Here is a 115,343-nt window from a genome sequence, read left to right as displayed (position 1 = left end):
ATTTCATTTAATAGTAACTGGGTACTGCAAATTGATATAATATTTGTAGTTTTACAGATATAGTGAATGGAAAGTTTTTGGGATTACCTTCAAAATTTAACGGACGCTCAATCCATCATAAGTAGGGGAGGTTTTTATTTCCTGCTTGTTGTTGTTTTTGCCGAAACCGGGTTGTTTTTTGGTTTTTTTTTACCAGGAGACTATTTGCTATTTATGGCAGGCTTGTTGTGTTCTGCAGGCAAGGTTGACGTAAATATATCTACATTGGTGTTATCGCTCATTGCAGCAGGCATATTAGGAAATTTTACGGGATATTGGTTTGGTCATCGAACGGGGCCTGTATTGTTTAATAGAAACGACTCGCTGTTTTTTAAGAAGCGATATGTGATACTGGCCAGCGACTTTTATAACAAATACGGTGGTATGGCTTTGATTTTGGGCAGATTTTTCCCTATCGTTAGGACATTTGCCCCTATATTTGCAGGTGTTGTTAAAGTTGATCTTAAAAAGTTTGCTTTATATAACCTTGTTGGTTGCGTAGCATGGGTATGTACGTTTACATTGGGCGGCTTTTTTTTAGGAAAAAGGTTTCCGCAGCTGAAGGATTACATGCAGTATGTGGTATTAGGGCTTATAGTGATTACTACCATACCCCTTGTTGTTGCTTACGTACGAAAGAAAATTGCAGAGAATAAAGAACAGAATATTAGATAATAAATATACTACAAATACCAAATGAGTACACAACATCCATGGCACCAGGTTTCTCCTGGCGACAACATTCCCGAAATTGTTAATGCTATAATCGAAATACCTAAAGGCTCAAAAGCAAAATATGAAATTGATAAAGAATCTGGTTTATTGAAATTAGATCGTGTTTTGTTTTCATCGGTGATGTATCCGGCTAACTATGGCTTTATACCACAAACTTATTGCGATGATAAAGACCCGTTGGATATATTAGTGCTTTGCTCTATTGATGTATTCCCGATGTCGATAATTGAGGCAAAGGTAGTAGGGGTAATGCACATGGTTGATAATGGCGAGCAGGACGATAAAATCATCGCAGTTGCAAAAAATGACATGTCGGTTAACTATATTAACGACCTGAATGAATTGCCGCCACACGCCATGACCGAGATAGTGCGTTTTTTTAAAGATTATAAAAAGCTGGAAGGCAAAAACGTAACCATCGAACATTTATTAGGTGTGCGTTACGCGCATAAGGTAATAAATGAGAGTTTGGAATTGTATAAGTCTACTTTTCCGGTAACCCAATAAATATTAGATGGACCCCGCGCATTACGAAATAAGCACCTTTTATTTAATTGCAACCGTATTCCTGGTTTTGCTCAACGGTTTTTTTGTAGCCGCAGAGTTTGCCATGGTAAGGGTGCGGGGTTCACAAATAGAAATTAAAGCAAAATCGGGCAGTGGCGTTGCCAAAGTTGCACGTGGCATACTGCATAATCTGGATGGGTACCTGGCTGCTACGCAGCTGGGCATTACCATTGCTTCACTGGCCCTTGGTGTAGTGGGCGAAGAGGTTGCCACCAATATTGTTATCAGGGCATTTTTGGCAGTGGGGATAACCCTTTCGCCCGGCTTTATCACAGCCAGCCACATCCTTGCCTTTACATTTATTACGGTATTGCATATTGTATTTGGCGAGCTTGCCCCCAAATCAATAGCCATTCAAAAGTCGGTACGTACGGTGTTGGCCATATCGTTGCCACTCCGGTTTTTCTTTGTGTTTTTTAAACCGTTGATCTGGGTACTAAATGGCTTTGCTAACTTTATTTTAAAGCTTTTAGGGATCAGTACTTTAGAGGGCGGCGAAGCCCACCATAGTTCTGAAGAATTGCAGTACCTGCTTGAACAGGGTAAAGAGTCGGGTGCTTTAGATTCAAACGAGCATGAGCTGATTCAGAATGTTTTTGATTTTAACGAACGTGTTGTTAAAAACATTATGGTACCCCGCACCAAAATTTCGGGCATCGATATTACCTCGACCAAGCAGGAATTGCTGGATATGATCATCGACGAGGGCTACTCCCGGATGCCTGTTTTTGATGATGTAATAGATAAGATCATCGGGATTGTACATGCCAAAGATATTTTACCGCTGCTTGCCCGTAACGAAGAGATTGTACTGAAAAACATCATCCGCAAACCGTACTTTATTCCCGAAACCAAAAAGATAAATGACTTGATGGCCGAGCTTCAGCAAAAACGTATCCAGATAGCTATAGTGCTGGATGAGTTTGGCGGAACGGCCGGGATGGTAACCCTGGAAGATATTGTGGAGGAACTGGTAGGCGAGATACAGGACGAGTACGATGAGGAAAAACCAATTGTGGAAAAAGTTAACGAACGTGAGTTTATTGTAAACGCCCTTGCGCCCATATATGATGTAAACGAGCACCTGCCCCATGACTTGCCCGAAGATGGCGACTTTGATACGGTAAGCGGCTGGCTGGGGCACATTTTTGGCAAAATTCCGGATGTTGGCGAGCAAAAGGAATCAAATGGTTATAATATCACTGTGTTGCGCAAATCAGATCAGAATATTGAATCTGTTAAGCTTGAATTGCTGATAAATGAAGAAGATGCAGTAGATTTACATTAATCTGCTTAGCCAATGCATCTTTTTTATACGCCCGATATTGCCCCCTCGCATCCCCAATATTTTCTTAGTGAAGAAGAGAGCAAGCATGCTATACGCGTTTTGCGGCTGGAGGCAGGCGACGAAGTTCAACTGATTGATGGGCGCGGAGGGTTTTATAATGCGGTTATTCATGATGCGCATCCTAAACGTACCATCCTTAATATTACATCAGTTACCCCAGAGTTTAATAAACGGAACCATTACCTGCACATAGCGGTAGCACCCACCAAAAATATCGAACGCCTGGAGTGGTTTTTAGAAAAAGCCACCGAAATTGGCATCGATGAAATATCGCTCATCATTACCCAACGGTCGGAGCGTAAGGAGGCCAAGGTTGACAGGCTTAACAAAATCATCACCGCAGCTATCAAGCAATCGTTAAAAGCATATCATCCTGTACTAAATGATGCGGCTAAATTTAACCAGCTGTTAGCTATCCCTTTTGATGGGCAAAGGTTTATTGCTCATTGTGAACCTGGCGATAAGCTCGATTTGCGTAAAGTAATAAACCCGCAGGGCCGTTATTTAATATTGATAGGGCCCGAGGGTGATTTTAGCCCTGCCGAAATTGAGTTGGCTTTGGAAAGCGGCTTTAAACCGATAACTTTGGGTGAGGCCAGGCTGCGTACCGAGACCGCCGCTCTTGAAGCCTGCTTTGAAGTCAATTTTTTAAACCGGCTATGAAAAAACTCAGTTATATCATCATTGCGTTTGCTGCATTTGTAGCTGTGTGTGGTTTCTGTGCTCCCTCGTATAAAATTGCCCGGCTTAAGTACGCCGGTGGGGGCGATTGGTATGGCGACCGTACTGCTTTAACCAACCTGGCAAAATTTTGCAACGAAAACCTGAAAACTAACTTTGATACCGATGATGAGGTTGTTGAAGTGGGTAGTGCATCGATATTTAATTATCCCTTTGTTTTTATGACGGGGCATGGTAACGTAATCTTTAGCGATCAGGAAGCCCGTAACCTGCGCAAATACCTCACCGGCGGAGGTTTTTTGCATATCGACGATAACTACGGATTGGATAAATTCATCCGCCCGCAGATGAAAAAAGTATTTCCTGAACTTGAATTTGTGGAGTTGCCGCTTAATCATCCAATTTATCACCAAAAATACAGCTTCCCAAATGGCTTGCCAAAAATACACGAGCATGATGGTACCCGCGCACAAGGTTTTGGACTGATATACAAAGGGCGATTAGTGTGCTTTTATGACTATGAGTGCGATCTGGGCAATGGCTGGGAGGATTATGGTACTTATGCAGGCGATACGCAGGAAACGCGTATAAAGGCGCTTAAAATGGGCGCCAATATGGTGCAATATGTTTTTACGCAGTAGTTTTAGACCACGGTTTCACGTTTGCTCAACTATTTGCATTTTGTTATAAGGCTAACCCTGATATTTGCTTAACTTTAAACGTCATTAGGTTAAGAACTACACTATCCTGAAACTCAAACCCTGCAAAACATGTATCAAATAAAAATAAATGAGAAATATAGCTTTGATGCAGCGAGAAACGGTGAAGGTCTGCTTATTAATAATGCGGCTACCACGGCCGATATTAAACATATTGGCGGAGGCATCTATCATATTATAGAAGGCAACCAATCATACAATGCCGACGTAGTATCTTTTAACAGTGCCGATAAAACTGCCCAAATTAAGATAAACAATAATACCTATACAATTACGGTAAAAGATCAGTTTGATATTTTGCTGGATAAATTAGGCTTGAGTAGTTTAACCAGTGCTCAGCTAAGCGAAATTAAGGCCCCTATGCCAGGCCTTGTACTCAAAGTATTTGCTGTTGCAGGCGATGAGGTAAAAAAAGGAGATAACCTTTTGGTACTTGAAGCCATGAAGATGGAAAACATTATCAAATGCCCGGCAGATGTAACTATAAAGAAAATCAGGATAAAAAGCGGTGATAAGGTGGAAAAGGGACAAATTTTGATAGAATTTTAAAAAATCATCTATTCTTCACTGTAATTTTGGTACTACATTTGTAAAAAAACGCGATAAATCCCTATCGTTTTAATTGTTTTTTTGCCTTTTTGTTAATAACTTACCTTTTTTAAATTAATATTTAACTCTATGAAGAAAAATCTACTAACAATTTTGTTGTTATTTTCCTGCATTTCATTCGTTTTCGCACAAAACCGTGTTATTACAGGTAAGGTAACAGATCAAAAGGATGGTTCGCCCTTACCCGGGGTAAGCGTGACCGTGAAAGGTGCCCCCAGTATCGGCGCTCAAACAGATGTAAGTGGAGCCTACAAACTTTCGGTACCTGCTACAGCCAAAGTTTTAGTCTTCAGATTTATCGGTTATACACCGGTTGAGGGTGCAATAAGTAACCTGGTTGTTAATGCAAGTTTGGCCGTTGATGCCAAGCAGCTTAACGAAGTTGTAGTGGTTGGGTATGGTACTCAAAGCAGGGCTTCGTTAACGGGCTCGGTTTCAAAAATTAAAGGTACCGACATTGAAAATATTCCTGTACCAAGTCTTGAGTCGGCTATTCAGGGTCGTACGCCTGGTGTATATATCCAGGCACAAAACGGTAAGCTGGGGCAAGGTATACAAGTGCGTATCCGTGGTGCTTCCTCTGTATCAGCAGGTAACCAGCCTTTATATGTGGTTGATGGCTTGCCTATCACTGTTGATGATTTTTCAAGCAATGGCGCATCAACCAATCCTTTAGTCGACTTGAATCAAAATGATATCGAATCTATTGATATATTAAAAGATGCATCTGCTGCTGCTATTTACGGTTCAAGGGCATCAAACGGTGTAGTTTTGGTAACAACCAAAAAAGGTAAAGCGGGCGATACCAAAGTTACTTATAACCAGTATTATGGTTTTAGTAAACCAACAGGCGAACGCGAGTTTTTAAATGCCGAGCAATATGTTACTTTGCTGAGATTGGCAGGTGCAGCTGGAGGGTATTCAACCACATCTGTTGAAGCCAGGCTAAAAAGGTATGCAGCAGGCAGCGATGATTATAAAACCTATAAAGTAAATACCGATTGGCAGAAAGAAATTACTCAACACGCTCCTGTACAAAATTATAACCTGGTATTATCTGGCGGTACCGATAAAACCAAGTTTTACATTTCCGGCACGTATAATAATCAAAAAGGTTTCCTGATAGGTAACGCCATTAACCAGTATAGCTTGCGTACAAACATTAGCAATCAGGCCAACAAGTGGCTGGAAGTAGGTGCTAACCTGAGCGTTTCGCGTACTAAAAACTATCGTTTATCAAATGATGACCAGTTTTCGACACCAGAGCAAATCGTAGCCTTATCGCCAATAACCCCGGTTATTGACCCGCGTACAGGTTTAACCAGTGGTGCGCTTGATAATGCGACAGGTTTACCTAACACTAATTTCCCTGTTTATTATAATCCATTAATCAACGCCCAAAACGCGTATTTTAATACATTGGACTATAGAAACCTGGGTAATGTTTATGCGCAAATAAAGCTGTTGCCATCGTTAAATTTTCGTTCGGAAGTTGGTGTTGATATCTTGAATTCAAGCGAGGATAGTTATGCAGGTAGCTTAACCTTGCGTAATTCCGGTACCGGCAACGGATCGGGGTTTAATTCGTCTGTAACATCTATGAACTTTAACACTAATAACTTTTTGCAGTTTATAAAAGATATTGGCAAAAGTAATATTAATGCTGTTGGTGGTATGACTTATCAGCGCCAGCAAAATGATCTGAACTCTATAAGTGGTGATCAATTCCCGAGCGATGCTTATAAAAAGCTGATCAGTTCAGCAGATATTACCGGCGCATCATCATCATCTACAGCGTACTCATTGCTATCATACTTTGCAAGGGCAAACTATAAATATGATGAAAAGTACCTTTTATCGTTAAGTGGCCGTGTTGATGGTTCATCAAGGTTTGGCGCAAATCACCGGTATGGCTTTTTCCCTGCCGCATCGGTGGGTTGGGTTGTTTCTGAAGAAGGATTCATGAAAAAACAACAATTGGTATCTGAATTGAAAATCAGGGCCAGTTATGGTTTAACAGGTAACTCCGAGATTGGTAACTTTCCATCGCGTGGTTTGTTTACCGAGTTTGGGTATGCCGGTGTGGCCGGTGCGAGGCCAACCCAATTGCCAAACCCAGATTTGAAATGGGAAACGACCGCGCAATCAGATATTGGTGTGGATATCGGGCTTTTCAACGGCCGTTTATCTGGTCAGTTTGATGTTTACCTTAAGAAAACCAAAGATTTGTTGTTAAACGTACAGGTACCTGCAACTTCGGGCTATACAACAATTACTCAAAATTTGGGTAAGCTGCAAAACAAAGGGTTTGAAATGCAGATCGACTCGAAAAACATAGTAGGTAAGGAAGTTAGCTGGTCAACCGGGTTTAACTTTTCTGTAAACCGTAATAAAATTACCGATTTGAAAGGCCAGGTTATTACAGGAGGCGGAGATGCCGTAAATCGCGCTGTTGAAGGGCAGCCACTGGGTATATTTTACACAGTAGAGTTTGCCGGCGCCGATCCTGCTAATGGCGATGCGCTTTATTACAAGAATACCGATCTTGGTAATGGAAAACGCGATAGAACAACTACCAGCGATTATAATGCGGCAACGCCTGTTGTAGTAGGCGATCCTAATCCTAAATTTATCGCCGGTTTAAGTAATACCGTTACTTATAAAGGAATTGAGTTTAGTTTCTTATTACAGGAGGTAAACGGTGATAAAATTTATAATGGCGGTGGCCAGTACATGTCCGTTGGTTTTAACAATGGCGCGGATAACCAAACTATTGACCAATTACAATCGTGGAAAAAACCAGGCGATAAAACTATGGTACCAGAAGCCCGCTTATTTGGTGGTAATGGCGTATCACCGAGTTCAAGGTATTTGAGTGACGGATCATATTTGCGTTTGAAAAATATTGTATTAGGTTATAATTTCCCCAAAAGTATACTTGAAAAAATTAAACTACGTAGTTTAAGGATTTACGTGCAAGCTACAAACTTAGCCACCTGGACTAAATATAAAGGCTGGGACCCTGAGTTGAACTCGGATGCCTTTTCTGGCAACATTACCCAGAATTATGACTTTTATGCAGCTCCGCAAGCTAAAACAATAACTTTTGGAATAAACGTGGGATTTTAATTTAAGCTGAAGAAGATGAAAAAAATAAAATATTCGATTATAGCATTAGGTACTATAGCAATGCTGTATAACTCCGGCTGTGAAAAGCAGTTGGATATTAAGCCGCAAAATTCTGTTGAATCGGCGCTGGCTTTAAAAACATCAAAAGATGTACAGGGTGTACTTATTGGCGCATACACTGCGGCGGGCCTAAGAGGCTTATATGGTGGCAGGTTACAATCAAGTACGGATTTTTTAGCCGATGATGGAGATTTCTCCTATTTTGGTACATTCTCTGACTATACCGAATTAGATAACAAAGCGATAACCATAAACAATTTTTTTGTTGAAGGAGTATGGGACAGCGGATATAACACAATAGGAGTGTGTAATACGGTATTGGCTAATTTAAACCTCGTTGTAAGCACAAGTAAAAATACTGTGGAAGGCGAAGCCAAGTTTTTGCGCGGAATGACTTATTTTGATTTGGCGCGCGCGTTTGGAAGAGCGTGGAATGATGGATCGCCAACTACCAATCTTGCCGTACCACTGGTGTTAACGCCAACTACCACTATTCCAGGTATTCAAAAGGTTAAACGTAATACTGTAGCTGAAGTTTATGCCCAGGCAATAGCAGATCTTAAAGTGGCCGAAGCAAATCTTCCTTCGATATCCACAACATATGCAAGTTCAACGGCGGCCTCTGCAGTATTGGCAAGAATTTATCTAACGCAGGAAAACTACGCACAGGCTGAAATTGAAGCGAGTAAAGTAATTGATGCTGGTTATGGGCTGGTTGAGCATTTTACTGATGAGTTTCAGGTTAAAGAGCAGGCAACGCGTGTATTCAATACCAAAGAGGATATTTTTGCAATTCAAATATCAAATCAATCAGGTTTTAATGCACTAAACGAGGTATACGCATCGTCTGCCTTTGCAGGCCGCGAGGAAACCTATATTAACCAGCAACATTTTGATCGTTATGAAACGGGTGATGATAGGGCTAACGAGTTCACTGACGATAGCTTTACGTCGAAGTTTAACAATGCTTTTGGCAATGTTGTCACAATTCGTTTGGCCGAGATTTACCTGATCAGGGCTGAAGCGCGAATTTTGAAAGCCACTCCGGATTTAACCGGCGCGGCAGCGGATATCAATATTATAAGACACAGGGCATTATTACCTAATACACCTGCCATTACAGCAGCAGCTTTATTTGCAGCAGTTAAGCAGGAACGCCGTGTTGAACTTCCGTTTGAAGGCCAGCGCCTGGGCGATTTAAAACGCTATAAGGAAACTACATATTCCATTGATGGTGATGGTAACCACGTAGACGCATTTGCATGGAACTCACCGAAACTGGTATTCCCTATACCGAAACGTGAAATGGATGCTAACTCTAATTTAGTACAAAACCCAGGTTATTAATAAGATTACCCAATATAGAATAAAACCCGGTAGCTGATGCTGTCGGGTTTTATTATTTCAGAGAGGCGCCGTGCTCGGGCTATACTCAATACTGATGTTCGGATATGCCCTTGCCTCGTTGGGTTGTTAACCGTTCATTATCGATGCTTACGCCAAATACCATGAGGTATTATGTTCATATATTTTTAGCAATGGGCTTACGACTTTCGTTAAAATACTGCTGGTAGTATTAGCGTAATTTGCCTATAGGCCAGTCTTGAGGATGCCAAATGCTACGATTTGTTGCCAATAATAGCTTGGTAGGTTGCCATTGATATGAGGGGGCAGGGTTAATTGTGCTCCTGGCTGCTCAGTTATGCTTGAAATGAACTAAACAAAAAAGGCCATTCAATACTGAACGGCCTTAATACTTAAGTTTAAAATTGGGTATCTTATTTAGCCTTAAATGGCTTTGGTTTTTTTACCGGGTAGTGTGGCTTGCCGTTAGGGTAAACTTCCGGAGCACCTACTAAGGTCATCGCGCAACGGAAACCAACTTCGGCACTTGACTCGTCTTCGTCCATAAAACGGCGGGTAGCGGGGTTCATCCAAAAAGCAAGGTCATTCCATGAACCACCTTTATAAACTTTCGAATGGTCATTTACCAATGAGGTTGTACCATACAGCGCAGTACTAACAGTATCTTTTTCGCCCCTGAAATCGGGATCGTATTTTTTGCCAGAATCTTTAACCAATGAAGCAACTGCAGCTTTAGTTGCCGCAGCGTTGGCAGGTGTTCCGGGAGCTGCAACGGCGCCGTTAGCAGGTGTGCCTTGCGCAGGTGCACTGTTAACAGTGTTTGGATCCTGGCCTTGCTGTAATGCCAGGTAGTCGGCATACTTCATTTTTTTGTTTGACTTGGCCGGATCTTTAATCGGCTTGCCATATTTGTCTTTAGCGTATAAGCCTTTTGACGGATCGGCTAAGCGTTTGTTGGTATACTGGTTACCACGGAAAGGATTAAAATCTTCAAATTCTTCAAAAGATGTTTGGCGGTAAGTATCCTGCACCCACTCGTTAACATTACCCGACATTTGGTATAAACCAAAATCATTTGGTGGGTAGGTACGTACCGGCGCTGTAATGTCGGCTTTATCATTCAAATAACCACCCACGCCCATGTTATCGCCGGCTCCTCTTTTAAAGTTGGCTAAAATCAAACCACGGGTTTTACTTTTTGCCGAACGAACGCCCATTCCGTTCCATGAATACATTTTCCCGTCATCAATATTTTCAAACTGGGTGTTGCCGGCCAATGCCAAAGCAGCATATTCCCATTCGGCTTCTGATGGTAAACGGTAAGCTTGTTTTAAAATACCGTCTTCCATACGTACCGGCCTTACGGGTTTTGCATTTTTGCCTGTTCCTGTAGTGGCGTTGGGGCTTAAGTTAGGCAGCATTTTTTTACCATCAACACCGGCACCTCTCATCTGGCCGTTCAAATAAATATCTGTATTAAATGGCTGTTGCGATGATCCGCTTGCGGCATTTGTACCGCCCGCAGCTCTTTTGCCACCTTTGGCATTTTGGTCTTTCCAGGTAACCAAACGGCCGGTTTCGCGCAAAATATTCTCGTTGGTACGGTCGGTACGCCATGAGCAATAATCTTGTGCCTGATCCCAGCTAACCCCTACAACCGGGTAGTCCTGAAATGCAGGGTGACGGAGGTAGTTGTCTACGTAAGGATCATTATATGATAATGGTTTACGCCACACCAGGGTATCTGGTAACGCATCGTAATATAATTCGCGATCTTGCGGGAAAGTGATGCTTAACCAGTGCAAATAATCAAGCCAGTCCTGGTTAGCTACTTCTGTTTCGTCCATATAAAACGAGGGTACGGTTACCCTGCGCCTTACATTGTTATAGTCATAAGTTACGTCCTGATCGGCACTGCCGCCCATTACAAAGGTACCACCTTCAATAGGTACCAGACCCGGACCAGGTGCGGGGTGTGTTTGCCTGTAACGCTCGTAACCACCATTGCTTTTGTTATTATAAACTAAACCGGTTTTTTGCGATGCCGGTGGTTTACTACAGCTGCTTACCAATGCACATGCGGCCGCAAGGGCTAAAGCAGTTTTAGTAAAAAGTATTTTCATAATTTTACAATTATATTAATGACGTAAATTTAGAAAAAAATGGACATAATGCTAACGCTAATGTATCTTCTTCTAAATAAATCAAACAATTATTGATGCTTTTAACGTAAAAGTAGCGCAGTTGGTTGCAATGTTTTGTTTTTTTTGATGATTTGCAGCGGATAATTCCTGCAAAAAAACCAATGTAAATTATGAGCCTATATTTATCAATTAAAATAATAAAGCTAAATTGCACCCAATGAAGTTTTTTACATTTCGGAATATAACCTTCTTATCATTGTATTTAGTGCCATTTACTGTTGTGGCGCAAACAAGTACTGATGGTAGCACATACAGAGGATCGCGCGTTGAGGTGCCTTTTTTGAACATTACCCCCGATTCGCGTTCGGGTGCAATGGGCGAGGCGGGTGTTGCTATTTCGCCGGATGTTAATGCCAATTTCTGGAATCCCTCAAAGCTTGCTTTTGTTGAAAGCAACGATGCTCTTTCGCTGTCATATTCTCCATGGCTAAGGCACCTGGTACCTGATATCAGTTTATCATACCTGAGTTACGCCCATAAAATAGACGATCGTAATACACTTGGTGCTTCATTGCGTTATTTTAATTACGGCTCGCTGCAATTAAATGACGATCAATCCAATAACCAAGGTACTTACACGCCAAATGAATTTTCGCTTGATGTTAGCTTTGCACGTAAGTTTGGCGAGAATTTTTCGTTGGGCTTAACAGCGCGTTATATTCATTCAAGTATTTCGAGTGTTTCATTTGCCACGGCAGGGTCAAGCCAAACAGGTAGGGCCGGCAATGCTTTTGCCGCCGATGTATCTATGTTTTATAAAACCACGTATGGAGATGATAACCTGTTTGCGTTTGGTGCCAATATATCTAACATCGGTACTAAAATTAGCTATACTACAAATGGGCCTAAATATTTTTTACCTGCCAATTTAAAGTTAGGCGCCGCCAATACCTGGAATCTTGACGAAAATAACCAAATAACGGTTGCTTTTGATGTAAACAAACTATTAACGCCTACTCCGCCTATAAAAGATGCAAACGGTACGATTATAAGCGGTAAAAATGATGACGTTTCGGTACCATCCGGCATTTTTCAGTCATTTGGTGATGCCCCTGGCGGTTTTAGCGAAGAACTGAAAGAAATTAGCCTATCGCCAGGAGCCGAATACTGGTATAATAACCAGTTTGCCATACGTGCCGGTTATTTATATGAAAACCCAAGCAAAAGCGACAGGCGCTATATCACCCTTGGGTTTGGCCTTAAATATGATATTTTTAAATTCGATTTCTCATACCTGGCAGCCAGCCAGCAAAATAGTCCTTTGGCCAATACCTTGCGTTTTAGTTTGTCGGCAAGTTTTGGCGGTACCTCCAATGTATCAAAATAATAATGGGTAAAATTAAAGTAGGGTTTGGTTTTGATGTTCACCAGTTACGTGAGCAGCACCCATTTGTTTTAGGCGGGGTTAATTTAGAGCACCACGCAGGCGCTTACGGCCACTCAGATGCCGATGTGCTTTTACATGCCATTTGCGATGCTTTGCTTGGCGCTGCCAACATGCGCGATATAGGTTTTCATTTCTCCAATACCGACAATCGTTGGAAAGGTATCAGTAGTCTTATCCTGCTTCAGCATGTTGTTGAACTTATAAAAGAAAAAGGCTTTAGTATCGGCAACATTGATGCCATGGTATGCTTGGAAGCGCCTAAGATTAATCCGCACATCCCGGCTATGAAGGTTCATATAGCCAAGGCAGCATCTATAAGCGAAGATGATATATCAATAAAAGCTACCACTAATGAGCAATTGGGCTTTATTGGCAGGGAAGAAGGTGTTGTGGCTTACGCGGTTTGCCTGATCGAAAGAGAATAACCTAAGAGGCAAGTGAGTCAAGACAAAAAGCATTCCAGATGCGGGTGTTTTTTGTCTCGATCTCCATACAGTTCTTCAGCCTACATGTACCACTTTTTTACCACCCAAAATACAATTGCGGCAATTATCAGCAAGATAACAATAATGTATATTGCTGAGTTATTCTTCTTTTGACCGCCTTTAATATTTACGTTCCCCGTCCGCTTCAGCACGCCCCATCCGCTTAACTCGCCTTTAAGGGCTTTACGCATCGATTTAAAGAGTACGTAATACATTAGCTGCCTCCACAGGAAACGTTGTGGTATAATGTAAATAAGCTTCCTGTAATCTTCTTTTTCCATACGGAAGGCTATGATGCCCACAATGAAATCGACGACCACGAAGGCCACATAATAGATGAGCATTTTCTCCGGCTTCTCGCCGAACAAGGCGAAGATCATCATCAAATCTGCCAGCGGGGAGAACAGGGGTAATACAATTTGGAAGATGAGGATATTAGGCATGCCCACCATCCCAAAGAACTTGTATTTTTTGTTAAATAGCGCATCGCGGTTTTTCCAGAAACTTTGGATAACTCCAAAACTCCAGCGGAAACGTTGTTTAAGCAACATATCAATAGTTTCCGGAGCTTCAGTATAAGCAATAGCCTCGGCACAATTTCTTACAATATAGCCCTGTTTAAGGATACGCATGGTTAAATCGCAATCTTCGGCCAATGTATCATAGGTAAAGCCGCCAGCCCGGAAAATGGCCGATTTGCGGAACGCGCCGATAGCACCCGGCACTACCGTAATGCTATTGATAAGGTCAAAAGCGCGGCGGTCCATATTTTGGGCGGTAATGTATTCTATCGACTGCCAGCGGGTAATGATGTTGGTTTCGTTACCAACTTTTACTGTACCCGCCACAGCGCCAATTTCCTCATCGGTAAAGTAGCTCATTAAGTGATAAATGGCATCGTTTTTAAGTTGCGTATCGGCATCAATACACACCACAAAATCGCTGGTGGCATGGGTTATCCCAAAGTTTAATGCCGATGCTTTACCCCCGTTTGGTTTAGTTAATATTTTAACCAGCGGATGCCCCTCATAAGCGGCAGATACTACCGCGAAAGTGTCGTCTTTGGATCCGTCGTCAACAAAAATAATTTCAAAAACGGGGTATTCTGTTTTTAATAAACTTTGTATGGTGGCAACAGCATTTACCTCCTCGTTATAAGCAGGTACAATAATGCTAACCGGAGGCAGGGGCAAGTTATCGCCGCGCAGTTTTGCTGTCTTTTTGTTCTCGCTGTTTTGCCTGACCGCCAGTATGGCAATTAAAACAATACGGCCGATGGCCAGGAATATAGCCGACAAGAACACGTATATTAAAAACCAGCTAAAATAATAATAGGCATGTACTGAAACATCATACATCGGGCCAAAAATGCCGGTATGATCGTCCTTTATAGGCGGCATCAGGTCATCCTTGGTTTTGTCAAGCACATCGGCAATGGTGGTAAACTCATAGCCATGTGTTTTAAAGTAATGGATAATAGCGGGCAACGCCTTCACCGTTTCTTCGCGGGTATCGCCGCCGGCGTCATGCAACAGGATCATCGACCCATTGTTGGCCTGCCTGATGGTGCGGGCAACAATGCTATCGGCTGTTACGCCGGGCTGCCAATCCCATGGGTCAATAGATTCGCCAATGGTGATGTAGCTTTGCCTGCGGCTTTCGGCAACAGGAATAACTTCGGCCAAGGTTTCGGGCTCGGCATCCGCATTAAATGGCGGGCGGAACAAGATGGTACTGCGCCCGGTAACCGATTCGATGATCTTACGGGTGGCATTTAGCTCCAGCACCACACGTTGCAGGCTGATGGTTGATATATCCGGGTGGAAAAACGTGTGGTTGCCAATTTCATAACCGTCCTCATAAATGCGCCTGAGGATAGCTATATTTTTTTCGGCCATGGAACCAACTACGAAAAACGAGGCCGGAACTTTTTCTTTTTGAAGGATATCCAGAATGCGCGGGGTATAATCCGGGTCGGGGCCATCATCAAAGGTTAAAACAACCTTTTTAGGCTTATACCCATACTTACGGATCATGTACTTGGTAGGTAGTGTTTTATAGGTTTGCGCCGTGATGGTATAGTTGCCTGTATCCAGTTTTACATCAATCTCGCCGGTTTGGGGTGTGGTTATAAGGTCGAGCACCTCTCCATCGCCATCATACTCTACGTTTTTGCGGCTGTTTAAACCAACAGAGGTCAGGCGCTTCATATCTACGCCTGTTTTACGCAGTGAATCGATAGACAGGTTTTTTTGGAAAAACGACCAAAGCCTTGGATCTTCGGTACCCATGCGCCATAGTGCTACGCCACCAGTTGCCCAGTCATCGGCCATGCGGATAACGTTAAAGTTGGTAGCTGCATCGGCAAAGTAAATGTCATGATCAAGGCTGTCCTTATCCATGTAAGCAAAATGCGAGTTGGCCGAAACAGGATCAAAAGTGATCTTGCTTTGGTTTTCCTTTGCGGTACTGATGGCCTGCTGATAACCTATTGATTTGCCAATGCTGGTTTCGCGCCAGTCATAAGCGCCGCCTGCAAATGTTAAAATGATTTTTTCGCTGGGTACTTTGCTGCATACATCATCCAGTATCTGCTCAACCCAGTGCTGGTTTGATAAATCGCCGGGGTTGCTTAATTCATTATGCTCATCAATGGCCATAATGAACAGGAAGTCGTTAACATGCTGTAATCGCACAATATCGTACGATTCATCTTCGGGCACTACGTTTTGTGTCACCAGGAAACCTTTGGCCTTAAGGGTTTTGTAAAGCTCGGTTTGAAAAGTGATGTAGTTTTTGCTGTTGCGGTCTTTTATTTCGTCAAGGTCAATATTGATGCCTTTAAACTTATATTTTGTAAGTGCGTTTGTAATGCTATTGATAAAACCAGCCCGCAAAGCAGGATTTTTAATAATGCGTTCAACATCCTTGCTATCATAACCACCCTGCTGGTTGTTTTTATTTACATAGTTTGATAGCGTGAGTATAATTGGCTTATTGTATTTTTTATTAACGTTGATAAGGCCGGTATCAACTTTGGTGATTACGGTATCCACACCCGGAAGAATAGAAAAGCCTTCGCTTACCACCATATCCAGCTTGGGCATATTGTCAAGCAGCGAATAATAGGCCTGTGGTTCCCATGGGCGGTAAAAGGCAACATTCAGGCGGTCTTTATTGTTAGGGTGCTTGCGCTGGTGTTGTCGTTTGGCTCGTTCAAGCGCTTCAATTTCGCTTTTTTGTATCTTGAACGACCTGTATTTGGTTGACCGCTTGATTTGCGCAAGCTCTTCTTTCGACATTTTTTTTGGCGCCAGGTCAAGGCTTGGGAGGCTGGGGTAATAGGTAGATTTAATGGTGACTATTACGGCTATAATGCCTACTACCAAAAATGCAAGCAGCACACGGCTGAGCCATTTAAAGCGGTTCCATCTGCCGGGGGTATCTGCCTGAAAAATTTGCTTATTTGAAGCCATTAAGTGAGATTACTTCTGGTTTAAAAGTATAGGTAACAAATGAAGATATGATGAATGGATGTTGTAACTTATTTGCCTGTTTTGCCCGGCTCGATGCCCGAAAAATCAACACCGCATTTACAATTGCCACCGCAGCTTTTTTTGGCCGTGAGGCTTTTATACATCATACGGCCAATGTAAAAAACAGCAGCGGCAAAAAGAAGAATAACTAAAATTACCTGGATGTTCATGGTGCAAAAATACTTAATTTTTAATATATACGTACAGACGCCTTTAATAGTATATAGTTTAACGTGGCATAAAGGCAATTGTTCCGCCAACCCAGTCAAAATCTTTATTATATCGTACGCCAATCATCTTTCCGCGGCTTAACCGGGCCAAATTTATAGCCAGTGTGGGTTTTTCATCACCATCCGGCCATAGGTACAACAACCTGATTTCGGCCTTTACACCGCCATCAGGCGATTGCACAACCGGCTCGTAGTTTACTTTTTGCTGTAATATCCAGTTTTCCGGATCTTTAATACTGCGGACATCGTCCACAGTAACATCAATAATTACACCCTGCCCGGCAAAAGAAAACAGGGGTTTTAATACGTAGTTTTCCAGATCGGCCGGCAGGTAATCTACCTGGTGCAAAAACTGTGTTTTGGGGATATAATCGCCGCTTAAAAAAGGCATGGTAAATTTACTGACGCGATAAAACCAATTGGGATGGGTTATCCACTCCACATCAAAAGGCTTCCTGATATCAACAACCTTTTCAAAAATCTCCGGATCGTTATCAATTTCATCAAAAATCAAGCGGTTATAAATACGCTTAATTGATTGATGTTCACCATCCGCCTTATAAGATAGCTGATTACCTTGTTGTACCAGTTCGCTTAAAGATACCACCGGGATGCCAAGGTATTTTTCTGTAATATAGAAGTCGACTGCGGTTTTTTGCTCCGGGGCATTTACATCCATTAAAACAACTTCGGCTGGTTTGCAATCGCCAATAATTGTTTTTTTGAGCAGAGCGACGTAAGCGGCTTTATCCAGCCCGCTAAAATAAACGGTTTCATCACCGGCAATATCAAAAACATCCGCATAAACATCGCCCAGCAAAACCTGGAAACCATATAATGACGGAAACCCCTGCATTTCTATCAGCTGGGGTACAATATTGCCATGGGCATCTTTACAGATACCAAAATCGAGGGCTATAAAGTGAGGATGGTTGTTTTCATTGGCAACACGCCACTTATCGGGGATTGCCCGCTCGGTAAGTTCCTTGAAGCCGGGTTGCAGAATGGTGCCCAGAATGTCATCACCGGCGGCTATCAGTCTGTCGCGAAAATCGGCCGTCAGGAAAACAGGTGTCTCGGCTACACGGAATTGCACAGGATTGTGCAACCCATCATTAAGCTTTGCTAAAAACTCCTGGTATTTTGCGTTGGTAAAGCCTGCGTTAAATTTATTCCTGGCTGATGGGTTCATATGGTAAATAAAGTTACCCATCAGCCCCACCCAAACCCTCCCCGGAAGGGGGGGGGCTTAAAAAAAAGTCTCCCCTGCCGGGGGAGATTTAGAGGGGGCTGGTGGCGGATACGTTTATAAACAAACTTAACCAATTTAGTTTATCATTTTAAAAGTCCTTTATCTTTAGTCCTCATTAAAAACATTTTCAAAAACATTTTCGCCTTTTACCTTTAACCTTTCGCCTTTCCCCTTATGTAAATAAAAATTCCTTAATTTGCTTTGTCAATTAAAACTTAAACCTGGCATTACTACTTTATTTATTCAATGTACAAGAAAAAGATAACCGTTGTTGGCGGAGGAAGCTGGGCTACTGCCAATGTAAAAATGTTGGTTGATAACACTACCGAAAAAGAAGTTTTTTGGTGGATGAGGAATGCGCAGGCTGTAGAACATTTGCATAAGTTTGGCCATAACCCTTATTATTTAAGTTCGGTTGAAATAAAGCTGCCTAAAGAAAATATATCAACAGATTTAAAATCGTTGATAAAGGGGGCCGATTTTGTATTACTAAATGTACCTGCGGCGTTTTTAAAGGAAGCGTTAACCGGTATTACTCCGGCGGATTTGGCAGGTAAAAAAATTATATCGGCTATAAAGGGTATTGTGCCCGATGAAAATTTAATTATAGGCGAGTTTTTGCACCAAAAATATGGTATTCCGTTTGAGGATTTTATAGTGATAAGCGGCCCTTGCCATGCAGAAGAAGTGGCATTAGAAAAACTTTCTTACCTCACCATTGCATCGGGTGATGCTGCTTTGGCCGCGGAATTTGCGGGGATGATTAATACCCGCTACATTAAAACCAACGTATCTGATGATATTTATGGCACCGAGTGGGGTGCCGTGTTGAAAAACGTATATGCCATAGCCGGTGGTATTTGCCACGGAGTGGGATATGGCGATAATTTTCAGTCGGTACTTATTTCAAACGCTATACGCGAGCTGGAAAGGTTTGTTGATGTGGTGCACCCTATTAACCGTGATATTAAAGAATCGGCTTACCTGGGCGACTTGCTGGTTACTGCCTACTCGCAGTTTAGCCGCAACCGTACTTTTGGTAATATGATAGGGAAGGGCTACACCGTTACATCGGCCCAGCTTGAAATGAATATGGTTGCCGAAGGCTATTATGCAGTAAATTGCCTACAGCAGGTTAACAAACAGTACAAGGTAAATATGCCCATTTGCGATGCTGTTTATGCTATTTTGTATCAAAAACAGTCGCCTGTGGTAGAAATGAGGCTTTTGGCCGAGAAATTGAGTTAATAATAATAACATTAACTCAATTTGTTCATTACCATGAAAAATCTATTCAAAATCGCAATGTTTGCGGCCGGTACATTTATAATATCGCCCGCTTTTGCGCAAACCCATAAGGACAGTACAATTGGACATAAAATTTCAAAAGCCGCTAAAAAGGTTGGTCATAAAACATCACAGATTGCGGCTAATGGCGCATCGGCGGTAGTTGATAAGAAGTACGAAGGAAAGGTTGGACCTGGCAACCATACTGTTTATATTGATGAGCACGATAAATACTATTACGTAAACAAAAAAGGTCACCGGGTTTATGTAAAAAAATCTCAGCTTATTGATAAACCCGAAAAATAAAAGTTGTATCTTAACAGTGCAGGCTTAGGCCTGCACTTACCATGTTTGCCATGAAAAAATATGCTTTAGTGATGCCAGCTGTTTATGCCCTTACGTTGTTTGCATTTTCATGTAACAGCAACCAGGCTGCAAAAAGCGAGGTTAACAAAAAATTAATGGGCAAATGGGTATCAAAAGATGGTGCTACTAAACTGGAGATAACTGACAAAGGTTTTACTACTGATGATGGACAACCGGTTACCGAAGATTACTTTGTGCAAAAAGATACCATTTTTACATCGTACCAGGGTAGCCGCCCCTATACCAAATTCCTGATTAAGAACCTGGACGACCATAAGCTTACCTTGTTTTATCCAGATTCGGATTTGGTTGAGTTTGCGAGGTAGGTGAAAGATCGTCATTGCGAGGTACGAAGCAATCCCGAGCTATGTGGGACTAAGCCTGTAGGGGATTGCTTCGTACCTCGCAATGACGGTTCTAATATATTTTAAGCTGCGGTTTGTATCCTCACAAACCGCAGCTTCGAAAGCTTTGAAAACTCCCATAAAAAACAAAAGCCCTCATGCTGGCGGCATTGAAGGCTTTGTTAACAAAACTAAACTAAAACTTGCTTCCTTACCAGGGGAAGCCCATGAAAACTATCTTTTATTGAGTAGTAAGTATTTAGTATCAAGTAGTAAGATAATAGAAGCTTTACTGAAGCTATCTTGTTACTTACTACTTGATACTTACTACTAATTTAGAATCTTCTTTTGCGTTCCGGGCGATCTTCGCGGGGTTTGCCCGAGAAGTCACGGAAGCCACCACTACGACGATCGCCGCCGCCTGAGTTGCTTCTTTCGCCACCACGGTAACCACCGCCGCCTTCGCGACGTTCGCCACCACGATAACCACCACCGCCTTCGCGACGCTCGCCTCCACGGTGACCACCGCCGCCTTCACGACGGTCGCTGGTGCCTTCGCCGGATACTTCTATCCGAACCGGGCGGCCTTTATATTCGGCGCCCTGGAAGCCAGCATTTACTTTTTCAACATCCTCATTTGGTACTTCAAAGAAAGAGTAAACACCCTTAACATCTATTTTACCAACGCTGCGGCCGCTAATTTTTGATTGATTGCAAATGTAACCTAACAAATCGCCACGGTTAAATTCATCAACCGAACCTAAGTTTATAAATAAACGGGTGTAAGCAGACGGGCCACTCGAAGCACCACGTTCGCCACGCTCACCTCGGTCATCCCTATCCCTGCGATTGCCTTCTTCAACGCTTGCGTTAAGGTCAGGTGCATTTTTGTAATAATCAAGGAAACGGTTAAACTCGATAGAAGCAAAGCGTTTGATGAACTCTTCTTTGCTCATATCCTTAAACTCGTCCATAATACGCGGGATGTATTGCTCAATTTGCTGCTCATTAACCTGTACGTTATGTACTTTATGAACAATAGAGAATAATTGTTTTTCGCAAACATCAAACCCTGTTGGTATTTCGGCTTTAACAAAGCGTTTACCCAGGGTGCGCTCAATCTGGCGTATTTTACCTAATTCTTTGGCGTTGATAATGCTGATAGATACACCTGTTTTACCTGCACGGGCTGTACGGCCGCTACGGTGGGTGTAGTTTTCAACCTCATCTGGTAACGAGTAGTTAATAACGTGTGTTACATCATTAACATCAATGCCACGTGCGGCAACATCAGTAGCAATTAACAATTGCAGGCTGCGCTCGCGGTAACGTTTCATTACTTTATCGCGTTGCTGTTGTGACAGGTCGCCATGTAAAGAATCGGCATTGTAACCGTCTTTTATCAGGGCTTCTGCAATATCCTGGGTTTCAATTTTGGTACGGCAAAATACGATACCAAAAATGTCAGGATTAAAATCAACAATACGTTTAAAAGCGGCATACTTATCACGTGCACGTACTATATAGTACTCGTGCTCAATGTTGGCATTGCCGGTGTTTTTTGTGCCCATGGTAAGCTCAAACGGCTCATTCATGTACTTTTTCGCTATACGGCGAACTTCAGTTGGCATGGTGGCCGAAAACAGCCAGGTTTTTTTCTCGTCCGGAGTGGTAGATAAGATATTATCAATGTCTTCCTGAAAGCCCATATTGAGCATTTCATCAGCTTCATCCAATACTACAAATTTTACCTTCGAAAAATCTATCGCCTTACGGTTAATGATATCAAGCATACGGCCTGGTGTGGCTACAACGATCTGTACGCCGCGTTTAATCTGGCGTAGCTGATCCATAATGCTTGCTCCGCCATAAACGGCCACAACGTGAACGTTGTCCATTTTTTTGGAGTAATTTTTAATGTCGTTCGTGATCTGTAAACAAAGTTCACGTGTTGGGCATAAAACAAGTGCCTGTGGATGATTTTCTTCAAAATCCAACAGTTCTAATAATGGTAGGCCAAAGGCAGCAGTCTTACCGGTCCCGGTTTGGGCTAATCCGACAAAATCGTTGCTGCCTGTTAACAATACCGGAATTGACTGTTCCTGGATTGGCGTTGGGTTTTCAAACCCTAACTCAGAGATGGCATTAACAATATCATGACGGATTCCCAGTTCAATAAATGGGTTCATGAATTAAAATAACGAATTTGGCAACATCGCCAAATCGGGCGCAAAGATAGCGTTAATATTTTTCAAAAGCAATACGTATATACAAACAGATTTGCTTTTCGTGGATATATTTTCAAATTGATGCTAATTGCCTTTAAAATAGCTATTTAATTATGGGGTTTGTAATTTATGGGGTTGCTTTTATAATGCCGGATGCTGTTTTTCTACTCTACTATCCGGTTACTTAGTGCAAAAACAATCAACTCAGTGATATTCTTCACTTCCAGCTTTCTGAAAATGTTTTTGCGATGGGTTTCAATGGTAAGGCTGCTCAGAAATAATTTTCCGGCTATCTCCTTGGTGGTTAATCCATTTTTTAGCAGCTGAATCAGCTCAATCTCGCGTTTGGTGAGCTTGTATTTTTTGATTAGATCATCACTATAAGTTTGCTGAAAAGGCTGCTGGCGGTTATTATGGTAGTAGGTTTGGCCGGCCATAACGGTATTGATAATGGTAATCAGTTGCTCGGTAGTGGATGCTTTGGGGATATAGCCATGCCCGTACTGCATGCATTGTTTAATAATATTCCTTTCCTCGTACATGGATATAAATATGATACGGATAGCCGGGAAATCTTTTTGGATTTGCCTGGCGGCCTCGATGCCATTCATGTAAGGCATTAAAACATCCATCAGGATAAGGTGGGGTACTTTGGTGTTTAGCAATTGCATTAATTGTTTGCCATTGGTTACCTTATCTATTACTTTAAGGTTGCCAGTCCGCGCCAATGACTGCTCAACCCCAATTGAAAAGGCGGGATGATCTTCGGCAATGATGATTTGGATAGCTGGTTTAGCTGGCGTCATTATCGTTAATTAAATCGTGTTTAAGGTCAAAAGGTATTGATATGATAAATGTCGATCCATTTTTGCTGGTATCAATGTGCATTTCCCCGTTCAGGAATTCAACCCTCGAGGCGATGTTTTTTAAGCCAATTCCTGCTTTATTTACTACGGTGCTCATCCCTATCCCGTTATCTTCAATTATTATCTGGATGCCGGTGCTCAGTACAGCCAGCTGCACGCTGGCTTCAGATGCATCGGAGTGTTTAGTAATGTTGGTAATTAATTCATTAATAATACGATAAATTAAAATAGCAGTGGTTACTTTATCTATTTTTTCTTCGTCGCCCTCGGTAACCAACTGAAACTTTATCCTGCCATTATAGTTAATATCGTCAACCCGGCTTTGGAGGGCTATAAACAGCCCATCCTCCGAAAAATCAGGCGGGAGCAAGTCATGTGAAATGGCCCTTACATCTTCTGTAACCTTCGTGATCAGGTCAATTGACCGTTGATAATCTAAAGTTTCCTGTTTTGTTTTGGCCTTTTCCGGGTGGTTGCTTAAATGCAGTTTCAGGGTGCTTAAAGTGGCGCCAACATCGTCATGCAAATCGCGGGCTATGCGCTCGCGTTCCAATTCCTGTATCTTAATAATTTCCCGGGCCCAGCTGGTGCGCATATTAAAAGTTTCGTTAAGGGCCCGGATGCTATCGTTTTTTTCTTTTTTGTATTTAAAAACGAATATAACCGTAAGGGCCAGTATCTCGAAGGTAAATGCCACTACGATGTTGCCGGGCGGAATAAAAAAAAGCTGGCCAAGTTCAAGTGTGTTTAGTAAAAAGTCAAGAAAAGCAAATAACAGGAAAATGGTAGATATTGAGTAAATAATGGTATAATAGTGTTTTTTTACAACGCCGGCAACTACATTAATACCTATCAACATTAAGCCGGCCAGGGTGAGATAATTGGCGGTAAGGCGCACAAAAGCAACAAAAGTATTATTGGCAGGTAAAACAAATGAATTAGCAAAAACGAGTGCCAGGACAATTAACGCTATAACTTTATATACCCTGAAAATTTTATAAAGTAATTTAAAATCTTGTTTTTGGTTGATGAATATTTGCAAAATATTAATGCCAAGGTAAACGGGTAAAAGCAGGAACAGGCTTTTGGGTATAAGCGCCCATGGTTTGTATAGCCAATCTGGAAATGTGAACGTGTCTAACAAAAACTCATTGATATTAAACCCGATGAGTGATAACACGTATGCCGCATGCCACAGGTGTAACTTGTTTTTAAGCGCAAACCAAAGCAAAACGTTAAATACCAGTGCAAACAGAAAATAGCCTATGAATTTGCCCAGCAGGAACGAGTTATGCGTTTCGTATTGTAAATAATCCTCAGTTGTAGTGATATCAGTAGGGAAGTAAATGTTATCGGTATTAATAGCGTGCACCTTTACCAGCAACAGCTTTGTTTGCTGCGGCGCCATGAGTATTTTGAACGATGGACTCCTTACCGGGTACTCGCGTTTATCAAGCGGGTTTAAACTCGATTGGGTGCCGTGAAATTTTAAGGGCAGCCTGCCATCATCAGCTTCGTATAAATCAAATGACAGGTAGTTGTTATAAAAGCTCCACAATATGGGGATTTGGATGGTGGTGTCGTTTTTTACATAAACGGCCAGCCAGTAGCTATCGCCCGTAAAACCACGGTTAAACACTTTCCGGTTACGGTCGTGCTTAAATTTATAGGCTTTAAGGCTATCGTAAGCGGCATTTGGGGTTAATGTGCCTGTGCCATCCTTAAACCAGGTGTAATAGTTGCTCAGGTAATCATTAACGGGGCCTTTAACAAGTAAAGTATCGATATTATTTGCCGAAACGCGTAAGCAGGCGCACAATATTACCGGTAAAATAAAGGCCTTAAGGTTGGCAAATTTTGTTAATAAACCCATTACATAAATTCACATAAATGTAATGGATTTATTACGCTAAATGAAATACCTGTTAACAGGTATTGTAATGGCAGTTGCCTGTAAGCTATTAAAAATGAGGCGGGAGTGTGGTGCGTTACCTAAGCCTATCGGCAGATTTAATTAGCTTTTCGTCGTTTTTAATACCTTTGGTTGCCAATAAAAGCATAACTATGCTTATAGATGTCAGGAACAACCCAATACCCATGGAGTGTGTATCCAACTGCACACCTTCGCCTACTGCTTTTTTTACAGTTTGTGCCATCCAAAAACTGTAGCCAAATAATGCCAATATAGCGCCATAGCAAAAAGCCAATTGTTGTTTGCGGTTTTTGAACAGGAAAATTATGACCAGCGGAATAAGGGCTACTACAGCGGTTATGGCGGTAAGCGCTGTAAAAGATTCGATATGTTTTTGTACGCCGTTAACATCCTGAAAAATGCCGGTGACCGAAATAGTTACCTGGGCGTTATTTACATAAACGTTATGTGCCAGCGGGAAAAAGTAAAGAGCAAACAGCACCAGGCTGGCGGCAAGCAGGTAAATGCTTTGTATTCGTTGTAGCATAATATTAAAATTATAGAGGCAAATATAGTTGTTTTAATTATTGCCTTAAGGCATTTTATTGATCCCGAAAATTTGCTTTTAATGATAATTATTATAGTATATTTAAACGGATTTTCCAGTAACTATTAAGCGATGACCACAAGCCCTGATAAAAACCTATCGCCACAGGAGGTGAAGTTTGAAGATGCGCATCTTAAAAAAATATTCCTCGAACATTTAAACAGCATTTATTGCGGCAAACAACATCTTATCGATTTTTTTGATGAGATAAAAACGCTGGCCACTCTTCAGTATTTAAAAAATGCCATACAGGATTGCCGCGATGATGCCGAGAACCAGATAACGCATATGGACGGCATATTTAACGCGATAGGCGAAGATCAATCAAAAATAAGCGTGCTGGGCATGAAAGCCATGACGCTGGAGGCCTACATAACCGCCATTAGGTCGGGCAAAACACCTATGGAGCGTGATGTTTTTATTGTATTTTACCTGCAACTGGTTGAGGGCATCGAGGTTACTTATTTTAAAGTGCTGAAGAACCTGGCTAAGGCAATAGGTTACAGCAACACCTTTTTAGATAAACCTTTTAATCAGGCGGTTGAAGATAAGCTGATGTTTGAAGAGATTTACAAAGAATACATCAGTGAGCCGGCTAAATAATTGTGCACAGATTGAAAATAATTGGTAATCAATGTGTTCGTTTTGTTTCGGTTTGTGTCACCTGTTGCGCAACACAACAGCTTGGGCATATTCCAGATACTTTGACCAAATTATGAATACCCAAGCCCGCCATAATAATTAACTTTGCGGCGTGACAGCTAAGCAACGCTATTTTATTGAACTGGCTTATGATGGTACAGCCTATCATGGCTGGCAAATACAACAAAACGCCCACAGCGTTCAGGAAGCTTTGAACAAAGCGCTAAGTACCATCCTGCGCCAACCCATAGAAACAACCGGCTGCGGCCGAACCGATACAGGCGTGCACGCCAAAGAGTTTTTTGCCCATTTTGATGTGGAGGAAGAGGTTCATGGTTCATGGTTCATGGTTCATGGTTCATGGTTCATGGTTCATGGTAAGGAGGAAGAGGTTCATGGTTCATCGTTCATAGATCATGGTAAGGAGAAAGAGGTTCATGGTTCATCGTTCACGGATCATGGTAAAGAGAGGGAAGTTTATGGTAATGAAGCTGCTTCGGCCATGAACCATGAACCATCAGCCATGAACCCTTTTGCCATGAACCAAAAGATTCGCGGCCTCAACTCTGTCCTGCCTGCTGATATCGCTATAAAAAACATCATCCCGGTTAGCCCAGACGCGCATGCCCGGTTTGATGCCACGCTGCGTTCATACCAATACCATGTTCATTTCAATAAAGATCCGTTTTTAAGGGGATACTCCTGGCAGTTACGCGATGTGCCGGATATGGAACTGATGAACCAGGCGGCTATCATGATCATGGATTATATTGATTTTAGTTGTTTCAGTAAATCAAATACCCAGGTAAAAACAAATAACTGCAAAATAAGCCGCGCCGAATGGGTTCAAACCGAGCAAGGCATGGTATTCCATATTTCGGCCGATAGGTTTTTACGCAACATGGTACGCGCTATTGTAGGCACCCTGATGATGGTAGGCAAAGGTGAAATTCCACCCGAAGCGGTGCGCCAGATCATCGAAAGCAAAAACCGATCAAACGCGGGCATGAGCGTACCGGCCTGCGGGCTGTATTTAACAGAAGTAAAATATTAGCCAGCCCCCTAACCCCCTGAAGGGGGAACTATAGTTGACTAAAAACAATTTAGAACTTATAACTACATTTGGAATAAGTGAATAATAACAAACAGGATAACGAAAAAAAAGCAGGCGACTCTGCCAGTCAAAAAGCACCCCCTTCAGGGGGCGGGGGGGGCTCCGTTACCGGGAAAGCGCTTGATTGGAAATTGTTAAAACGAGTGATGCGGTATGTAAAGCCGTATAATACCACGTTTGTGATTGCCGCTTTTTTAACGGTGTTTTTGGCAGTTGGCGCATTGCTGCAACCCATTCTTATACAACGTACGCTGGATGTAAATATCCTGAATGACGATTACGACGGGCTGGTTTTTATGGTTGGCCTGATGGTGGCGCAATTGGTTATTCAAACGGTGGCGCAGTATTACCAAACTTATTTAACCAACACATTGGGCCAATCCGTTATTCGCGATTTGAGGATTGACATTTTTAACCACATTACCAGTTTAAGGCTAAAGTATTTTGACAGGACACCAATCGGGATGCTCATCACCCGTACAGTATCCGACCTGGAAACCATTGCCGATATATTTTCTGAAGGGCTTATCAGTATCATGGGCGATATGCTGCTGGTATTTGCCGTTATCGGCCTGATGCTGTTCCAGGACTGGAAACTGGCATTGATTACCCTTATCCCAATGCCCTTCCTGTTTGCATCCACTTACGTATTTAAGGAGGCCATCAAATCATCGTTCCAGGAAGTGCGTACCCAGGTAGCCCAGTTAAACACTTTTTTGGCCGAGCATATCTCGGGCATCAGCGTCATCCAGCTTTTTGCACGGGAAGACCAGGAGATGCGCAAGTTTAAAGCAGTTAACGTAAAATACCGTGATGCCAACATCCGCAGTAACTGGTATTATTCTATATTTTTCCCGGTGGTCGAGATTTTGTTTGCCATTTGCATTGGCCTGCTTGTTTGGTATGGTTGTAAACGGATGCTAACCGACGGGCAACTGGCTAACTTATCTGCATCAAAAAAAGGAATTACCCCCGGATTAATAACCGGCTTTATTGTGCTGCTTAATATGCTTTTTAGGCCCATCCGTCAGCTGGCCGATAAATTTAACACCCTGCAAATGGGTATGGTAGGCGCCGACAGGATTTTTAAAGTATTGGATACCGACGAAGTTGCTATTGACAATGGCACCCTGAAAACCGGCAGGCTGCAGGGCGAAATTGAATTTGACAAGGTGTGGTTTGCCTATAACGACGAAAATTGGGTGCTCAAAAACATCAGCTTCCACGTAAAACCCGGCGAAACACTGGCCCTGGTAGGTGCTACCGGAGCGGGCAAATCATCTACCATCAATATCCTTAACCGTTTTTACGAGATAGGAAAGGGCAGCGCCAAAGTTGATGGTCATGACATTCGCGATTATGAGGTCGAATTCCTCCGGTCGCAAATAGCCACGGTGATACAGGATGTATTCCTGTTTACTGATACTATTGCTAATAATATCAGCCTTAACAACCAATCCATCACCCGCGAGCAAATTATCGCGGCAGCAAAAGATGTTGGCGCCCACGAATTTATTGAACGCCTCCCCGGCGGCTATGATTATAACGTAATGGAACGCGGATCTACCCTTTCGGCGGGGCAATCGCAATTGATATCTTTTATCCGGGCGCTGGTATACAATCCGGCTATTTTAGTGTTGGATGAGGCTACTTCGTCGGTAGATACCGAAACCGAGATCCTGATCCAGAATGCCATCAATAAACTAATGCAGGGCCGCACGGCTATAGTTATTGCCCACCGACTATCGACCATCCAAAACGCCGACAGGATCATTGTACTTGACCACGGCGAGATCATGGAAATGGGCACCCACCAGGAACTCCTTAAAATTGAGCACGGCCACTACCGCAAACTTTACGATCTGCAGTTTAACTCGGCCGGGATAGCGCGGTAGGTTGTACGTTTTACGTGCTACGTTTTTAACGGTTATAACTAAACGTATAACTTAAAACGTACCACGTAAAACCCCGTTAATTTTTAGGCACCGCCTTTACCGAATGCACCGGTTGCTCTTCCCGTTCGTGTTTTTTGGCAATGTTGCCGCCATGAGGTTCGTTGGCAAGGTACTGCTTGTCATGGGGTTTCACTTTGCTTTTGCCGCCATTATCGTTTGGCCTGTCGGTTGGTGTATCCGAAGGCGATTGTTTGTGTTTATCGTTTGCTGGCTTTGTCATAAAGGTATAACAGGGTGGGGACGGGAATTGTTTATGTTGTCAGAATTTACAGAAATTTAGAATATACAGAATCAATGCGCTATTGACAAGCATTCTGTCCATTCTAAATTTCTGTAAATTCTGATTCAGACGTTAATAAATGTTAAAACCCACACACTATTACAATATTAAACCATTTTTATAAACAATAAACTTTTACCTTTAACCCGTGTTTCTTAATTTCGCACAAGTATAGATGTGAGATATTAGATATGAGATGTGAGACGAGCCTCAATTTTGCGGCAGTTTTTTTTCTCAAATCTCAAATCTCAAATCTCATGTCTCATATCTAAACAAACATGGAAGAATTTGAAGCAAGTGCATCGTCAAAAAAAGTAAAAACCATATACATTTCAACTGTATTTGGTATTGCCATGGTGTTGTTAATGGTGGGTTTGTTAGGATTACTGCTCATAGATGCCAACAACATTTCGCGCTACGTAAAGGAAAATATTGTATTGAATATTTTTGTTGACGACGCTGCGCATGAAACTGACGTGTTACAGTTGCAAAAACAATTGGATGCCAACCCTATGGTGAAGCAAACCCAATATGTAAGTAAAGAACTGGCCGCCCGTAACCTGCAAAAAGATTTGGGCGAAGATTTTGTGAAATTCCTTGGGTATAACCCCTTATCACAATCGCTGGATATTTATATGAAGGCCGATTTTGCCAACAACAAGGATATCGAAAAATTTAAGGCCGACTTGCTGAAAAATCCCCTGGTTAAAGAAGTGAAATACCAGCAATCGTTGGTTGATAAGATGAACGAGAATGTGAAATCTATCAGCTTAATCATCCTGGCTTTTGCAGGTATATTCGTTGTTTTATCGGTTGCCTTAATTAATAATACCATCAGGCTGGCCATCTACTCGCAAAGGTTTTTAATTAAATCCATGCAGCTGGTTGGGGCCACTAAAGGCTTTATCCGTAAGCCGTTTATATTATATGGTATCTGGCATGGTATGTTAGGAGGCTTAATAGCCATTATTTTGCTTGTGGGTACTTTATACCTGGCCTACCAGCAAGTACCCGACCTGATTTTCCTGCAAAGCTATGCCGAGTTTGGAATGGTATTTTTAGGTGTGGTTGGGTTAGGCATATTTATATCGGCCTTTAGCACATTCCTGGCTGTTAACAAGTTTTTACGTTTAAAAATATACGACCTGTATAGATAGGTTAAAGGCAAAAGGTTAAAGCCAAAAGGTTTTATCGCGTAGCCAATAAAAAAATCAATATTTAAAAAATATCGAAGCAGTAATTAAATCAATAATTCACTAAATCGATAATTCAATAATTAAAAAAATATGGCACAAAAATTTAAACCAACAACGCCTTTAAAAACATCAGCAACTGTATCGGCGCCAAAAGCGGCAAAAACTATCAGTAATGAGCCTGTAGAGTTTATTTTTGATAAAGGCAATTACAAGTTTTTAATCATCAGCGTATTAATAGTAGCTTTTGGTTTTGTACTGATGTCTGGCACTACCGATATTTACAGCAATACCAAAATTGTTATAGCCCCTATAGTAGTATTGGCTGGCTTTGCTTTAGGTTTTTACGCTATTTTAAAAAAGCCGGAAGTTAGCAAGTAGTTGATTGGTTGAATAGGTGAAAATGAACAGACTTTTATCAGAATGTTTGCTGATCTTGCCTCTTTTAAATCACTTAGCATAATCAATTCAACAAATTTAATCTAACCCATCACCAACCCCTACATGGATACCGTTAAACTCATACAAGTAATTGTACTTGCCGTAATAGAAGGAATAACCGAATTTTTGCCTATATCGTCAACCGGGCATATGATCATTGCCTCGTCTGTTATGGGCATCGCTGCCGATCCGTTTATTAAATTATTTACCATAGCAGTGCAATTAGGTGCTATTCTCTCAGTAGTTGTATTGTATTGGAAACGTTTTTTACAATCGTTCAACTTTTACCTTAAGTTGCTGGTAGCATTTATACCTGCGGCGGTTTTTGGTTTACTGTTTAGCAAAAAGATAGATGCTTTGTTGGAGAGTGCACTTACAGTAGGCATCACGCTTTTTGTAGGTGGTATCATTTTACTTTTTGTAGATAAATGGTTTAATAAGCCAACTATTAAAGAAGAAAAAGATATCAATTACCTTACTGCGTTAAAAATCGGTTTTTTCCAGTGTTTGGCCATGATTCCTGGCACTTCACGTTCTGCATCAACTATTGTTGGAGGTATGAGCCAGAAACTTACCCGCACCGCGGCGGCCGAATTTTCGTTCTTTTTGGCTGTGCCTACCATGTTTGCGGCTACCGCTAAAAAGCTACTTGATTTTTATAAAGAAGGGCACCGTTTTACCGGCGAGGAGATAAAATTGCTTGCAATTGGCAACGTAATCGCTTTTATAGTGGCTATGCTGGCCATCAAAACATTCATCACTTTTTTAGAGCGTAAAGGCTTCGTGCTGTTTGGCTGGTATCGTATTGTTATAGGCGCGGTGATTATAGGGCTGATAATGACCGGTCATAAATTAGATGTGATCTAATTTATATATTATTTCAGGAATAGCCTATTTGTTAAAGCGACAATGGAGGGAAGAAATTAAGCCAAGCTTGTTTCTTGTTTTTCCATACCTTTGCCGCTTTAACAACATTACTTGAAAAGTACTTACCAAAATATCCAGGAATTTGCCGATGGCCAGCTGTTGCTGGTGAATAAACCATATCAGTGGACAAGTTTTGATGTGGTGGGCAAAATCCGCAATTCTTTTAAGCCTTTAAAACTGAAGGTTGGCCATGCAGGCACGCTTGATCCGCTGGCTACCGGGTTGCTCATCATCTGCACCGGTAAAATGACCAAGCAGATTGATACCTTCCAGGCCGAAGAAAAAGAATATACCGGTACCATGGTGCTTGGCGCAACCACGCCATCGTATGACATGGAAACCGAACCCGACAATAAGTTCGATATCAGCCAAATTACAGAACAGCAGCTGCGCAGTAACTGCGCGCAGTTTACTGGCGATATACAACAATATCCGCCCGCCCACTCCGCAATTAAAATAGACGGCGAGCGTTTGTACGAAAAAGCCCGCCGCGGGGAAGATGTTGAACGCCGCCTGCGAAGCGTTACCATAAGCGAATTTGAACTTACACGCGTTGAATTGCCCGAAGTTGATTTTAGGGTGGTATGCAGTAAGGGCACTTACATCCGTAGCTTGGTACACGATTTTGGCGCTGCTTTAAATAACGGGGCATACCTGTCTGGATTAAGGCGTACCCGCAGTGGTAATTATAAGGTAGAGGATGCCTGGGAGGTGATGGAATTGTTTAATACCATTAAAGCCCTGAAAGCGCCGGTTGAGCCCGTTGCCGACCAGCAACTAATTACATTTGCAGGTAAAAAATAACAGGCGGGCACAGCCCGCCGAACTAAAAAACTAAATTTGTGTTTTTACTCATCAAATGAGGATATACAACAATATTGACGAATTTACAGCGATAACCAACGCGGTTGTAACCATTGGCACATTTGACGGTGTGCATATAGGCCACCGCAAAATTATAGCAGGTATTAAGGAGCTGGCGCAGCAAACAGGCGGCGAAACCGTTATACTTACGTTTTTTCCGCATCCGCGGATGATACTGCATCCCGAGGATGAAAGCATTAAGCTGATAACCACCATTACTGAAAAGGCTCAATTGATGGAGCAGCTTGGTGTAGATCATTTGATCATCACCCCATTTTCTCGCGATTTTAGTAACCAAACCGCCGAAGATTATATACGCGACGTACTGGTGAACAAAATTGGCACCAAAAAAATTGTGATAGGGTATGATCATCGTTTTGGTAAAGACCGGCAGGGCGGCCTGGAAGACTTGTTAAAACTTGGCCCCGTTTATGGCTTTGATGTAGTAGAAATTCCAGAGCAGGATATTGATGAAGTTGCCATAAGTTCAACCCGCATCCGCGCGGCGTTGTTAAACGATAAGATCGATTTAGCAAATGCCTTTCTTGGCTACCCTTTTTTTATAACCGGTAAGGTAGTGCGTGGCGACCAGATTGGCAGGCAGATAGGATACCCTACGGCCAACATAGTGGTAGAAGAAAAATACAAGCTCATCCCCGCTGATGGTATTTTCGCAGTAACCGTGGTAGTTGCCGGCGAAACCTATAAAGGCATGGCCTACATCGGCAGCCGCCCAACGGTAAATGGCCTTACCCGCAACATCGAAGTGAACATCTTTGACTTTGACCAGGAGATTTATAACCAAACCATCCAAATGGAATTTCACCATTATGTACGCGGCGATGCAAAGTTTGCCGGCCTTGATGAACTGAAGGCTCAGCTGGCGCAGGATAAGGTGGATGTGCTGAATTGTCTGAACCGGGATTAAGCTGATTTATCAGATTTTTTTGATTTTGATTTGCAAAATTTTCAATGTTTGGTCGAATATCAGATTTGTTTGATCGTGCATCCGAGACAGAAGCTAAAATCCTGAAATCCGAGAAATCTGCTTAATCCCGGTTCAGAAAAATAAAGCCGACAAAAATATCCTCAAACCCCGCCCCACGCATCAAATCCCTCATAAATCCCTTAAAACTAAAAACTAAAACTGTACCTTTGCCTGTCAATATGACTTTAATTGTCGCTGTGGCGTAATTATTGAGTTTGTTGCATCATATAAAAATAATATGTTAGATTTTATAAGTAAGCTTTTTGGAAGCAAATCAGAGCGGGATGTAAAAAGTATTAAGCCTATAGTTGAAAAAATTAAGGCTGAATATGCAAAACTCGGTAACATCAGTAATGATGAGCTTAGAGCTAAAACAATAGGTTTTAAACAAACAATAGCCGAAGGCCTATCGGGCATCGACAGCGAGATACAAGCCATAAAAGATCGTACCGAAAACGAGTTGGATATGGATGTAGCCGAAAAAGTTGAGTTATACACTCAGCTGGATAAGCTGGAGAAAGACCGTAATAAAGAGCTTGAGGATATATTGATCAATATATTGCCCGAGGCGTTTGCCGTGGTTAAAGAAACCGCCAGCCGCCTTGCTGCAAATAAATTTATAGAAGTAACCGCAACCGATTTTGACCGCGACCTGGCTGCGCGTAAAAGCAACGTAACCATTAAAGGCGACAAAGCTTTTCACGCAAATACCTGGCTTGCTGCCGGTAACGAGGTTACCTGGAACATGGTTCATTACGATGTACAGCTGATAGGCGGTATAGTATTGCACCAGGGTAAAATATCTGAAATGGCTACTGGTGAAGGTAAAACGCTTGTGGCTACGCTGCCTGCATACCTTAACGCGCTTGCCGGGCAGGGTGTACACATTGTAACGGTGAATGACTACCTGGCACGTCGCGACAGCGAATGGATGGGGCCGTTGTATGAGTTTCATGGTTTATCGGTTGATTGTATTGATAAACATGAGCCAAACAGCGAAGAACGCCGCGCCGCTTACCTGGCCGATATTACTTTTGGCACAAATAACGAGTTTGGTTTTGATTACCTGCGTGACAATATGACACGTAGTCCTGAAGAATTGGTTCAGCGCAAATTGCATTACGCCATGGTGGATGAGGTGGATTCGGTTTTGATTGATGACGCCCGTACTCCTTTAATTATATCAGGCCCTATCCCACGTGGCGACGAGCACGAGTTTTACGAGCTGAAACCGCGTATTGAGCGTTTGGTTAACGCCCAAAAAGCGTATGTAAATACGGTATTGAACGAGGCCAAAAAAGCAATTAACGATGGTGACACCGATCCTGAAAAAGGTGGTTTGGCTTTATTGCGTGCTTTCAGGGGTTTGCCAAAAAGCAAAGCCTTAATTAAATTCCTGAGCGAAGGCGGTAACAGGAGCACACTGCAAAAGATAGAAAATTATTACATGCAGGATCAAAGCAAGAATATGCCTAAGGTAGATTCGGAGCTTTATTTTGTTATCGACGAAAAAAACAACCAGGTTGAACTGGCCGAAAAAGGTATCGAACTGATTACCTCATCGGGCGAAGACCCTCACTTTTTTGTAATGCCTGATGTAGGTACCGAAATTGCCGAGATTGAAAAATCAACTTTATCAACCGAAGAAAAGATTGCCCGCAAGGACGAGCTGATGCGCGATTTCTCGATCAAATCCGAGCGTATCCACTCGGTTAACCAATTGCTGAAAGCATACACCTTATTTGAAAAGGATACCGAATACATTTTGGACGAAGGCAAAGTGAAAATTGTAGATGAGCAAACAGGCCGTGTATTGGATGGCCGCCGTTACTCTGATGGTTTACACCAGGCAATTGAAGCTAAAGAAAATGTTAAGGTTGAGGATGCTACCCAAACTTTTGCTACCGTAACCCTGCAAAACTATTTCAGGATGTACCACAAGCTTTGCGGTATGACCGGTACTGCCGTTACCGAAGCAGGTGAGTTTTGGGAAATTTACAAGCTGGATGTGGTAGAAATACCAACCAACACCCCTGCAAGCCGCGAAGACAGGCAGGATTTGGTATACCGTACCATCCGCGAAAAATATAATGCCGTAGCCGATGAAATTGTAAAACTAACGCAGGCCGGCAGGCCGGTACTGGTTGGTACAACATCGGTAGAGATCTCGGAATTATTAAGCCGCATGCTTAAACTGCGCGGTATTAAACATAACGTACTGAATGCCAAAATGCACCAGAAAGAGGCCGATATTGTGGCCGAAGCAGGGCAGGCCGGCACAGTTACCATTGCTACCAACATGGCTGGCCGTGGTACAGATATTAAATTGGGTGCAGGTGTACAGGCAGCAGGCGGTTTAGCCATTGTAGGTACCGAGCGCCACGAGTCGCGCCGGGTTGACAGGCAGTTGCGCGGTCGTTCTGGTCGCCAGGGCGATCCGGGCTCTTCGCAGTTCTTTGTATCACTGGAGGATAACCTGATGCGTTTATTCGGATCTGAAAGGATCTCGAACCTGATGGTGCGTATGGGTATCGAGGAGGGCGAAGTTATCCAGCACTCCATGATCTCCAAATCAATTGAGCGTGCACAGAAAAAGGTAGAAGAAAACAACTTTGGTATCCGTAAGCGTTTGCTGGAGTATGATGATGTGATGAACTCGCAACGTACCGTTGTTTACACCAAACGCCGCAACGCGCTGTTTGGTGAACGCCTGGATGTTGATTTGAGCAATACCATTTTTGATGTGGTTGAGGATATCACTACCGAATATAAAGAGGCTAACAACTACGAAGGATTTAATTTAGAAATGATTCGCTTGTTCTCGGTTGATGTGGAGGTTGATGCCGATAAATTCGCGGTAAATTCTATCAACGCCCTGGTTGATCATGTCTTCCAAACGGTGATGGATTTTTACAAACGTAAAGGCGATGCCGTAGCAGCGCAGGCTTACCCGGTATTGAAAGATGTTTACGATACCCGCGGCCAGTATGTAGAAAATATTGTGGTTCCGTTTAGCGATGGCATCCACGGCATACAGGTTTCTGTTCCGTTGAAAAAAGCGATTGATAACCACGGTCACGAAGTGTTTAAATCGTTCGAGAAAAACGTTACCCTGTACCTGATAGATGATGCCTGGAAAGAGCATTTGCGCGAAATGGACGAGTTAAAACAATCTGTTCAAAACGCCGTTTATGAGCAAAAGGACCCACTATTGGTTTACAAATTTGAGGCTTTCAATTTGTTCCGTGGCATGTTGGCCAATGTGAATAAAGAGATTGTGAGTTTCCTGTTCCGCGGAGGTATCCCGGTTCAGCAACAGGCCGAAGAGGTGAGGGAAGCCAAACCAGAACCAAAATTGGATCTGCGTAAGCTAAAAACCACCAAAGCCGAAATGGTAAGTGAAAGCAATGGCGTACCGATGGACGATTTTCCGCAGGAAATACAAAAAGCAACACCTGTAAGGGTTGAGCAAAAAATTGGCAGGAACGATCCTTGCCCTTGCGGAAGCGGTAAAAAATATAAAAACTGCCACGGCGTAGGGCAGAATTAGAAGCCCCACCCGGCCTCCCCTGAAGGGGAGGAGGAAAAAAAGCCCGTCATCGGGGTGGTAAAATCCACTAATTTTGAAGGGTAGGTGGCATTCAAATATAAAGGCTGTCATGCTGAGGTACGAAGCATCTACTTGCGAACTTTTCTATCGGTCATGCACAGCTGATAGATCCTTCGTTCCTCAGGATGACAGGAAAATCAGATATGTCGTTGGGAGGCACGCAGGATCTATATCGCCAACTTTGCAAGTGGATTATGCATGAAGTAGAATAGATTCTTCACTACGTTCAGAATGACAGTTTTAGATAACTACGATAACCATGAAAAAAGCAATTCTTGATCATAAAGCCAAACACCGCTTGATCAGGTATTGCTTTTTTTTTATACTAATTCTTGCATCTGCCCGAACCTTTGCCCAAACCCGCGGCAAGGTTGAGGTAGTTAAAGATCCCTTGGTTGATACCCTGATTGCTAAGCGTTTTTCGCTGAACAAAGAAACCGGTGTAGCGCCGGCGGTTACATCGTCTTATGGCTACCGGGTACAGTTCTTCAGCGGATCGAACCGGAAGGATGCCTATAATGCGCAGGCCCGGTTGCAACGCGACTATCCTGAACTGCGTACCTACATCTTATACAGCGAACCTAATTTTAAAGTACGTGCAGGCGATTTCAGGACGCGGTTAGAGGCCGAAAAGCTGATACAGGAATTGCGGCCTTCGTTTTCAAGCCTGTTCATCATATCCGAAAAAATAAACCTGCCCAAAGCCGACACCGACAATGATTAAAGAAAAAATACAGGAACTATCCCAGAAAATATTTGATGATGTGGTAGCCAACCGCCGCCACCTGCATACCAATCCCGAACTATCATTCCACGAGCAAAAAACATCTGCTTTTGTGGCCGGTAAACTGGAAGAACTGGGCTTAACCTACGAAAAAATGGCCGACACCGGCCTGGTGGCCCTTATCAAAGGAGATTTACCGTCAAATAACGTGGTGGCCCTGCGTGCCGATATGGATGCTTTGCCTATTACCGAGGCTAATGATGTACCCTACAAATCCCAAAATGTTGGTGTGATGCACGCTTGCGGCCACGATGCGCATACGTCATCGTTATTGGGCACAGCCCATATTTTAACAGAACTGAAAAGCCAGTTTGGCGGTACTATAAAACTGATTTTTCAACCCGCTGAGGAGAAACTACCCGGCGGTGCAAGCCTGATGATTAAAGAAGGCGTACTGGAAAATCCAAAACCGCAGGCTGTATTGGGGCAGCACGTAATGCCACTGATTGAGGCCGGTAAAGTAGGTTTCCGTGCTGGTAAATATATGGCATCAACTGACGAGCTGTACGTTACTGTAAAAGGGAAAGGCGGCCACGGTGCCCAGCCACAACAAAATATCGACCCGGTAATCATCACAGCACATATATTAACTGCCTTGCAAACGGTAATAAGCCGCTTTGCCGATCCTAAAAGTCCATCGGTATTGTCATTTGGTAAAGTAATAGCCAATGGCGCCACTAACGTGATCCCCAACGAAGTTTACCTTGAAGGTACCTTCCGAACTATGGACGAGAACTGGCGTGCCGAAGCCCACAAGCGCATGAAAAAAATGGCCGAAGGTATAGCCGAAAGCATGGGCGGCAGCTGCGATTTTAATATTATGCGTGGTTACCCTTTCCTGATTAACGAAGAAGTACTAACTCACGCCACCCGCGGCCATGCCGAAGATTACCTGGGCAAAGAAAACGTATTGGATCTGGATATCTGGATGGCGGCAGAAGATTTCGCCTACTACTCGCAGGCAGCCGATAGCTGTTTTTACCGCTTAGGTACCCGCAACGAAGCCCGCGGTATCACCTCATCGGTACATACCCCTACCTTTGATGTGGAGGAAGATGCGTTTAAAATAAGTACCGGCTTGATGGCTTATTTGGCTATTAAGCAGTTAGGGAATTAACGCCAGCTTTGTCATTGCGAGGGACGAAGCAATCTCGTAACTATGGCAGTCCGCCCCTGCATAGTTACGAGGTTGCCACGCTATCGCTCGCAATGACATAGTTGGTTATATTGTGGCGGGCATCAACATGTAACAAACCCCTAAACCAAACCGTCAATAGTTAGTGATGAAGAAATTATTATTATTTGTAGCGTTTACTATTCTCAGCAGTTTTGCTTTTGCCCAGCAGATACAACGTTTTAATCCCGATACCATCCGCACCATTGTTATCGATTCTGCAGTAGATATCCGTTCACATAAACTACGGGCACAGGATTTTATTGACGCGGTGATGGCCGATACCAGTTTTTACCGGGCTTTTCAGCATATGAAAAAATATGCCTTTACTGCCGAAAACCGCATTTATACCTACGATAAAAAAAACAAGGTTGACGGCAAGGTTTACCGCAAGCTTAAGCACAGTAATATAGCTGGTCAGCATAAAATTGAATATATAACCAGGCAGGATAGCGGTACCGTTTACAAAAAAAACGGCAAATACAATTTGTACACCGTTGAAATGTTCGATTACATTTTCATGAACGCGTACAACTCCGATTTTGTGGAAGGCGATGGCTTACCAGGCGAAAAAGGTAAAAACGAGAGTTATAAAGCTAAGCTTAAAACATTGGTGTTTACGCCAGGCCGCAGGGTTACCGGTATACCGTTCATCGGCGATAAAACGGAGATATTCAGCAGGGATATTCAGCAGTTTTACTACTATGAATTTGCCCGCGGCAAATACCTTGATAGCATTCCTGTTTATCGTTTTAAAGTTAGGTGCAAACCCAGCACATCTGATGGCGACACCATGATTAAGGAAATGACCACCATTTTTGACGAGCGCACGTTCGAGATTCTCGGCCGTTACATCGACCTTAAATTCAGTAACCTGTTCGTCGATTTTAATGTACAGATGAACATCGAGCTCAACAACTTTAACGGCCAGCTGCTGCCCATCAAAATAACCTACCAGGGCAACTGGAATATCCCTTTCCACAAAGAGGAGCGCGCAAGTTTTTTGATTGTGCATAAGGATTATAAAAGGGAATAGGGTGTCTTTTCCAAATTATGTCGCCGCGCTGCGCTCGCTATGACATAGTTTGCAATATCATCTTCTCTTTTCAGAGTCAAGGAGCTTTATACAAGTTCTCTTTACGATTAACTTTTTTAACATTCATTTATTTAGATAACCATCTGCTTTGTAAGTATTTCAATATAATGCCCCTTGGTGTGTTATTTATACACGCCGCCTCGATAAAAAAATATATTTTTGATGGATAACTTTTTAAGTTAAACCAATTGAAGCGCTTGCGTACCCTTAAATTAATTTTGCTTTTTACTGCCATTCTTGATTTTACACTGGCGCATGGCCAGTCGGTAAATTGTGCGGGCAGTTTGGGCGATCCGGTAATTACCGAGACCTTTGGATCGGGCTCAAATCCGGGGAGTGCGCTACCGACGGGGATCACCAATATGTCGTTTTCCAGCTACTGTCCTAATGATGGCTCGTATACTATTGTAAATGCCACCAATATATATGGCGGGGCTACCGGTAATTGCCACGTTGAGGCCTGGCAAACGGTAACCCATGACCACACGGGCGATGCAAATGGCTATATGATGATGATTAATGCATCTTATACGCCCAGTATTTTTTTTACAAAAACCACACCCGCGGTATTATGTGAAAATACCACGTACGAATTTTCGGCCTATATACTAAACCTGATGAGATCCGGCACATCGGGCATCCGGCCAAATATTAAATTTACTATCGAAACCACAGATGGCCTTGTGCTCGACTCGTTGGTTACCGGTGATATCCTGGAATCGAATAGCGGCGATGACTGGACACGCAAGAGTTTCTTTTTTAAAACACCGCCAAATACCAGCCAGGTAGTTTTAAAAATGACCAACGAGGCACCCGGTGGTGGCGGCAACGACCTGCTGATTGATGACATTAATTTTAGAGCTTGCGGCCCCGTGGTGCAAACAGGGTTTACTTCGGTTGAAGCCAATCAACCGCAAAATCAATGTGTAGGTGAAAGCAAGGTTTATACACTTAAATCGAAGATAGGGACTGGATATACCAATCCTAAAACGCAATGGCAGATAAATAGAAACGATGGCAGTGGCTGGCTTGATATTGCCGGTGAAACATCAGATTCTTATACCTTTACACTGGGAAGCAATATAGCCAATGTATACAGGTACAGGCTTGCCGTGGCCGAAGGGGCAAATATAAATTCGCCTACGTGCAGGGTGTTTTCGGAGCCGCTGAGTGTTACCATAAACGCTTATCCCGTTGTGCCAAATGTGCCGCCCGTTCAGGAATGTGAGGGCAAAACCGTTACTTTAAACGTATTTGGAGGAGTAACTGTTGATTGGACCGGTCCGGGAATTACTGCCGCTAATAAAAATCAAAACCCACTGGTACTTACAAACATAAAACCTGCCGATGCAGGCAATTATAGCTTTATAGTAACATCTGCTACCGGCTGCTCTACCTCAAAATCGACAACAATCACCGTTATCCCTAAGGCAGTTATTACCTTAAATAGCCCAACCGTTACTATTTGTAAAGGCGCATCAACTAATTTAGGCGCCAGTGCCCAGGGTGCCGTAAGCTATAAATGGACGCCTGGCAAAGGTTTGTCCGATAGCACTATTGCTAACCCCGTAGCTTCGCCTGCAGACACTACAATATACAAGGTAGTAGTCACCAACAATATTGGCTGTACCGATACCGCTACTTTAACTGTTAATGTGCTGCCGCCGCCGGTTGCTATTACGCAAACTAAACAAAGCATGTTCCAGGACAGACCAATTACCCTGGTAGCTTCGGCACAGAGCGCCGACGTTTTCAATTGGACACCCACTACCGGCCTTAGCGACGCCAATGTGTTAAACCCAGTTGCCAACCCGGCCGATGATATCACTTATACCTTACATGTAAAATCGAGCTATAATTGCGGCGAGGATACCAGCAGCATTTTTGTGAAAGTTTATCATAAAGTAAAAATACCTAATGCATTTTCGCCCAATGCCGATGGCGTAAATGATAGCTGGGAAATTGAAGGCCTTTTTACCTACCCCGAAAGCATAACAACCGTGTTTAACCGCTACGGGCAGCAGATATTTAAAAGCATTGGTTACGCCAAACCCTGGAAGGGTACCTATAACGGAGCCAAATTACCGCCCGGCACCTATTACTATATCATCGACCTTAAAACCGGCCAGCCTAAACTGACAGGATGGGTATTAATACTGTGATTTCACTGATTTTAGGTGATTGCACCGATTATTATGTGATTTCACCGATCTTGTTACGATTGCGCTGATTTTTTTGATTCCCGAATGTATAATAAACAACCCAACCGGTGAGGCCATCACTAATCAGTGAAATCATACCCCATCAGTGAAATCATCCAATAATCGGTGTAATCTAAAACAAGATGAACTTATCTATCTGCTCGTTGGTAAATTTTATCGTATCGGCGTTTAACAGCTGGCCGGTTTCGTCAAACTCCTTGTGGATGCCTGATATATGGAGTTTTAGTGCCATCACATTCAGGTGTACATAGTGGCAAACACCGGTAAAATGGTCAATGCCCCGAATGTTGCCGTATTTGCCGGATGATATGCCAACCAGCGCCGCCTTTTTATCATAAAAGCTCGCCGGAAAGTCGCAGGCATCAATAAAAACCTTTAGTACGCCGGGGTAACTGCCATTGTACTCGGGTATCACAAATATAAACTTATCGGTTTGGGTAATTATTTTTTGAATTTCGGCAAATTCAGGGCTTCGCTTGCCGTAAAGGTCGGTTTCAATAAGGTTGGGCGGCAATTGCGCCAATGATAGTACACCCGCTTCAACTTCTTTTTCCTGCAGTTTTTGCTGATAATATTTGGCCATTTTTAAGGTAGAACTGCCGGGACGGTTAGTTGATGCGATGATTGTTATCATTTATAATTATTGAATTATTGATTTATTGAATTATCGAATTGCAAGTCTTTCAGCATCTAAATTGCTGATATGTACAGTATTAAATATAAAAGAGAAATAGCGTCATCTTGCTAATTCATCAATCAATAATTCAATAAATCGATAATTCAATAATTGCTAATTATGTTTGTAAATTGACTAAACCTGTGGATTTCGTAATTGTTTAATTCCGTATCTTTATCACCGGATAAAAACATTACGAAAGTAGAAATTTCTGACCCTACTTTACGTTTATATAAATCATTGTAACATCAAAATTTTTTATACTATAGAATGAGTAAAATTATTGCTTTAGCCAACCAGAAAGGTGGCGTAGGAAAAACTACATCATCTATAAATCTGGCTGCAAGTTTGGCCGTATTAGATTTTAAAACATTATTGGTTGATGCCGATCCGCAGGCAAACTCTACTTCGGGTATCGGTTTTGATCCACGCAATATAAAGAACAGTATTTACGAGTGCATCATTAACCAGGTTGATCCGCACGAGGCTATCCAGAAAACGGAGACTCCTAATCTTGACCTGCTGCCCGCTCATATTGACCTGGTAGGTGCCGAGATTGAGATGATTAACCTGAGTGGCCGCGAATACAAAATGAAACAGGTATTTGAAGCCGTGCGCGATGAATATGATTTTATTATTATTGATTGTTCGCCTTCGTTAGGTTTAATCACCATCAACGCGTTAACCGCTGCCGATTCGGTAATTATACCGGTACAGTGCGAGTATTTTGCATTGGAAGGTTTGGGCAAATTGTTAAATACTATCAAAATTGTACAATCGCGCCTGAACCCGCAGCTGGAAATTGAAGGTATATTGTTAACCATGTACGATGTGCGCCTGCGCCTGAGCAACCAGGTAGTTGATGAAGTAAAAACGCATTTTGAAGATATGGTTTTTGATACCATTATACAGCGTAACACCCGTTTAAGCGAAGCGCCAAGTTTTGGTGTATCTGTTATTATGCACGATGCTACCTGTAAAGGGGCCATCAATTATTTAAACCTGGCCCGCGAAATTATCCAGAAAAATGGCCTTGTAAAAGCCGAAGCAACAACGGTAACAGCAACAGTATAAGTAAATGAGTAGTGAAAGAAGAAATGCCCTGGGCAAAGGATTAAGTGCGCTGTTGAATGACTCGGTAAACGTACAACCATACCAAAACAAAAACACCAAAAAGGAAGAGGCATCAACTTCGGCCGCCGAAGTGAGCAGCCTTGGCTCGGTTAATGAAATCAGGCTGGATGAGATAGAAGTAAACCCTTTTCAGCCCCGTACTGATTTTGATGAGCTTGCTTTAAATGAACTGGCCGATTCCATTAAGCTGCAGGGCCTTATACAGCCTATTACCGTTAGGCGTATCAACGCTCATAAATATCAGTTGATATCCGGTGAACGCCGTTTCCGTGCATCAAAACTGGCCGGGCTAACCCAGCTACCTGCTTATGTGCGTACGGCCAACGACCAGCAAATGCTGGAAATGGCCCTCATTGAAAACATCCAGCGCGAAAACCTGAATGCTATTGAAGTAGCCCTAAGCTTTCAGCGGATGATTGAAGAGTGCAACCTGAAACAGGAAGAATTGGGTGATAGAGTAAGCAAAAACCGGTCGACAGTTACCAACTACCTGCGTTTATTAAAATTGCCGCCAAGCATCCAGGCATCTATCCGCGATGGTGCGCTTACTATGGGTCATGCCAAGGCGCTCATCACTATTGACGACCCGGCCAAGCAATTATATTTGCACCAGCATATTATTCAGCAAGGCCTATCGGTTCGTAAGGTTGAAGAGTTAGTTAGGGAAATGCAGAAGGCCCCCGTAAAAAAAGAGGGCAAACAACCCGAGCCGGTATCATACCAATTGCAAAAAATACAGGACGATTTAGCTTCCAAATTCAGTTCGCGGGTAACACTTAAGTTGGGTGCTAAAGGCAACGGGGTTATCGAAATTCCCTTCTTGTCAGAAGATGATCTTGGCCGTATCCTCGAAATGCTGGATTGGTAAGTAGCGAGAATCAAGAGTTAAGAGTCAGGAATCAAGATTGAAGATAATAGGCTGATTTTTGTGTGATTTGAATAGATGTAATTAAATACAAAAAATAAAAAGCCGGCCGCTGATAAAAACGTATCAGTGGGCGGCTTTTTTATATATAATAGTTAATGTGTACATAATAATTAGTGGTTAAACCTGTTAATGATTTGTTTAATAAGGTGTTTTTGTAACGGCTGAATATAGCTTCTTAATCCGGCTATAAAAATTACCTTTGTAATCAAATAAAAGCAGGCTCCTTATCACTATTTTAAAAGCCTGGGTTTATTTAAATTTTATCAGCTGCATGTATAAATATTTGTTAATTACTGGTTTTATGATGCTATTTGCCTTTGCGGCCACAGCGCAGCAACAGCATACAGATACGGCATCGGTAACCAAAAAAGATACTTTTAAAAAGGCATCGGGTACCGCGCCGGGCTCCTTTGCGCCGCCTATAAAAAAAGAGAAAGTATACCACCCCGATAGCACCCACAGCCCCCATAAGGCAGTAATGCATTCGCTGATGATACCCGGATGGGGGCAGCTGTACAACCATCGCTGGTGGAAAGTGCCTATTATTTACACTGGTATAGGCCTTTTGGCCTCGGCGGTGATATTTAACCAGCGTTACTATAACGAGTTTAATATACTTGCCCATTATTATAAAAGCGGGGTAGCGCCGGTAAAGGGAGATGCCTATTACGATGAGTACATTGCCTATACCAGTAACCAGGTACCCGCCCAGAATATATACGATGCGCTTGACAGCTACCGCCGCAACCGCGATTTAAGTATCCTGGGTATGTTAGGTGCATGGGGTATTCAAACCATTGATGCCTATATTGATGCCAAGTTTATCCACTCGTACACGGTTGATAATAACTTTGCCTTTAAGGTTAGCCCGGGAATGATTAACCAGCCGGTTTACGCGCAAACTGCTTTTGGTAGCTATATTCCGGCTGTAAAAGTTACCTTTACGTTTTAACAGCGCATTTATAGTTTAGCTATCAATGCGTTCCGGGGGGTAAGGGCAACTATCAGCATAACAACGTAGGGGTACAGAAAAATTCCCGGAATTATCGCAAATTAACCTATTATTGTTTTCTGTCTTGATTCCTGACTCTAACATCTTGACTCTTGATTTTAACTCAACACATACATTAAAAAATGAAAATAGCGTTACTGGGCTACGGAAAAATGGGCAAAATGATTGAAAAAATTGCCCTTAGCCGCAATCATGAAATTGTTTTAACCATCGATCACGATAACCTGCACGAGCTTACTGCCGAAAATCTGCAAAAGGCCGACGCCGTTATTGAGTTTAGCATGCCCGCAACAGTGTTGGGCAATATTCAGCATTGCTTTAACGCCGGCGTACCCATAGTAGTAGGCACTACCGGCTGGTATGATAAGCTGGATGAGGTAAAACAACTTTGCGAGGAAAGCAACGCTTCACTAATGTATGCCACCAACTTTAGCGTAGGTGTTAATATATTTTTCCATATTAACCGGATGTTGGCTAAAGTGATGAACAACTACCCGTACTATGACGTACAGGTAGAAGAGATTCACCACATGCAAAAACTGGATGCCCCAAGCGGCACAGCCATCACCATTGCCGAAGGGATCATCGATAATCTTGACTCCAAAAAAGACTGGCTGAACGTGCTGACTACAGATGATCGGCCCGACGATGAAACCCCACAGCCCGATCAGTTATTAATAGAATCGTTGCGGATTGACAGCGTACCCGGCACCCATACCGTTATCTACGATTCGGAAGTAGATACCATCGAGTTCAAGCATACCGCCCATAACCGTAGCGGCTTTGCCCTTGGAGCGGTATTAGCTGCCGAATGGATCCAGGGTAAAAAAGGCTTTTACACGGTTGACGCCATGTTTGATTTTAAAAGCTAACCGCCGTTTTATCAATGGATATAGCGGGTTACGTAGGCGTTTATTTACTGTTGGCCCCTGTATTGTTATTGATGCAGGTTGGCCTTTGGAAGCTGTTTCAAAAAGCTGGCCGCCATGGCTGGGAATCCTTGATCCCGGTATACGCTACGTATGTAATGCTGAAAATAAGCGGCAGGCCCGTGTGGTTGTTACTGCTGTTATTGATACCCGGTATTGGTGTTATTGTAGCTATTGGCATCACTATTGATTTTGTAAAAAGCTTTGGTAAAACAAAAATGCGCCAGATAGCAGGCGCGGTACTTTTGCCATTTATATTTTTGCCCAAATGGGGGTTTGATAAAAATACCCGTTACCTGGGCCAATCGGCCAGCGATGAGTTTCGCGAAGAATATCAGCACCTGTTACATAAATCATCAGCCCGCGAATGGGCCGAGACTGTTTTTTTTGCGGTGCTGGCCGTTACACTTATCCGTTTGCTGCTTATCGAAGCTTATACCATACCATCTTCATCTATGGAAAGCTCGCTCATGGTGGGCGATTACCTGTTTGTGAGTAAGCTTAACTATGGTGCCCGGCTGCCTATAACACCTGTTTCATTTCCGTTTACACATAATACCATGCCTGGCATGCGTATCAAATCATATTGGGATGGTATCAAGCTGCCATACTTCCGGCTGCCGGGGTTCGGCGATATCAATAAAGGCGATGTGGTGGTTTTTAACTTCCCGATGGAGGCCGATTCGCCATGGTACCGGCCGGTTGATAAGCGCGAACATTTAATTAAGCGCTGCGAGGCAACCCCCGGCGATAATGTGAGGCTGATAAGTGGCCAGGTGTATGTTAATGGCCAGCCCGTACCGCCGCCGCCCAATGCCGAAATGGAGTATGCCGTGCACACGGATAGTAACACCTTTAACTTTAATCCCGAACTGATTTATAAACTTCATATATCCAATATTCAGGGCTTTACACGTACCGATTATATAATGACCATGACGCAGCAATCGTCGCTGGCGTTAAAAAAAGTAGCGGGTGTTAAATACATCAGACCTAATATCCAGTTTGGGGGCGTGTATGATCCCGAAGTATTTCCGCACAATCCAGGCCACCGCTGGAACGTGGATAACCTTGGCCCCTTTACCATACCCAAACGCGGCCTCACCATAAAATTAGATACATTTAACCTCCCCATTTACCGCCGCGCCATCCAGGTTTACGAAAACAACAAGCTACAGGTAAATGGCAGCACCATCAGCATCAACGGCCGCCAAACCAATTCCTACACTTTTAAAATGGACTACTACTGGATGATGGGCGATAGCCGGCATAATTCCATGGATTCCCGTTTCTGGGGCTTTGTACCCGAAGACCATATTGTAGGCAAAGCCATTTTTGTGTGGATGAGCTGGGACACCAATGCGCCATTTGCCGATAAAATACGCTGGGACAAGGTGATGCGGATAATTAGGTAGATGTCGTAGATGTGCTTCATAAGCCCTTGTGCTAAAAAATGAATGGCTAAACAAGGCACATAAATGGGGACAGCAGAGCAATTTTTTGGCTTTCGGACTTCCCGACAAAAGACTTTCGGACTTAATTATCATATTGCCTTTTTGAAATTGCATATTTGCACCGCTAAGCGGGTAACATATCGCTTACAAGGCAGTCATAAAGAAATAATTAATAATATATTCATCAAAAAATAAACAAATTTGTAATGTGCTAATTTGACTTCATCATCTGCACATCTGAAATTTGAAATTTGCACATCCGATCAAAAATGAACTGGAAATTCTGGAAGAAAGATAAAACCACGCCGAAAAAGAAAAAAGGGGCCGTCCGCGAATGGGCCGATGCTATTTTGTTTGCAGTTATAGCGGCCACCCTTATCCGTACACTTTTTATTGAAGCGTATGTGATCCCCAGCGGATCGATGGAGGGCTCGCTGCTTATTGGCGATTACCTGTTTGTAAGTAAGGTTAACTATGGCGCACGTATGCCCATAACGCCATTGGCTGTGCCGTTTACAGCCCATACCATACCGTTTACCGAAACCAAATCGTACCTGGATGTGCAATTGCCTTATTACCGCTTGCCAGGCTTCAGCGATATTAAAAAAGGAGATATTGTGGTGTTTAACCTGCCCACGGAAGCCGATTCGCCGTTATACCGGCCGGTAGACCGCCGTGAAAACATCATTAAACGATGCCAGGGTACCCCGGGCGATACACTCAGTTTGGTTAATGCACTGGTATATGTGAACAGTAAACCCAGGCCGGCGGTTCAAACTGGTAAAATGGCTTATGTAATAAAAACAGATGGCAGCGGGATAAACCCTGATTTAGCTAACGAATTGCATTTGGAAAATTTTGGCGCTGTTGACGCCACCACTTTTACAGCAAACGCTACTGTTGAATCGGCCAGCCAGTTAAAAACTTATTCCAATGTAAAATCGGTAACGCCCAATATTGCTATTAAAGGCCTGGTTGACGATGCAAACCCGGTATATCCGCTATCGCATCCCGACTATCAACTGGGCGCTATGCCGCGCTACAACTGGAATGTAGATAACTTTGGCCCTGTGATTATTCCCAAAAAAGGCTGGACAGTTAAGCTGGATAGCACTACCTTCCCGATATATGGGCGGGCTATAGCTATTTATGAGCACAATACCGTAAAAGTTGTTGGCAAGGATGTTTTTATAAACGGAAAAAAAGCCGATACTTACACCTTTAAAATGAACTACTACTGGATGATGGGCGATAACCGCCATAACTCCACCGATTCGCGCTATTGGGGCTTTTTGCCCGAAGATCACGTGGTTGGCAAAGCCTTGTTTACCTGGATGAGTATTGATAGTACGGCATCGTTTGCAAATAAAATAAGATGGAGCAGGTTGTTCAGGGGTATAAAATAACTAAAAAGAGCATATAGTGAACGTTGTAGAATTTGTAATTGCATTTATAGTACTGTTTGTTTTGCCTTATGTGGGCCTGTGGAAATTGTTTCAAAAGGCCGATAGGCTTGGATGGGAAGCCATAATACCCCTTTATAATGCCTTCGTGATGATAAAGCTAAGCGGCAGGCCTGGCTGGTGGATGGTCCTGTTATTAATACCCGGCTTGAACTTGTTGGTTGCTATTGGCCTTACGGTTGACTTCCTGAAATCATACGGGAAATTTAGGTTAATTGAGCATTTTGAGGGTATAGTTTTGCAATTTATATACTTGCCAAAATGGGGCTTTGATAAAGAAACCAAATATTTAGGTACATCTGCCAGCCCCGAGTTTAGGGAAAAATATAAAAAGGCGCTTAAAAAAACCGCGGTACGCGAGTGGGCAGATGCCATTATTTTCGCGGTGATAGCTGCTACACTGATCCGTACACTGTTTATTGAAGCGTATGTGATACCGAGTGCATCTATGGAAAGCTCGTTGCTTATTGGCGATTACCTGTTTGTAAGCAAGGTAAACTATGGCGCACGGTTGCCCATGACACCTGTCGCCTTTCCGTTTGCACACCATACCATGCCGCTTATTAATACCAAGGCCTACTGGGACGGCATCGAGCTGCCTTATTACCGCCTGCCCGGTCTAAGCGACATTAAAAAAGGCGATGTGGTGGTGTTTAATTACCCAATGGATGCCGATGCGCCATTAAGCCGCCCGGTTGATAAACGCGAGAATTTTATAAAACGCTGCCAGGGCACCCCAGGCGATACGTTGAGCGTGGTAAACGCCCGGGTGTTTATTAATGGCAAAGCCAAAACAACTCCTGTAAATGGCGAAATTACTTACCGTGTACAATACGACGGGACGGCAATTAACCCCGACCTGATAAGCGAATTGCACCTGGCCGATATTACCACAACAGATAGGGCTAATGAGTTTACAACAAATACTACGGTAGCATCGGCCAATGCTTTAAAAGGGTACGCGAATATTAAGTCGGTTACACCCGATTTGACTAAGCCCGGCGCTTTTGACGGGTATACTGTTTTCCCGTTAAAATACCCTAACTATAAAATTACCCCAAGTTTCCCCCGTTTTACCTGGAACCAGGACAACTACGGACCTATCATCGTGCCTAAAAAAGGCGGGACAGTAAAGCTGGATAGCTTAACATTCCCGGTATACGGCCGCGCTATCGAAATTTACGAAGGCAATAAAGTCGAAGTAGTTGGCAAGGATATTCTGATTAATGGTAAAAAGGCAGATAGCTATACCTTTAAAATGAATTACTATTTCATGATGGGCGATAACCGCCATAACTCTGAAGATTCACGTTTCTGGGGTTTTGTTCCCGAAGATCATATTGTGGGCAAAGCCCTGTTTATCTGGATGAGTATTGATGACCAGGCCGGCTTCCTGCACAAAATCAGGTGGAGCAGGTTGTTTAATGTTATTAGGTAAGGTGAAAGGTGAAAGGTGAAAGGTGAAAGGTGAAAGGTGAAAGGTGAAAGGTGAAAGGTGAAAGGTGAAAGGTGAAAGGTGAAAGGTGAAAGGTGAAAGGTGAAAGGTGAAAGGTGAAAGGTGAAAGGTGAAAGGTGAAAGGTGAAAGGTGAAAGGTGAAAGGTGAAAGGTGAAAGGTGAAAGGTGAAAGGGCATTATGTTAAATGCGGCTTGCCTTTTGCCTTTTACCTAAAAGGCACCTTTCGCCTAAAATTCGTCCAGTTCCCGCAAAAGCTCCAGGCCTGGTTCCCATGTTCCTAAATTCGATGCCGCGTTAATATGGCTGGCATCACCTATGTTCACCAGTTTGCTGCCCCAGGCATCGGCAAATAGTTGGGCGCGTTCGGGTGTTACATAAAAATCATTGGTGCTCATTACCGTGGTGCTTTTAAACGGCAGCTTTATGAGCGGCACGGGCGCAAAGCCGGTTGTTCCGGTCGGGTAGCTTTCGGCTTCGGTATCGCTTGGCGCAACCAGCAGGGCAGCTTTAATGGCTACGTTATATTCCTTTGCCCAGTAGGCAATGGTGGCGCAGGCCAGGCTATGGCCTACCAGTATCACATCTTTAGCATCATATTTGTCTACATAGGCCTGCAGGGTGGTTATCCAGTCGGCACAAACGGGTGTTTCCCAGTCCTGCTGCTCAACGCGGGTAAAACCAAATTGCTTTTCCCAAAGTGATTGCCAATGCTGCGGCCCCGAATTACCCAGACCCGGGATGATGAGGATTGTTGATTTGAAAGCTTCCATTGATCCTTAAAATTAATACGTTTTAATTGCTATCAAAGTGTTGTGTTGCGCAACAGGTGAAACAGTTGTAAAGTAGAATTAGTTAATATTCAGATATTTATGAATTGTCATGTTTTGTAAATCGAAACAAAACCGAAACAGTTGGCTGTATTGAGCTATGAATCGTTGGTGCTATCCAATGATTCTTTTTCCGCAGCTTTTTTAATTTCCTGGTTGCGTTGTTGCAGCAAGCGAATCATATACCGTTCCAAAAACAGGAAGTTAGCTATAATTCCCAAAAATCCCAAGGGGGCATCAAACATAAAAATATCCTTCATCAGGGTTTGGTTATTGATGGGATAAAAATAATGTTCGTGACGGAAGGCTTTAAATGCGCCCTGAACCATTTCGTCAGTAAAATAATTGGGATATTCCATTTCGGTAACCTTAGAGGTTAAGGTTTGCCAGATGCCGAAATGCTTTGCCCGCCAGGTAACGGTTTCTCCCAGCTCAATCAGGCCGCTGGTTCGCCCGGCAACGGCCGTTTCGCCGCTTTGCTGCATCGAATCTACATGCATATCAATGCTCCTGGCCAGATCGAAACACCGGGCAACAGGAGCATTAATGTGGGTGGCGAGTTCAATAATGGGCACGATTTTCAGGATTATACAGGATTAACAGGATTTTTTTAGGATTGGTGAGATTAACAGGATTTTTTTGACAAATGTTACAATCAAAAAAAATCCTGTTAATCCTGCGAAATCCCTAAATCCTGTCTAAAATTCCGCATTCTTCGGGAACCTTGGGAAAGGGATCACGTCGCGGATGTTGCCCATGCCGGTAACAAACAGCACCAGGCGCTCAAAGCCTAAGCCAAAACCAGCGTGAGGGCACGAGCCAAAGCGGCGCGTATCCAGGTACCACCAAAGTTCATCCTTAGGGATGCCCATTTCGTCCATGCGTTTCTCTAACAGATCCAAACGCTCTTCACGTTGCGAACCGCCTACAATTTCGCCAATGCCGGGGAAAAGGATATCCATAGCGGCTACCGTTTTACCATCGTCATTCTGGCGCATGTAAAACGATTTGATCTCCTTAGGGTAATCGGTCAGGATCACCGGTTTTTTAAAGTGCTTCTCAACCAGGTAGCGTTCGTGCTCGCTTTGCAGGTCGGTTCCCCAGCCTTCAACTATATATTGGAATTTCTTCTTTTTGTTCGGTGTCGATTCTTTTAGTATTTCGATAGCCTCGGTGTAAGTAAGGCGTTCAAAATCGTTATCTAAACAAAAGTTCAGCTTCTCTAACAAAGTCATGTCAGAGCGTTCGTTCTGTGGTTTTTGTTTTTCTTCTTCGGCCAGGCGCTGGGTTAAAAACTCGATATCATCGGGACATTTATCCAGCGCGTATTTGATTACGTATTTCAGCATGTCCTCTGCAAGGTCCATGTTGTCGTGTATATCGTTAAAGGCAACTTCCGGCTCAATCATCCAAAACTCTGCCAGGTGGCGGGTAGTGTTTGAGTTTTCGGCACGGAATGTTGGTCCGAAGGTGTAAATATCGCTTAGGGCCATAGCGCCCAGTTCGCCTTCCAACTGGCCGGATACGGTTAGGTTGGTTGATTTACCAAAAAAATCCAGCTTGTAATCTACCTCGCCGGTATCTGTTTTAGGGATGTTGTTTAAATCGAAGTTGGTTACGTGGAAAGCTTCGCCCGCGCCTTCGGCATCCGATTGGGTGATAACCGGGGTATGCAGGTAAATAAAATCACGCTCCTGGAAAAACTGGTGCACCGCGAATGCCAGGCTGTTACGCAGGCGGAAAATCGACCCAAAGGTGCTGGTACGGAAACGCAGGTGCGCGTTTTCCCTTAAAAACTCCAGGCTGTGTTTTTTTGGCTGGATAGGATATTTTTCGGGATCGCTGTCGCCTAAAATTTCGATATCCTGCGCTATAACTTCAACTGTTTGGCCTTTACCTAACGAAGCGATGAGTTTGCCCGATACACTTAGTGCCGCGCCAACTGTAATGCGTTTTAGCAAAGCAGGATCGGTGTTTTCAAAATCGACAACAATCTGGATGTTATTATTAGTTGAGCCATCATTCAAAGCAATAAAACGATTTGACCGGAAGGCGCGAACCCATCCTTTAACTGTTACATCAATATCCGTTTGCTGGCTTTGCAGCAATGCTTTGATCTTTGTGCGCTGACTCATAATGTGTAATTATGTATAAAATTGTGTATTTTTTTGAGCCGCAAAAATACAATTATTTATGTAATGTAACTTTGAATTTGCCATCTAAAAAACTTACGCTATCGGCCTTAGCGCCCGGCTGGCTATCATATGTTTTGATGAATTTCAGATCGAAAAACCCTTGTATAATCATATCAGCCTGGTTAACCGAGATAACGCTTACCGAGTTTAGATGAGTAGGGCTAAGGGCATACTTTTTGGTAATGGCACCGTTTTTTTTGAGGATATAATATCCCTGGTGATTTTTTAACGGGTAGTAGCCAACGCCGCCTATGCTTAGTTTAATTGCAAAAGTTTCCTCTTCGCCGCCCTGGGTTTGGCTGCCGGCTATGGTTGTTGTATCGCCCAGTATGTTAGAGGCAGCGGGTTGTATTTCCCACTTGGCGCCGTCTTTATCGGCAATAATAAAATCGGGTATCACCTGCACTACGCAGCACGGCTTTTTGGCGCACGAATTCAAAAGCAATAAGACAGCGCAAAAAAATGAAAGCAGGCATTTTTTCATATCGGTGAAACAGCAGCGGGTTGGTAATAAAGGTTGTACTAAAGGTATACAAATTAAGGGATATGCTTTGGGGTATTTAATTCGCGCACAAAGTTGCCCTATGATATATTCGACGGTTAAAGCGCCCGGATGATGACCTATTTGCTTAAGTTTGCCGCTCAAAATAATACGTTATCATGAACCCCAAAGTTAGCCTGGTTATTGGCATTTTATGTATCTCATTTTCGCCAATATTTGTGAAGCTTGCAGGGGTATCGCCAATTGGCTGCGCGTTTTACCGGGTGTTTTTTGCCTGGCTATGTTTACTGCCTTATTGCATTATTAAAAATAAATTTAAGGTGGGGCGCAAGCAATTAATCATAGCCATTATAGCAGGGATTGTTTTTGCTGCCGATGTATCGGTATGGAACTTATCGCTATTAAAAATAAGCGCCACCGTATCAACCTTAATAGCCAACCTGGCGCCGGTTTGGGTTGGTTTGTTCAGCTTCCTGCTGTTCAAAAAAAGTTCGGGTAAATTGTTCTGGATAGGTACCGTGGTGGCTATAGCAGGCATGGTAGTGCTGGTAGGCTATCAGCATATTTTACATCTGGAGCTTAATGCCGGGATTCTACTTGCCGTGTTAGCCAGTTTGTTTTATGCCACTTATATCATGATTACTAAAAATATTATGGCGGGGATTGACGTATTCACATTTATGTTTTACAGCATGCTGAGCGCAAGTGTTTTCCTCATTATAGTTAACAGCATTGCGGATGCCAATCTTCTGGTGTTCCCGGTAAAAGTTTGGCTGTGCTTTTTAGGGATGGGGGTAATTTGCCAGCTTGTTGGCTGGCTCACCATTAACTATTCATTACGCTACCTCGAATCGACCAAGGTATCTATCGCCCTGCTGAGCCAAACTGTTTTTGCCGCCATACTGGCCGCTATTTTACTTAACGAAAAGCTGGAGCTGAACGAGATCATCGGCAGCGTAATTGTGCTGGCCGGTATTGCGGTAACATTTTTAAAGCGTAGGCAGGTAAGCATGGTTTAGGTTAAGGATATAATTTATTACCTTCAATTAATGAATTTTCTTCCCTTTGAAAACCTTATCATTTTAACTCCGCATCAACCGGCCGAGGTTGAAACGATATTGCAAAAGGCTGTAATGCCCTCCCGCTTTAATTATGAAAACTGGGTATTTTACAACAAAAAGGAGCCATTATTTATTGGTGATGTATTTAACCTTCAATTCAGGTTTGAGCCGCCACATAGCCCCCGCGCGGCCATGGTGCCCATAGCCAAAGGAGGTATTGCGCCGCATTTGCAGGGAAGTAAAATAAGCTTGAAGATTTTTCCGTCAATGATCATCTTCGTGATGATTGGTATGTTTTTTTGCTGGGAAGTGGCTTTTATATTTATTTCAAGGACAGGTAAAGATGATTTTAGCTATTGGTTGCCTTTCGTAGCCCCGATTTTTGCTTACCTGCTGCTTATCGTTTTCTATAAATATGAAGCGAGCGGTGTTAAATCATCGCTGCTTAAATTGTTAGATGGTAAGTTTGCTTAGCATTGACGTTTGAATTTTAAACTCCTCGCCATCAAATAAAAGTGTAATTTAACGTTTGCGGATTTAGGGCAACGCTCATCTTTGCCTACATTTGCATTTTAGCGCATGATCATAAAATCCACCATCGACCGTATTATGGAAGCCACCGACATTGTGGAGGTGATAGGGGAATTTGTGCAGTTAAAAAAGCGCGGGGCCAACTATGTGGGCCTTTCGCCATTTGCCAATGAGCGTACCCCATCGTTCACGGTATCGCCCGCTAAAGGCATTTTTAAAGATTTCTCCACAGGTAAAGGCGGCTCGGCAGTTACTTTTTTAATGGAGCTGGAAAAATTCAGTTATCCCGAGGCCTTAAAATGGCTGGCCAAAAAGTACGGCATTGAAGTAGAGGAAACCGTAGAAGCTCCTGAAAACCGGGAAGAAGACCTGCGTCGCGAAAGCCTGATGATTGTATCGGGCTATGCCGCCAAATTTTTTCACGAAAGTTTGCTTGAAACTGATGAAGGTAAAAGCATTGGTTTAAGCTATTTTAAAGAGCGGGGCTTCAGTAACGATATCATCAAAAAATTTGAGCTGGGCTACTCGCCCGATCAATGGGAGGCGTTTACCGGCAGCGCCCTAAAGGAGGGTTATAAAGAACAATTCCTGGTTGATAGCGGCCTGTCTGTAAAACGGGATAACGGTACTTTGTATGATCGTTACCGCGGCCGGGTAATGTTCCCGATACACAATTTTACCGGCAGGGTTATCGCGTTTGGCGGCCGTACCTTAAAAAAAGATAAAAACGTACCCAAGTATGTAAACTCGCCCGAGAGCGAGATCTACCATAAATCAAACGTACTTTACGGCTTGTACTTTGCCAAAAAGTCCATCCGCGAGGAAGATAACTGTTACCTGGTTGAAGGCTATGCCGATGTACTTTCGGTAGTGCAGGCCGGTATCGAAAACGTGGTGGCATCGTCCGGTACATCCTTAACCGTTGAGCAGATCAAACTCATCAGCCGGTTTACCAAAAATATCACCATTTTATATGATGGCGATGCCGCGGGGATAAAAGCAGCTATCCGCGGGCTGGATATGATCCTTGAGGAAGGCCTTAACGTAAAAGTAGTTACTTTCCTTGATGGGCACGATCCCGATTCATATGTACAAGCCAATGGCTCAAGTGCGTTTAAAAAATACATCGAGGAGAATAAAAAAGACTTTATCCTTTTTAAGGCCAATACACTGCTAAAAGATGCAGGTAACGACCCGATAAAAAAAGCCGGCGTTATCCGTGAGATTGTAGAAAGTATTGCCAAAATTCCCGATTCCATCAAGGCATCGGTGTTCATTAAAGAGTGCAGCTACATTTTGCAGATTGATGAGCGCGCGTTGCTATCCGAGCTTAATAAAATGCGGCAGGCCAAATCCAAAAAGGATGGCCAGCAGCAGCAAAATCATAACCGGTACCAGCCGGAAATGCCGCCTGATGAGCCTCATTTTTTTGACGAGGTTGATTTGGTGGAGGGCACCAAGCCGAAAGTTGATTACTCCCAAGAGAAAGAAGTCGTTCGCCTTCTTATTTTATATGGTAACAGGATGATTGATTGGGGGGGTATTGCTGACACTTATATCGGGCCGTTTATCGTAGTAGAATTGGGGGATGTGACATTTGAAGAACCAGTTTGCAAGTTGTTTATGGAAATCTACAGACACGAAGTAGATAATGGCAATCTTCCAGAGGATCATCTTTTTATTCACCACCAAGATAGGGGCATTGTCGATCTTACAGTAGATATACTTTCCACGAAATATAACTTGAGTGAAAATTGGTATGAAATGCATAAAATTAAGATAAAGACCGAAGAGGATAATATGCGTGCTACCATCCTCGGTGGAATATTTCATCTGAAGTTGCACAAAGTAAAAGCGATTCTCAATAACATACAGTCTCAGCTTAAACACGCTACCAGCGAACTCGATGAAGATATTCTGCAAAATCAATTTATTCGTATGAAGAAAGTTGAACGTTCAATTTCAGAGTTCTTAGGTACTGTGATTGTTAAATAATGGCTCAACACCTTGATCTTGGTCGCGCGGGCGAGGCTTTAGCCAAAACACACCTGGAAAATGCCGGCTATGAGATCCTGGACGAGAACTGGACACATGGCAAAGCCGAAATTGACTTGATTGCATATAAAGACAAGGTTATTATATTTACCGAAGTGAAAACGCGCACCGGCACGGGCTTTGGCATGCCCGAAGATTTTGTTGATGCACGCAAGCAAAAACTATTGGCCGATGCCGCCGACGAATATATTTACATTATGAACCACCAGGGCGAAGTGCGGTTTGATATTATCGCTATTTTGTTTGACAAGGATAAAAATTATATACTAAACCATATCGAAGACGCGTTTTGGCCGTCGGGTACATTATGAAAAACATGAATAATAAATTAAAGATATTTTTTGCAGCAGGCTTACTTTTGGCTTTGGGTTGTAACAGTTGCAAACAAAAACCGGCTGATAACGGCGCTGATTATACCATGAGCCCGGAAGCCGGCACCACTTACAAAGCGGGTGATGTAGTGAAGGTAAGAGTGGGCCTGCCTGCCGATACCAAACCCGATTCGGTAGTGTACATGATGGAAGAAACCCGTTTAGGTGTTGCTAAAGATTCATCGGCCATCAGCGTAAAAACAGACAGCATCCCCCTGGGTATAAAACTGATAACTGCCAAAGTTTACCAGGGAGGTAAAAGCCAGGATGTAACTACCAATATATTGCTGCTGGCTGGTAAAGCGCCCGAAGCTTACACCTATAAAGTAGAGAAAACTTACCCGCATGATACAAGCTCATACACCGAAGGGCTGGAATACCTGGATGGTATTATGTATGAAAGTACCGGCGACACAGGCCACTCCACCATTCGTAAAAACAGCCTCGAAACCGGAAAGGCAATACAGGTTACCAAGTTAGGCGATCAATATTTTGGCGAGGGGCTTTCCGTTGTCGGTGATAAAGTGATCCAGCTTACTTATCGCGAAAAAGTTGGTTTTGTGTACGACAAAAGCACCCTGAAGCTGCTGAACACCTTCCCCAATAATGTTGGTGCCGAAGGTTGGGGCATGTGCTTTGACGGTAAGAAGCTTTACATGGACGATAGCACCAACAAAATATGGTTCCTGAACAAGGATACTTACCAGGAAATGGGCTCGATCAACGTATGTGATGATAAAAAACAAATAGACTCGGTAAACGAGTTGGAATACATCGACGGAAAATTATATGCCAACGTTTACCAAACAGACGATATACTGGTTATAAACCCTAAAACGGGAGCTGTTGAACAAAAAATTAACATGAAAAACCTTTACCCCGAATCGGAACGCCCCGCAGGCCGCGATTGGGGGAACAACGTGCTTAACGGTATAGCCTACGATGCCGCCACCAAACGCATTTTTGTAACCGGCAAAAAATGGCCCAAAATGTACCAGGTAAAGTTTATAAAGCAATAGTGTTAAGTCGGAAGTACTAAATCGTAAGTCTAAAATTAAAAAAAACAGATCGTCATTGCGAGGTACGAAGCAATCCCGAACTATGTGGAAATTAGCGTGTAGGGGATTGCTTCGTACTTCGCAATGACGGTAGTTTAGAACGTTCGTTTAACTACATCCGTTGCACGTTATAACGATTTTTTTCATGTTTTACCTGATGGTTACTCGTAATGACGGTAGTTTAGTACATGGATTAAGCCATATTTCGTTGCGCGCCATAACGTTTTTTTATGTTTAACGAGCATTTTTTGTAAAGTTATTGGCTCTTGGTATACTCAAAAGCCCTGGGCCCCGAATACCCGCAATCCTTCCAAACAAATAGTATGCCCGCAAGCGGCTGCTGCTCCAGTTCATTGGTGGTAAGGCCTTTTTGGGCGGTGGTGATGTACAGGTCGCTTAGGGTGGGGCCGCCAAAGCTGCAGGATGTTACATTGGCTACGGGTAGGGGCAAGGTAAATAATTTTGTTGCGGTGTGCGGGTTCCAGCGGCTTACCTGCCAGCCGTTCCAGTGGGCTATCCACAGCATACCTTCGGCGTCGATGGTCATGCCATCCGGGTAGCCATCTTTTTCATCAATGGTGATCACCGTTTTTTTGTTGGAGATTGTGCCGCTGTGTACATCAAAATCATAGGCCACCACATTCATGGTTGGTGTATCGATATAGTAAAACGTTTTGTGGTCGGGGCTCCATGCCATTCCGTTGGATATGGTGGTGCCATGTATTTTGGGCGTAACATCCTGGTTGTCGTTCAGCATATACAGTTTTCCGGCGTTTGGCGTTTCGTCAATCGCCATCGACCCGATCCAGAATCTGCCTGCCGGGTCGCATTTGCCATCGTTAAAACGGTTTTGGGGCAGATGAGCTTCGGGGTGGGCAAAAAATGCCGGTTGGCCACTTTCACGGTCAACCATAGCCAGCCCGTTTTTTAACGCGGCAAGCAATTGGCCATTGCTGCAAATAGTTACCGCGCCAACCATCTGTTTAACATCAATGGTTCTGAAAGCCTTGTTTTCGGGGCTGTATTCGTGAATATGCCCACCCATAATATCAACCCAGTATAAAATGTTATTACGCCAATCCCAAACCGGTCCTTCGCCCAAAAAACTGGCGTGGTTAACTGCTACTTGTACCATTGTGTTATGTTATTTAATGCCATCGGGCAAAGTACTTACCGATGTCCAGCCGCCATCAACAATCAGGCTTTGGCCGGTAATGTGTTTGGCCTCGGCGGATACTAAAAACAGTGCCGTATGGGCAATGTCGGTAACATAAGCCGGCCGCCCCATGGGGGTAATGGCCGACCATACACGTTCATAATCCGCTTCTTCCATAGTACGTTCCGTTAAGGTGGCGCCCGGCGCAACGGTATTTACATTGATGCGGTACTGCGAAAGTTCGATCACCAGGTTTTTGGCCAGCATCTCCAAAGCGGCTTTGGTCATGGCATAGGCGGCAAGGCTTTTGAGCGCCTGGTGCCCCACTACCGACGAGGTAAACAGGATTGCCCCGCCATTGGCCTGCTCTTTCATCTGTTTGGCCGCCGCCTGCGCCAGGAAGAACGAGCCGCCAAGGTTTACGTCCAGTACTTTGGAGAACGACTCTTTGGTATAAGCAAAAAAATCTCCATATAAAGTAATGCCGGCATTGGCTATCACAATATCCAGTCGCCCGTATAGCTTTACGGCGGTATCAACCATGCTATTGATGAAAGCTACGTCGCTTGAATCGCCGGGCATGGCCAAACAACTATCCGGATGGTTTTGGTTGATCAGGACTTCCGCTTTTTTTGCTAAATCGATATCTATATCGTTTAATATCACGGTAGCGCCGTTTTGGGCCAGCATGCGGCAAATTTCAAACCCAATGCCCTGGCCTGCTCCGGTAACTATGGCTACTTTATTGTTAAAACTCATTATATCAGCTTAATGTGAATCTCTTAAAACCTTACTGCCCGAACCACCTACCAGGAAATCCATATCGGCCCCCAGGTGCGCCTGCTGTACATGGTCGATATACAGTTTTACATAACCACGGTTGGTAACCGGTTCGGGTGGTATGTACTGTCGCTTTCGTTCGGCAAACTCTTCGGTGCTGATAGCTACATTTAACGTGCGGTTGGGCACATCAAGCGTAATCAGGTCGCCGGTTTTGATGAGGGCAAAATTGCCGCCTGCGGCTGCTTCTGGTGATACGTGCAATACTACGGTGCCAAAGCCCGTACCGCTCATGCGTCCGTCGGATATGCGCACCATATCTGTAATTCCTTTTTCCAGTAGCTTTTTGGGGATACCCATATTACCTACCTCGGGCATGCCGGGGTAGCCTTTGGGGCCTACATTTTTTAATACCAGAACGCTGTTTTCATCAACCTCCAGATCGTCGGTATCAATACGGGCTTTAAAATCTTCGATGTTTTCAAACACCACGGCTTTGCCGGTATGCTGCATTAAATGCGCGCTGGCCGCCGATGGTTTGATAACCGCGCCCGACTCGCACAGGTTACCTGTTAAAATAGCCAGGCCGGTGGCTGTATTAAAGGGCGCATCAATCGTAGTAATTACGTTGCTGTTATAACCCACGGCATTGCTGTAATTATCGGCAATGGTTTTACCGTTTACCGTGATGGCATCCCTATGAAGTATGCCATCCAGTGCCTTTAAAACAACAGGCAGGCCGCCGGCATAAAACAGGTCTTCCATAAAGTACTGACCCGATGGCTGCAGGTTGGCTATCAGCGGGATGTTTTTAGATAAGGGATCAAAATCCTTCAATTCAAGCGGAACGCCAATGCGGCCGGCAATAGCCAGCAAATGGATCACAAAATTGGTCGATCCGCCAATGGCGGCGTTGGTCATGATGGCATTTTCAAAAGCCTGCCGGGTAAGTATGTCTGATAATTTCAAATCTTCCTTAACCATCTCCACAATGCGTAAGCCCGATAGCTGGGCCAACACTTTCCGCCTGGAATCGGCAGCAGGAATAGCCGCATTGCCCGGCAGCGAAAGCCCCAGTGACTCAACCATACAAGCCATAGATGAAGCTGTGCCCATAACTGCACAATGCCCCTGGCTGCGGCACATGGCCGCCTCGATGGTGAGCAATTCCTCTTCCATGATTTTGCCCGAGCGTACATCATCATGATAGCGCCAAACATCGCTGGTGCCTATTTGCCTGCCACGGTGGTTGCCCGTAAGCATTGGCCCGCCAGATACTACGATGGTAGGGATATTTACACTACAGGCACCCATTACCAGCGACGGCGTTGTTTTATCGCAACCGCAAAGTAATACTACACCATCCAATGGGTTGGCGCGGATAGATTCTTCCACATCCATGCTGGCCAGGTTGCGGTACAGCATAGCAGTGGGCTTCATTAAAGTTTCGCCAAGCGACATTACCGGGAACTCGACCGGGAACCCACCGGCCTCTAAAATGCCCCGTTTTACCGATTCGGCAAGCTCGCGAAAATGAGCGTTGCAGGGGGTAAGCTCGCTCCATGTATTGCAGATGCCTATTACAGGTTTGCCTTGAAATTCATAGTCGGGGATGCCCTGGTTTTTCATCCAGGCGCGGTAAATAAAGCCATCCTTGCCTTTGCGGCCAAACCATGCCCTGCTTCGTAGTTCTTGCTCGTCCATTGGTTGATATTGTTTTGCAGCCCCGGGGGCATTTATAACTGGTGTTGAACAAATATAACCGCAAAATTTAATTATGGGTGTGCATTCGTTGGTTGTTTTTTTGTAGAGACGCATCACATGCGTCTCCCGCGTTTAGATGTACGATTTGCCGGGTTGCCAAATATGCAGATTCGACTTTGCATGTTTTGAATATCCTGCGGGAGACGCATGTGATGCGTCTCTACCGAAAAAAAATGTGTGCCTGTTCATTTCTTGTTGTAGGTCAAGTTTTCCCGGCCGGTAGCGCCTTACTTTTGATGTAAATAAAACAGCAACACATAAAATAATCAACATCATGGAAAATACAGTAAACGGCATTCACCACATTACAGCAATAGCAGGCAATGCCAAACGCAATTATAATTTTTATGCCAACGTACTGGGTTTACGCCTGGTTAAAAAAACAGTAAACTTCGACGATCCTGAAACTTACCATTTATATTATGGTGATAAAGAGGGTACGCCAGGTACTATACTTACCTTTTTTCCCTGGGAAGGTATTACTGCTGGCCGCAGGGGGGCACGCCAGGCTACCGAAATTGGTTACTCGGTTCCTGAAAGCAGCTTTGATTTTTGGTTAAAACGTTTTGATGCCAACAATGTCATATACAACAAGGTATCTGAAAAATTTGGCGAGCCATACCTTACCGTTTTAGACCCCGACGGCTTAAAACTGGAACTGATAGCTTCAAAAACTGCCGATAACCGTTTGCCATGGGAAACAGCCGATGTAAGGGCAGAAAATGCTACCAAAGGATTCCACAGTGTAACCATCACTACCAACAAAATGCAGCCTACTGCCGATATTTTAACCGGCGTATTTGGCTACCGTTTGCTGGAGCAGCATGTAAACCGTTACCGCTTTATTACCGACGCGGTTGAAAACGCCGCCATTGTCGACCTGGTTGAGGTTACGGGCGAAGTTGCCGGCCATGTGGCCGGTGGATCGGTTCACCACGTTGCTTTCCGCGTTAAAAATGAGGAAGTGTTGATGCAATACCGTGAAAAAATTGCCGCCCTTGGCTTGCACATTACCGATAAAATAGACAGGAACTATTTTTACTCGCTGTACTTCCGCGAACCAGGTGGTGTGTTGTTTGAATTGGCTACCGATAACCCGGGTTTTGCTGTTGACGAACCGGTTGACGAATTGGGTACCCATTTAAAATTGCCTGCACAACACGAAAGGTTCCGCAGCACTTTAGAAAAAACATTACCTCAATTATATTGATCATGTACACACATCAAAAAAATTATATAACCACAGGCACCCCGGCAACCGAAGCCGGGGCAGCCCTGGTCATGATTCACGGTCGCGGCGGCACTGCCCAAAACATTGCCAGCCTGGCCGATAGCTTAAATGTGCAGGGTATGGCTATTTACGCCCCACAGGCCACTAACAATAGCTGGTACCCCTATAGCTTTATGGCGGGCGATAAAATGAACCAGCCGGCTTTAAACTCGGCCCTGGATACGATAGACCAGTTGGTGCAACAGATTAAAGCTGATGGCATCCCCGAAGAGAAAATTTATTTCCTCGGTTTTTCGCAGGGTGCCTGTTTAACGCTGGATTATATTACCCGCCATGCCAAAACATACGGCGGTGCTGCAGCGTTCACCGGCGGCCTGATAGGTGATGGCCTCGATCTTAACAATTACCAGGGGAACTTTAACGGAACACCCATACTGATCACCACCGGTAACCCCGACCCGCATGTACCTTTAACAAGGGTTGAGGAAAGTGTTGCCATCATCAAAAACCTTGGGGCAGATGTGACCCTTAAAGTGTATCCCGGCCGGCCGCATACTATTACACAGCAAGAAATTGACCTGGCCAACCAGTTGGTGTTTAACTAAAGATAAAGCGTGATGATTGATGAGCCGTGCGGGGCTTTCCTGTTTTGGAGAGCCCGGCGTTTGGTTTTTATAAAGATTGCCATTTATTTCTAAAAGGATTTCGCAGTAAATAAGTTTAACAAGCCGCTCAATGATTGCCCACGGCAAACAGTTTCTCCCCAGCTTTTACTGCAATGTTTAGCCGGTTTTCATCCGGTGGTTTGGGGCACGAGTAATTGGGGCTAAAGGCACAGTAAGGGTTATAGGCCTTATTGAAATCGACAATCAGACTGTCCCCTTTAAAATCGGTTGTTTTAAGATCGATGTACCGGCCACCGCCATAGGTTTCCTGCCCGTTGGTATCATCGGTGAAGGGCAGGAACAGGTAAGTGCTAAACATTGGATTTTGCGACAGGTAGATGCTTCTATAAACGGTAAGTTCCATTGGTTTGCCCTGTAGTGTGAACTTGAGCAAGGCATATTTAACGTACTGGCTGCCTGTGCCATGAAAAACGGGCATCACAAAATTGGTTTGGTTGCTTAGCAAATTTACTTTACAGGTAATCCTGTAAGTGCTGTCGGCATCGTAAAAGCGCAGGTTTTTGAGGTCGTCCTTTTTTAAAGGCGAATTGGCATCCTTCAAAAAATCGTCCATATAACCTTTACGAAACTGGTCTATCTGCGTTTTATAATCCTGCGCAAAACAGCTCATGCCGGTCATCAATAGCAGGATCAGGAGGTATTTCATACGTTTTATAATCATTTGCCTTAATAGTTAACGGCAATATATAAAATTACAATACTTCTGTAGCGCCTATTAATTAAATTGACCGAATAAGATTGAAAATCAATCTACCGCTTTAGGCTTTGTGCCTCCTGCTTTTAGCTGCTACGTAATACCAAGTGAAATACAAGGTTTAATTATTAAGTGATAATGCCTGGCTATAATCGCGCGTGATTGCTCTTTGTTTATTGGCTGCTATTTCGTTTTGCAGCCTTTTACTGGTAAAAATAGCAACACCCAGGTCGGCCTTATACTGGTATCGTAACGAAAGACTCAGCAGGCTTGAGTTCCAGTTGTAAATATCCGAGTAGTTATCGGGCCTGTCGGTAAACTGCCCATACATGCCAATGAATTTTTGTAAAACTTTATAGGCGTCAGCCATTTTAAAAAACAGGTAAATGTTCACAATTTTATCCCTATAAGCGCGGATGCCCACCATATCAAGGTTTAAGCTATCGCCCAGGTCCAATACATTTGAATCATTGTAGGCATATTTTAAGCAACTATCGGCATCAATTCGGCTGTCACCGTCGAGATAGGATAAGTTAGCAGCCTGGAGCTCCTTGATATCCGAACCTAAAACAACACTATTGCCGGGGCCGTTATTTAACGTTAAGTACGCTATGGAACCTGTTTTAAGCGCCTGGGCATTTGCCATAAACCACTGAAAGCCAATAATGATAGACAGCGCTATTTTAATCCCTGAAATAGCCCTGTGGTAAATTCTTTTTTCCATATCTCTCCACCTTGCATAATGATGGAGAGACAAGTTTAATACCGAACTTTAATTGATGATTATTTTTATTAATTTTTGATTAATTAATAAACCTACTTACGAAAAATGAAATGAACAGGCCTTTTCCTGTTCATTTGCCTTGTTTGGTTTTTTGTACACTGGTTTACAGCGGATTAAATATTGTACAAAATAACATTCAACACCTATTTAACCGCCCACTCATGAATACCGGCAGAGTTATCAACCGGAAGCTGAATTTCCATCCGTAAAGCGGTTGTGTTTACCGGCTCAAAGCTTACCTGGTTAAAGTTATCTTTACTGATGGTATAAGGCGTTGTGTTTTTAACCGGTACCCATTGCCCGTCTTTTTTATACAATATTTTGTACGATGCCGGGATGCGGCAACCGCCCCATGGGCCATCGTCAAACCAATAAACTTTTGATTCGCTTACGGTATGCGCCGCGTCAAAATCATACTGTACAAATTCCGTGGTATCCTTAGCGGGCCACCAGTGCATAAAGGGGAAGCTGTTATCATTGGAACTGGCCGGTTCGTACTGGTCTTTTATAGATGCAAACATCTTTTTATTTTTTAATGATGCACTTACTTTACTGGTACTTGCAATGGTAGGTGCCGGCTGCGGTCTGGATGCTGATGCCTCGTAAGGGATCCAAACCGTCATTTCGCTTGGGCCGCGGTTGGCCCAGGCATAGTAGGGGATGGCCTTTACCTGTTGACTGGTTTCGGTAAGCTTGTCGCTGTTAAGTTGTCTTTTGGTGCTTTTACCTTCGGCGTTTATTACATCTACACCGTTCAGCAGGTCGGCCTGGTAATTGGCGTTTGCTATGGCGTTTTTATCTATCATGATGTTTTGTACCAGGCTGTCGCGGTTATCGGGGCCTTCCAGGCAGTAAACAATAGGGCCGCGTTCAAAAGCAAAACGGTCTTTATCGTCTTTTACTTTTTGGTTGGCTAACACCTTCTCGGTTTCCATAGGCAGGTTAAGGGTTACTTTATCACCTTTTTTCCAGCTGCGTTTTAGTACCGCGTAACCTTTTTCGGTTACAAATGAAGTTGCTTTGCCGTTGATAGATAGCACAACAGGCAGTTGTGTTTTATTCATAAACGAATACAGATCGCCGGGAACAGGCTGTTGCTTAGCCCATCCGGGGATGCGTACCCTTAAGGTGAAAGCTGTTGCTTTTGCCGGGTTAAGGGTAATATCAACTTTGCCTTTCCATGGGTAATCGGTGGTTTGTACAATGTTTACATTGCCCGATGTTAGTTTAATATTGCTGGTGTTGCTCATGAACAGGTTAACATACAGGTCGTTTTTGTTTTTGGCATACACATAGCCTGGTAACGATGGCAAAAAGCGTGTCATGTTACTAATGCAGCAGGCGCAGCTTATCCAGGCACTGCGCTGATGCTGGTTCATGGATGCCAGCGGGTTGGGGTAAAAAAAGCGGTCGCCACTCAGCGAAACGCCCGAAAGCAGGCCGTTATACAGCGTACGCTCCAACACATCAATATATTTAGCATCGCCGTGCAGTAAAAACATGCGGTTATTCCAGTAAACATTGCCAATAGCCGCACAGGTTTCGGCATAGGCCGACATGTTGGGCAACTGGTAAGCATCGCCAAACGCCTCGCCATTGCCGGTTGCGCCAATACCGCCGGTAATGTATAATTTTTTGTTAACCACGTCGCCCCAGATATCATCAATGGCGCTCAGGTATTTGGTATCGCCGGTTAAGGCGGCAATATCGGCCATACCGGTATACATGTAGGCTGCACGTACAGCGTGGCCTTCGGCTTCGTGCTGGTCAATTACTTTTTTATTGGCCTGGTTGTACGACTCGCCTTTGGGGCCACGTACATCCAAAAAGAATTTGGCCAGATCGAGGTATTCTTTTTTGCCGGTAACACGGTACATTTTGGATAGGCCTATCTCCACAATCTGGTGACCGGGATACTCTTCAATTTTGCCAGGTCCAAAGGTTTTTACCAAAAGGTCGGCATTTTTTATGGCTATGTTAAGCAAGGTGCGTTTGCCGGTAGCCTGATAATGTGCTACGGCGGCTTCGTACAGGTGCCCGCAATCATACAATTCGTGGCTTAATACTTCTTCATTTACCCAGCGCTTGTCGCCTATCCACTCGTGCGGCTTTTTGGCGTTAACGGTGCGGAAGGTGTACAGGTAACCGTCAGGCTCCTGCGCGGCTCCAATAATACCAATGAGGGTATCGATATACCTGTCCAGCGTAGGGTTCTTTTTATTCTGCATGGAATATGACGCCCCTTCAATGGCTTTGTACACGTCGGTATCATCAAAGGGGAATTCGCTTAGCTTATCGCCATCCAATTGTTTGGCGGCGCGTAAAAAGTTATCCATGCGGCCGTTCTTTTTACACTGGGCAAGCACATAGGGAATAGTCACATTGGCATTTACCGTCATTTTAGGCTCCCAGAATTTATCGTTTACGTGCACACTGGTAAATGCTACAGGTTGAATAGGATAATCTTTTTGCTGGGCAAATAAGTTGCTGCTTAAACCTAATACCGATGTCGACAACAGGTAGGCTATTTTAATTTTACTGGTCATCATATTTTAGTTTTTTACCATGCGGCTGCCATATACCGGGCCGGCACTGTTATCTTTTTTGGGTAATAATTTAACGCTTACTTTTTGCTTGCCCTTGGTTAACTCAATGGGGATCAGGTAGCTGATATCGTAAAAACGGCTCTCTTTATACTTGTTTAAATCCTCGGTTGCCACTTTGGTGCCATCTATCATAATATCAAATGTGCGGCCGCGGTTATCCATACCCCAATACGTGTTAATGAGTGTGTTTTGGGTATTGGCATCAACCTTCATATCGTAGGTAAAATAGCCGCCGTTCTCTGTCGACCGCCATTTCTTTTGATGGTCCTCGCCGGTGGTGGTGTTCTCGCCGGCAAAATTATGGTCGCGCTCGGGCTGCATTTCGCCTATGCGTAAAACATCGGTAGTGTGGGCTTCCAGTTCCTGTTGCTTTTTCTTTTGCTCGTCATAAGCTTTTTGCTGTACTACCCAGGCATCCGGTGTAAATACATCCCAATAAACCGAGTAATATTCATCTTTGGTTTGATTAAATGGGATCAGCTTCACTTCGCCGGGTTTTGAAACGTTTTCGGTGCGGAAACTTAACTGCGTTTTATCAACCAGTTGCAGCCATTTGTTGGGGTCGGTTTCGCTGGTTACAAAAACAGGTACTCCCTTTAATGGGTCGGGTTCGGTGTTACCTAAAACACCTGCTAATAATACCGGGCCATAAAATATGGCGCGCCTGTTGGCATTATCGGGCATGGCCTCGGTATATAAATTCTCGGGAGTGGTAAACGTTATTTTGTCGTTGTTAACCCATTTACGGTTCAATACAAAATAGCCTTCCGCATCAGGAGTAAGTTGTTGTGTTTTTCCGTTGATGCTGATAGTAGGGTTAGTTGCCCATTTGGGTTTGCGGATGCGGATAGCAAATGTGGCCGGTTTTGCAAGGGTGATGGTATAGGTCATCTGATCGGCCGAAGGTAAATTGCCTTCCTGTTTAATGCTCAGGCCTTTCTGTTTCCAGTTTAGTACCGACGGAATGAACAGGTTGATATAAACACTGCCATCGGCTCCCCTGAAGTAAATGCTTTCGTTATACTTTACATGGTTTTCCATGCCCGAGCCTACACAGCAGGTAAAATCATCAAAGGGGGTGCTATAGCTTTTTTTACCGCCCATGCGCAAAGGCACAAAGTAGCACACCCCGCCTGTTTCGTGGTTTTGGGATGCCAGGATGTGGTTGTACAAACCCTTTTCGTAATAATCCATCAACCTTGCCGAAGGCTCAACCGCAAATAAATGGCGGGTAAGCTTTAGCATATTATAGGTGTTGCAGGTTTCGGTAGTGTTTTCGGTAAGCTTGTCATTTAACTTACCCGGCTCGGTAAGATACTCGTAATTACTGTTACCGCCGGTGGCATAGGAGTGAAAGCCGGTAACGGTTTCCCAAAAGAAATCGGCTATGGCTTTGTCCTTTACATCGCCGGTAAGCTCATATCTGCGGGCGCTGGCTATTATTTTAGGTATCTGGGTATTAGAGTGCTTGCCGGGCAATATATCGTTCTTTTGGGCAAGCGGGTCTAATATGCGCTTGTCATAAAACTTGTACGATAGATCCAGATATCTTTTTTCGCCGGTTATGGCGTATAAATTGGTCAGTGTTTCGGCCATGCCGCCATATTCGCAAAGCAGCATTTTTTGCAGCTTGTCGTCGTCAAGGTTCCTGATGGTTTCGCCTGTCCAGTTGGACATGCCCTGGCATATTTTGAGGGCCTGTGTATTGTTAGTATATAAATAGGCATCCAAAAGCCCGGCCATAACCTTATGTACCGTATACCACGGCGACCAGCCCCCGTTTAAATCAAACCCCCGCGAGCGGATATCGCCTTTGGCCACTTCGGCCCAAATCGTATCTTCTTTGGGTATAGCGCCAACATAACCGGTTTTACGTGCCACCTGGCATTCGTTCAGCTGGCTTACTATATAGTTAGTACGTTTCAAAAACTCTGGCTCGCGGGTTGATGCGTAGTGCATGGCAATGGCCGATAGGTAGTGCCCTAAAGTATGCCCGGCCAGGCCCGAGTTTTCCCAGCCTTCGTATATTTTCCCTTTAGGCTGCAAGCCTGAGTGCGAACGGAAGCCTGAAAGTAAACGATCGGGCTCGATAGTTAATAAATAAGCGGCATCAACCTGCATAGCCTTTTTAAAGGGACTTTCTAAAAGCTGTACGTCCTTTAAATCAAAGCTGTAGGCTTTAACCGGGACAATGGGTTTTACTTTAAAGCGCGTATCGTTCCACTCGGGTACATAAGATTGCGCCTGCGTTTTTTCGGCAGCTATAAAACAGGCAAAGGCGCAGTAGCTTATTTTAAAATACTTGTTTACAAACATTAGCATAAGGTTAACACTATAAATTCAATTTATAAAATTACCGGGATGAAATGAATGTTTATGGATAATAATTGGCAGGTTTTAGCCGGATATTAGCCCTTTTTATGTGGCATTGGTATTTTTGGGGTTTTATTAATGTTAATAGTAAGATAGCCATTATTGGCGGGCTTTATGCAATAATTACAATTTATTAATGCCATTGTAATAAGAAAGTTAATATATGGGCAGCTTTGGCAAAATTTTGTAAAAAATGCAGTGTTGGGGGCAAATAGATTTACATATCTGAAAATCAGGTTGTAGATAAATAGATTTTAACCCCAAAACTTTAATTTATGAAGTTGAAACAATTACTAAAAAAGTTCATTTTGCCTTTAGTAACACTGTTTGTATTTTGCATTAACGCTAATGCCCAAACAGTTACCGTAAAAGGAAAAGTATCTGACGATAAAGGCTTACCCCTCCCCGGTGTCACTGTCAGGTTAAAAGGCACCAATAAAGGTGTAAGTACCAATGTTAGTGGTGCCTATGCCATTAGCTACCCGGGTACCGGCACGCTTACCTTTTCAGCCATTGGCTACATCCCAAAAGAAGTTAAGCTTACCGGCGAAACCGAAATTAATGTTGTGTTGCCCGAGGATAACAAATCGCTTAGCGAAGTTGTTGTTACCGCACTTGGCATAAAGCGCGATAAAAGGGTGCTAACCTACAGCAGCCAGGAAGTAAAAGGCGCCGAGCTGGTTCAGGGAAAAGACCCTAACATTGTTAATGACATTGCGGGTAAAGTTTCGGGCGTGCAAATCACCAGTTCATCCGGTAACCCCGGCAGCTCAACACGTATTGTTATACGTGGTGCATCTTCATTTTATGGCGATAATAACGCGCTGATGGTTATTGACGGTATCCCAGTTGATAACAGCGAAACAGGCAACCTGAACTCCGGCCCGGGTACAAGCAGGATTGCCGATTTGGACCCTAATATTGTTGAAAGCATCAACGTATTAAAAGGTGCCGCGGCAACTGCGTTATACGGCTCGTTGGGTGCCAATGGTGTTATCATCATTACTACCAAAAACGGCAAGGCAGGTCAAAAGGCCACTATCAATTTCTCCTCTGATTTTTCGTCAGAAAATCCTTTACTGCCACAAATCCAGAGTAAATATGCCCAGGGAACAAACGGGCAGTTTTATGATGGTACAACACTAAAAACCAGCACCTCATGGGGGCCACTGATGGATACCCTAAAAATAAACGGCCAGGCTGCAAAAAAATACAATCAATCGGACCTGTTTTTTAAAACCGGGCATACTTATAACAACGTAGTGAGCATTAATGGCGGCGGCGAGGCCTCCAATTATTACATCTCCTATTCAAACTTTAACCAACAGGGTACAGTGCCAACAACATCGTTTTTGCGTAACAGTATATTTGCCAAATACGGTGCGCAAATACTGCCAAACCTGACCACTACTTTCCAGTTAAACTATACCAACTCAAAAAATGACAGGTTACCTGAAGGTTATGCGTTAGAAAGCCCGGTATGGACAATTTTCACCGCGCCTATATCATACAACCTGCTGCCCTACGAAAATGCCGACGGCACACAGCGTTTGTACCGTTACTCCAGGAACAACCCTTACTGGGTGCTGAACAATATATCTAACAAATCGGCCGTAAACCGCTTTATGCCAACCTTTACAGCAGATTACAAACCACTAAAATGGCTAACCATAACAGAGCGTTTTGGTGCCGATGTGTATACCGAGCAGGATAACTATCATGAATCGGCCCAATCGGTATCAAACCCTAATGGGCGTATCGTGGTTAATAACGCTAATTTCAGGCAGATCAATAACGACCTGATTGTTACCGCAAACCATCAATTTGGCGATTTTAATATCGATGGCATCCTGGGTAACAACATCTTCTCGCAGTATACCGAAGATTCTTATGCCAATGGTGTTGGTCTTTCTGTAGCCGATTTAAATAACATCAGTTCGGCGTCAACCGTAAGCTACTCTGAAAGCCATGCACTTATCCGCAGGATTGGTTTTTACCTGCAAACAAATATCGATTATAAAAAATTCCTGGTATTATCATTAACAGGCAGGTACGATGGCAGCTCGGTATTATCAACGTCTAATAATTTTTATCCTTACGGATCGGCAGCCACCAGTTTTATATTTTCTGAGTTCTTTTCTAAAGACTTCCAGGATGTGATGAACCTGGGTAAATTCAGGGTATCATACGCTACCGTAGGTGGCAGTAACGTAGGTGCTTATTCGCTTACCACACCTTACTATAGCCAAACCATCCGCAACATTACCTTCCCTTACCAGGGCCAGTCTGGATTTTTATTGAGTTCAACATTGGGTAATCCGTTCCTGAAAAACGAGCGGATAAACGAGTTTGAAGCAGGGTTTGAAACGGGCTTTTTTAACAACAGGATAAGCCTGGAGGCATCTTATTTTGCCAAGAAAACTACCGATGGTATTATCCCGGGTGTAAGTATTGCGCCATCAACCGGCTATAGCGGTACAACAGTAAATACCGGCGTAATGCAAAACAAGGGTATTGAGTTATTGCTAAATGTAGTGCCAATTAAAACTAAAGATTTTAACTGGACAATGACCCTAAACTTTACGCGCACCCGCAACAAAGTGCTTAACCTATACGGCGATTTGCAGCAATTAGGCAATGGTTTTACATCGCTTATTGTAGGCCAGCCTTACGGTATTATTTATGGAACACGTTACGCACGCAACGCCCAAGGCAAATTGCTGATAGATGCCAGCGGCTTACCTTATGCTGATGATACACAAGGGATAATTGGCAATACTAATCCCGATTGGACAGGTGGCTTTAGCAATAACCTGCGCTACAAGCAGTTTAACCTGAGTTTCTTTTTTGATGTTAAAAAAGGCGGCGACATCCAGAACAATGTTGACGGCTACGGATACTTTTACGGAACACCAAAAGTTACCGAAAACCGCGGCCCAAGGGTGGTTGACGGTATAAGCGCGGCAACAGGCCAGCCAAATACCATATCGGTTAATGGCCAGGCTTATTACCAGCGTATAAATGGTATCACCGAATCGGTAATACAGGATGGTACCTATATTAAATTGAGGAATGTAAGCGTGGGCTATACCGTAAAACCAGTGTGGTTAAAAAGCACGCCTTTTAAATCGCTTAATTTTAGTGTAACTGGTCGTAACTTGTGGATCTACGCACCGCATTTTACCGGTGGCGATCCGGAAGTAAGCTCATTTGGTGCATCAAACGGATCGCAGGGTATTTACTCCTTCTCTACCCCAACTTCCCGCTCTATCGACTTTAGCTTAAAATTCTCACTTTAATTCATTTATCAAACAAAAAATATCATGAAAAAAATATCAATGATTTTAATGTCATGTATCCTGATAAGTGCTTCGGGGTGTAAAAAATATATCGACGTAAATCAAAACCCCAATCAACCTATTGATGTAGCCGAAGCCCAGATCCTGGCGCCGGTTGAACTGGATATATCGTCAAGCCTGTATGCCGGCAACGTGGCCGTAATTGTGCAGGAGTACATGCAGGTGGCGGCCCTTAATCAGGTAGCGCCAAACGCAGGCACTTACCTGATGTATAACTCGGATATGGATGGCGATTGGACCAACCTTTACGTAACCTGCTTAAATAACCTGGCAACACTAAATCAAAAAGCTACAGCCGATGGTAAATCAAATTATGCAGGTATAGCTAAAATATTAACCGCATACTGCCTGGGTACAGGAACCGACCTTTGGGGAGATATGCCTTATTCGCAGGCGTTTAAAGGAAGCTCCAACTTTACACCGGTGTACGATGCCCAAAAAGATATTTATACCCAGATACAAAGTTTACTGGATGCCGGTATTGCCGATATTGCCAAAAACAGTACCGTAAGCCCATCTGGCGACGACTTTTTTTATGCCGGAGATATGAGTAAGTGGACAAAATTGGCCTACACTTTAAAAGCCCGTTATTATATGCACCTTACCAAAGCGCCAGGCAACACCGCCGCGGCGCAGGCCCAGCTGGCGCTTACCGCATTGGCAAAAGGCATGCAATCAAACGATGATGATTTTAAAATGGCCTATACAGGTGCGGCCGGCGGCGAAAACCCATGGCAGCAAAACTTCATATCGGCCAGTACCGTTGTATTGGGCAGTACCTTTGTTAATGGTTTTGCAACCCGTAACGATCCACGCCTGAGCGCTATGGTAGCTCCTGCCACGGCAACAGGCCTATATACAGGACTGGGGCAAGGTTTAAATACCATTGGCCAACTGGAAGACTACTCGCGCCCCGGCGACTTTTATGGAGCAACCGGAGCCACCAACTACATTGTAAATTATTCTGAAGCGTTGTTTTTAAAGGCCGAGGCTACATTGATAACATCGGGCTATGCAAGCGCTGCGCCGGTTTACCAAAGCGCGGTTTTATCGCACATGACAAAACTTGGCGTAAGTACGGCTAACGCCAACACTTACCTGGCCTCAAGAGTGTTAACCAGCAGCAATGCCGAGCAGTTGATCATCGAGGAAAAAGGTATAGCCAACTTCCTCTCGCTGGAGAATTTTACCGACTACAGGCGCACCGGTTATCCTGTTTTGCCGGCAGTACCAAACGCGTTATCGGCCATACCACGCCGGGTATTATATCCGCAGGCCGAAATAACATCAAACCCACAGCCACAGCAAACAGCTAAGCTGACTGACAGGCTTTGGTGGGATGTTAAATAATTTGCCCGCCTCATTGTTAATAGCATAACTATTACACCCGTATTCCTTAACAGGATGCGGGTGTTCTTTATTGACAACATTCTTCACAGAAACCGCGGCTTTTGAATTGCCTAATTTAATTGTATCCGCAACAATTAAGGAAGGTGGCTGGCAAATAAGTAAGCGAGCGGCAGCGCTAAAATGCGGCTGATTATTGTATAATTAACATTTAATTTGTTAGCTATAGTGATTGAAAAAATGATGTTTGGTTACTATTTTAACCGCTCCATCTGCATGAAATTAACAGATGATAGCAGCATTTTATCCGTTTTAGGGCAATTGTTGGTTTTTAGAGTTAAGTAATTGTAAATTCAGGGAACATTAACAGAAATTAAAGTAATTAATATGAAAGTTTTACAATTTACTATCCCTGTACCCCATGATAAGAGTGTGATAGCAGAAAAAGTTTCTCTTCCATACCATTATCCTTATTTGCACCGCCATAAAGAAATACAGATTACCTGGATCCAGAAAGGAGAGGGGACGCTGATTGCCGGCAACAACATGCACGATTATTCATCGGGCGATATTTTTTTACTGGGCGCCAATTTACCCCATGTGTTTAAAAGCAACCCCGAATATTTTGTAACCGGCGGCGATAAACAGATTGAGGCTATTTCGATTTTCTTTAACCCCGAAGGAACCTTAGCCCCGCTGTTTGATTTACCCGAGCTAAAATCGAGCAAGATGTTTTTGCAGCAGCACCAGCAGGGGTTTAAATTACCACATAGCGCGTCTGACAAGGTATCGCAAACCATGATAGCTTTACGAAATGCCGGTGGCACAGATCAGCTTGTTCAGTTTTTTAACCTGCTTAAGGCGTTAGTGAATATGAAAGTAAAGCTCGATCCTTTATCAACTTATGGCAACCTGCCGGGCATTACCGAGAATGAGGGGATAAGGATAGGTAATATTTACAATTTTATTATGCAGCATTACAGCGAACAAATAACCCTGGAGGATGTTGCCAAAGTAGCCTTTATGACACCCGAATCGTTTTGCCGGTATTTTAAGAAGCATACCGGGCATACCTTTATATCGTTTTTAAACGAGATACGGGTAAACGAGGCCTGCAAAAAACTGATAGCCCATAAGTTTGAGAGTATTAATACCGTGGCTTACAAATGCGGTTTTAAAAGCATTACCAATTTTAACCGGGTATTTAAATTTGTAATAGGCAACTCGCCGCGCGGCTACCTCGATTCGTATAACAATAACCTGGTAAGCCTGAACAGGGCGGCAAGTTAACATGCTACCAGACAGGGTCAATTAATTCAACAGTCTTAAAGCTTTAAGCTTTGCGCTTTCTGCTTTAAGCTTTTAAACTTGTCAATAAATCAACAGTTCTTTAGCTTTAAGCCTTGCGCTTTCTGCTTTAGGCTTTCAAACTTATCATCTAAAAAAACAAACTGTGTTTACCACCACAAAAACAACCACCACCTTTTTCGCTGTACTTTGTTTAGCCACATGCTCATTGGCGGGCAAGGCACAAACAGCTGCCGCTAACAACGCCCTTTATGAGCAAACCAGCGAAATGGCAGGCACCATTATTCGTTACGGGCAGGACATTAATGCCATTAAAGATTTTTACTCGCCTTATTATGTTAATGAGCATAATGAGGATGAGTATAAAATGAATGTGCTTAATTCGCCCGAGCAACGCAAAAGGCTGGTTGAAATTGACAACGATTACCTGAAGCAATTGCAACAGGCCGATTTTGAATCGATGAGTATTTATGGCAAAGTAGATTATATTTTGCTAAAAAAAAGGATAAAATTCGATCTGAACGACCTGAAAAATGAAGAGGAAAAGTATAACCAGGTTGCCAGATACCTGTCATGTGCCGATGGTATTTACGCCCTGGAAAAAAAACGCCGCCACGGCGATTTTATGGACGGCGAAAAAGTGGCGAACGAGTTAACCGCCATATTGAAACAATTAAAAGTCGATACGGCGGCATATCATAAACTGCCCAGCCTGGATATGCCCTTGGCGCGCTTTACCAAAGAAGCGCTGGCAGGCCTTAAGGGGCGCTTAAAAGACTTTTATAGTTTTTACAATACGTACGATCCTGCCTTTACATGGTGGGTGCCCGCGCCTTATAAAGCCCTTGATGCCGCTCTTGGCAAGTACAGCGATATAGCGTTAAGCAAAGGCAAAGTAATAACAACCCAAAAGCCCGATAGCAGCGGTATAAAGGGGGTGCCTATTGGCCGCGATGCCTTGATAAGCCAGTTACAGGCCGAAATGATACCCTATACTCCTGAAGAACTGATCCAACTGGCCAATAAAGAATTTGCCTGGTGCGATAAAGAAATGTTAAAGGCTTCACAGGAAATGGGTTTCGGCAGCGATTGGAAGAAAGCGTTGGAGAAGGTAAAAAACAGCTACGTGCCGGTAGGCCACCAGCCGGAACTGATTGTGAAATTATATAACGATGCTATCAGCTTTATCAAAGAACGCGACCTGATCACGATACCGCCATTGGCCGAAGAAACCTGGGGGATGACAATGATGTCGCCCGAGCGGCAATTGGTTAACCCCTTCTTTTTGGGCGGTAAAGAGATCATGATATCGTATCCAACCAATAGTATGGAGGCCCAGGATAAGCTGATGAGCATGCGCGGCAACAACCCTTACTTTTCGAGAGGAACGGTTCAGCACGAATTGATACCCGGCCATAACCTGCAATATTTTATGAACAGCAGGTACAAAGCCTACCGGCAGGATTTTGTGACGCCATTTGGGGTAGAGGGCTGGTCGTTATACTGGGAATTATTATTGTATGATAAGGGTTTTGCCAAAACACCCGAAGAAAGGGTAGGGATGCTATTTTGGCGCATGCACCGTTGCGCAAGAATCATCTTCTCGCTCAATTATCACCTGGGCAAATGGACACCACAGCAATGTATCGACTTTTTGATTGACCGTGTAGGGCACGAAAAAGCCAATGCCGCAGGTGAAGTGAGGCGCTCATTTGAAGGGGGTTACAGTCCGCTTTACCAGGTAGCCTACCTGCTGGGCGGCCTGCAAATTATGGAGCTTAAAAAAGAGATGGTTGATAGTGGTAAAATGACCTACAAGCAATTTCATGATACGTTTATGAAGCAGAATCTTATCCCTATTGAAATGATGCGGGCCACATTTATCAACCAGCCGTTAACCAGGGATTTTACCACCAGCTGGAAGTTTTACGATTTTAATAAATAACAAAATGCAGCCCGGTTTTAGCACCGGACTGCATTAAAAATGTTCATCAATTTCATCTGTCTCCGATGCGATACACTCGTTTTTGTACATTGCTGGTTTTTGCAGCTAACTTTAGCTATGCCCAAAAACCGGCGGTTACGCCATATTTGCCAACCCATCAACAAATGCTGCAGGCTTATGCCAATGCCGACAGGTTGGATTCTGCCTGGAAAAAGATCCCGGTTGTAACCAATATCAGGCCCAACTGGCAGGCAAACGGCAAGCAATTTTGGTACGATAAGCGTGCTGGGGCCGATGCTACCGAATATTACTTTGTTAATACTGAAAAGCAAACCAAACACCATGCCTTTGATACTAAACAAATGGCCAATGCTGTGGCTGCCGCGTTAGGGAAACCTGTGCCCGCAAATAAACTGCGCATCGCGGCTATGTTTTATGGCGCCGATGAAAAACAGGTTACTTTTAAAACCGGCAAAAACTGGCTCAAATGCGATTTAAGTAATTACCATTGCGAAAAAACTACTGATACCGTTTTTAAGGATTACGACCCAACCGCCCCGCTGCAAAAACGCGCCTATCGCTGGGAGGCTAATGTTACCGATTCGGTTTCGCCCGATAAGCAGTGGATGGCTTTTATCAGGAACGGGAATTTGTATGCAAAAGCAATAAAGGGCTCTGACGAAATACAGTTTACAACTGATGGTACTAATGATAAGCCATATGCCGAAATCACATGGTCGCCGGATAGTAAGCATTTGGTAGCTTACTTCACTGATCCTAAAAAAACAAAAAAGGTATACTATGTATTAAGTTCGGTACCCGGCACCACGAGGGGGCAGCTTGAATCGCATGAGTACGACCAGCCGGGCGATGATTTTACATCATACCAGCCCTTTATTTTTAACATAACCGATAAAAGCAAGCTGGCGGTTGATGCCGAAAAGATTGATTTTTTTGGAGCGCCCATACTGCATTGGCGCGATGGTAACAGCCGTTATTACACTTATGAAAAAGTTGACAGGGGGCACCAGCGGTTCAGGGTTATTGAGGTGGATGTACAAACAGGAAAAACCCGCAATATCATCGACGAGAAAACGAATACTTTTATTTACGAGCAAAGGCTGTATACGCATTATCTGCCCAAAACGCATGAGGTAATATGGATAACCGAAAAAGATGGCTGGCGGCATGTTTACCTGGTTGATGAGCTCACCGGCAAAGAAAAACTAATTACCAAAGGCAATTGGGTGGTACGGGATATTGATAGTGTTGACGCAAACAAAAGGCAGCTATGGTTTACGGCCAGCGGGAAAAATGCAGGCGAGGATCCTTACTTTATTCATTATTACCGGATGGGGCTCGATGGTAAAAATATAGTCGACCTTACCCCGGAAAAAGGGAATCACCGGCTTACTTTCTCACCTGATAGGAAATATTATATCGATACTTATTCGGAGGTAAATGTTGCGCCGCGTATGGTGCTCAAAAATACGGCTGCCCTGAAAACTGTTATGGAACTGGAACATCCTGATATAGCGCCCTTATTAAATACCGGCATAAAACTGCCCGAAGTGTTTGTAGCCAAAGGGCGCGATGGGATAACCGACATTTGGGGCGTAATTTATCGTCCGGCCAATATGGACGCCGCTAAAAGCTACCCCGTAATTGAAAATATTTACGCCGGCCCGCAGGATTCGTTTGTACCTAAAAACTTTGCAGCCGTGAACGAGATGCAAAGCATAGCCCAGCTTGGTTTTATTGTGGTGCAAATGGATGGCATGGGCACAGCAAACCGCTCCAAGGCTTTTCATGATGTATGCTGGCATAACCTTGCTGATGCAGGCTTTGCCGACCGTATTTTATGGATGAAAGCGCTGGCAGCCAAGTACCCGCAGGCTGATATCAGCAGGGTGGGTGTTTATGGCACATCAGCAGGCGGGCAAAATTCGGCCGGTGCGGTATTGTTTCATCCCGAGTTTTATAAAGCGGCGGTATCTGCCTGCGGCTGCCACGATAACCGCATAGATAAGCAGTGGTGGAACGAGCAATGGATGGGCTACCCTGTAGGCCCGCATTATGCCGAACAATCAAACATTACCAATGCTGCAAAACTACAGGGCAATTTAATGCTGATAGTGGGCGAGGCCGATACCAACGTACCTCCCGAATCAACCTATCGTTTTGCCGACGCGCTGATAAAAAGCAATAAGTTTTTTGATTTGCTTACCGTGCCGGGCATGGGCCACGGCGATGGCGGTGTTTATGGCCGTCAAAAGAAGCGCGACTTCTTTGTTAAACATTTATTGGGTACCGATCCTCCTGCAAGGAATAGCGGCGAAATGGCATCGGGAAATGTTGGTTTTTAAGGCCATGAGTTCTGCTTATTTGTCGTAATAGTTGACATTGCGACAAAAAGCCGACTTATCTGTCGTAATGCCTGGCGCTGAGATAGTTTGAATTTTGAATGTATTGAATTGGCCTTGGGGACAGATAGCCAATTGATTTGCTGTTTTTATGGCTATTCCACCTTAAAGTAGTGGTTAAATACATATATTTGTTATAATATGATACGCACAATTTTAAAATCGGATCAAAATAATCTCACGCTCACTTTGCCTGATGAACTTGTAGGCAAAATGATAGAGATAATTGCGTTTGAAATAAAAGAAGACGAGTATAGCGTAAACCCGGCTCCCCAAAAGCTTAAACCCTCTCAATTACGAGGTTTTTTATCTGAAAAAAGTGCAAAATTAATGCACGAACATGTTAACCAGAGCCGATCTGAATGGGATACCTTGTAGATAGTAATGTTCTGATAGATTATGTTGCCAATCGGTTTACAAAAAGTCAGCTTAAAGCATTGGATATTATTTTTGATGAGGCGCTTCGTATTTTCGTTATTACCAAAATTGGACTTCTTGGTTACAATAGTGAGGAGGTTGAAGAGAGGAAAATGTTGGAATTTTTAAAATATTCAAACATTATTCCCCTAACTGAAGATCTGGTTGAGAGAACTATAACAATAAAAAAAGAGATAAAAATTAAAACACCAAATGCTATTATCGCGGCAACAGCATTGGTCAACGATTTTACTTTAATCACCAATAATATCTCGGACTTTAAAAGAATTGCAGAATTGAAAATTTTCAACCCTTATGATCTGTAAGAAACAGCTGAAACTCTGTTACTTCAAATAATCCGTAAACACCTGCTGCATAAATGCCTTGGCATAAAGCAAGGTTTTATCGGTATAGGCCTTTGGCATGTTTTTGTTTTGAATATAGCTAACCGTTTGGCCGGCGTTATCATAACTTACAGCCTGACCGGGCAGCATAAAGCCCATGCCATTATCCCAGTCAAAAAATGCGAAATCCCGGCTATAGGGATTCAGTAAATCCTTCGACCATTTGAATTGTTGGTGCGGTAGGTTTAACTGTGCCAGTAAGGTAGCGGCTATATCCGTTTGGTTGCCCAGTTTTTTTATCCTCAAGCCGCGATACTCCGGTTTAATGGCATCGCCAAAAAACAGTAGAGGGATGTGGTATTTACGTGGTTCGTAAGGTTCTGATTTATCCAGGGGTAAGCGGTGCCCATGATCGGCCACTAAAACAAACAGCGTGTTTTTGTACCAGCTTTGTTTTTTAGCGGCATCAAAGTATTGTTTCAGGCTGGCATCGGTATAATATGCGGTACTCCTGAATTTGTTGCCCATATCATCGCCGGGGAAATGTGGAGGAACTGGAAGCTCAAAGGGCTCGTGGTTGCTTAGCGTTTGAACGTAGCTAAAAAAAGGCTTTTGTGCCTTGTTGAGGTAGCTGATATTCCGTTTGAACAAAATATCGTCGTGTGCGCCCCATTTGGAGTTCATTTCTTTGGCTTCAAAATCTCGTTTATCTACCAGGTCGGTTATTTTGTGGCTTAGCAGGTAGGCCTTAAAGTTCATGAACTCGCTTTCGCCGCCATAAAAGTACGATGTCCGATATCCCTGGTCGGCAAAAACACTGGATAGGGCAGGCAGGCGTTCCTGCTTTTCGTTATCAATGATGATGGTGCGCGTGGCTTGCGACGGGAACGCGCTCATAATGGCTACAATGCCTTTGTCGGTACGGTCGCTGGCGGCGTATACGCTATCAAACAAAACGCCTTGTTTTATAAAATCTTCAAAGTTAGGCGCATCGCCTTTTTCTCCGCCTAATGATTCAATTAAATCAGCAGTAAAACTTTCCAGCTGAAAGATAACCACGTTTGGGCGGTTGGTTGTCAGGATATGTAAAGTACTGTCTTTTTTTACGGCATACATGCTATCAACTATTGCCGAAGCCTTTTCGGCAGGCATAAACATATAAGGATTACCCGGCGATTCCAGGTTTTCTACCACGTTCTGGATCAGGTTCCATTCGGTGTTTAATGCCGATTGGTTAAGGATTGGTTTTGGCGAGAAATAGGCATTGCTTTGGGCTATAGGCGCCACCTGCAGGCCGCCACGGATGATCAGCAGGGTTACACCCAGCAACAAAACAACGATAACGGGCTTAAGAATCAGTGGCGCGTTGGGCTTTTTAAAATCAAAATCGATAACGTATTTCGACAGAAAAATACCGCCGGCTATCAACGCTACGAACAGGACGAAAGTTAAAAACAGCGGCGACGAACTGGATGCCGCAAAAGCCTCGGATGGCGCGTTAAAGAAAACATCAAACGCCCTGAAATTTACCTTGGTACCCCATTCTCGGAAGATGTTGAGGTTAACAACCGTTACAATTGCGATGATAACCACAGCTAAGTAAACGTAAAACCTAAGCCATTTACTGCCAATGTGCCGTTTGGTAAACCAATTAACACAAAACACAAGAAAGGGGATTGAGCTGATGTATGCCGCAACCGAGGCATCCATCAGGAAGCCGTACTGAAAAGTTTGGGCTATCTCCGAAAAACTGGCGCCACTAAGTTTATTGCGAAAATAGACTTCGAACACCACACGGGTAATAATGGCCAGTATGATCCAAAAAATAAAAAACCGGCAAAAACTAAAAAGGCTCCTTAACATCGGTTTCAAAAATAACTATTTAAACCTGATGTTAAGAAGCCTTTAATGTAAGGTAAACATAATATGGACTTTAGCTGACAAGCATGCTTTTTAGTTCGGCGCAAAGTATCTGTATCTCCTCCTCCGTGTTATAATAATGCATCGATGCCCTTACGTTGTTTGGCAAATGGTTCTTATCCATATAAATTAGGGTGGATATGGCTTTGCCAACCGATACGTTAATGTTTTTATCGGCCAGTTTATTTTTTACGAACGCGCTCTCCAGTCCTTTTACCGAAAAAGTTACTATACCGCATTGCTGCGTGCCAAAATCATGAACGGTAATACCATCAATCGCGGCCAGCTCACGGCGCAATAGCGTGGCTAAGTATTGTATACGCTCCCAAATCCTATCTACGCCGATGTTTAAGGCATAGTTCACCGCTTTACCCAACCCGAGGGTAAGGGCGCGATTCTTCTCGTACAGCTCAAACCTGCGGGCGTCGCTTCGTGGTTTAAAATCATGCAAACTTACGGTTGGTGCGCTGTAACCGTCCATAAACAACAACTTCAACGAGTCCTGGATTTCTTTGCGTACAAACAAAAACCCTGTGCCACGCGGTGCCCGCAGGTATTTGCGGCCGGTTACGGATAGCATATCGCAGCCAATCTCTTTTACATCCAGCGGAATTTGCCCGGCACTTTGGCAGGCATCAACCAAATATAAAACGTTGTGCCTGCGGGCTATTTTCCCAATCTCCACAACCGGGATCATGCCACCTGCTGTCGACGGTATCTGCGTCATGGCGATGAGTTTGGTTTTGGGCGATATGGTCTGTTCAAAAACATCCAGCGGGAAATTGCCTTGTGCATCGTTAGGTATTATTTTGAGGCTTACACCCAATGTTTTTTGAACATTTAAAAAACCAATGATATTGGTTACATACTCCATTTCGCAGGTAATGATCTCATCGCCGGGTTTAAAATCAATGCCGTTAAATGCGATGCCCCAGGCGGTGCTTGCATTTTCAACAATGGCAATTTCGTCGGCATCGGCGTTAATTAGTTTGGCTATGAGTTCATAGGTATTATTTAAGTTGCGTTTGTATTTATCTTCAATTTCGTAGCCGCCAAGGGTTGCTTCTTCCCGCAGGTAGTTAATTACGGTATCAACCACCACATCGGGGTTAAAAGAAGCCCCGGCATTATTGAAATGTATTTTTTGAGTTGTGCCGATGGTTTCGGCGCGTAGTTGTGCTATTTCCTCGTCTGTTATTGGGGTAGTGGTCATGGTGTTGTTTAGTAAAGAGTTGAAGTGTCTTGCGCGAGCCCCCTCTAAATCTCCCCCGGTAGGGGAGACTTTTTGACCTGCACGCCTTTTTAAGTACCCTTTCGGAGAGGACCTAAAAGAAAAAGAGTGTATTTTAAGTCTCCCCTACCGGGGGAGATTTAGAGGGGGCTTTCTAAAAATTTATCTCCATCATGATATCCGCGCGGCCATAGGTACCGGGTGTTACAGGTATCTCGGTAAAGCCGAGTTTGTGGTAAATATGAATGGCGTTTTTAAGAATACGACTGGAGAAAAGTATAAGCTTTTTAACACCTATTTCTCTGGCTTTATCAATACCGGCCTGGCATAAAAATTTGCCGGCGCCGCCCCCGTGATAACCTTTATCTACAGCCATTTTGGTAAGTTCAAAAATGCCATCTTCAATAAAACGCAGGCCAACAGTACCTATAATAGTATCGCCAGCGGCTGCAAAATAAATTTTACCACCTTGTTTTAACATGGCTTCGTCGGGGTTTTCCAAAACCCATTTGTCCAGTGCTTCAACCACAAAAAATTCTTCGAGCCAGGCCTTGTTAAATTTTTCGAAGTAGGGCTGGTATTCGGGCTGATAATCGATGAGCTGCAGTTCCATTTTTTTAAATCATTTATATAATACAAAGTAAAAACATCTGCCTATAGTAAAACAGATTCAGTTTTATTAATTTTGACCATAACAGATTTTAAAATGGAAAAACAGTTAATAGCCCGGCCTGATGATTTTTTATATGCGCAGATAGTATCGCGCATTGAAAAACAAATCAAACAAAAGCTGTTAAAAACCGGCGACAAGCTACCATCTGTACGGGCATTGAGCCTGGAGCAGGGCATCAGCATCAGCACGTCGTATAAGGCTTATGTGGAGCTGGAAAACATGGGGATGATAGAGGCCCGGCCAAAATCGGGCTACTATGTTAAGTTTTCGCCTGCAAAAGCTAACCATGTGCCGGCCACAAAGCCGCCCACCCAAAAAATTGCGCAAGCCAGCGTTACCGATATGATAGCCATGGTATACCAGAATATGGATGAGGATAGCGTGATCCGTTTGTCGCGCTCATCGCCGCCGCTCAGCATGATACCCATGGCCAAACTCAATAAATCGATGATGGAGGCTATCCGTAAAAGTCCGTCGGGCAATATCAATTATGAAAACCTGCAGGGCAATGTTTCGCTGCGCAGGCAGATAGCAAAAAACGCGTTTAACTGGGGCGGCAACATTACTGAGGATGATGTAGTAACTACCCAGGGCTGCATGGAGGCGTTGATATTTTGCCTGCGCGCGCTTACCAAACCCGGCGATACCATAGCTATTGAAAGCCCTACCTATTTTGGCATTTTTAATATAATGCTCAGCCTTGATTTAAAAGTGCTGGAAATTCCGGTCAACCCCGATACCGGTATCGACCTGGACTATTTAACCCAGGCCATTAACGAGGTTGATATTAAAGTATGCCTGTTTGTTACCAATTTTAGCAACCCGGTAGGCAGTTGTATGCCCGATGAAAGCAAGCAGCAACTGGTTACCTTATTAGCCGCCAAAAAAATTCCCCTGATAGAGGATGATATTTACGGCGAAATTTATTTTGGCAAAAGCCGCCCGCGTACCTGCAAAAGCTATGATAAGGATGGCTGGGTATTGTTATGCTCCTCTGTTTCCAAATCGATAGCGCCAGGCTACCGGGTGGGATGGTGTATCCCCGGGCGGTTTAAAGAGCAAATCATCAATCTAAAAATGATGCATACCATCAGTTCGGCCACGCCAACGCAGGCTGCCATTGCCCATTTTTTTGAAACCGGCCGGTATGATTTGCATATGCGTAACCTGCGCAAGGCTTTGTACACGCAATCGCTCAGGTACACGCAGGCTATCGCCACTTATTTTCCGCCCGGCACTAAAATAAGCAGGCCGCAGGGCGGGTACGCGCTATGGGTGGAGCTGGATAAGCACATCAATGCGTTTGAACTTTACCAGCTGGCCATGGCCCGAAACATCAGCATCGCCCCTGGGCAAATTTTCAGTACCGATGCGCGGTTTACCAATTTTATCCGCATTAGTTTTGGATTGAGTTTTGATAATGTGGTGGAGAAGAGTATTAAGGTGCTGGGCGAATTGGTAAGGAGTATAGCATAATTTAATCTATGAAAACTAATCAAAAGCTCCCTCTTCAGGGGGCTGTGGGGCTACGTCAATCCATCCCCACAGACGCACCCACGCTAAGCCAGCTCATTATCCTGGCTATGGGCGAGCTTGCCTCGAAATTTGTAAACGGTAAAGATGCAAGCGAGGCCGGTTCCCTTTTTGAACTGTTCGCCGGTAAAACAGGCAATCAATACAGTTATGAGAATGCTTTAGTTTACGAAGATGAAACCGGCATTTGCGGTATGATCATCGGGTATGATGGCGCTAAACTGGCTATCTTAAGGGAGCTGTTTTTACAACATATTAAAGCAACTTACGGCTTTGACCAACCTGTGGAAGACGAAACCCAGCCCGGCGAATATTATATTGATTGCCTAAGCGTATTCCCTGGTCACCAGGGTAAGGGGATAGGCAAAAAACTCATTAAAGCATTTACCGAATATGCGGCTGATAAAGGGCATTTGACCACCGGATTACTGGTTAGCAAAAATAACCCCAAGGCCAAATCTATGTATACCAGCCTGGGTTTTAAGGTGGTGGACGAGCGGCTTTTTGTTGGGGATATGTATGAACACCTGCAATACGAAGTTAAGCCGGAGTCTTAAACCATGTATCCCAAGAGTTAAAACCTCGCGGGAAATCAGAGCTTGTAAATTATTTTATATAAGTCCTGCAAAGGATATTCTCCTTGTAATCCATAATCTTCAATTACAATTTTGCCTGTATTGGTATAAAACGTTATTGTGGATTTAGGTTGATCCGGAGCGCTAACGGAATATTTATTTTTCAATTTTTTTAAATCAGTATGCTCGAGTATCCTGTCAATTTGCTGCATTTCGTTTTTGCTTAACGAATAAGTAGAATCTTTGTACTTAGAGTTGTCGTAGATTTTTTTACAACTACTTGAATTATCTGCCAGGTTTATCAGGCAATGGATTGACGGATACCATTCTGATTCGACCCCGAAATTGCTCAGATTTGATTCGATTTTAACGATTGTGCTGTCCTCAACTGACTTTTGTCGGCAACTGAATGTGAAGGCCGTTATCAAGAGAGTAATCAAAAGACAGCACCTTAGCCGGAATCCTAAATACCACATTTGTTAATTTTTAAGGATGTTAATGGTTTTTTCAACAAACAGATCATTAAGGATGATAACATCTTAAGTCTTCAGCGTTTTTTGCTTATTCCGCAACATGATCATTGCCTTATCGGCCCGTACTTTCCGTGTATCTTCCTGCTTTGCCGAGCCTACCCAATCGCAGTAACCCCGTTTGTATGATTTGGACAGGCTTTCAAAAAATTCCATAGCCTCGGGTTCCTGGTCAAGCAGTGCCTGTAACTCGGGAGGGGTGCCTTCAATGTGTTCGCCTTTTTTTAACATTTTGGTTTTAATGAGGTATAAAAATGATATTTATCTGTTGTATAACAAACATTATCTGCTTTATCTATATTGGAAAAAATAGCAAATGACATTTGAAGCTAAATTTTGTATTTTGCAACTGTAAATAAAAAAAGCAATGAGTGTTTTTCTGACTAAGATTCAAGTAAATAAGATTTTTCACCTGGAGGATATTTTGATCGAAATAGATTCCCAGGAAAAAAAGCATCTTATTTTGACGGGGAAGAATGGTTCGGGGAAGACATCGTTATTAAATAGTATAGCAGACTACCTTCAGTTAATTAAAAATGATTCAACATTGGGGTTCCTTAAAACCGCAGATATTATAAAAAGTTGGGAAGGTGAAAGGAAAGCAGGAAAAGCATCTGGAGACCAAATGAGAACGGCCGAAACTGAAAAAATGATAAAAATACTTCAGGCGAAATTGGTCAGTTATTTTGGGAAAGTTGATTTATATTTTGATGACATTTATAAACTTGCCCTAAAAATGGAGAAAGAAGATTTTCTTTTGTCCTATTATAGTGCAACGCGTAAAACAGAAGTAACTGTTCCCAAAAATCCGGATAAACCGAATTTAAATCCTGTTGCTGACATTAAAGAATCTAAGATCAAGGAATTCCTAAAATTCTTGGTTGATTTAAAAGTTCAGGAAGCTTTAGCCAGAAACGAAAACAAGATTGAAGCTGCAGATGAAATAAAAAACTGGTTTATAAGTTTTACGGCTTTGCTTCAAAAGCTTTTTGAAAGCGATAATGTAAGTTTAGATTTTAACTATCGAGATTATTCGTTTACCATTAATCAGGATGGCCGTAAGTTTGGATTCAATGAGTTATCTGATGGCTATTCGGCAATTATTGACATCGTAGCAGATTTGATCATTAAAATGCAATCTCAAAACTCCCTTACCCGTGCCTATGAAAAGGAGGGTATAGTTTTGATTGATGAAGTGGAAACGCACCTGCATTTAAAGCTGCAACGTTTGATCCTGCCCATGCTAACGCAGATTTTCCCTAATATTCAATTTATAGTTACCACCCATTCTCCCTTTGTGTTAAGTTCATTGGACAATGCAGTCGCTTTTGATTTGGAAAAGAGAACAAGACTTGAAAACCTGACTGAATACTCGTATGAGGCCTTGGCCGAAGGATATTTTAAGGTGGAAACGGAATCTAATTTTTTGGCAACAAAGCTGGAAAGGTTTGAGGAACTGGCAAAGATAAGCCAAAAGGATGCGGCCGAAGTTGCAGAATTTGAAAGCCTCGATCATGAATTCGCATCGATGGATGATGCCCTTGCCTCCCCGGCCATAAAAGGACAATACCTGCAAATTAAATTAAGCGCGAAATAGACGATCTATGATACGAGTTAGTAAGTCTGTTGATGTGCCGCCATCACTATTGGTAGCCGATTGTAACAGCTACAATGGTTTAGACGTGCAGAAAGCATTGGTAACCGACCATCATGAAAAGTGTTATTTATGCGAGCAAAAAACGACCAAAAGTTTTGAAATAGAACATCATAAAGCCAAGGCCGAAGATTATTCGCCCCATTTAAAATACATATGGAGTAATTTATTTTTATCCTGCCCTTATTGTAATAGCCGTAAACACGAGAGTTACACTATTTTAGATCCGGTAAATAATAACATCGAAGATATTATCTATCATCAACTTGATTTAACAAATAAAACGGTTGTTATTCAAGATTTAAGAAAAGGCGCTAAGGATGATTGTACAGCCTGGTTTCTTGGACGATTATTTAACGGTAAAAATAATTTGCGCGATACCAAAGCAGATATTTTGTATAGAGATTTGCGACGGGAAATTATATTCTTCCTTGGCATCTTACTTGAATATAAAACGACCCCTACCCCGGAAAACAAGCAAAAAGTTATTGATAGTTTATTGATTACCAAGGAGTTTCTGGCTTTTAAATATTGGATTGTAAAAGACAATAACCTTTACAACGATTTTCAGGAGCATATCAACTGGAACAGGACTATGGTTTAGCCAGATAAACCAAGCCATTCCCCGCTTTCAGCGTTCTACTTTCAGCTTCATTCTTCCTTCCCAAATTTCAGTGGCATCAAATCAGCAATTTGTTCCTGCCTATTAAAAGATCAAATTACTAGGCAGTCGTCAAAAGCAATGCGGGCAATAAAATAATTATGGAGCAATTAATTGCCAGGGAATTACTTTAAAATTCCATGTTCAACTATACTATACCGGTAGCAATGGCATCAAGTTATTAGGTTTTTCGCGCTAAGATCGCTAAGGCGCAAAGAAAAACCATGCAAATCACTTTGCTTCTTAGCGTCTTGGCGCGAAATAAATCTTATCAATTTAAAGGTGATCTCCCAATTAGTTGTTCTTTATTTGTAATTAATCTAAATAAAAATAACTTTGCAGAAAAAATAGCCCGGCACTTGGTCGCCAAACTTCATACCGGGCAAATAACAAATCTGTTAAAATTTATTATTTAAGTAAAACTATGCATTTTACCGCTACTTGCCCCTCAACATCCGTTAAATACCGCCCCGTGTTATTAAAAGTCTTTAAAGGTATAAAACTCGCCTGCTTATTTGCGCTCGTTATAATTTCTTGCCAGGCATCTGCTCAGGTTACATCAAACGGGGCGGTAAAAGGAACCGTAAAAACAGCCGACGGTAAAGCCGCGGAATACGTAAATATTACCATTACCGAAACCAGCCAGGGCGCGGTAACCACGCAAAGTGGTCATTATGTGATAAAAAATATTAAGCCAGGGAACTATACATTGGTGGCCAGTTTTATCGGTCTGCAAACCCAAACCCGGCAGATAACCGTTACCGCCGGCGAAACTACTGCCATAAATTTTGTTTTAAGCGAGGGCGGCAAGCAATTGCAGGAAGTTTATATACAAAGCGCCAAACATAACAAGTTTTTGAAAAAGGAAACCGAAGATGTTGCCCGCCTGCCCCTCAAAAACCTCGAGAACCCGCAAGTGTACAGTGTAGTTGCCAGCGAACTAATGAAAGAACAGGTGGTAACCAGCTATGTAGATGGATTTAAAAATATTCCGGGTACCGGCGTTCCGCTGGTATATAACAACGGGCGTACAACCTTGCTGTCGCGCGGTTTTGTAACCGGCAATTTTATCCGTAACAGTGTTGCCGGTTATAACTTTAACAGTATCGATCCGGCAGATATTGAAAAGATAGAGGCCATTAAAGGTCCCACCGGTACCTTATTTAACAGCAGCCTTGCATCGTTTGGCGGGCTGTTTAACCGGGTTACCAAACAACCCTTTGAAACCGCGCGCACCGAAATTACCTACCAAACCGGTAGCTTTGACCTTAACAGGCTTACCGCCGATGTAAACCTGCCCCTAAATGCAGATAAAACCGTATTGTTTAGGATTAACACCGCTTTGCATAATGAGCACAGCTTTCAGGATGCTGGTTTTAACCGCAGCTTTTTTGTGGCCCCCAGCATTACCTATATCGTAAACGATCGTTTATCGGTTGATTTAAATTTAGAAATAGGCAATTCAAACGCTACATCGGCCTACCGCCTGGCACCCGACACCAAAGGAAAGATATATAACGTTAAAGACCTGGGGATTGATTACAAACGATCCTTCGCCAATAACAGTGTCGACTACCTGAGCAGACAAATTGACGTTTACGGGCTGATAAAATACAAGATATCGGATAATTGGAAATCGCAAACCATGTTTAACAAAACCTACTCGAGCACCAAGGGCTTTGTTACCCTGTTAACCCTGGTTGATAGTGTAAAAAAGATTAAACAGCAGGCTACCAAAGAAGATTACCCGTACTACATAACCAACGTTCAGCAAAATTTTATAGGCGATTTTAAGATCGGTCAGTTCCGTAACCGTATTGTGGCCGGGGTGGAGTATTATAACCAAAAAAGCAATAATGCCAATGTTACTGTAACCATGCCCGCTATAAGTTACCTTGACCCGGGGGCGGCGTACAACAATTTTACTGCCGATAAACTTTCGGCATTGGTTGCGGCAGCTACACCCAAAGCAAGCGATTATGTTCAGAATAATCAAAGCTCATATGCCGCCTATGTATCAGATGTGTTTAACATTACCGACAGGTTAAACGCCATGGCCAGCATGCGTATTGACAGGTTTGATAACAAAGGCGCTTATACGCCGGCCGATGGCAAAAGAACCGGGAATTTTAAGCAAACGGCCTGGTCGCCAAAATTGGGTATGGTTTACGAACTGGTTAAAGGGCAGGTATCGTTATTTGGTAACTATATGAACGGGTTCAACAACGTAAGTGCCACCAGTTTTGATAATACCCCATTTAAGCCGCAATATGCCAACCAGTGGGAAGGCGGCATAAAAGTTGATGCCTGGGATCATAAAATCAGCTCGACCGTGAGTTATTACGATATTTCGGTAACCAATACCACCATGGACGACCCTGCGCATGCCGGTTTTTCGACCCAGGCAGGCACGCAGCTAAGCAAGGGTGTCGAAGCGGAGTTAATTGCCAATCCGTTTAAGGGCTTTAATATTGTTGCAGGTTTTGCCTATAATGATAGTAAAATAACCAATGCCGCTGCAGGTACCGGCCTGCAGGGTTTACGCCCGGCTAATGCCGGCCCGGCGCGTTTGGCAAACCTGTGGATGAGTTATCGTATCGTAAGCGGCGGGCTGCAAGGCCTGGGTGCAGGGGTGGGGGGCAACTACGGCAGTCAATCGTACCAAACCAATACACAAACTTTTAAATTTGTTATCCCGTCATATACCACCATTGATGCCACCGTATTTTACGATAAGCCCAAATACCGCGTAGGATTTAAGCTGGATAACCTGACGAATGAAAAATACTGGTCGTTCCGGTTGGCGCCGCAAAACCCAACACGCGGAACGTTAAGCCTGAGCATTAAGTTTTAACGCGTAGCGGCAAGTATCCAGTCGAAGTCTTAAGTTCTAAGAAGGTGTTTGAAGATAAAAAAACTATCGTCATTGCGAGGTACGAAGCAATCCCGAACTATGTGGAGCTTAGCATGTCGGGGATTGCTTCGTGCCTCGCAATGACGATCATCAATATTGGTAATCAATAACTTATAATGAGGTGTAATGCGTTGATTATCAATGTTGATTTTTTCACGTAGAGACGCAAAATTTTGCGTCTCCCGCATGCAAATCAAACCTTGCAAATCCGCTTGTCTGGCGGAGACTGAACGTTAATTTGATAACAGGAAATGTTATATCAATGTAATGTGTAAAAAACACACCATCTAAATTACCTTGCTGACTGTCATATCCTTAAATTTGCGCCGTTAACAATATCAAATACGCAATGGAGGCAGAAATTAGCGCAGATACTACATCATCAAAGGTTAGCTTAACCATAATCGGCTTTGTAGCATTTACGTTTATTGCTTATGTCTCTATCGGGTTGTCGCTGGCTGTGCTGCCGGTATTTATCCATCAAAAATTGGGGTTTAGTGCTGTTGTAGCGGGCATCGTCATCAGCTTGCAGTATATCACTACCTTTTTATGCCGCATGTTTGCCGGTAACATGGTAGATAAGCGGGGCCCAAAGCCCGCAGTTACCATGGGCATGGCTGCTTTTACAGCAAGCGGCGTAATGCTGCTTTTTGCCTGGCTGCTGCGCGATACGCCAATGATAAGCCTGGGTATGCTGATAATTACCCGGCTGGTAACCGGTATAGGCGAAGGCTTTGTAGGATCGAGCCCTATTAACTGGGCCATATTTGCCACCAGCGACGAACACACCGCCAAAGCAATATCATTTAACGGCATAGCCAGTTACGGAGGTATCGCCGTTGGCGCGCCGCTTGGAGTAATCATTAGTAATAGCTTTGGTTTAGGCGCTATAAGTTTACTGATTGCAGTGCTTGCCTTTGGCGGTTTTTTATATGCCAAAAATAAAACGGCGCTGCAAGGCAGCAGCAAAGCGCCCCGGCAGGGCTTTTTGCAGGTACTCAAAAAAGTATCGCCATATGGCATTGCTATGGGGCTTGGCGGCCTGGGTTTCGGTACTATATCAACCTTTATAACGCTGTATTACATGGCGCTGAAATGGCAGGGAGCGGTATTGTGCCTATCGGCCTTTAGCGGTATGTTTATTTTGGGACGCCTGGTGTTTTCAAAAGCCATTAACAAATATGGCGGTATGAAAACCAGCCTTGTTTGCCTTTCGGTAGAAGTAATTGGTTTACTGGTGCTGTGGCTGGCCCCTGTGCCTTACCTGGCTGTAATAGGCGCGGGTATTGCCGGTCTTGGTTTTTCGCTGGTATTCCCGGCCCTCGGTGTCGAGGCGGTTAAACTGCTTCCAGCATCCAACAAAGGTGCCGCGCTTAGCGGCTACAGCCTGTTTATCGATATGTCGTTAGGCTTAACCGGTCCGCTGGTTGGTTTTGTGGCAAGCCAGTTTGGGTTGATGTATATTTTTCCGTTTAGTATGGGTATGGTGGTTATTGGGTTGGGGATGGCGGTTTGGTTGTATTATAGGAGATAAAGAAGAAGTTGAAGATGGAATACCAGCACCTGAATGGCAAAATTAGAATAGGCTTGTTTGAGGAGACGCAGGCTGTGGCAATTCAATTTTAGGACTGAAAGTGCCAATAATCATGAATGGGTTATGGGATACGTGATGATGAATTTGCGTTGTGCCAAGAAATAAGTATAAGTCTTTGGTTTTGGCAAAATCATTGAAATATTTATTTTTTACATCTAAACATGCTTTCTCTTCGTTACCCTCATGCCTACTTAAACAATTCCAATATAGTTGGCCTATTTCCCAATCTTCAATCATCATTCTGCTTTCTGTACCTTGATTATCAGTTAAAAAGAAAGAAAATTTATAAGGGAGCTTACGAACCACTTCGAATTTGTCATCCTTCGCAGTTTCAAATAAATTCATTTGTTGAAGCTTAGCAAGTTTATCTTTGTCCCATTCCCTATCCACAGGTTCAATCTTAAAATCTATCACTGTTGTAGGTTTAAAAACCGCCAATGAAGTCCTAATGTTTTTATCTTTTGCTTCGGTTATAAGTTCGGTTAGGTTGTAATAAACCTTCCCCAATACAGATTCTTTTCTTTTTGACCAGTTGTTCTTTGTATCTAAATGATCAATTATCTTAATTTCAGATTCATGAGAATAAGGCCGGTAACTTTCTGGCCTAAAATCTGATTTGTTTTTAACCAGATCAATTTCTATCCAATCATATTTGGAATACTGTTCATTATAAGATTTTTTCCGAAAGGGGACCGGAAATATCCTTATCCAGGAACCATCTTCTCTGAAGCCAGCGGTACAAACTAACTCATCGTATTTGATTGATAGCGTTGGGTAGGTCTTGACTGCAATTAGAACCTTGGTTAATGCCACTTAAATATGCTTTATTTCAAAATCCTTTCCTGAAAGACGAGCTATTGATTCAGCAAGCGGTTTCCTATGGCATTGACAAATATTGGCTTCAAAGCAAGTTAATGCAATTCTTTTTTTCAATTTAAGTAAATTTAAAATATCGGTTTGGGTTTTGGTTGTTTGTTCGAGATTGTCTTTTTTGTATATATTAAAGAGGTTATCGTAATCTCCCTGGGTGTTCAATTCTTGTCGCTGGTCTGAATCTATGCCAACTTCAGGAAAGTGAATGTATTCAACACCAACACTTTCACAAAACCTTTTAAGGAGGCTTTTTGAAAAGCCGTATTTCATACTTAACGGATTTTTTCGAACATCGACAAGAACTTGAACATTGTTTTTAATTAATTTATTGATATATTTTTCTAAAGAAATTCCTTCATATCCTATTGTAAAAAGAATCTCTTTGTCACTATGTGGTTTTGCCAAACTAACTTTTTTGAATTCATCCGGAGCTAAAATTTCCTTGGCTTTTATACTATTTATTGCATAATAAGGATAATTTAAATATGTGTGGCGCATTAAGGCATTACTATCCATTCCCCCGTAATATCTCTTTACATCAACAAGCAGCTTTCTGTCTTCTTCTTTAAGAACTTTAAAGTAACTTGTTTCATCCGCTTTGGCCACTCGGCTATTTTCATCAACTAAAAAACCCTTAGTTAGCATTGTTATTAAATCGGCATTTGCAGAGTAAGAAAAGCATCCATATTTGTATGGGATAAATTCATAGTCGGGTTTTGCCTGCCTTTTTGTAAAAAGGAATAAAAGTTTTTGAAGCTGAATTTTTTCAAGTTTTCCTTCAAAAATTTCCAATAGGGCTAATATAATTTTCCTTCTATAGAACATAATGCAAATGTACAATTATATGAGGAAATAAATTTAAACCTTATATTGGGAAGGTAGTTAATTGTTATCCTATCAGCCTCAGCACCCACCCGTCTCCTCGATAACCCGCATTTGGCAGGCCAGCCAGCTATATTCATCAGCATGGTATTCAGCATGTCAAGCTCATTATCTGTGGGATGAAAATGTTGTTTTGCGCCCTCCAATATCTATATGCCGAAGGAAGGCCCGCACATCATAAGCGGATTCAGGGTATTTATGAGGGTGTTTTCAGGCTATTTTATGCGTATAAATACGTGTTTTTGATTTAAGTATTGGAAGTTATTTATTTAACTATACATTTATATACCAATTACTTATATGCTATATTTAATATAGGCCCGTAACCTTGAATCTTTTATCATACCGGCTATTTGTGCGCGAATCAATCAATCTTTTTATATAAATATTATACCTAAATCCTATGAAAAAAATATCCACTCTTTTTGCTACTTCGCTTATATTGTTGATAGTGGCTTTTATTGCATACAGTTGTTCGGGTAACAACAAACCCCAAGAGGGCGAAACAAAAGCTGATTTGGCAGTTTCGGGGAAAAACGATGCATTTTTGAACCACCGCGATTCGGTGCCATCGCCACAACAATACAGCGATTCGCTTTTTAAGCTGAGTCACGATTATCCAACAACATTTAAACCGGTTATTAACCCTTCGTGGCAAAAGGCATTAAACGGGCAGCCAATTTCTGATAAAAATGCCATTGCCTACATGGATTCGTTAAAAAGTTACGTTGCCCCCAATGTATTGCCTTTTTTTAGTGATAATAAAAACTGGACATCGGCAAAATATGGCTGGTTTAATGAACCCTGGGTGGGCGCGCAACGAGAGGCCATTTTGGGTACTTATTTAGGCAACGGTAACCCGGCCAATATGTTTAAAACCCTCAAAGAAGATGAAGCCGGCTATGCGCTTGTTTTATATGATTCGGTAGCGGCTTATACCGTAGGACAAATTTGGGGAAAAACCGGACAAAAAGTTAACCTTGCAAATGATGCGGCACAGTTTAAGGAAGGTAGTGTTATTGTAAAGTTTGCATTTTCAAATGTAAACTATCCGCAATGGCCGGTGATGAAAAACGCGCAAACCTTTAGTGTTTATGATACCATTCCAACCAAAGAAAATCCAAAAAAAGGATATCAAGTAAGGAAGGTTAGCTTTTTTCAGATGGATGTTATTGTTAAGGATAGTAAAACATCGCCAAAAACGGGCTGGGTTTATTCAACATTCGTGTATGACATGGATGCCCCCGGATCTGGATGGGATAAAATGGTGCCTTTGGGTGCCATGTGGGGCGACGACCCTGGCGTAAACAGCCCGCTTACCCCACCTTACCCGAAGCTGGCCGAAACTGTAATTAACCCCAAAGCGCCGGCATACAGCACAGAAACATTAGGATGGGGCGGGCGGTTAAGTGGCCCTAACGACGGTGCTGTTGCGCAGGTGGCATTTGATATTAATAGCGGTAAAAAATATACTAACCTTGCACTATCATCATGTATGAGTTGCCATAGCCCGGCACAGGATTCCTTTAATTCGTTCTTGTTGCCTGGTCCGTTCCCTTCGTCCGATAGTTTAAAGGTTTATACTCCAGGCAGCCCAAATTGGAATTTATGGTTCCAGGATAATTATGGCAATGTACCTTTTGATAAAGGGCAGGTAGCTATGGATTACGATATGGTGATGGCATTTAAATCGGTATTAGCTTACCAGGCCGCGCACCCATCAGCCCAAAGCAAACTACTGCAAACCAAAGCAGCGGCAGTTGCCAGGTTTAGGAGGCATAACACCAAAAGCAGGTTCTGGCATTAATAGAAATTTACCCGTAACGCGCACCCGACTCAATTCAATAGCAATTGGGTCGGGTTTTTATTTGTCATGGCTCGTTTTCCATATAGCCAACTTACTCCAAAATGATTTCTTAATCTTATATTGAGCCTTGATATCTTCATAATACAATTTGGAGTTGTGCTCTAATTCTTCCTGCACAACATTAAGTATCCTGCTTATTTTATCGGAATAAAAAGGCTCCGAATCCGGTTCTGTAATCACTGGCTTGCTAAACAATTCCTTTATGGAATCATATCTGCTCCGTATAAACTCGTTCGATGGCCACGCGAAGTTATCCACACAAGCAACTTCCAGCGCACCATTGGCATAAAAGTAATGTGATTTAGGCACCCAGGCTATTAAAAAGGCAGCGCTAATATCATGACCAGGTTTATAAAAATTTATCTGGTTTAATTGTTCTCCAAGTGCCAGCCAGGTATCCCATGGCGGAGTGTCTCCTATATCAACATAACATGCGCTTTCGGCTTCAGGTGCGCCATCTACGACTGTTGAATCAGGATCAAATAACATAATTCTGCCATATTGATGCAATTCAGAAACGGGAATTAAGTCTATCCCCGATTCAGCTAACGAGGCCGACCGTGTTGAAATAATCCGGTCAATAACCGAAAGCTTTCCAGACTCCGGAATTTCATAATAATAGTAACGAGGTGATAATTCTGCAGATCGGAACAGGTTGGTGTTAAAGTTATTGTTAACTTTTTCTATCCAGGTTGCGGTTTCCTGTATCACCTTGATTATATCCATAGATAAGGTTTGTATTAAAATATATTGATAATGCCGTTTTCCGGTCTTACTACTTGATACTTACTACTTACTACTTGATTCTATTTTAGCCTCACTACCAGCCCATCCATCTCTTCGGTAACCCGCATTTGGCAGGCCAGGCGGCTATGCTCATCGGCGTTGGGCAGGGTATCCAGCATGTCGAGCTCATTATCTGTGGCATGAAAATATTGTTCGGGGCCTTCCAGTACCTGTATGTGGCAGGTGGCGCAAAGGGCCATGCCGCCGCAGGTGGCCAGCACATCGTATTCGGATGCTTTTAAAACCTCCATCAGGCTCAGGTTGATGCCTTCGGGGATTTCGACAGGCTGGCGGTCGCCGTGGCGGTCTTCAATGATTAAGTTGATCATGGTTAAAATTCGGTTACGCCGTAAACGGTGGTGTATTTAAAACTCAGTTTTTGTTCGGGGTAAACGTACTTGAAGGCGCTTTGGGCCATCAATGCTGCTTCGTGGAAACCGCAAAGGATCAGTTTTAGTTTACCGGGATAGGTATTGATATCGCCGATGGCATAAATCCGCTCCACGTTGGTGCTGTAATCCCTGGTGTTTACCTCAATGGCCGAGAAGCTAATGTTTAAGCCCCAGTTGGCAATTGGGCCCAGTTTGGGGCTAAGGCCAAACAGCGGGATCAGGTGATCGGCAGCTATGTGGCTTACTTCGTTATTCCTGTCAAGCAGGGTCACTTCCTGCAAGTGACCTTCGCCGGTTAGGGCGACTACGTTTGATTTCAGGATGAGGTCAATTTTGCCTTCGCGGGCCAGTTCAAAAACCTTCTCGGCAGAATCGGGTACACCGCGGAACGTATCGCCACGGTGAACCAGGGTAACACGTTCGGCTACGTTGGAAAGGAATATCGCCCAATCCAAAGCAGAATCGCCGCCGCCTGCTAAAACGATTTTTCGATTGCGGAACAGTTCCGGATTTTTTACCATGTAGGCCACGCCTTTGCCTTCAAAATCAAGCAGGCGGTCAATCTCGGGTTTACGGGGTTCAAAGCAGCCCAGGCCGCCGGCTATTACTACCACCTGGCAATGTACGGTAGTGTTATCATTGGTTTGGAGGGTGTATGAGCCATCGGCATTCTGGTTAACAGTTTCTACCCGTTCGCCCAGGCTAAAGGTAGGGTGGAAGGGGGCTATTTGCTCCATCAACCTGTCTACCAATTCCTGCGCGGTAACTTCGGGATAGCCGGGAATATCGTAAATAGGCTTGTGTGGATAAATTTCGGAAAGCTGACCGCCTACCTGGGGTAGTACATCAATCAGGTGGCAGCGCATTTTTAACAGCCCTGCTTCAAAAACGGCGAACAATCCAACCGGTCCCGCGCCGATGATACAGATGTCTGTAAAAACTTGTTTGGTTTTTGAAATATCCTGACTAAAAATTGAAGTATTTTGTTCAATAATTGAACTGTTTTTGTTCATAATTGATAATTATTTATGAAACAAATGTGCCCCTAAAAAAGTCATCGAACAAATGATATAAAGTAATACTCGATTACTTTAAGTTATAATTGGCCAGGCAAAAACGTTTGAAAAGTTCAATCAGTTTGCTGTTTTTTCCATGTAGCTGAATGAACTGGAACGTGCGGAAAATTTCGAGCCCTTTAATATCGATAACGGTCAGCTCATTATATTTTAGCTCGCTCACTACCGATTGGATAGAGAGGAAAGTAGCTGTATCTGAGTATAAAAGATATTGTTTTATGGCGATGCTGCTCTCCAGTTGAATCTCGATGTTCAGATCTTTAGGGCTGATCTGTACACTTGCCAAAGCATCATAAATAACATCCAGGGTGCCTGATCCGGCCTCGCGCAAAACAAGGGGGATATCTAATAATTGCTTCGGGCTGATCTCGGCCTTTTTTGATAACTTATTGTTTGCCCTGGTTACCAGCACTATCTCATCCTTGGCAAATGGCGAATAGGCCAACTGGGGCGAGTGGGATGAGCCTTCGATGATGGCAATGTCCAGCTTCTCGTCCATAATCATTTGCGAAACCTGGTCGGTATTGGCCTGTATAAAGTTGAAAGTGATTTCGGGGTAGGTTTTCTTAAATAGCGCCAGGATCTTGGGTAAAATGGTTTGCGCTACTGTAGTACTGGCGCCAATGTGCAGGGTACCGGCTTCAATATTGTTAAGCTGCGCCAGTTCGGTTTCAAGGGCGCTGTAGGTTTGGAAAATCTTATCGGCGTAATGTACCAACACTTTGCCGGCTGTGGTAAGGGCAATATTGTTGCCGTTGCGCTTAAATAGTTGCACATTAAGCTGCTGCTCCAGTTCCTTAATATGCTTGGTAACGGCCGGCTGGGTAATAAACAGCTCATTGGCCGCTTTGGTAAAGCTAAGCCGCTGCGCAACCGTATAAAATACCTTTAACCGAAAATCGAAGATCATCGGGTTAAAGGTAGGGGTTTTTAAATAAAAAGAGCCTCACCCTCTCCAAAGGCTACCCCTTACCCAAATTTTAAATAAAGTGGGTTAAAACTGATATTTGGAAAAATAATTCTATGCATCAGGTAAGTATAAAGGATTTCCCAGATTTGGATCTTGGCGATATTCGTCGGAATGAGCGTTTTGTATCTATAATTAATAATTTAAGCAGTAACCCTGGCAGCAGTATTCCAGGGCAGAATGGTGGCTGGTATTCTACGAAGGCTACCTATGAGTTTTACAAGAATGAAGATGTAAGCCTTCAGGCACTTGAGCAAATTATATCAAGTTATGGAAGCAGCCAGGTTGCTGGAACAGATAAAGTATTGGTTGCTCATGATTTTTGCCAGATTAGTTATAATGATAGTGCAGCATCGGGTCTCGGATATCTGGCTAATACGGAGGCAAGGGGCATTATCGCTTACAACAGTATAGCTATCAGCACCACAGGAGTTCCCCTATCATTACTTTATCAGCATAATTTCGTACGTCCATTAGAAGAATTGGGCAAGTCTAAAAAGAGATCATATACACCCTTTGAAGATAAAGAGAGTTATCATTGGTATAAGGGAATAACTACAGTCAACGAGCTTTTAGGGAATACCATACACAAAATACACATCGCAGACAGGGAAGCAGATATCTATGAATTGTTCTTTTGCGCTTATGAAGAAAATACCGATTTACTAATCCGGGCAAAGCATAATCGTAAGCTAAATGATAAAAGCCTGCTTTGGGATGCAGTTGCAGCGGAGCCCTTAGCAGCAAAAACAACATTGAATATCCCGGATAAAACAGGTAAAAAGACAGCTGCAATTGAAGTTGAAATCCGTTATCACCAAATAGAAATACTTCGTCCTCAGGGAAGCAGTAATCAATATGAAAGCGTGTCGATGTCAGCCATTGAACTTAAACAGATTTCAGCAAAGCAAGACTGGCAGGAAGAGGTGCTGTATTGGAAACTATTGACTACTTTACCGGTTAACACCGTAACAGAAGCTCTGCAATGTGTAAAATGGTATTGTTACAGGTGGCTGATAGAGCGTTTTCATTACGTGCTTAAAAGTGGTACACAGGTAGAAGAATTACAGCTAAAGAAAGCCTCTTCTTTGCAAAAAGCGATACACTTATACAGCATATCGGCTATGCGGATGATGCAGTTGGTTTATCAGTCAAGACAAAGCCCAAATGTGAGTTGCGAGCTTGTACTGACTAAAGACCAATGGGTTGTTCTGTACATGCTAATACACAAATCGAATAAAGTGACAAGCCAACCGCCGACATTAGCAGAAGCCGCCGCATGGATAGGTAAACTGGGAGGGCATCTGGGTAGAAAATCTGATGGACCTCCCGGTTTAAAAGCTATATGGACCGGTTACCGACGATTGATCGACGCTGTGAAAACTTATCAAATCTTGAATCAACAAAATTTGGGTAAGGGGTAGCTCCAAAGGAGAGGGTTCTGATTTGCATGTTAGATAGGTGGAGTTGTTAATTTTCTTTATGCTATAAAAGTCCTCTCCTTTGGAGAGGATTTAGGTGAGGCTGTGCTATATTTGCACCATGACAGGAAAATCGCCCAAAGAATCATATACCATCATGAATGAACTGGTATTGCCCAATGATACCAATACATTAAACAACCTGATGGGTGGGCGCCTGCTGCACTGGATGGATATTGCCGCCGCTATATCGGCACAAAAGCATTGCAACCGTATTGTGGTAACGGCTTCGGTAGATAATGTGTCTTTCCAGGCCCCTGTAAAGCTGGGCGATGTAATTAGTATTGAAGCCAGGGTGACCCGCGCTTTTACCACCTCGGTGGAAGTGAGGATGGATGTTTGGGCTCAAAATATCCCATCGGGAACCAAAGTTAAAAGCAACGAAGCCTACTATACATTTGTAGCCTTAGATAACGACGGACAAAAAACCCAGGTGCCGGCATCATTGCCCGAAACTGACGAAGAAATAGCTTTGTACGAAGGCGCACTTCGCCGCCGCCAGCTGCGGTTAATACTGGGTGGAAAAATGCAGGCCAACGACGCAACCGAACTGAAGGCCTTGTTTTTTGGCGAGCAATTGCCCCTGAATTTGAAAGATTAATTTTAGTAACAATTGCGGCCCGGCTGAGTCAAAAGGATATCAACTTAAAAATTAACCGGTCATGAGATACTTTCTGTGCTTTTTATTTCCGCCGCTGGCCATTTTAACAACCGGCCGTATTGGCGCATTTATACTCAATATATTTTTAACCCTGTTTTTCTGGATCCCCGGCGTAATTCATTCTATATTGGTTACCAGCGATTATTATGATGCGCACAGGCACCGCCAGTTAATGCGCGCCACACGCAGGGCACGATATTGGTAATTGGGTTTCATGTGAATGGTTGATTAGGCGAGTGGTTTTTAATATGTTTTAAACAGGCTTCCCTGGCTTGTTGTATTTTATCGGGATAGTTTCCTGCTTTCCTGGCTATTCCTTTTTATTTTCTTTTTGATAATAAAAATTCTTTTACGTAATTATACTTAACTAATAATTAGTATTACTACCTGTGTACTCAGGTAGTGTCCCTCTTTTCGTGCTTTGTATTGCCTCCTAATTTTACCCCGTAAATAATCCAGGAGTAAGCAAAAATCCCTTGATGTTAATTGTACCTGTAATACATCATTAAACAGAGTAGCACCCGTGAGCCGAAAAGGGAATTAGAGTAGGCACCAAATTATCTATCTTATGGGAAAGATCCACACAAACGCCGGCAAAACAGGTGTACAACAAAATGCCGGCGATGAAGAAATGGTTATTACGCCGGGCGGGCCACGTCCAAAATCAATGGTTCATTATATTGAACCGGGGCATCATGTAAGCAGCGATGGCGGCCGGTTAAAAATGATCCACACGGCCACCGCCAAAGTGGTTAAAGATTTTGGCGAAATACCCAAACATAATAAACAATCGGAAAGCCGGGTAGTTAGAGCAAAGCCTTTAAATAAGTTAGGTGGTGGCGCCACGCCAGGCCCTATAACCGATGGCTGGATAATAAATTCCGAATGGACTAATACTACCGGCAACCCGATAAGCTACTTTAGCTCAAAATGGGTTGTTCCGCCGCCGCCGGCTACAGATAATGGGCAGCTTGTTTATCTTTTTAACGGCATCCAGCAAACCAATTCGGGGCCGTTTATCTTACAGCCCGTTTTACAATGGGGCAATTCGCCGGCCGGCGGCGGCAGCAACTGGGCAATTACCAATTGGTATGTTGATGGGCAGGGCGGCCTTGCTTTACATGGCTCATTGGTAAATGTAAACCCCGGCGATGAATTGCAGGGAGTGATGACTTTAACAGGGCAATCGGGCGGTACATGTGATTACCAGTCGTCATTTATTGGCAATCCAACTGCCGACTTAACAGTTACCGGTATCGACGAGCTTAAATGGGCCAATGAAACCCTTGAATGTTACGGATTTTCGGCATTTTCTGATTATCCGGATACCGATTTGACAGCCTTTTACGATATCGAAATAAAGCTAAGAACATCCAATTCGCCGGTAACCGATGTGGAAGCCAACATCAATTGGCTGGCCGATAACAGCGTAACGGATAACGGCCAGCAATGCGTAATTGTAAGCAACGATAGCCCCGCGGGCGAAGTTTATTTGTATTACCGGGGTGTAACGCAAGGCATGTATTTTGTAACCGATAAAAGCACCTATGGTAAAGATGAAGTAGCCGACGTAATTTCGACAGCCGGCGGTAAATTTACCGATGCATTTTGGCTGGTACTGGAAGGTTTTACCAAAGACCAGGTTACCAAAGATCAGCCATCGGCCCTTCATCCGGCCCTGTCGGGAGCATTTAATAGCCTTGCCGGTGTTACTATTACGCCAAACCCGGCTAATGTGGAGTATGAGGACCCTGCGGATTTGTATACCCCACAACGCATCAGGTACCCTTTTGATGTAACATTCACATCAACAAATATGTTCCCTGCTGTAGGCTCGGCGCCCATATTTGAGCAGTTGAATGCCATTATAACTATTGAGGGGAATACGCTAAGCGCCATTACTTTATTTGAGCTGGTATCGGGCGCCGATCCGTATTTCACTAACCTCGATCCCTCAAACACCCACGATGTATTTTACCTGAGCCAGGACCTGCGGGTGTTTTCGGTAAGCGCGGGCCATAGCCCGGTTTCGGGTGCGCCGGCATTTACCAGTGATCCGTACACCTCCATTCAAAACTTTTTGGGATATTTAAATTCAAACACATCCTTTACCAATCCGGGTGCGGCTGATCCTTTGAATGCCCTGCCGGGCCAGTCGGGTTACGAAACCGGCGATTCGTCGGTTACACCTTTGGATGGGGCATCGCAAAAAAATTACAATTTTGCCATTGCCCGGGTACGCTTACAGGATGCCGCATTAGCCTCTGCCGATAACGTAAGGGTGTTTTTCCGGCTTTTTGTAGCCCCCTCATTTGATACTGATTTTCAGCCGGCAACCACCTACAAAAGTACATTGGGAACCAGTGGGGCCGACAACGGCAAGCCCATATTCCCGTTAGCATCGGGCGATGGTATAACAGATCCATCGGGCCAGGCCGTTAAAACTATTCCGTTTTTTGCTACGGATGCCGCCGGTACACATGATTACGATTCGTCGGTAGCCAACGCTAATATCCGCAATATAGTTATCCCGGCCGGGCACAATAAAACCTGGGCCTATTTTGGCTGCTACCTGGATGTATATGATGCCGGCAACCAGGCCAAATTCCCCGGAACACACCACTGTATTGTAGCCGAGATTGCTTATGACGATGCGCCTATCATCAACTCAGGCGGGGTAACCATGAGCCCCGAAAACTCAGATAAACTGGCACAACGCAATTTGCAGATCACTTCATCGGGCAACCCAAGTTATCCCGAAACACATCGTATCCCGCAGGCTTTTGATATGCGCGCAAGCGAGGCCGTTGCTACCACACCCGGCTTACTGCTTGATTATCCCGACGAACTGATGATTGACTGGGGCAATACGCCGCATGGCAGCGTAGCCAGCCTTTACTGGCCGCAAATTAACAGCGCCGATGTGCTGCAGCTGGCCTCAACGCTGTACAGCACCCATTTATTAGCCGCTGCCGATGCCAACACCATTAAATGCCAGGTTACCAAGGGTGTTACCTACATCCCAATCCCGGTTGGTACGGGCAAAAATTTTGCCGGCCTGTTTACGCTCGATTTGCCGCAAGGGATAACAGTTGGTCAGGAATTTAACATCAAGGTGCGCCGCGTAACTTCGCGCAAGCCCCAGCAAATTAATGTTGTTACCGTACTCAAAGAGAGCCACGGGGCCATTAACATTGGCGGCAGGGGCAAGCCCATGCGCAACTGGCGGTACATTACCGGCACCTTCCAGGTTAAAATACCGGTAGGTACCGATAAAGCCCTGCTTGGCCCCGAAGAAAATACGCTGGCCATTTTAAAATGGAGGCTGGAAAACATGCCGCAACAAAACCGCTGGTACCCCGTGCTGGAAAGATACGTTAAGGATGTTGCCATGCGCGTTGATGGTTTTGGCGGCAATTCGGTATCTGTTAAACCATCGCTGGATGGTGTGCCAACCAAAATAGCTGTCCACGAAAAACTGGTGGAATACCGCGGCAAGGTAAGCGAAGTTGTTTACAATTGCTTTGGCGACCTGGAGGGTTTTGCACTGGATAAGTGCTGTACCAAACCGCATTTATTCAAATGCACCGAAAAATCTGTTGGCGAACTGGTATCCCGCGCCTGCAAAGAGCGCTGGACGATAGCGGTGTTTGTAAACGAAAAACAGGACGATAAGATCTGTGAGATAAGGGTATATCCCTGATTGAGATAGCTTTATCAGGTGCAAGGGCTGGCCGTAAGGTCGGCTTTTGTGTTTTATAGCCGGTTTGGAAAAAAAAGCCCCACCGAACACTCGAGGTTTAAGCCCAATCCAACTCAATCAACTTAATCCAACCTAATCAACCATTCACCAAAATTTACCATATTTGCCCCGATGCAAAAAGGTAAGCTATTAATTATTGACGATGAGGAACGCCTTCGTAACCTGATGGCCCGCATTTTGCAACTGGAAGGCCATGAGGTAATTACCGCAGGTACGGGCAAAGAAGGGCTGCGTAAATTACAGCAGGAGAATATCCAGGTTGTTTTAAGCGATGTTAAGCTGCCCGATACCGATGGTATTACGCTTACCGATACCATTAAAAAAGCATACCCATCTACCGAAGTTATTGTACTTACCGCCTATGGCACCATCAACGATGGCGTAAAGGCCATTAAGGCGGGCGCTTTTGATTACATTACCAAGGGCGATGATAACGAAAAGATAATCCCGCTGGTAAGTAAGGCGATGGATAAGGCCCTACTACAGCAAAAGGTACTGGAACTGCAAAGTAAACTGAACGATAAATTTGGGTTCGACAGGCTGATAGGCAGATCCACCGCCATTAGCGATGTTATTAAGCTGGCCCAAAAAGTAGCCTTAACCGATACCACTGTTTTACTATTGGGCGAAACCGGTACCGGGAAAGAAATTTTTGCCGAGGCCATTCACCAGGCCAGTAACCGTAACACCAAGTCGTTTGTGGCGGTAAACTGCAGCGCCTTTACTAAAGAATTATTGGAGAGCGAACTGTTTGGCCATAAGGCCGGCTCATTTACCGGGGCTGTTAAGGATAAAAAAGGATTGTTTGAGGAAGCATCGGGCGGCACCATATTTTTAGATGAAATTGGCGAGCTTGACCACGACCTGCAAGCCAAGCTGCTCCGCGTACTGGAATCACAGCAGTTTTTAAAAATTGGCGATACCAAACCTACCCAGGTAAATGTACGCATACTGGCGGCCACCAACCGCAACCTGCAAACCGAAATTAACGACGGCCATTTCCGGTCGGATTTGTTTTACCGTTTATCCGTTTTCCAGATCACGCTTCCGCCATTGCGCGAGCGTAAAAAAGACATCAAGTTACTGGGCGAGTATTTTATGCAATACTTTGCCCTGAAAGTTAAAAAGCAGGTAAACCAGCTTAGCGACGAGTTTGTAAGCAAACTGGAAGCCTATAACTGGCCCGGCAACATCCGCGAGTTTAAAAACGTGATTGAACGCGCCGTAATACTCACCGATAACAATATTTTGGACGAGAGCCTACTGCCTTACGAAATTCAGCAGCAACAGGTAAAATCAGGCGCACCAATTTCGGCATTTGATCTTTCATCGGTAGAGAAACTGCATATTCAACGGGTGCTTAACCATACGCATGGTAACCGTGCCGAAGCCGCCAATTTGTTGAATATTGGGGTAGCTACTTTGTATAGGAAGTTAAAGGAGTATGGGTTGGAGTGATTTAGGATTTCGAATTTCCATATAAACTATGTCATTGCGAGCGCAGCGTGGCAACGTCGTAACTATCCGGGCGAACTATTTAGGAGGCCGCTGCCGCGAGTTTTTAACTCGTGGTAAAACATGGTTTCAGCTTTCAGCTGAACTTGTAAGCAAACATGGTTAACAAAGGTTAACACAATTTCGATTTATTTTTACTTAAATCATTTATAATCAATATCTTATAATAAAATCATGGTTAACATGTGTTAACCATGATTTTTGCGTTTTTCGTATTTTTCCGATATGAAACTTAGGGCTGCTGCAATGCCGCCTAATCCCACGTACGGGCAAAACTTAGAGCTGTAAAAAACAGTAATGACATGTTTGTGTACCGTAAGAGCATCACAACAGCCATGTCATTGCGAGCGCAGCGCGGCAACCTCGTAGCTATGTGTGCCGGACTATTTAGGGTAACCAAATTAAATTGTAGAGGCTACAGCATCGGCCCGCTCATTCGCCGCGGGGGGCTGTTACTTTTTTCTTGATAAAAAAGTAACCAAAAAATCAAGTCAGCAGAAATGCTTCTTTACGCTCGGGGCCTTTGCCCTGCAAAATGGGCAAAACCTGGGCTGGAATTATTTTGCCCCGGCCCGCTTAGCCCCACACACGTGCAAAAACTTCCTATGCCCTGCAGCCGCACAGCCCCGCATTGTTTTGCCCGTTTTCGCCCGAAGCTGTTCTGCTGACGGGAAGGGGAAGATATTTCGTAAAGAAAACGATCACAAGTCATTCTGGCTCTGTCCTTTGCACAAGCGCGTTAGGGGACTATTTGGGACTTAGAATTGTCGGGAATTGCCTCGTAGTATAACTATATACCCGTTAGTCCATACTAAATTAAAAATTATTTTGCATTCCATATTTTTTATATATACTTGTATCACAATTATATAACCTTAACACTTTTCTGTCCGTACAAACGTTGAAGTAAAACATACCACTTTGATATTATGGCGGGTGAATACGATATGGCAACAACAACATTATCCATTGTAGTAGCAACAATATGTTTCGCATTGGTAGCTTTTAGGGTTGGTAGGAATTTTATAAAAAGAGTAAGCTCTGATAAAATCACTCTTGTAAAAGGGGACAAAAAAATTACCATATCTCAGCACCCAACCCCATCGGATAGGAAGAGGTTGGCACATTTTTAAATGAGCGAACAACCTAACCTGGAAACACAAAGCACTTTTGATAACAAGACTTTAACTTTGGCCGCAACGGCTTTAGTGGCTTGTTCTAATCTATTACCATCTGATACATTAAGAAAGATCGGTGCAGCTTCTGCACCTTGCTTGACCATAATAACAGCCTACATCTTCAAGAAATGTAAAAATATCCTTTACATGTATATTGAGCAGAAAAGGGGGATTAAGGCGTATAAGGAAATAATTACGGACTTAAATAAAAAACTATCTTCTTGTCAAAACACCAAAGAACAGGATGCTATAAAAAAACAAATATCAAAGCATGAGAACGACTTGCACGACCTAAAAATAAGGAACATAAAGTCGTTCATATGAAAGGTAGAAAATATAAGCTGTTAGATATATCTTCTGCCGCGAGTTTTTAACTCGTGGTATAACATGGTTTCAGCTTTCAGCGGTCTTTTATTTTGATAAGTAGCTTATCATTTCCTGACGATTTTCCCTGTCTTATTCTAAGACGCCTAATATAAAGCGGTTCTTCTCGGATTCGACTATAGTAATTAATAGGAACATTAAAAAGATCTACAAGTTTTTTTAAAGTAGAGCTAATTTGAGTTCTGGACATTTTTCGTTGATCGAACTCCTTCATCAAATAAAAGAAACCTGGCCAAAATATAGCTGCTTTATCAAAATCAAGATCCAAAGGAGTACCAATTAAAGATAAAGCACCGCAATTCTGAATCATCCGATTTGCTAAGTCTCTGTTTGCCGCTTTACACGCAGACATAAATATCCTTACGTCAGGTATTGGCCCAATAAATTCCTGAAATTCTTTATTGCTTATAAATTCATTGTTGATAAAAATTCCCCTAAGGTTTGCATGGCACGACAAGTATAGATATCGAAGTTTGGAACTTCGGAAATCCGTTAAAAGCTTTTTGAAATGTTCTTTTGAGTCAGCCCAATTATATACAACATTTTGATTTGACTGGTCAAGTATAGACCGTAAATTATCACCGTCTTCATATTCTCCTGCATCAAGAGACTCTATGATGTATACCCCATAAACAGTGGACTTCAAATTCATGTGATGGATTAATTAGGCAGCCTTGTTAGGCATTTCTCTATATATTTTTCCATCAAGTTCACATCCACCTTTTGCGTGTTGTGGATGTTCAGATTGTATTGTGGGATCTTGCGGGTTAGCGTTAAATTTCGGTTTACCCCATTGCTTGAAAAAGAATGATACCCCCTTCTTATTGCATTGAGCTTTTATAAAATCAATCCATTCCTTTTTTATTGGCCTGGCTTTATGTCCTGATTCACCACCTACTATAACCCAATTAATTTTTTTAAGGTTAAGTGTATTGACAGGTGCTATTAAAGGTTCAATAGACAAGAATTTTGTTTTTGCTTTGGTTTTCGAAAGTTCATCTATCCGGTAAGTATAATCTTCACTCTCCACAGATACACCCATCCAAATATTTTCGGTCCAGGTTAATTCTGATGACAATTCAAGTAACCTTTCAGAGCGCTTTGTTAGAACTTGATATATATGTTGAGGCGTACTATTCATGACGGCAAAAACGGCTTTTATAAAATCAACAGGTACATCTGGATGAAATAAATCACTCATAGAATTGACAAAGACAACTTTCGATTTTTTCCAGGTAAAAGGAATATTTAATGAATCAGCATGAGTTCTGATGCTGAATCCATTTTTGTATTTTTCAATGCCCATAGCTTTTAGGCGTTTAGACATTACTTCTGCGTAGCAAAATTTACACCCAGGACTTATCTTCGTGCATCCGGTTACTGGATTCCATGTGAGTTCTGTCCACTCTATATTTGATTGAGCCATGATTTTTAATTCGTAGTTACAAACTCTTGCTAACTAAGTTAGTATATATTATGAAATTATTCTATTTTTTATTTAAAATGACATATTCAAGGATTCGTTTATTTTTATGAACATTCTCATAGTTAACGAGAGGCGATATGTTATTATAACTTATTTCTTTGTTTTTTTTCATTAGCCTAAGCATTTCAGCAGAATGAGAGCATATATGGCCTTCCGCCAATGTGAAATCATAGAGTTGAATATTGTTGCAAATTTCTCTGCTTAAAATCTTTGATCTAACTAATTCTTGAAAAGCTTCTACCCGTTTTTTTATTTTCCCCGCAAACATATCCAATTGATCTTTTGATGCATCATCATCAATATCAAAATTTGCTTGGCCATTCATGCTGTTTTTTGCCCATGCTACTCCTAAAAACTTATCAACGGCTCTTACATGTGATGCGCCGAAAATAATTCCATGAATATTTTGATCTCTTTTCAATGAAAAAGGATAGAGTTTTAATTTTGTATTGGTTGGTAGTTTTTTTCTGATTTGAGCAATTACGTTTCTATGAATAAACTTATATGGATCTTTTTTTGCCTCATCCATATCAATCTCTAAATGCATTGTAAACTCCTTTTTCTTTCCAAACCTCCAAAAATATGATGAGGATATAAAATATAGGAAATCAGTTTCGGTTGTTCTTTCAAG

At 43.3% G+C, this 115,343-nt stretch carries 96 protein-coding genes (2 of these 96 cut by a window edge); 61 read left to right on the top strand and 35 right to left on the bottom strand.

Going from position 1 to position 115,343, the window contains the following annotated elements; genetic code table 11:
- The 9 genes from AC1RM2_RS11410 to AC1RM2_RS11370 form a co-directional block, all read left to right on the top strand.
- Nucleotides 1-11: the final stretch of an NADH-quinone oxidoreductase subunit N gene (locus tag AC1RM2_RS11410; protein ID WP_492985208.1), read on the top strand. It extends 1,372 nt beyond the left edge of the window; only the last 11 of its 1,383 coding nucleotides appear in the window; its start codon lies beyond the left edge, outside the window; the stop codon is at nucleotides 9-11.
- A gap of 55 nt (nucleotides 12-66) precedes the next feature.
- Complete coding sequence (locus AC1RM2_RS11405; RefSeq protein WP_090651803.1) at nucleotides 67-714, top strand: DedA family protein; 648 nt, start codon at nucleotides 67-69, stop codon at nucleotides 712-714.
- A 21-nt stretch (nucleotides 715-735) separates the two neighbouring features.
- The gene (locus tag AC1RM2_RS11400) at nucleotides 736-1,281 is read left to right on the top strand and encodes an inorganic diphosphatase (RefSeq protein ID WP_147053375.1); all 546 of its coding nucleotides are present in this window, start codon (nucleotides 736-738) and stop codon (nucleotides 1,279-1,281) included.
- 7 nt (nucleotides 1,282-1,288) lie between these two features.
- The gene (locus tag AC1RM2_RS11395) at nucleotides 1,289-2,629 is read left to right on the top strand and encodes a hemolysin family protein (protein WP_492985207.1); all 1,341 of its coding nucleotides are present in this window, start codon (nucleotides 1,289-1,291) and stop codon (nucleotides 2,627-2,629) included.
- 12 nt (nucleotides 2,630-2,641) lie between these two features.
- Complete coding sequence (locus AC1RM2_RS11390) at nucleotides 2,642-3,352, top strand: 16S rRNA (uracil(1498)-N(3))-methyltransferase (RefSeq protein ID WP_492985206.1); 711 nt, start codon at nucleotides 2,642-2,644, stop codon at nucleotides 3,350-3,352.
- Nucleotides 3,349-4,011 carry a DUF4159 domain-containing protein gene (locus AC1RM2_RS11385; RefSeq protein ID WP_492985205.1) on the top strand — a complete coding sequence of 221 codons (663 nt, stop codon included), beginning with the start codon at nucleotides 3,349-3,351 and terminating at the stop codon, nucleotides 4,009-4,011. Before AC1RM2_RS11390 ends, AC1RM2_RS11385 begins: the two co-directional genes overlap by 4 nt.
- Before the next feature lie 129 nt (nucleotides 4,012-4,140).
- Nucleotides 4,141-4,638, top strand: coding sequence for an acyl-CoA carboxylase biotin carboxyl carrier protein subunit (locus AC1RM2_RS11380; RefSeq protein ID WP_492985204.1), 498 nt, complete (start codon nucleotides 4,141-4,143; stop codon nucleotides 4,636-4,638).
- A 129-nt stretch (nucleotides 4,639-4,767) separates the two neighbouring features.
- A complete protein-coding gene (locus AC1RM2_RS11375) occupies nucleotides 4,768-7,827 on the top strand; it encodes a SusC/RagA family TonB-linked outer membrane protein (protein WP_492985203.1) in 3,060 nt (1,019 codons plus the stop codon).
- Nucleotides 7,828-7,842: 15 nt separating this feature from the next.
- A complete protein-coding gene (locus AC1RM2_RS11370) occupies nucleotides 7,843-9,234 on the top strand; it encodes a RagB/SusD family nutrient uptake outer membrane protein (protein ID WP_492985202.1) in 1,392 nt (463 codons plus the stop codon).
- A gap of 431 nt (nucleotides 9,235-9,665) precedes the next feature.
- On the opposite strand, the gene AC1RM2_RS11365 is transcribed toward AC1RM2_RS11370, so the two are convergent.
- On the bottom strand, nucleotides 9,666-11,375 hold the full coding sequence (locus tag AC1RM2_RS11365) for an SUMF1/EgtB/PvdO family nonheme iron enzyme (protein WP_492985201.1): 1,710 nt from the start codon (nucleotides 11,373-11,375) through the stop codon (nucleotides 9,666-9,668).
- 238 nt (nucleotides 11,376-11,613) lie between these two features.
- Here AC1RM2_RS11365 and porV point away from each other — a divergent pair, with 238 nt between their 5' ends.
- Nucleotides 11,614-12,783: a type IX secretion system outer membrane channel protein PorV gene (porV, locus tag AC1RM2_RS11360; protein WP_492985200.1), complete on the top strand. Its 1,170-nt coding sequence runs from the start codon at nucleotides 11,614-11,616 to the stop codon at nucleotides 12,781-12,783.
- Between the two features lie 2 nt (nucleotides 12,784-12,785).
- Nucleotides 12,786-13,268 (top strand): 2-C-methyl-D-erythritol 2,4-cyclodiphosphate synthase, encoded by a 483-nt coding sequence (gene ispF / locus AC1RM2_RS11355; protein WP_492985199.1) that lies wholly within the window; start codon nucleotides 12,786-12,788, stop codon nucleotides 13,266-13,268.
- 80 nt (nucleotides 13,269-13,348) lie between these two features.
- On the opposite strand, the gene AC1RM2_RS11350 is transcribed toward ispF, so the two are convergent.
- The 3 genes from AC1RM2_RS11350 to AC1RM2_RS11340 form a co-directional block, all read right to left on the bottom strand.
- A complete protein-coding gene (locus tag AC1RM2_RS11350; RefSeq protein ID WP_492985198.1) occupies nucleotides 13,349-16,804 on the bottom strand; it encodes a trifunctional glycoside hydrolase family 18/polysaccharide deacetylase/glycosyltransferase family 2 protein in 3,456 nt (1,151 codons plus the stop codon).
- Between the two features lie 68 nt (nucleotides 16,805-16,872).
- The gene (locus AC1RM2_RS11345) at nucleotides 16,873-17,034 is read right to left on the bottom strand and encodes a FeoB-associated Cys-rich membrane protein (protein WP_492985197.1); all 162 of its coding nucleotides are present in this window, start codon (nucleotides 17,032-17,034) and stop codon (nucleotides 16,873-16,875) included.
- A gap of 58 nt (nucleotides 17,035-17,092) precedes the next feature.
- On the bottom strand, nucleotides 17,093-18,286 hold the full coding sequence (locus tag AC1RM2_RS11340; protein WP_492985196.1) for a hypothetical protein: 1,194 nt from the start codon (nucleotides 18,284-18,286) through the stop codon (nucleotides 17,093-17,095).
- Between the two features lie 306 nt (nucleotides 18,287-18,592).
- Here AC1RM2_RS11340 and AC1RM2_RS11335 point away from each other — a divergent pair, with 306 nt between their 5' ends.
- Genes AC1RM2_RS11335 through AC1RM2_RS11325 form a run of 3 tightly spaced genes read left to right on the top strand, consistent with a single transcriptional unit; the run spans nucleotide 18,593 to nucleotide 20,325 of the window.
- On the top strand, nucleotides 18,593-19,594 hold the full coding sequence (locus AC1RM2_RS11335) for an NAD(P)H-dependent glycerol-3-phosphate dehydrogenase (RefSeq protein WP_492985195.1): 1,002 nt from the start codon (nucleotides 18,593-18,595) through the stop codon (nucleotides 19,592-19,594).
- A gap of 33 nt (nucleotides 19,595-19,627) precedes the next feature.
- On the top strand, nucleotides 19,628-19,939 hold the full coding sequence (locus AC1RM2_RS11330; RefSeq protein ID WP_492985194.1) for a hypothetical protein: 312 nt from the start codon (nucleotides 19,628-19,630) through the stop codon (nucleotides 19,937-19,939).
- Nucleotides 19,940-19,989: 50 nt separating this feature from the next.
- Complete coding sequence (locus tag AC1RM2_RS11325; RefSeq protein WP_492985193.1) at nucleotides 19,990-20,325, top strand: hypothetical protein; 336 nt, start codon at nucleotides 19,990-19,992, stop codon at nucleotides 20,323-20,325.
- A 353-nt stretch (nucleotides 20,326-20,678) separates the two neighbouring features.
- On the opposite strand, the gene AC1RM2_RS11320 is transcribed toward AC1RM2_RS11325, so the two are convergent.
- From AC1RM2_RS11320 to AC1RM2_RS11305, 4 genes are all read right to left on the bottom strand, one after another.
- Nucleotides 20,679-22,532, bottom strand: coding sequence for a DEAD/DEAH box helicase (locus tag AC1RM2_RS11320; RefSeq protein ID WP_492985192.1), 1,854 nt, complete (start codon nucleotides 22,530-22,532; stop codon nucleotides 20,679-20,681).
- 203 nt (nucleotides 22,533-22,735) lie between these two features.
- Nucleotides 22,736-23,377: a response regulator gene (locus AC1RM2_RS11315; RefSeq protein WP_492985191.1), complete on the bottom strand. Its 642-nt coding sequence runs from the start codon at nucleotides 23,375-23,377 to the stop codon at nucleotides 22,736-22,738.
- Complete coding sequence (locus tag AC1RM2_RS11310) at nucleotides 23,364-25,310, bottom strand: sensor histidine kinase (RefSeq protein WP_492985190.1); 1,947 nt, start codon at nucleotides 25,308-25,310, stop codon at nucleotides 23,364-23,366. The genes AC1RM2_RS11315 and AC1RM2_RS11310 overlap by 14 nt, the downstream gene beginning before the upstream one ends.
- A 115-nt stretch (nucleotides 25,311-25,425) precedes the next feature.
- Nucleotides 25,426-25,896 (bottom strand): DUF4293 domain-containing protein, encoded by a 471-nt coding sequence (locus tag AC1RM2_RS11305; protein ID WP_492985189.1) that lies wholly within the window; start codon nucleotides 25,894-25,896, stop codon nucleotides 25,426-25,428.
- A 132-nt stretch (nucleotides 25,897-26,028) separates the two neighbouring features.
- Between AC1RM2_RS11305 and AC1RM2_RS11300 the strand changes: the two genes are divergently transcribed.
- From AC1RM2_RS11300 to AC1RM2_RS11290, 3 genes are all read left to right on the top strand, one after another.
- On the top strand, nucleotides 26,029-26,559 hold the full coding sequence (locus tag AC1RM2_RS11300; RefSeq protein WP_492985188.1) for a DUF892 family protein: 531 nt from the start codon (nucleotides 26,029-26,031) through the stop codon (nucleotides 26,557-26,559).
- Between the two features lie 151 nt (nucleotides 26,560-26,710).
- Complete coding sequence (locus AC1RM2_RS11295; RefSeq protein WP_492985187.1) at nucleotides 26,711-27,652, top strand: tRNA pseudouridine synthase A; 942 nt, start codon at nucleotides 26,711-26,713, stop codon at nucleotides 27,650-27,652.
- Nucleotides 27,653-27,858: 206 nt separating this feature from the next.
- Entirely contained in the window at nucleotides 27,859-29,607 is a 1,749-nt protein-coding gene (locus AC1RM2_RS11290; RefSeq protein WP_492988246.1) for an ABC transporter ATP-binding protein, read from the top strand.
- Between the two features lie 76 nt (nucleotides 29,608-29,683).
- Here the strand turns inward: AC1RM2_RS11290 and AC1RM2_RS11285 are convergent, their stop codons facing one another.
- Nucleotides 29,684-29,887, bottom strand: coding sequence for a hypothetical protein (locus AC1RM2_RS11285; protein ID WP_492985186.1), 204 nt, complete (start codon nucleotides 29,885-29,887; stop codon nucleotides 29,684-29,686).
- 338 nt (nucleotides 29,888-30,225) lie between these two features.
- On the opposite strand from AC1RM2_RS11285, the gene AC1RM2_RS11280 reads away from it, so the two are divergent.
- From AC1RM2_RS11280 to AC1RM2_RS11235, 10 genes are all read left to right on the top strand, one after another.
- On the top strand, nucleotides 30,226-31,104 hold the full coding sequence (locus AC1RM2_RS11280) for a cell division protein FtsX (protein WP_492985185.1): 879 nt from the start codon (nucleotides 30,226-30,228) through the stop codon (nucleotides 31,102-31,104).
- Nucleotides 31,105-31,233: 129 nt separating this feature from the next.
- Nucleotides 31,234-31,521, top strand: coding sequence for a DUF3098 domain-containing protein (locus AC1RM2_RS11275; RefSeq protein ID WP_477354101.1), 288 nt, complete (start codon nucleotides 31,234-31,236; stop codon nucleotides 31,519-31,521).
- Nucleotides 31,522-31,644: 123 nt separating this feature from the next.
- Complete coding sequence (locus tag AC1RM2_RS11270; protein WP_147053351.1) at nucleotides 31,645-32,448, top strand: undecaprenyl-diphosphate phosphatase; 804 nt, start codon at nucleotides 31,645-31,647, stop codon at nucleotides 32,446-32,448.
- Nucleotides 32,449-32,559: 111 nt separating this feature from the next.
- Entirely contained in the window at nucleotides 32,560-33,312 is a 753-nt protein-coding gene (truB, locus tag AC1RM2_RS11265; protein WP_492985184.1) for a tRNA pseudouridine(55) synthase TruB, read from the top strand.
- Nucleotides 33,313-33,367: 55 nt separating this feature from the next.
- A complete protein-coding gene (locus AC1RM2_RS11260; RefSeq protein WP_492985183.1) occupies nucleotides 33,368-34,300 on the top strand; it encodes a bifunctional riboflavin kinase/FAD synthetase in 933 nt (310 codons plus the stop codon).
- Between the two features lie 298 nt (nucleotides 34,301-34,598).
- Nucleotides 34,599-37,910 (top strand): preprotein translocase subunit SecA, encoded by a 3,312-nt coding sequence (gene secA, locus AC1RM2_RS11255; protein ID WP_492985182.1) that lies wholly within the window; start codon nucleotides 34,599-34,601, stop codon nucleotides 37,908-37,910.
- Between the two features lie 319 nt (nucleotides 37,911-38,229).
- Nucleotides 38,230-38,694: an SPOR domain-containing protein gene (locus AC1RM2_RS11250; protein ID WP_492985181.1), complete on the top strand. Its 465-nt coding sequence runs from the start codon at nucleotides 38,230-38,232 to the stop codon at nucleotides 38,692-38,694.
- Entirely contained in the window at nucleotides 38,687-39,871 is a 1,185-nt protein-coding gene (locus AC1RM2_RS11245) for a M20 metallopeptidase family protein (protein WP_492985180.1), read from the top strand. The genes AC1RM2_RS11250 and AC1RM2_RS11245 overlap by 8 nt, the downstream gene beginning before the upstream one ends.
- Before the next feature lie 166 nt (nucleotides 39,872-40,037).
- A complete protein-coding gene (locus tag AC1RM2_RS11240; protein WP_492985179.1) occupies nucleotides 40,038-40,964 on the top strand; it encodes a hypothetical protein in 927 nt (308 codons plus the stop codon).
- A gap of 248 nt (nucleotides 40,965-41,212) precedes the next feature.
- Entirely contained in the window at nucleotides 41,213-43,186 is a 1,974-nt protein-coding gene (locus AC1RM2_RS11235; protein WP_492985178.1) for a T9SS type B sorting domain-containing protein, read from the top strand.
- A 172-nt stretch (nucleotides 43,187-43,358) separates the two neighbouring features.
- Here the strand turns inward: AC1RM2_RS11235 and AC1RM2_RS11230 are convergent, their stop codons facing one another.
- The gene (locus AC1RM2_RS11230; RefSeq protein WP_492985177.1) at nucleotides 43,359-43,880 is read right to left on the bottom strand and encodes an NADPH-dependent FMN reductase; all 522 of its coding nucleotides are present in this window, start codon (nucleotides 43,878-43,880) and stop codon (nucleotides 43,359-43,361) included.
- A gap of 312 nt (nucleotides 43,881-44,192) precedes the next feature.
- On the opposite strand from AC1RM2_RS11230, the gene AC1RM2_RS11225 reads away from it, so the two are divergent.
- The 7 genes from AC1RM2_RS11225 (at nucleotide 44,193) to lepB (AC1RM2_RS11195) (ending at nucleotide 52,280) form a co-directional block, all read left to right on the top strand.
- The gene (locus AC1RM2_RS11225) at nucleotides 44,193-44,996 is read left to right on the top strand and encodes a ParA family protein (protein ID WP_090641197.1); all 804 of its coding nucleotides are present in this window, start codon (nucleotides 44,193-44,195) and stop codon (nucleotides 44,994-44,996) included.
- A gap of 4 nt (nucleotides 44,997-45,000) precedes the next feature.
- Entirely contained in the window at nucleotides 45,001-45,924 is a 924-nt protein-coding gene (locus tag AC1RM2_RS11220) for a ParB/RepB/Spo0J family partition protein (RefSeq protein WP_492985176.1), read from the top strand.
- Between the two features lie 331 nt (nucleotides 45,925-46,255).
- A complete protein-coding gene (locus AC1RM2_RS11215) occupies nucleotides 46,256-46,936 on the top strand; it encodes a DUF5683 domain-containing protein (RefSeq protein ID WP_492985175.1) in 681 nt (226 codons plus the stop codon).
- Nucleotides 46,937-47,118: 182 nt separating this feature from the next.
- Nucleotides 47,119-47,868: a 4-hydroxy-tetrahydrodipicolinate reductase gene (gene dapB, locus AC1RM2_RS11210; protein ID WP_492985174.1), complete on the top strand. Its 750-nt coding sequence runs from the start codon at nucleotides 47,119-47,121 to the stop codon at nucleotides 47,866-47,868.
- A gap of 14 nt (nucleotides 47,869-47,882) precedes the next feature.
- Nucleotides 47,883-49,340: a signal peptidase I gene (gene lepB / locus AC1RM2_RS11205; protein ID WP_492985173.1), complete on the top strand. Its 1,458-nt coding sequence runs from the start codon at nucleotides 47,883-47,885 to the stop codon at nucleotides 49,338-49,340.
- 308 nt (nucleotides 49,341-49,648) lie between these two features.
- On the top strand, nucleotides 49,649-50,785 hold the full coding sequence (lepB, locus tag AC1RM2_RS11200) for a signal peptidase I (RefSeq protein WP_492985172.1): 1,137 nt from the start codon (nucleotides 49,649-49,651) through the stop codon (nucleotides 50,783-50,785).
- A 16-nt stretch (nucleotides 50,786-50,801) separates the two neighbouring features.
- Nucleotides 50,802-52,280 carry a signal peptidase I gene (gene lepB, locus AC1RM2_RS11195; RefSeq protein ID WP_492985171.1) on the top strand — a complete coding sequence of 493 codons (1,479 nt, stop codon included), beginning with the start codon at nucleotides 50,802-50,804 and terminating at the stop codon, nucleotides 52,278-52,280.
- Between the two features lie 246 nt (nucleotides 52,281-52,526).
- Here the strand turns inward: lepB (AC1RM2_RS11195) and AC1RM2_RS11190 are convergent, their stop codons facing one another.
- The 4 genes from AC1RM2_RS11190 to AC1RM2_RS11175 all read right to left on the bottom strand — a co-directional run bounded on the left by AC1RM2_RS11190 (nucleotide 52,527) and on the right by AC1RM2_RS11175 (nucleotide 55,805).
- Complete coding sequence (locus AC1RM2_RS11190) at nucleotides 52,527-53,069, bottom strand: RBBP9/YdeN family alpha/beta hydrolase (protein ID WP_492985170.1); 543 nt, start codon at nucleotides 53,067-53,069, stop codon at nucleotides 52,527-52,529.
- A 155-nt stretch (nucleotides 53,070-53,224) separates the two neighbouring features.
- The gene (locus AC1RM2_RS11185) at nucleotides 53,225-53,701 is read right to left on the bottom strand and encodes an SRPBCC family protein (RefSeq protein ID WP_492985169.1); all 477 of its coding nucleotides are present in this window, start codon (nucleotides 53,699-53,701) and stop codon (nucleotides 53,225-53,227) included.
- Nucleotides 53,702-53,824: 123 nt separating this feature from the next.
- Nucleotides 53,825-55,261, bottom strand: a complete 1,437-nt coding sequence (gene asnS / locus AC1RM2_RS11180; RefSeq protein WP_492985168.1) for an asparagine--tRNA ligase — start codon at nucleotides 55,259-55,261, stop codon at nucleotides 53,825-53,827.
- Nucleotides 55,262-55,313: 52 nt separating this feature from the next.
- Entirely contained in the window at nucleotides 55,314-55,805 is a 492-nt protein-coding gene (locus AC1RM2_RS11175) for a hypothetical protein (protein WP_492985167.1), read from the bottom strand.
- A 176-nt stretch (nucleotides 55,806-55,981) separates the two neighbouring features.
- On the opposite strand from AC1RM2_RS11175, the gene AC1RM2_RS11170 reads away from it, so the two are divergent.
- The 5 genes from AC1RM2_RS11170 to AC1RM2_RS11150 all read left to right on the top strand — a co-directional run bounded on the left by AC1RM2_RS11170 (nucleotide 55,982) and on the right by AC1RM2_RS11150 (nucleotide 60,860).
- Nucleotides 55,982-56,842, top strand: coding sequence for a DMT family transporter (locus AC1RM2_RS11170; RefSeq protein WP_492985166.1), 861 nt, complete (start codon nucleotides 55,982-55,984; stop codon nucleotides 56,840-56,842).
- 30 nt (nucleotides 56,843-56,872) lie between these two features.
- Entirely contained in the window at nucleotides 56,873-57,358 is a 486-nt protein-coding gene (locus AC1RM2_RS11165; RefSeq protein WP_492985165.1) for a hypothetical protein, read from the top strand.
- 105 nt (nucleotides 57,359-57,463) lie between these two features.
- Nucleotides 57,464-59,410, top strand: a complete 1,947-nt coding sequence (gene dnaG, locus AC1RM2_RS11160; protein WP_492985164.1) for a DNA primase — start codon at nucleotides 57,464-57,466, stop codon at nucleotides 59,408-59,410.
- On the top strand, nucleotides 59,410-59,781 hold the full coding sequence (locus tag AC1RM2_RS11155) for a YraN family protein (RefSeq protein WP_090641244.1): 372 nt from the start codon (nucleotides 59,410-59,412) through the stop codon (nucleotides 59,779-59,781). The genes dnaG and AC1RM2_RS11155 overlap by 1 nt, the downstream gene beginning before the upstream one ends.
- Nucleotides 59,782-59,786: 5 nt before the next feature.
- Nucleotides 59,787-60,860: a glutaminyl-peptide cyclotransferase gene (locus AC1RM2_RS11150; RefSeq protein ID WP_492985163.1), complete on the top strand. Its 1,074-nt coding sequence runs from the start codon at nucleotides 59,787-59,789 to the stop codon at nucleotides 60,858-60,860.
- Between the two features lie 295 nt (nucleotides 60,861-61,155).
- Here the strand turns inward: AC1RM2_RS11150 and AC1RM2_RS11145 are convergent, their stop codons facing one another.
- Genes AC1RM2_RS11145 through AC1RM2_RS11135 form a run of 3 tightly spaced genes read right to left on the bottom strand, consistent with a single transcriptional unit; the run spans nucleotide 61,156 to nucleotide 64,539 of the window.
- Nucleotides 61,156-62,034 (bottom strand): SMP-30/gluconolactonase/LRE family protein, encoded by an 879-nt coding sequence (locus tag AC1RM2_RS11145; protein WP_492985162.1) that lies wholly within the window; start codon nucleotides 62,032-62,034, stop codon nucleotides 61,156-61,158.
- A 9-nt stretch (nucleotides 62,035-62,043) separates the two neighbouring features.
- A complete protein-coding gene (locus AC1RM2_RS11140; RefSeq protein WP_492985161.1) occupies nucleotides 62,044-62,814 on the bottom strand; it encodes an SDR family NAD(P)-dependent oxidoreductase in 771 nt (256 codons plus the stop codon).
- A 9-nt stretch (nucleotides 62,815-62,823) separates the two neighbouring features.
- Entirely contained in the window at nucleotides 62,824-64,539 is a 1,716-nt protein-coding gene (locus tag AC1RM2_RS11135; protein WP_492985160.1) for an IlvD/Edd family dehydratase, read from the bottom strand.
- A gap of 334 nt (nucleotides 64,540-64,873) precedes the next feature.
- On the opposite strand from AC1RM2_RS11135, the gene AC1RM2_RS11130 reads away from it, so the two are divergent.
- Nucleotides 64,874-65,809 carry a ring-cleaving dioxygenase gene (locus AC1RM2_RS11130; RefSeq protein WP_492985159.1) on the top strand — a complete coding sequence of 312 codons (936 nt, stop codon included), beginning with the start codon at nucleotides 64,874-64,876 and terminating at the stop codon, nucleotides 65,807-65,809.
- Between the two features lie 2 nt (nucleotides 65,810-65,811).
- A complete protein-coding gene (locus tag AC1RM2_RS11125; RefSeq protein ID WP_492985158.1) occupies nucleotides 65,812-66,435 on the top strand; it encodes an alpha/beta hydrolase in 624 nt (207 codons plus the stop codon).
- A 127-nt stretch (nucleotides 66,436-66,562) separates the two neighbouring features.
- Here the strand turns inward: AC1RM2_RS11125 and AC1RM2_RS11120 are convergent, their stop codons facing one another.
- The 4 genes from AC1RM2_RS11120 to AC1RM2_RS11105 all read right to left on the bottom strand — a co-directional run bounded on the left by AC1RM2_RS11120 (nucleotide 66,563) and on the right by AC1RM2_RS11105 (nucleotide 72,916).
- Nucleotides 66,563-67,162, bottom strand: a complete 600-nt coding sequence (locus AC1RM2_RS11120; RefSeq protein ID WP_492985157.1) for a DUF1684 domain-containing protein — start codon at nucleotides 67,160-67,162, stop codon at nucleotides 66,563-66,565.
- A gap of 169 nt (nucleotides 67,163-67,331) precedes the next feature.
- Nucleotides 67,332-67,934, bottom strand: a complete 603-nt coding sequence (locus AC1RM2_RS11115) for a hypothetical protein (RefSeq protein ID WP_492985156.1) — start codon at nucleotides 67,932-67,934, stop codon at nucleotides 67,332-67,334.
- A 203-nt stretch (nucleotides 67,935-68,137) separates the two neighbouring features.
- Nucleotides 68,138-70,543 carry a glycoside hydrolase family 127 protein gene (locus AC1RM2_RS11110; RefSeq protein WP_492985155.1) on the bottom strand — a complete coding sequence of 802 codons (2,406 nt, stop codon included), beginning with the start codon at nucleotides 70,541-70,543 and terminating at the stop codon, nucleotides 68,138-68,140.
- A gap of 3 nt (nucleotides 70,544-70,546) precedes the next feature.
- A complete protein-coding gene (locus AC1RM2_RS11105; protein WP_492985154.1) occupies nucleotides 70,547-72,916 on the bottom strand; it encodes a beta-L-arabinofuranosidase domain-containing protein in 2,370 nt (789 codons plus the stop codon).
- A gap of 332 nt (nucleotides 72,917-73,248) precedes the next feature.
- Here AC1RM2_RS11105 and AC1RM2_RS11100 point away from each other — a divergent pair, with 332 nt between their 5' ends.
- From AC1RM2_RS11100 to AC1RM2_RS11070, 7 genes are all read left to right on the top strand, one after another.
- Nucleotides 73,249-76,272 carry a SusC/RagA family TonB-linked outer membrane protein gene (locus AC1RM2_RS11100; RefSeq protein WP_492985153.1) on the top strand — a complete coding sequence of 1,008 codons (3,024 nt, stop codon included), beginning with the start codon at nucleotides 73,249-73,251 and terminating at the stop codon, nucleotides 76,270-76,272.
- Nucleotides 76,273-76,296: 24 nt separating this feature from the next.
- The gene (locus tag AC1RM2_RS11095; protein WP_492985152.1) at nucleotides 76,297-77,682 is read left to right on the top strand and encodes a SusD/RagB family nutrient-binding outer membrane lipoprotein; all 1,386 of its coding nucleotides are present in this window, start codon (nucleotides 76,297-76,299) and stop codon (nucleotides 77,680-77,682) included.
- Nucleotides 77,683-78,066: 384 nt separating this feature from the next.
- Nucleotides 78,067-78,969, top strand: coding sequence for an AraC family transcriptional regulator (locus AC1RM2_RS11090; RefSeq protein WP_492985151.1), 903 nt, complete (start codon nucleotides 78,067-78,069; stop codon nucleotides 78,967-78,969).
- A 163-nt stretch (nucleotides 78,970-79,132) separates the two neighbouring features.
- Nucleotides 79,133-80,932, top strand: coding sequence for a DUF885 family protein (locus AC1RM2_RS11085; RefSeq protein ID WP_492985150.1), 1,800 nt, complete (start codon nucleotides 79,133-79,135; stop codon nucleotides 80,930-80,932).
- A gap of 65 nt (nucleotides 80,933-80,997) precedes the next feature.
- A complete protein-coding gene (locus AC1RM2_RS11080; protein ID WP_492985149.1) occupies nucleotides 80,998-83,298 on the top strand; it encodes a S9 family peptidase in 2,301 nt (766 codons plus the stop codon).
- A 198-nt stretch (nucleotides 83,299-83,496) separates the two neighbouring features.
- Nucleotides 83,497-83,733 (top strand): hypothetical protein, encoded by a 237-nt coding sequence (locus tag AC1RM2_RS11075; protein WP_492985148.1) that lies wholly within the window; start codon nucleotides 83,497-83,499, stop codon nucleotides 83,731-83,733.
- Nucleotides 83,718-84,098, top strand: a complete 381-nt coding sequence (locus AC1RM2_RS11070; RefSeq protein ID WP_492985147.1) for a type II toxin-antitoxin system VapC family toxin — start codon at nucleotides 83,718-83,720, stop codon at nucleotides 84,096-84,098. Before AC1RM2_RS11075 ends, AC1RM2_RS11070 begins: the two co-directional genes overlap by 16 nt.
- Before the next feature lie 18 nt (nucleotides 84,099-84,116).
- On the opposite strand, the gene AC1RM2_RS11065 is transcribed toward AC1RM2_RS11070, so the two are convergent.
- The 3 genes from AC1RM2_RS11065 to AC1RM2_RS11055 form a co-directional block, all read right to left on the bottom strand.
- The gene (locus AC1RM2_RS11065) at nucleotides 84,117-85,979 is read right to left on the bottom strand and encodes an LTA synthase family protein (protein ID WP_492985146.1); all 1,863 of its coding nucleotides are present in this window, start codon (nucleotides 85,977-85,979) and stop codon (nucleotides 84,117-84,119) included.
- A 70-nt stretch (nucleotides 85,980-86,049) separates the two neighbouring features.
- The gene (locus AC1RM2_RS11060) at nucleotides 86,050-87,249 is read right to left on the bottom strand and encodes an aminotransferase class V-fold PLP-dependent enzyme (RefSeq protein WP_492985145.1); all 1,200 of its coding nucleotides are present in this window, start codon (nucleotides 87,247-87,249) and stop codon (nucleotides 86,050-86,052) included.
- Nucleotides 87,250-87,421: 172 nt separating this feature from the next.
- On the bottom strand, nucleotides 87,422-87,880 hold the full coding sequence (locus tag AC1RM2_RS11055; RefSeq protein ID WP_492985144.1) for a GNAT family N-acetyltransferase: 459 nt from the start codon (nucleotides 87,878-87,880) through the stop codon (nucleotides 87,422-87,424).
- 93 nt (nucleotides 87,881-87,973) lie between these two features.
- Between AC1RM2_RS11055 and AC1RM2_RS11050 the strand changes: the two genes are divergently transcribed.
- A complete protein-coding gene (locus tag AC1RM2_RS11050) occupies nucleotides 87,974-89,416 on the top strand; it encodes an aminotransferase-like domain-containing protein (protein WP_492985143.1) in 1,443 nt (480 codons plus the stop codon).
- Between the two features lie 8 nt (nucleotides 89,417-89,424).
- Nucleotides 89,425-90,030, top strand: a complete 606-nt coding sequence (locus AC1RM2_RS11045; protein ID WP_492985142.1) for a GNAT family N-acetyltransferase — start codon at nucleotides 89,425-89,427, stop codon at nucleotides 90,028-90,030.
- 35 nt (nucleotides 90,031-90,065) lie between these two features.
- Here AC1RM2_RS11045 and AC1RM2_RS11040 read toward each other — a convergent pair whose 3' ends face one another.
- Nucleotides 90,066-90,524, bottom strand: coding sequence for a DUF6438 domain-containing protein (locus tag AC1RM2_RS11040; RefSeq protein WP_492985141.1), 459 nt, complete (start codon nucleotides 90,522-90,524; stop codon nucleotides 90,066-90,068).
- Between the two features lie 63 nt (nucleotides 90,525-90,587).
- Nucleotides 90,588-90,809 (bottom strand): YdeI/OmpD-associated family protein, encoded by a 222-nt coding sequence (locus tag AC1RM2_RS11035; RefSeq protein ID WP_492985140.1) that lies wholly within the window; start codon nucleotides 90,807-90,809, stop codon nucleotides 90,588-90,590.
- A gap of 136 nt (nucleotides 90,810-90,945) precedes the next feature.
- Here AC1RM2_RS11035 and AC1RM2_RS11030 point away from each other — a divergent pair, with 136 nt between their 5' ends.
- From AC1RM2_RS11030 to AC1RM2_RS11015, 4 genes are all read left to right on the top strand, one after another.
- Complete coding sequence (locus AC1RM2_RS11030; RefSeq protein WP_492985139.1) at nucleotides 90,946-92,175, top strand: AAA family ATPase; 1,230 nt, start codon at nucleotides 90,946-90,948, stop codon at nucleotides 92,173-92,175.
- 7 nt (nucleotides 92,176-92,182) lie between these two features.
- The gene (locus AC1RM2_RS11025; protein WP_492985138.1) at nucleotides 92,183-92,836 is read left to right on the top strand and encodes an HNH endonuclease; all 654 of its coding nucleotides are present in this window, start codon (nucleotides 92,183-92,185) and stop codon (nucleotides 92,834-92,836) included.
- A gap of 481 nt (nucleotides 92,837-93,317) precedes the next feature.
- Nucleotides 93,318-95,747, top strand: a complete 2,430-nt coding sequence (locus AC1RM2_RS11020; protein WP_492985137.1) for a TonB-dependent receptor domain-containing protein — start codon at nucleotides 93,318-93,320, stop codon at nucleotides 95,745-95,747.
- A 409-nt stretch (nucleotides 95,748-96,156) separates the two neighbouring features.
- Nucleotides 96,157-97,341 (top strand): MFS transporter, encoded by a 1,185-nt coding sequence (locus AC1RM2_RS11015; RefSeq protein ID WP_492985136.1) that lies wholly within the window; start codon nucleotides 96,157-96,159, stop codon nucleotides 97,339-97,341.
- Nucleotides 97,342-97,383: 42 nt separating this feature from the next.
- Here AC1RM2_RS11015 and AC1RM2_RS11010 read toward each other — a convergent pair whose 3' ends face one another.
- Together AC1RM2_RS11010 and AC1RM2_RS11005 are read right to left on the bottom strand one after the other, a co-directional pair.
- Complete coding sequence (locus AC1RM2_RS11010) at nucleotides 97,384-98,214, bottom strand: DUF8758 domain-containing protein (protein WP_492985135.1); 831 nt, start codon at nucleotides 98,212-98,214, stop codon at nucleotides 97,384-97,386.
- Nucleotides 98,215-99,099, bottom strand: coding sequence for a DUF488 domain-containing protein (locus AC1RM2_RS11005; RefSeq protein ID WP_492985134.1), 885 nt, complete (start codon nucleotides 99,097-99,099; stop codon nucleotides 98,215-98,217).
- A gap of 460 nt (nucleotides 99,100-99,559) precedes the next feature.
- On the opposite strand from AC1RM2_RS11005, the gene AC1RM2_RS11000 reads away from it, so the two are divergent.
- Complete coding sequence (locus tag AC1RM2_RS11000; RefSeq protein WP_492985133.1) at nucleotides 99,560-100,963, top strand: hypothetical protein; 1,404 nt, start codon at nucleotides 99,560-99,562, stop codon at nucleotides 100,961-100,963.
- Between the two features lie 57 nt (nucleotides 100,964-101,020).
- Here the strand turns inward: AC1RM2_RS11000 and AC1RM2_RS10995 are convergent, their stop codons facing one another.
- The 4 genes from AC1RM2_RS10995 to AC1RM2_RS10980 all read right to left on the bottom strand — a co-directional run bounded on the left by AC1RM2_RS10995 (nucleotide 101,021) and on the right by AC1RM2_RS10980 (nucleotide 104,187).
- On the bottom strand, nucleotides 101,021-101,749 hold the full coding sequence (locus AC1RM2_RS10995) for a hypothetical protein (RefSeq protein ID WP_492985132.1): 729 nt from the start codon (nucleotides 101,747-101,749) through the stop codon (nucleotides 101,021-101,023).
- A gap of 80 nt (nucleotides 101,750-101,829) precedes the next feature.
- A complete protein-coding gene (locus AC1RM2_RS10990) occupies nucleotides 101,830-102,138 on the bottom strand; it encodes a 2Fe-2S iron-sulfur cluster-binding protein (RefSeq protein WP_492985131.1) in 309 nt (102 codons plus the stop codon).
- Between the two features lie 2 nt (nucleotides 102,139-102,140).
- Nucleotides 102,141-103,214: an NAD(P)/FAD-dependent oxidoreductase gene (locus tag AC1RM2_RS10985; RefSeq protein ID WP_492985130.1), complete on the bottom strand. Its 1,074-nt coding sequence runs from the start codon at nucleotides 103,212-103,214 to the stop codon at nucleotides 102,141-102,143.
- 73 nt (nucleotides 103,215-103,287) lie between these two features.
- Nucleotides 103,288-104,187 carry a LysR substrate-binding domain-containing protein gene (locus tag AC1RM2_RS10980; RefSeq protein ID WP_492985129.1) on the bottom strand — a complete coding sequence of 300 codons (900 nt, stop codon included), beginning with the start codon at nucleotides 104,185-104,187 and terminating at the stop codon, nucleotides 103,288-103,290.
- A gap of 113 nt (nucleotides 104,188-104,300) precedes the next feature.
- On the opposite strand from AC1RM2_RS10980, the gene AC1RM2_RS10975 reads away from it, so the two are divergent.
- The 6 genes from AC1RM2_RS10975 to AC1RM2_RS10950 all read left to right on the top strand — a co-directional run bounded on the left by AC1RM2_RS10975 (nucleotide 104,301) and on the right by AC1RM2_RS10950 (nucleotide 113,166).
- The gene (locus AC1RM2_RS10975; RefSeq protein WP_492985013.1) at nucleotides 104,301-105,668 is read left to right on the top strand and encodes an IS4 family transposase; all 1,368 of its coding nucleotides are present in this window, start codon (nucleotides 104,301-104,303) and stop codon (nucleotides 105,666-105,668) included.
- A 118-nt stretch (nucleotides 105,669-105,786) separates the two neighbouring features.
- Nucleotides 105,787-106,326: an acyl-CoA thioesterase gene (locus tag AC1RM2_RS10970; RefSeq protein ID WP_090642811.1), complete on the top strand. Its 540-nt coding sequence runs from the start codon at nucleotides 105,787-105,789 to the stop codon at nucleotides 106,324-106,326.
- Nucleotides 106,327-106,387: 61 nt separating this feature from the next.
- The gene (locus tag AC1RM2_RS10965; RefSeq protein WP_492985128.1) at nucleotides 106,388-106,591 is read left to right on the top strand and encodes a YqaE/Pmp3 family membrane protein; all 204 of its coding nucleotides are present in this window, start codon (nucleotides 106,388-106,390) and stop codon (nucleotides 106,589-106,591) included.
- Nucleotides 106,592-106,954: 363 nt separating this feature from the next.
- Entirely contained in the window at nucleotides 106,955-110,089 is a 3,135-nt protein-coding gene (locus AC1RM2_RS10960) for a hypothetical protein (protein ID WP_492985127.1), read from the top strand.
- Nucleotides 110,090-110,260: 171 nt separating this feature from the next.
- The gene (locus AC1RM2_RS10955) at nucleotides 110,261-111,607 is read left to right on the top strand and encodes a sigma-54-dependent transcriptional regulator (protein ID WP_492985126.1); all 1,347 of its coding nucleotides are present in this window, start codon (nucleotides 110,261-110,263) and stop codon (nucleotides 111,605-111,607) included.
- Between the two features lie 1,190 nt (nucleotides 111,608-112,797).
- A complete protein-coding gene (locus tag AC1RM2_RS10950) occupies nucleotides 112,798-113,166 on the top strand; it encodes a hypothetical protein (RefSeq protein WP_492985125.1) in 369 nt (122 codons plus the stop codon).
- A gap of 76 nt (nucleotides 113,167-113,242) precedes the next feature.
- Here the strand turns inward: AC1RM2_RS10950 and AC1RM2_RS10945 are convergent, their stop codons facing one another.
- The 3 genes from AC1RM2_RS10945 to tcmP all read right to left on the bottom strand — a co-directional run.
- Complete coding sequence (locus AC1RM2_RS10945; protein ID WP_492985124.1) at nucleotides 113,243-113,878, bottom strand: hypothetical protein; 636 nt, start codon at nucleotides 113,876-113,878, stop codon at nucleotides 113,243-113,245.
- 12 nt (nucleotides 113,879-113,890) lie between these two features.
- Nucleotides 113,891-114,652 carry a DUF5131 family protein gene (locus tag AC1RM2_RS10940; protein ID WP_492985123.1) on the bottom strand — a complete coding sequence of 254 codons (762 nt, stop codon included), beginning with the start codon at nucleotides 114,650-114,652 and terminating at the stop codon, nucleotides 113,891-113,893.
- 61 nt (nucleotides 114,653-114,713) lie between these two features.
- Nucleotides 114,714-115,343, bottom strand: the 3' portion of a protein-coding gene (gene tcmP, locus AC1RM2_RS10935) for a three-Cys-motif partner protein TcmP (protein ID WP_492985122.1). Its footprint extends 492 nt past the window's final position; only the last 630 of its 1,122 coding nucleotides appear in the window; the start codon falls outside the window, past its right edge; it ends in the stop codon at nucleotides 114,714-114,716.

The organism is Mucilaginibacter sp. GW822-FHT03E02 (assembly GCF_058801545.1).
The sequence above is the reverse complement of the archived record's forward strand: the minus strand, read 5'-3'. Positions and strand labels throughout refer to the sequence as shown.

Excerpts from the sequence above, each read along its gene's own strand:
- AC1RM2_RS11405 (WP_090651803.1), top strand. The coding sequence starts at position 67 with ATGGAAAGTTTTTGGGATTACCTTCAAAATTTAACGGACGCTCAATCC.
- AC1RM2_RS11400 (WP_147053375.1), top strand. The coding sequence starts at position 736 with ATGAGTACACAACATCCATGGCACCAGGTTTCTCCTGGCGACAACATT.
- AC1RM2_RS11395 (WP_492985207.1), top strand. The coding sequence starts at position 1,289 with ATGGACCCCGCGCATTACGAAATAAGCACCTTTTATTTAATTGCAACC.
- AC1RM2_RS11390 (WP_492985206.1), top strand. The coding sequence starts at position 2,642 with ATGCATCTTTTTTATACGCCCGATATTGCCCCCTCGCATCCCCAATAT.
- AC1RM2_RS11385 (WP_492985205.1), top strand. The coding sequence starts at position 3,349 with ATGAAAAAACTCAGTTATATCATCATTGCGTTTGCTGCATTTGTAGCT.
- AC1RM2_RS11380 (WP_492985204.1), top strand. The coding sequence starts at position 4,141 with ATGTATCAAATAAAAATAAATGAGAAATATAGCTTTGATGCAGCGAGA.
- AC1RM2_RS11375 (WP_492985203.1), top strand. The coding sequence starts at position 4,768 with ATGAAGAAAAATCTACTAACAATTTTGTTGTTATTTTCCTGCATTTCA.
- AC1RM2_RS11370 (WP_492985202.1), top strand. The coding sequence starts at position 7,843 with ATGAAAAAAATAAAATATTCGATTATAGCATTAGGTACTATAGCAATG.
- AC1RM2_RS11365 (WP_492985201.1), bottom strand. The coding sequence starts at position 11,375 with ATGAAAATACTTTTTACTAAAACTGCTTTAGCCCTTGCGGCCGCATGT.
- porV (WP_492985200.1), top strand. The coding sequence starts at position 11,614 with ATGAAGTTTTTTACATTTCGGAATATAACCTTCTTATCATTGTATTTA.
- ispF (WP_492985199.1), top strand. The coding sequence starts at position 12,786 with ATGGGTAAAATTAAAGTAGGGTTTGGTTTTGATGTTCACCAGTTACGT.
- AC1RM2_RS11350 (WP_492985198.1), bottom strand. The coding sequence starts at position 16,804 with ATGGCTTCAAATAAGCAAATTTTTCAGGCAGATACCCCCGGCAGATGG.
- AC1RM2_RS11345 (WP_492985197.1), bottom strand. The coding sequence starts at position 17,034 with ATGAACATCCAGGTAATTTTAGTTATTCTTCTTTTTGCCGCTGCTGTT.
- AC1RM2_RS11340 (WP_492985196.1), bottom strand. The coding sequence starts at position 18,286 with ATGAACCCATCAGCCAGGAATAAATTTAACGCAGGCTTTACCAACGCA.
- AC1RM2_RS11335 (WP_492985195.1), top strand. The coding sequence starts at position 18,593 with ATGTACAAGAAAAAGATAACCGTTGTTGGCGGAGGAAGCTGGGCTACT.
- AC1RM2_RS11330 (WP_492985194.1), top strand. The coding sequence starts at position 19,628 with ATGAAAAATCTATTCAAAATCGCAATGTTTGCGGCCGGTACATTTATA.
- AC1RM2_RS11325 (WP_492985193.1), top strand. The coding sequence starts at position 19,990 with ATGAAAAAATATGCTTTAGTGATGCCAGCTGTTTATGCCCTTACGTTG.
- AC1RM2_RS11320 (WP_492985192.1), bottom strand. The coding sequence starts at position 22,532 with ATGAACCCATTTATTGAACTGGGAATCCGTCATGATATTGTTAATGCC.
- AC1RM2_RS11315 (WP_492985191.1), bottom strand. The coding sequence starts at position 23,377 with ATGACGCCAGCTAAACCAGCTATCCAAATCATCATTGCCGAAGATCAT.
- AC1RM2_RS11310 (WP_492985190.1), bottom strand. The coding sequence starts at position 25,310 with ATGGGTTTATTAACAAAATTTGCCAACCTTAAGGCCTTTATTTTACCG.
- AC1RM2_RS11305 (WP_492985189.1), bottom strand. The coding sequence starts at position 25,896 with ATGCTACAACGAATACAAAGCATTTACCTGCTTGCCGCCAGCCTGGTG.
- AC1RM2_RS11300 (WP_492985188.1), top strand. The coding sequence starts at position 26,029 with ATGACCACAAGCCCTGATAAAAACCTATCGCCACAGGAGGTGAAGTTT.
- AC1RM2_RS11290 (WP_492988246.1), top strand. The coding sequence starts at position 27,859 with ATGCGGTATGTAAAGCCGTATAATACCACGTTTGTGATTGCCGCTTTT.
- AC1RM2_RS11285 (WP_492985186.1), bottom strand. The coding sequence starts at position 29,887 with ATGACAAAGCCAGCAAACGATAAACACAAACAATCGCCTTCGGATACA.
- AC1RM2_RS11280 (WP_492985185.1), top strand. The coding sequence starts at position 30,226 with ATGGAAGAATTTGAAGCAAGTGCATCGTCAAAAAAAGTAAAAACCATA.
- AC1RM2_RS11275 (WP_477354101.1), top strand. The coding sequence starts at position 31,234 with ATGGCACAAAAATTTAAACCAACAACGCCTTTAAAAACATCAGCAACT.
- AC1RM2_RS11270 (WP_147053351.1), top strand. The coding sequence starts at position 31,645 with ATGGATACCGTTAAACTCATACAAGTAATTGTACTTGCCGTAATAGAA.
- AC1RM2_RS11260 (WP_492985183.1), top strand. The coding sequence starts at position 33,368 with ATGAGGATATACAACAATATTGACGAATTTACAGCGATAACCAACGCG.
- secA (WP_492985182.1), top strand. The coding sequence starts at position 34,599 with ATGTTAGATTTTATAAGTAAGCTTTTTGGAAGCAAATCAGAGCGGGAT.
- AC1RM2_RS11250 (WP_492985181.1), top strand. The coding sequence starts at position 38,230 with ATGAAAAAAGCAATTCTTGATCATAAAGCCAAACACCGCTTGATCAGG.
- AC1RM2_RS11245 (WP_492985180.1), top strand. The coding sequence starts at position 38,687 with ATGATTAAAGAAAAAATACAGGAACTATCCCAGAAAATATTTGATGAT.
- AC1RM2_RS11240 (WP_492985179.1), top strand. The coding sequence starts at position 40,038 with ATGAAGAAATTATTATTATTTGTAGCGTTTACTATTCTCAGCAGTTTT.
- AC1RM2_RS11230 (WP_492985177.1), bottom strand. The coding sequence starts at position 43,880 with ATGATAACAATCATCGCATCAACTAACCGTCCCGGCAGTTCTACCTTA.
- AC1RM2_RS11225 (WP_090641197.1), top strand. The coding sequence starts at position 44,193 with ATGAGTAAAATTATTGCTTTAGCCAACCAGAAAGGTGGCGTAGGAAAA.
- AC1RM2_RS11220 (WP_492985176.1), top strand. The coding sequence starts at position 45,001 with ATGAGTAGTGAAAGAAGAAATGCCCTGGGCAAAGGATTAAGTGCGCTG.
- AC1RM2_RS11215 (WP_492985175.1), top strand. The coding sequence starts at position 46,256 with ATGTATAAATATTTGTTAATTACTGGTTTTATGATGCTATTTGCCTTT.
- dapB (WP_492985174.1), top strand. The coding sequence starts at position 47,119 with ATGAAAATAGCGTTACTGGGCTACGGAAAAATGGGCAAAATGATTGAA.
- lepB (WP_492985173.1), top strand. The coding sequence starts at position 47,883 with ATGGATATAGCGGGTTACGTAGGCGTTTATTTACTGTTGGCCCCTGTA.
- lepB (WP_492985172.1), top strand. The coding sequence starts at position 49,649 with ATGAACTGGAAATTCTGGAAGAAAGATAAAACCACGCCGAAAAAGAAA.
- AC1RM2_RS11190 (WP_492985170.1), bottom strand. The coding sequence starts at position 53,069 with ATGGAAGCTTTCAAATCAACAATCCTCATCATCCCGGGTCTGGGTAAT.
- asnS (WP_492985168.1), bottom strand. The coding sequence starts at position 55,261 with ATGAGTCAGCGCACAAAGATCAAAGCATTGCTGCAAAGCCAGCAAACG.
- AC1RM2_RS11175 (WP_492985167.1), bottom strand. The coding sequence starts at position 55,805 with ATGAAAAAATGCCTGCTTTCATTTTTTTGCGCTGTCTTATTGCTTTTG.
- AC1RM2_RS11170 (WP_492985166.1), top strand. The coding sequence starts at position 55,982 with ATGAACCCCAAAGTTAGCCTGGTTATTGGCATTTTATGTATCTCATTT.
- AC1RM2_RS11165 (WP_492985165.1), top strand. The coding sequence starts at position 56,873 with ATGAATTTTCTTCCCTTTGAAAACCTTATCATTTTAACTCCGCATCAA.
- dnaG (WP_492985164.1), top strand. The coding sequence starts at position 57,464 with ATGATCATAAAATCCACCATCGACCGTATTATGGAAGCCACCGACATT.
- AC1RM2_RS11155 (WP_090641244.1), top strand. The coding sequence starts at position 59,410 with ATGGCTCAACACCTTGATCTTGGTCGCGCGGGCGAGGCTTTAGCCAAA.
- AC1RM2_RS11150 (WP_492985163.1), top strand. The coding sequence starts at position 59,787 with ATGAATAATAAATTAAAGATATTTTTTGCAGCAGGCTTACTTTTGGCT.
- AC1RM2_RS11145 (WP_492985162.1), bottom strand. The coding sequence starts at position 62,034 with ATGGTACAAGTAGCAGTTAACCACGCCAGTTTTTTGGGCGAAGGACCG.
- AC1RM2_RS11140 (WP_492985161.1), bottom strand. The coding sequence starts at position 62,814 with ATGAGTTTTAACAATAAAGTAGCCATAGTTACCGGAGCAGGCCAGGGC.
- AC1RM2_RS11135 (WP_492985160.1), bottom strand. The coding sequence starts at position 64,539 with ATGGACGAGCAAGAACTACGAAGCAGGGCATGGTTTGGCCGCAAAGGC.
- AC1RM2_RS11130 (WP_492985159.1), top strand. The coding sequence starts at position 64,874 with ATGGAAAATACAGTAAACGGCATTCACCACATTACAGCAATAGCAGGC.
- AC1RM2_RS11125 (WP_492985158.1), top strand. The coding sequence starts at position 65,812 with ATGTACACACATCAAAAAAATTATATAACCACAGGCACCCCGGCAACC.
- AC1RM2_RS11120 (WP_492985157.1), bottom strand. The coding sequence starts at position 67,162 with ATGAAATACCTCCTGATCCTGCTATTGATGACCGGCATGAGCTGTTTT.
- AC1RM2_RS11115 (WP_492985156.1), bottom strand. The coding sequence starts at position 67,934 with ATGGAAAAAAGAATTTACCACAGGGCTATTTCAGGGATTAAAATAGCG.
- AC1RM2_RS11110 (WP_492985155.1), bottom strand. The coding sequence starts at position 70,543 with ATGATGACCAGTAAAATTAAAATAGCCTACCTGTTGTCGACATCGGTA.
- AC1RM2_RS11105 (WP_492985154.1), bottom strand. The coding sequence starts at position 72,916 with ATGTTTGTAAACAAGTATTTTAAAATAAGCTACTGCGCCTTTGCCTGT.
- AC1RM2_RS11100 (WP_492985153.1), top strand. The coding sequence starts at position 73,249 with ATGAAGTTGAAACAATTACTAAAAAAGTTCATTTTGCCTTTAGTAACA.
- AC1RM2_RS11095 (WP_492985152.1), top strand. The coding sequence starts at position 76,297 with ATGAAAAAAATATCAATGATTTTAATGTCATGTATCCTGATAAGTGCT.
- AC1RM2_RS11090 (WP_492985151.1), top strand. The coding sequence starts at position 78,067 with ATGAAAGTTTTACAATTTACTATCCCTGTACCCCATGATAAGAGTGTG.
- AC1RM2_RS11080 (WP_492985149.1), top strand. The coding sequence starts at position 80,998 with ATGCGATACACTCGTTTTTGTACATTGCTGGTTTTTGCAGCTAACTTT.
- AC1RM2_RS11075 (WP_492985148.1), top strand. The coding sequence starts at position 83,497 with ATGATACGCACAATTTTAAAATCGGATCAAAATAATCTCACGCTCACT.
- AC1RM2_RS11070 (WP_492985147.1), top strand. The coding sequence starts at position 83,718 with ATGGGATACCTTGTAGATAGTAATGTTCTGATAGATTATGTTGCCAAT.
- AC1RM2_RS11065 (WP_492985146.1), bottom strand. The coding sequence starts at position 85,979 with ATGTTAAGGAGCCTTTTTAGTTTTTGCCGGTTTTTTATTTTTTGGATC.
- AC1RM2_RS11060 (WP_492985145.1), bottom strand. The coding sequence starts at position 87,249 with ATGACCACTACCCCAATAACAGACGAGGAAATAGCACAACTACGCGCC.
- AC1RM2_RS11055 (WP_492985144.1), bottom strand. The coding sequence starts at position 87,880 with ATGGAACTGCAGCTCATCGATTATCAGCCCGAATACCAGCCCTACTTC.
- AC1RM2_RS11050 (WP_492985143.1), top strand. The coding sequence starts at position 87,974 with ATGGAAAAACAGTTAATAGCCCGGCCTGATGATTTTTTATATGCGCAG.
- AC1RM2_RS11045 (WP_492985142.1), top strand. The coding sequence starts at position 89,425 with ATGAAAACTAATCAAAAGCTCCCTCTTCAGGGGGCTGTGGGGCTACGT.
- AC1RM2_RS11040 (WP_492985141.1), bottom strand. The coding sequence starts at position 90,524 with ATGTGGTATTTAGGATTCCGGCTAAGGTGCTGTCTTTTGATTACTCTC.
- AC1RM2_RS11035 (WP_492985140.1), bottom strand. The coding sequence starts at position 90,809 with ATGTTAAAAAAAGGCGAACACATTGAAGGCACCCCTCCCGAGTTACAG.
- AC1RM2_RS11030 (WP_492985139.1), top strand. The coding sequence starts at position 90,946 with ATGAGTGTTTTTCTGACTAAGATTCAAGTAAATAAGATTTTTCACCTG.
- AC1RM2_RS11025 (WP_492985138.1), top strand. The coding sequence starts at position 92,183 with ATGATACGAGTTAGTAAGTCTGTTGATGTGCCGCCATCACTATTGGTA.
- AC1RM2_RS11020 (WP_492985137.1), top strand. The coding sequence starts at position 93,318 with ATGCATTTTACCGCTACTTGCCCCTCAACATCCGTTAAATACCGCCCC.
- AC1RM2_RS11015 (WP_492985136.1), top strand. The coding sequence starts at position 96,157 with ATGGAGGCAGAAATTAGCGCAGATACTACATCATCAAAGGTTAGCTTA.
- AC1RM2_RS11005 (WP_492985134.1), bottom strand. The coding sequence starts at position 99,099 with ATGTTCTATAGAAGGAAAATTATATTAGCCCTATTGGAAATTTTTGAA.
- AC1RM2_RS11000 (WP_492985133.1), top strand. The coding sequence starts at position 99,560 with ATGAAAAAAATATCCACTCTTTTTGCTACTTCGCTTATATTGTTGATA.
- AC1RM2_RS10995 (WP_492985132.1), bottom strand. The coding sequence starts at position 101,749 with ATGGATATAATCAAGGTGATACAGGAAACCGCAACCTGGATAGAAAAA.
- AC1RM2_RS10990 (WP_492985131.1), bottom strand. The coding sequence starts at position 102,138 with ATGATCAACTTAATCATTGAAGACCGCCACGGCGACCGCCAGCCTGTC.
- AC1RM2_RS10985 (WP_492985130.1), bottom strand. The coding sequence starts at position 103,214 with ATGAACAAAAACAGTTCAATTATTGAACAAAATACTTCAATTTTTAGT.
- AC1RM2_RS10980 (WP_492985129.1), bottom strand. The coding sequence starts at position 104,187 with ATGATCTTCGATTTTCGGTTAAAGGTATTTTATACGGTTGCGCAGCGG.
- AC1RM2_RS10975 (WP_492985013.1), top strand. The coding sequence starts at position 104,301 with ATGCATCAGGTAAGTATAAAGGATTTCCCAGATTTGGATCTTGGCGAT.
- AC1RM2_RS10970 (WP_090642811.1), top strand. The coding sequence starts at position 105,787 with ATGACAGGAAAATCGCCCAAAGAATCATATACCATCATGAATGAACTG.
- AC1RM2_RS10965 (WP_492985128.1), top strand. The coding sequence starts at position 106,388 with ATGAGATACTTTCTGTGCTTTTTATTTCCGCCGCTGGCCATTTTAACA.
- AC1RM2_RS10960 (WP_492985127.1), top strand. The coding sequence starts at position 106,955 with ATGGGAAAGATCCACACAAACGCCGGCAAAACAGGTGTACAACAAAAT.
- AC1RM2_RS10955 (WP_492985126.1), top strand. The coding sequence starts at position 110,261 with ATGCAAAAAGGTAAGCTATTAATTATTGACGATGAGGAACGCCTTCGT.
- AC1RM2_RS10950 (WP_492985125.1), top strand. The coding sequence starts at position 112,798 with ATGAGCGAACAACCTAACCTGGAAACACAAAGCACTTTTGATAACAAG.
- AC1RM2_RS10945 (WP_492985124.1), bottom strand. The coding sequence starts at position 113,878 with ATGAATTTGAAGTCCACTGTTTATGGGGTATACATCATAGAGTCTCTT.
- AC1RM2_RS10940 (WP_492985123.1), bottom strand. The coding sequence starts at position 114,652 with ATGGCTCAATCAAATATAGAGTGGACAGAACTCACATGGAATCCAGTA.